This is a genomic window from Cellulomonas sp. S1-8 (assembly GCF_026184235.1).
GTDB lineage: Bacteria > Actinomycetota > Actinomycetes > Actinomycetales > Cellulomonadaceae > Cellulomonas.
Window position 1 is genome coordinate 453,301 of sequence record NZ_CP110806.1, and the last position, 113,477, is coordinate 566,777.

The 113,477-nt window shown below is 72.4% G+C and carries 108 protein-coding genes and 1 pseudogene (2 of these 109 only partly in view); 51 read left to right on the forward strand and 58 right to left on the reverse strand.

All coding sequences use genetic code 11. The annotated features are described in order from the left end of the window. Nucleotides 1-619 carry the 3' end of a serine hydrolase domain-containing protein gene (locus OKX07_RS02115; protein ID WP_265630221.1) on the forward strand. It extends 809 nt beyond the left edge of the window, so 619 of the gene's 1,428 nt are visible here — the last part of the coding sequence; the start codon falls outside the window, past its left edge; its stop codon occupies nt 617-619. A 24-nt stretch (nt 620-643) separates the two neighbouring features. Here the strand turns inward: OKX07_RS02115 and OKX07_RS02120 are convergent, their stop codons facing one another. The 3 genes from OKX07_RS02120 to OKX07_RS02130 all read right to left on the reverse strand — a co-directional run bounded on the left by OKX07_RS02120 (nt 644) and on the right by OKX07_RS02130 (nt 2,704). After that, entirely contained in the window at nt 644-1,054 is a 411-nt protein-coding gene (locus OKX07_RS02120) for a DUF6578 domain-containing protein (protein ID WP_265630222.1), read from the reverse strand. Nucleotides 1,055-1,207: 153 nt separating this feature from the next. Further along, nucleotides 1,208-1,486, reverse strand: coding sequence for a hypothetical protein (locus tag OKX07_RS02125; protein WP_265630223.1), 279 nt, complete (start codon nt 1,484-1,486; stop codon nt 1,208-1,210). Between the two features lie 153 nt (nt 1,487-1,639). Continuing rightward, complete coding sequence (locus OKX07_RS02130) at nt 1,640-2,704, reverse strand: DMT family transporter (RefSeq protein ID WP_322746818.1); 1,065 nt, start codon at nt 2,702-2,704, stop codon at nt 1,640-1,642. Between the two features lie 95 nt (nt 2,705-2,799). Between OKX07_RS02130 and OKX07_RS02135 the strand changes: the two genes are divergently transcribed. The 4 genes from OKX07_RS02135 (at nt 2,800) to OKX07_RS02150 (ending at nt 9,823) form a co-directional block, all read left to right on the forward strand. Then, nucleotides 2,800-3,834: a serine/threonine protein phosphatase gene (locus OKX07_RS02135; RefSeq protein ID WP_265630224.1), complete on the forward strand. Its 1,035-nt coding sequence runs from the start codon at nt 2,800-2,802 to the stop codon at nt 3,832-3,834. A gap of 188 nt (nt 3,835-4,022) precedes the next feature. After that, nucleotides 4,023-5,351 (forward strand): HupE/UreJ family protein, encoded by a 1,329-nt coding sequence (locus OKX07_RS02140; RefSeq protein ID WP_265630225.1) that lies wholly within the window; start codon nt 4,023-4,025, stop codon nt 5,349-5,351. Between the two features lie 31 nt (nt 5,352-5,382). After that, nucleotides 5,383-6,066 carry a GntR family transcriptional regulator gene (locus OKX07_RS02145; RefSeq protein WP_265630226.1) on the forward strand — a complete coding sequence of 228 codons (684 nt, stop codon included), beginning with the start codon at nt 5,383-5,385 and terminating at the stop codon, nt 6,064-6,066. Nucleotides 6,067-6,211: 145 nt separating this feature from the next. Beyond that, nucleotides 6,212-9,823, forward strand: a complete 3,612-nt coding sequence (locus tag OKX07_RS02150) for a cellulose binding domain-containing protein (protein ID WP_265630227.1) — start codon at nt 6,212-6,214, stop codon at nt 9,821-9,823. A 135-nt stretch (nt 9,824-9,958) separates the two neighbouring features. Here the strand turns inward: OKX07_RS02150 and OKX07_RS02155 are convergent, their stop codons facing one another. The 3 genes from OKX07_RS02155 to OKX07_RS02165 form a co-directional block, all read right to left on the reverse strand. Further along, on the reverse strand, nt 9,959-10,900 hold the full coding sequence (locus tag OKX07_RS02155) for a carbon-nitrogen hydrolase family protein (protein WP_265630228.1): 942 nt from the start codon (nt 10,898-10,900) through the stop codon (nt 9,959-9,961). 476 nt (nt 10,901-11,376) lie between these two features. Then, entirely contained in the window at nt 11,377-13,383 is a 2,007-nt protein-coding gene (locus OKX07_RS02160; RefSeq protein WP_265630229.1) for a DUF6541 family protein, read from the reverse strand. Nucleotides 13,384-13,519: 136 nt separating this feature from the next. Beyond that, the gene (locus tag OKX07_RS02165; RefSeq protein ID WP_265630230.1) at nt 13,520-14,326 is read right to left on the reverse strand and encodes a Nif3-like dinuclear metal center hexameric protein; all 807 of its coding nucleotides are present in this window, start codon (nt 14,324-14,326) and stop codon (nt 13,520-13,522) included. Nucleotides 14,327-14,498: 172 nt separating this feature from the next. Between OKX07_RS02165 and OKX07_RS02170 the strand changes: the two genes are divergently transcribed. From OKX07_RS02170 to OKX07_RS02190, 3 genes are all read left to right on the forward strand, one after another. Further along, nucleotides 14,499-15,587 carry a lytic polysaccharide monooxygenase auxiliary activity family 9 protein gene (locus OKX07_RS02170; protein WP_265630231.1) on the forward strand — a complete coding sequence of 363 codons (1,089 nt, stop codon included), beginning with the start codon at nt 14,499-14,501 and terminating at the stop codon, nt 15,585-15,587. Nucleotides 15,588-15,710: 123 nt separating this feature from the next. After that, nucleotides 15,711-16,661: a cold-shock protein gene (locus tag OKX07_RS20380; protein ID WP_322746819.1), complete on the forward strand. Its 951-nt coding sequence runs from the start codon at nt 15,711-15,713 to the stop codon at nt 16,659-16,661. A 94-nt stretch (nt 16,662-16,755) separates the two neighbouring features. Next, nucleotides 16,756-17,007, forward strand: a complete 252-nt coding sequence (locus OKX07_RS02190) for a hypothetical protein (protein ID WP_265630232.1) — start codon at nt 16,756-16,758, stop codon at nt 17,005-17,007. Nucleotides 17,008-17,061: 54 nt separating this feature from the next. On the opposite strand, the gene OKX07_RS02195 is transcribed toward OKX07_RS02190, so the two are convergent. Next, on the reverse strand, nt 17,062-17,487 hold the full coding sequence (locus OKX07_RS02195; RefSeq protein WP_265630233.1) for a hypothetical protein: 426 nt from the start codon (nt 17,485-17,487) through the stop codon (nt 17,062-17,064). Nucleotides 17,488-17,556: 69 nt separating this feature from the next. Next, a complete protein-coding gene (locus OKX07_RS02200) occupies nt 17,557-18,978 on the reverse strand; it encodes an ATP-binding protein (RefSeq protein WP_265630234.1) in 1,422 nt (473 codons plus the stop codon). A 212-nt stretch (nt 18,979-19,190) separates the two neighbouring features. On the opposite strand from OKX07_RS02200, the gene OKX07_RS02205 reads away from it, so the two are divergent. Continuing rightward, nucleotides 19,191-19,820 (forward strand): DUF6461 domain-containing protein, encoded by a 630-nt coding sequence (locus OKX07_RS02205; protein WP_265630235.1) that lies wholly within the window; start codon nt 19,191-19,193, stop codon nt 19,818-19,820. Here OKX07_RS02205 and OKX07_RS02210 read toward each other — a convergent pair. Genes OKX07_RS02210 through OKX07_RS02220 form a run of 3 tightly spaced genes read right to left on the reverse strand, consistent with a single transcriptional unit; the run spans nt 19,744 to nt 22,534 of the window. Continuing rightward, nucleotides 19,744-20,352 carry a hypothetical protein gene (locus OKX07_RS02210; RefSeq protein ID WP_265630236.1) on the reverse strand — a complete coding sequence of 203 codons (609 nt, stop codon included), beginning with the start codon at nt 20,350-20,352 and terminating at the stop codon, nt 19,744-19,746. The two genes, OKX07_RS02205 and OKX07_RS02210, sit on opposite strands and share 77 nt — an antisense overlap. After that, nucleotides 20,349-21,248, reverse strand: a complete 900-nt coding sequence (locus tag OKX07_RS02215) for a methyltransferase domain-containing protein (protein ID WP_265630237.1) — start codon at nt 21,246-21,248, stop codon at nt 20,349-20,351. Before OKX07_RS02215 ends, OKX07_RS02210 begins: the two co-directional genes overlap by 4 nt. A 56-nt stretch (nt 21,249-21,304) precedes the next feature. Next, nucleotides 21,305-22,534: a cytochrome P450 gene (locus OKX07_RS02220; protein WP_265630238.1), complete on the reverse strand. Its 1,230-nt coding sequence runs from the start codon at nt 22,532-22,534 to the stop codon at nt 21,305-21,307. 114 nt (nt 22,535-22,648) lie between these two features. Between OKX07_RS02220 and OKX07_RS02225 the strand changes: the two genes are divergently transcribed. Together OKX07_RS02225 and OKX07_RS02230 are read left to right on the forward strand one after the other, a co-directional pair. Beyond that, entirely contained in the window at nt 22,649-23,509 is an 861-nt protein-coding gene (locus OKX07_RS02225) for a hypothetical protein (protein ID WP_265630239.1), read from the forward strand. A gap of 33 nt (nt 23,510-23,542) precedes the next feature. Then, on the forward strand, nt 23,543-24,289 hold the full coding sequence (locus OKX07_RS02230) for a phosphotransferase family protein (protein ID WP_265630240.1): 747 nt from the start codon (nt 23,543-23,545) through the stop codon (nt 24,287-24,289). Between the two features lie 6 nt (nt 24,290-24,295). On the opposite strand, the gene OKX07_RS02235 is transcribed toward OKX07_RS02230, so the two are convergent. Then, on the reverse strand, nt 24,296-25,243 hold the full coding sequence (locus OKX07_RS02235) for a helix-turn-helix transcriptional regulator (RefSeq protein ID WP_265630241.1): 948 nt from the start codon (nt 25,241-25,243) through the stop codon (nt 24,296-24,298). 63 nt (nt 25,244-25,306) lie between these two features. On the opposite strand from OKX07_RS02235, the gene OKX07_RS02240 reads away from it, so the two are divergent. After that, on the forward strand, nt 25,307-26,296 hold the full coding sequence (locus tag OKX07_RS02240) for an alpha/beta fold hydrolase (protein WP_265630242.1): 990 nt from the start codon (nt 25,307-25,309) through the stop codon (nt 26,294-26,296). Between the two features lie 280 nt (nt 26,297-26,576). Here the strand turns inward: OKX07_RS02240 and OKX07_RS02245 are convergent, their stop codons facing one another. Together OKX07_RS02245 and OKX07_RS02250 are read right to left on the reverse strand one after the other, a co-directional pair. Then, complete coding sequence (locus tag OKX07_RS02245) at nt 26,577-26,936, reverse strand: iron chaperone (protein WP_265630243.1); 360 nt, start codon at nt 26,934-26,936, stop codon at nt 26,577-26,579. A 62-nt stretch (nt 26,937-26,998) separates the two neighbouring features. Further along, a complete protein-coding gene (locus OKX07_RS02250; RefSeq protein WP_265630244.1) occupies nt 26,999-27,751 on the reverse strand; it encodes a YqjF family protein in 753 nt (250 codons plus the stop codon). A gap of 71 nt (nt 27,752-27,822) precedes the next feature. On the opposite strand from OKX07_RS02250, the gene OKX07_RS02255 reads away from it, so the two are divergent. Beyond that, nucleotides 27,823-28,362, forward strand: a complete 540-nt coding sequence (locus OKX07_RS02255) for a chloramphenicol phosphotransferase CPT family protein (RefSeq protein ID WP_265630245.1) — start codon at nt 27,823-27,825, stop codon at nt 28,360-28,362. A 15-nt stretch (nt 28,363-28,377) separates the two neighbouring features. Here OKX07_RS02255 and OKX07_RS02260 read toward each other — a convergent pair whose 3' ends face one another. Next, nucleotides 28,378-28,917: an SRPBCC family protein gene (locus tag OKX07_RS02260; RefSeq protein ID WP_265630246.1), complete on the reverse strand. Its 540-nt coding sequence runs from the start codon at nt 28,915-28,917 to the stop codon at nt 28,378-28,380. A gap of 292 nt (nt 28,918-29,209) precedes the next feature. Further along, on the reverse strand, nt 29,210-30,034 hold the full coding sequence (locus OKX07_RS02265) for a hypothetical protein (protein WP_265630247.1): 825 nt from the start codon (nt 30,032-30,034) through the stop codon (nt 29,210-29,212). A 1-nt stretch (nt 30,035) separates the two neighbouring features. On the opposite strand from OKX07_RS02265, the gene OKX07_RS02270 reads away from it, so the two are divergent. The 3 genes from OKX07_RS02270 (at nt 30,036) to OKX07_RS02280 (ending at nt 32,026) form a co-directional block, all read left to right on the forward strand. After that, entirely contained in the window at nt 30,036-31,253 is a 1,218-nt protein-coding gene (locus OKX07_RS02270) for an FAD-dependent oxidoreductase (RefSeq protein WP_265630248.1), read from the forward strand. Nucleotides 31,254-31,331: 78 nt separating this feature from the next. Then, entirely contained in the window at nt 31,332-31,625 is a 294-nt protein-coding gene (locus OKX07_RS02275; RefSeq protein ID WP_265630249.1) for a hypothetical protein, read from the forward strand. Between the two features lie 35 nt (nt 31,626-31,660). Further along, on the forward strand, nt 31,661-32,026 hold the full coding sequence (locus OKX07_RS02280) for a hypothetical protein (RefSeq protein WP_265630250.1): 366 nt from the start codon (nt 31,661-31,663) through the stop codon (nt 32,024-32,026). A gap of 35 nt (nt 32,027-32,061) precedes the next feature. On the opposite strand, the gene OKX07_RS02285 is transcribed toward OKX07_RS02280, so the two are convergent. Then, nucleotides 32,062-32,628, reverse strand: coding sequence for a dihydrofolate reductase family protein (locus OKX07_RS02285; RefSeq protein ID WP_265630251.1), 567 nt, complete (start codon nt 32,626-32,628; stop codon nt 32,062-32,064). A 139-nt stretch (nt 32,629-32,767) separates the two neighbouring features. On the opposite strand from OKX07_RS02285, the gene OKX07_RS02290 reads away from it, so the two are divergent. Continuing rightward, nucleotides 32,768-33,607: a tetratricopeptide repeat protein gene (locus OKX07_RS02290; protein WP_265630252.1), complete on the forward strand. Its 840-nt coding sequence runs from the start codon at nt 32,768-32,770 to the stop codon at nt 33,605-33,607. A 15-nt stretch (nt 33,608-33,622) separates the two neighbouring features. Beyond that, the gene (locus OKX07_RS02295) at nt 33,623-33,817 is read left to right on the forward strand and encodes a hypothetical protein (RefSeq protein ID WP_265630253.1); all 195 of its coding nucleotides are present in this window, start codon (nt 33,623-33,625) and stop codon (nt 33,815-33,817) included. Nucleotides 33,818-33,922: 105 nt separating this feature from the next. Here the strand turns inward: OKX07_RS02295 and OKX07_RS02300 are convergent, their stop codons facing one another. Next, complete coding sequence (locus OKX07_RS02300) at nt 33,923-34,885, reverse strand: lytic polysaccharide monooxygenase (RefSeq protein WP_265630254.1); 963 nt, start codon at nt 34,883-34,885, stop codon at nt 33,923-33,925. Nucleotides 34,886-35,310: 425 nt separating this feature from the next. On the opposite strand from OKX07_RS02300, the gene OKX07_RS02305 reads away from it, so the two are divergent. Beyond that, the gene (locus tag OKX07_RS02305) at nt 35,311-36,729 is read left to right on the forward strand and encodes a leucyl aminopeptidase family protein (protein WP_265630255.1); all 1,419 of its coding nucleotides are present in this window, start codon (nt 35,311-35,313) and stop codon (nt 36,727-36,729) included. Here the strand turns inward: OKX07_RS02305 and OKX07_RS02310 are convergent. Beyond that, nucleotides 36,697-38,115 carry a sodium/glutamate symporter gene (locus OKX07_RS02310; RefSeq protein WP_265630256.1) on the reverse strand — a complete coding sequence of 473 codons (1,419 nt, stop codon included), beginning with the start codon at nt 38,113-38,115 and terminating at the stop codon, nt 36,697-36,699. The genes OKX07_RS02305 and OKX07_RS02310 overlap by 33 nt on opposite strands. A gap of 165 nt (nt 38,116-38,280) precedes the next feature. Here OKX07_RS02310 and OKX07_RS02315 point away from each other — a divergent pair, with 165 nt between their 5' ends. Then, nucleotides 38,281-39,498, forward strand: coding sequence for a hypothetical protein (locus tag OKX07_RS02315; RefSeq protein ID WP_265630257.1), 1,218 nt, complete (start codon nt 38,281-38,283; stop codon nt 39,496-39,498). A gap of 28 nt (nt 39,499-39,526) precedes the next feature. Continuing rightward, complete coding sequence (locus OKX07_RS02320) at nt 39,527-41,326, forward strand: SLC13 family permease (protein WP_265630258.1); 1,800 nt, start codon at nt 39,527-39,529, stop codon at nt 41,324-41,326. 64 nt (nt 41,327-41,390) lie between these two features. Here the strand turns inward: OKX07_RS02320 and OKX07_RS02325 are convergent, their stop codons facing one another. Continuing rightward, nucleotides 41,391-41,579 (reverse strand): hypothetical protein, encoded by a 189-nt coding sequence (locus tag OKX07_RS02325; protein ID WP_265630259.1) that lies wholly within the window; start codon nt 41,577-41,579, stop codon nt 41,391-41,393. Between the two features lie 123 nt (nt 41,580-41,702). After that, the gene (locus tag OKX07_RS02330; protein ID WP_265630260.1) at nt 41,703-42,302 is read right to left on the reverse strand and encodes an alpha/beta hydrolase; all 600 of its coding nucleotides are present in this window, start codon (nt 42,300-42,302) and stop codon (nt 41,703-41,705) included. A gap of 435 nt (nt 42,303-42,737) precedes the next feature. On the opposite strand from OKX07_RS02330, the gene OKX07_RS02335 reads away from it, so the two are divergent. Together OKX07_RS02335 and OKX07_RS02340 are read left to right on the forward strand one after the other, a co-directional pair. Next, nucleotides 42,738-43,421 (forward strand): MOSC domain-containing protein, encoded by a 684-nt coding sequence (locus OKX07_RS02335; protein ID WP_265630261.1) that lies wholly within the window; start codon nt 42,738-42,740, stop codon nt 43,419-43,421. A 90-nt stretch (nt 43,422-43,511) separates the two neighbouring features. Continuing rightward, nucleotides 43,512-44,168, forward strand: a complete 657-nt coding sequence (locus OKX07_RS02340) for a DUF72 domain-containing protein (protein ID WP_265630262.1) — start codon at nt 43,512-43,514, stop codon at nt 44,166-44,168. A 77-nt stretch (nt 44,169-44,245) separates the two neighbouring features. On the opposite strand, the gene OKX07_RS02345 is transcribed toward OKX07_RS02340, so the two are convergent. The 12 genes from OKX07_RS02345 to OKX07_RS02400 form a co-directional block, all read right to left on the reverse strand. Further along, nucleotides 44,246-44,713, reverse strand: a complete 468-nt coding sequence (locus OKX07_RS02345; protein WP_265630263.1) for a DUF4259 domain-containing protein — start codon at nt 44,711-44,713, stop codon at nt 44,246-44,248. A 36-nt stretch (nt 44,714-44,749) separates the two neighbouring features. Next, nucleotides 44,750-48,010 carry an FG-GAP-like repeat-containing protein gene (locus tag OKX07_RS02350; RefSeq protein ID WP_265630264.1) on the reverse strand — a complete coding sequence of 1,087 codons (3,261 nt, stop codon included), beginning with the start codon at nt 48,008-48,010 and terminating at the stop codon, nt 44,750-44,752. 1 nt (nt 48,011) lies between these two features. Continuing rightward, nucleotides 48,012-48,914 (reverse strand): helix-turn-helix domain-containing protein, encoded by a 903-nt coding sequence (locus OKX07_RS02355; protein WP_265630265.1) that lies wholly within the window; start codon nt 48,912-48,914, stop codon nt 48,012-48,014. A 151-nt stretch (nt 48,915-49,065) separates the two neighbouring features. Further along, nucleotides 49,066-50,157, reverse strand: coding sequence for a hypothetical protein (locus OKX07_RS02360; protein WP_265630266.1), 1,092 nt, complete (start codon nt 50,155-50,157; stop codon nt 49,066-49,068). Nucleotides 50,158-50,717: 560 nt separating this feature from the next. Continuing rightward, the gene (locus OKX07_RS02365; protein WP_265630267.1) at nt 50,718-51,623 is read right to left on the reverse strand and encodes a phosphotransferase; all 906 of its coding nucleotides are present in this window, start codon (nt 51,621-51,623) and stop codon (nt 50,718-50,720) included. Nucleotides 51,624-51,689: 66 nt separating this feature from the next. After that, on the reverse strand, nt 51,690-52,832 hold the full coding sequence (locus OKX07_RS02370) for a hypothetical protein (protein ID WP_265630268.1): 1,143 nt from the start codon (nt 52,830-52,832) through the stop codon (nt 51,690-51,692). A gap of 116 nt (nt 52,833-52,948) precedes the next feature. Further along, nucleotides 52,949-53,452 carry a hypothetical protein gene (locus OKX07_RS02375; protein ID WP_265630269.1) on the reverse strand — a complete coding sequence of 168 codons (504 nt, stop codon included), beginning with the start codon at nt 53,450-53,452 and terminating at the stop codon, nt 52,949-52,951. A gap of 4 nt (nt 53,453-53,456) precedes the next feature. Further along, nucleotides 53,457-53,963 (reverse strand): ubiquinol-cytochrome c reductase iron-sulfur subunit, encoded by a 507-nt coding sequence (locus tag OKX07_RS02380; RefSeq protein ID WP_265630270.1) that lies wholly within the window; start codon nt 53,961-53,963, stop codon nt 53,457-53,459. A gap of 85 nt (nt 53,964-54,048) precedes the next feature. Continuing rightward, nucleotides 54,049-55,293 (reverse strand): hypothetical protein, encoded by a 1,245-nt coding sequence (locus OKX07_RS02385; RefSeq protein ID WP_265630271.1) that lies wholly within the window; start codon nt 55,291-55,293, stop codon nt 54,049-54,051. A gap of 71 nt (nt 55,294-55,364) precedes the next feature. Further along, nucleotides 55,365-56,780: a sensor histidine kinase gene (locus OKX07_RS02390; RefSeq protein WP_265630272.1), complete on the reverse strand. Its 1,416-nt coding sequence runs from the start codon at nt 56,778-56,780 to the stop codon at nt 55,365-55,367. After that, nucleotides 56,777-57,460, reverse strand: coding sequence for a response regulator transcription factor (locus OKX07_RS02395; RefSeq protein ID WP_265631781.1), 684 nt, complete (start codon nt 57,458-57,460; stop codon nt 56,777-56,779). Before OKX07_RS02395 ends, OKX07_RS02390 begins: the two co-directional genes overlap by 4 nt. Nucleotides 57,461-57,563: 103 nt before the next feature. Beyond that, on the reverse strand, nt 57,564-58,736 hold the full coding sequence (locus OKX07_RS02400) for a GDSL-type esterase/lipase family protein (protein ID WP_265630273.1): 1,173 nt from the start codon (nt 58,734-58,736) through the stop codon (nt 57,564-57,566). 65 nt (nt 58,737-58,801) lie between these two features. Between OKX07_RS02400 and OKX07_RS02405 the strand changes: the two genes are divergently transcribed. Continuing rightward, the gene (locus OKX07_RS02405) at nt 58,802-59,800 is read left to right on the forward strand and encodes an NAD-dependent epimerase/dehydratase family protein (RefSeq protein WP_265630274.1); all 999 of its coding nucleotides are present in this window, start codon (nt 58,802-58,804) and stop codon (nt 59,798-59,800) included. A 227-nt stretch (nt 59,801-60,027) separates the two neighbouring features. On the opposite strand, the gene OKX07_RS02410 is transcribed toward OKX07_RS02405, so the two are convergent. After that, the gene (locus OKX07_RS02410; RefSeq protein WP_265630275.1) at nt 60,028-60,666 is read right to left on the reverse strand and encodes a HEAT repeat domain-containing protein; all 639 of its coding nucleotides are present in this window, start codon (nt 60,664-60,666) and stop codon (nt 60,028-60,030) included. A gap of 17 nt (nt 60,667-60,683) precedes the next feature. Beyond that, entirely contained in the window at nt 60,684-61,115 is a 432-nt protein-coding gene (locus OKX07_RS20450; RefSeq protein ID WP_416220814.1) for a HEAT repeat domain-containing protein, read from the reverse strand. A gap of 94 nt (nt 61,116-61,209) precedes the next feature. Here OKX07_RS20450 and OKX07_RS02415 point away from each other — a divergent pair, with 94 nt between their 5' ends. After that, nucleotides 61,210-61,530: a hypothetical protein gene (locus tag OKX07_RS02415; protein WP_265630276.1), complete on the forward strand. Its 321-nt coding sequence runs from the start codon at nt 61,210-61,212 to the stop codon at nt 61,528-61,530. A gap of 73 nt (nt 61,531-61,603) precedes the next feature. On the opposite strand, the gene OKX07_RS02420 is transcribed toward OKX07_RS02415, so the two are convergent. Together OKX07_RS02420 and OKX07_RS02425 are read right to left on the reverse strand one after the other, a co-directional pair. Further along, nucleotides 61,604-62,818: an RICIN domain-containing protein gene (locus OKX07_RS02420; protein ID WP_265630277.1), complete on the reverse strand. Its 1,215-nt coding sequence runs from the start codon at nt 62,816-62,818 to the stop codon at nt 61,604-61,606. A 310-nt stretch (nt 62,819-63,128) separates the two neighbouring features. Further along, nucleotides 63,129-63,764, reverse strand: coding sequence for a fasciclin domain-containing protein (locus OKX07_RS02425; protein ID WP_265630278.1), 636 nt, complete (start codon nt 63,762-63,764; stop codon nt 63,129-63,131). A 391-nt stretch (nt 63,765-64,155) separates the two neighbouring features. Here OKX07_RS02425 and OKX07_RS02430 point away from each other — a divergent pair, with 391 nt between their 5' ends. The 5 genes from OKX07_RS02430 (at nt 64,156) to OKX07_RS02450 (ending at nt 68,484) form a co-directional block, all read left to right on the forward strand. Beyond that, nucleotides 64,156-64,767 carry an HAD family hydrolase gene (locus tag OKX07_RS02430; RefSeq protein ID WP_265630279.1) on the forward strand — a complete coding sequence of 204 codons (612 nt, stop codon included), beginning with the start codon at nt 64,156-64,158 and terminating at the stop codon, nt 64,765-64,767. A 420-nt stretch (nt 64,768-65,187) separates the two neighbouring features. After that, complete coding sequence (locus OKX07_RS02435; RefSeq protein ID WP_265630280.1) at nt 65,188-65,532, forward strand: hypothetical protein; 345 nt, start codon at nt 65,188-65,190, stop codon at nt 65,530-65,532. Between the two features lie 264 nt (nt 65,533-65,796). Continuing rightward, nucleotides 65,797-66,939 carry a 3-oxoacyl-[acyl-carrier-protein] synthase III C-terminal domain-containing protein gene (locus OKX07_RS02440; protein WP_265630281.1) on the forward strand — a complete coding sequence of 381 codons (1,143 nt, stop codon included), beginning with the start codon at nt 65,797-65,799 and terminating at the stop codon, nt 66,937-66,939. Continuing rightward, nucleotides 66,936-67,631, forward strand: coding sequence for an iron-containing redox enzyme family protein (locus OKX07_RS02445; protein WP_265630282.1), 696 nt, complete (start codon nt 66,936-66,938; stop codon nt 67,629-67,631). The genes OKX07_RS02440 and OKX07_RS02445 overlap by 4 nt, the downstream gene beginning before the upstream one ends. Nucleotide 67,632: 1 nt before the next feature. Next, nucleotides 67,633-68,484 carry a DUF6999 family protein gene (locus tag OKX07_RS02450; protein ID WP_265630283.1) on the forward strand — a complete coding sequence of 284 codons (852 nt, stop codon included), beginning with the start codon at nt 67,633-67,635 and terminating at the stop codon, nt 68,482-68,484. On the opposite strand, the gene OKX07_RS02455 is transcribed toward OKX07_RS02450, so the two are convergent. The 7 genes and pseudogenes from OKX07_RS02455 to OKX07_RS20385 all read right to left on the reverse strand — a co-directional run. After that, nucleotides 68,481-68,786, reverse strand: coding sequence for a Rieske (2Fe-2S) protein (locus OKX07_RS02455; protein WP_416220815.1), 306 nt, complete (start codon nt 68,784-68,786; stop codon nt 68,481-68,483). The genes OKX07_RS02450 and OKX07_RS02455 overlap by 4 nt on opposite strands. A 32-nt stretch (nt 68,787-68,818) precedes the next feature. Beyond that, nucleotides 68,819-71,323, reverse strand: a complete 2,505-nt coding sequence (gene nirB / locus OKX07_RS02460) for a nitrite reductase large subunit NirB (RefSeq protein WP_265630285.1) — start codon at nt 71,321-71,323, stop codon at nt 68,819-68,821. A gap of 1 nt (nt 71,324) precedes the next feature. Continuing rightward, complete coding sequence (locus OKX07_RS02465; protein ID WP_265630286.1) at nt 71,325-73,913, reverse strand: molybdopterin oxidoreductase family protein; 2,589 nt, start codon at nt 73,911-73,913, stop codon at nt 71,325-71,327. 389 nt (nt 73,914-74,302) lie between these two features. Further along, nucleotides 74,303-75,649 (reverse strand): type II toxin-antitoxin system HipA family toxin, encoded by a 1,347-nt coding sequence (locus OKX07_RS02470; RefSeq protein ID WP_265630287.1) that lies wholly within the window; start codon nt 75,647-75,649, stop codon nt 74,303-74,305. Then, complete coding sequence (locus OKX07_RS02475; RefSeq protein WP_265630288.1) at nt 75,642-75,881, reverse strand: helix-turn-helix domain-containing protein; 240 nt, start codon at nt 75,879-75,881, stop codon at nt 75,642-75,644. Before OKX07_RS02475 ends, OKX07_RS02470 begins: the two co-directional genes overlap by 8 nt. Before the next feature lie 172 nt (nt 75,882-76,053). Further along, nucleotides 76,054-76,188: a hypothetical protein gene (locus tag OKX07_RS02480; RefSeq protein ID WP_265631983.1), complete on the reverse strand. Its 135-nt coding sequence runs from the start codon at nt 76,186-76,188 to the stop codon at nt 76,054-76,056. A gap of 133 nt (nt 76,189-76,321) precedes the next feature. Then, a pseudogene (locus tag OKX07_RS20385) lies at nt 76,322-76,534 on the reverse strand (GH25 family lysozyme); the annotation flags it as partial. Between the two features lie 131 nt (nt 76,535-76,665). Between OKX07_RS20385 and OKX07_RS02490 the strand changes: the two are divergent. From OKX07_RS02490 to OKX07_RS02500, 3 genes are all read left to right on the forward strand, one after another. Further along, nucleotides 76,666-76,941 carry a type II toxin-antitoxin system Phd/YefM family antitoxin gene (locus OKX07_RS02490; protein ID WP_265630289.1) on the forward strand — a complete coding sequence of 92 codons (276 nt, stop codon included), beginning with the start codon at nt 76,666-76,668 and terminating at the stop codon, nt 76,939-76,941. Nucleotides 76,942-76,979: 38 nt separating this feature from the next. Continuing rightward, nucleotides 76,980-77,204 (forward strand): type II toxin-antitoxin system RelE family toxin, encoded by a 225-nt coding sequence (locus tag OKX07_RS02495; protein ID WP_265630290.1) that lies wholly within the window; start codon nt 76,980-76,982, stop codon nt 77,202-77,204. Between the two features lie 445 nt (nt 77,205-77,649). Next, a complete protein-coding gene (locus tag OKX07_RS02500; RefSeq protein ID WP_265630291.1) occupies nt 77,650-79,332 on the forward strand; it encodes a cellulose binding domain-containing protein in 1,683 nt (560 codons plus the stop codon). 79 nt (nt 79,333-79,411) lie between these two features. Here OKX07_RS02500 and OKX07_RS02505 read toward each other — a convergent pair whose 3' ends face one another. From OKX07_RS02505 to OKX07_RS02515, 3 genes are all read right to left on the reverse strand, one after another. Next, entirely contained in the window at nt 79,412-80,149 is a 738-nt protein-coding gene (locus OKX07_RS02505) for a glycoside hydrolase family 25 protein (protein WP_265630292.1), read from the reverse strand. Nucleotides 80,150-80,827: 678 nt separating this feature from the next. Further along, on the reverse strand, nt 80,828-81,373 hold the full coding sequence (locus tag OKX07_RS02510; protein WP_265630293.1) for a hypothetical protein: 546 nt from the start codon (nt 81,371-81,373) through the stop codon (nt 80,828-80,830). Next, the gene (locus OKX07_RS02515) at nt 81,370-82,236 is read right to left on the reverse strand and encodes a hypothetical protein (protein ID WP_265630294.1); all 867 of its coding nucleotides are present in this window, start codon (nt 82,234-82,236) and stop codon (nt 81,370-81,372) included. Before OKX07_RS02515 ends, OKX07_RS02510 begins: the two co-directional genes overlap by 4 nt. A 669-nt stretch (nt 82,237-82,905) precedes the next feature. On the opposite strand from OKX07_RS02515, the gene OKX07_RS02520 reads away from it, so the two are divergent. Then, on the forward strand, nt 82,906-83,367 hold the full coding sequence (locus tag OKX07_RS02520) for a DUF664 domain-containing protein (RefSeq protein ID WP_265630295.1): 462 nt from the start codon (nt 82,906-82,908) through the stop codon (nt 83,365-83,367). A gap of 92 nt (nt 83,368-83,459) precedes the next feature. Then, nucleotides 83,460-84,146, forward strand: coding sequence for an HAD family hydrolase (locus OKX07_RS02525; RefSeq protein WP_265630296.1), 687 nt, complete (start codon nt 83,460-83,462; stop codon nt 84,144-84,146). A gap of 341 nt (nt 84,147-84,487) precedes the next feature. On the opposite strand, the gene OKX07_RS02530 is transcribed toward OKX07_RS02525, so the two are convergent. Continuing rightward, entirely contained in the window at nt 84,488-84,928 is a 441-nt protein-coding gene (locus OKX07_RS02530) for a hypothetical protein (protein WP_265630297.1), read from the reverse strand. 375 nt (nt 84,929-85,303) lie between these two features. On the opposite strand from OKX07_RS02530, the gene dnaK reads away from it, so the two are divergent. The 4 genes from dnaK (at nt 85,304) to OKX07_RS02550 (ending at nt 89,399) form a co-directional block, all read left to right on the forward strand. Next, entirely contained in the window at nt 85,304-87,163 is a 1,860-nt protein-coding gene (dnaK, locus tag OKX07_RS02535) for a molecular chaperone DnaK (RefSeq protein ID WP_265630298.1), read from the forward strand. After that, a complete protein-coding gene (locus OKX07_RS02540) occupies nt 87,160-87,810 on the forward strand; it encodes a nucleotide exchange factor GrpE (RefSeq protein ID WP_265630299.1) in 651 nt (216 codons plus the stop codon). Before dnaK ends, OKX07_RS02540 begins: the two co-directional genes overlap by 4 nt. Nucleotides 87,811-87,943: 133 nt before the next feature. Next, a complete protein-coding gene (locus OKX07_RS02545; RefSeq protein WP_265630300.1) occupies nt 87,944-88,942 on the forward strand; it encodes a DnaJ C-terminal domain-containing protein in 999 nt (332 codons plus the stop codon). A 31-nt stretch (nt 88,943-88,973) separates the two neighbouring features. Continuing rightward, nucleotides 88,974-89,399 carry a heat shock protein transcriptional repressor HspR gene (locus OKX07_RS02550; RefSeq protein WP_265630301.1) on the forward strand — a complete coding sequence of 142 codons (426 nt, stop codon included), beginning with the start codon at nt 88,974-88,976 and terminating at the stop codon, nt 89,397-89,399. Nucleotides 89,400-89,534: 135 nt separating this feature from the next. Here OKX07_RS02550 and OKX07_RS02555 read toward each other — a convergent pair whose 3' ends face one another. Continuing rightward, nucleotides 89,535-89,942: a hypothetical protein gene (locus OKX07_RS02555; protein WP_265630302.1), complete on the reverse strand. Its 408-nt coding sequence runs from the start codon at nt 89,940-89,942 to the stop codon at nt 89,535-89,537. A gap of 319 nt (nt 89,943-90,261) precedes the next feature. Between OKX07_RS02555 and OKX07_RS02560 the strand changes: the two genes are divergently transcribed. Together OKX07_RS02560 and OKX07_RS02565 are read left to right on the forward strand one after the other, a co-directional pair. Continuing rightward, complete coding sequence (locus OKX07_RS02560) at nt 90,262-92,115, forward strand: AAA family ATPase (protein ID WP_265630303.1); 1,854 nt, start codon at nt 90,262-90,264, stop codon at nt 92,113-92,115. 151 nt (nt 92,116-92,266) lie between these two features. Then, nucleotides 92,267-92,497, forward strand: coding sequence for a chemotaxis protein CheW (locus tag OKX07_RS02565; RefSeq protein ID WP_265630304.1), 231 nt, complete (start codon nt 92,267-92,269; stop codon nt 92,495-92,497). Nucleotides 92,498-92,563: 66 nt separating this feature from the next. Here OKX07_RS02565 and OKX07_RS02570 read toward each other — a convergent pair whose 3' ends face one another. Both OKX07_RS02570 and OKX07_RS02575 read right to left on the reverse strand, forming a co-directional pair. Continuing rightward, nucleotides 92,564-94,882 carry a trypsin-like serine peptidase gene (locus OKX07_RS02570; protein WP_265630305.1) on the reverse strand — a complete coding sequence of 773 codons (2,319 nt, stop codon included), beginning with the start codon at nt 94,880-94,882 and terminating at the stop codon, nt 92,564-92,566. A gap of 67 nt (nt 94,883-94,949) precedes the next feature. Beyond that, nucleotides 94,950-95,636 carry a helix-turn-helix transcriptional regulator gene (locus tag OKX07_RS02575; RefSeq protein ID WP_265630306.1) on the reverse strand — a complete coding sequence of 229 codons (687 nt, stop codon included), beginning with the start codon at nt 95,634-95,636 and terminating at the stop codon, nt 94,950-94,952. Nucleotides 95,637-96,183: 547 nt separating this feature from the next. On the opposite strand from OKX07_RS02575, the gene nrdH reads away from it, so the two are divergent. The 4 genes from nrdH (at nt 96,184) to nrdF (ending at nt 100,108) form a co-directional block, all read left to right on the forward strand. After that, nucleotides 96,184-96,429, forward strand: coding sequence for a glutaredoxin-like protein NrdH (nrdH, locus tag OKX07_RS02580; protein WP_265630307.1), 246 nt, complete (start codon nt 96,184-96,186; stop codon nt 96,427-96,429). Between the two features lie 112 nt (nt 96,430-96,541). Beyond that, entirely contained in the window at nt 96,542-96,958 is a 417-nt protein-coding gene (gene nrdI / locus OKX07_RS02585; protein WP_265630308.1) for a class Ib ribonucleoside-diphosphate reductase assembly flavoprotein NrdI, read from the forward strand. After that, nucleotides 96,928-99,075: a class 1b ribonucleoside-diphosphate reductase subunit alpha gene (nrdE, locus tag OKX07_RS02590; RefSeq protein WP_265630309.1), complete on the forward strand. Its 2,148-nt coding sequence runs from the start codon at nt 96,928-96,930 to the stop codon at nt 99,073-99,075. The genes nrdI and nrdE overlap by 31 nt, the downstream gene beginning before the upstream one ends. 52 nt (nt 99,076-99,127) lie before the next feature. Beyond that, nucleotides 99,128-100,108 (forward strand): class 1b ribonucleoside-diphosphate reductase subunit beta, encoded by a 981-nt coding sequence (gene nrdF, locus OKX07_RS02595; RefSeq protein ID WP_265631782.1) that lies wholly within the window; start codon nt 99,128-99,130, stop codon nt 100,106-100,108. Between the two features lie 89 nt (nt 100,109-100,197). Here nrdF and OKX07_RS02600 read toward each other — a convergent pair whose 3' ends face one another. From OKX07_RS02600 to OKX07_RS02615, 4 genes are all read right to left on the reverse strand, one after another. Beyond that, on the reverse strand, nt 100,198-100,524 hold the full coding sequence (locus OKX07_RS02600; RefSeq protein WP_265630310.1) for a carboxymuconolactone decarboxylase family protein: 327 nt from the start codon (nt 100,522-100,524) through the stop codon (nt 100,198-100,200). A gap of 121 nt (nt 100,525-100,645) precedes the next feature. Continuing rightward, on the reverse strand, nt 100,646-101,017 hold the full coding sequence (locus OKX07_RS02605; protein WP_265630311.1) for a cupin domain-containing protein: 372 nt from the start codon (nt 101,015-101,017) through the stop codon (nt 100,646-100,648). A 154-nt stretch (nt 101,018-101,171) separates the two neighbouring features. Continuing rightward, nucleotides 101,172-103,037, reverse strand: a complete 1,866-nt coding sequence (locus OKX07_RS02610; protein WP_265630312.1) for a family 43 glycosylhydrolase — start codon at nt 103,035-103,037, stop codon at nt 101,172-101,174. Further along, nucleotides 103,034-104,761, reverse strand: a complete 1,728-nt coding sequence (locus tag OKX07_RS02615) for a glycoside hydrolase family 27 protein (protein WP_265630313.1) — start codon at nt 104,759-104,761, stop codon at nt 103,034-103,036. The genes OKX07_RS02610 and OKX07_RS02615 overlap by 4 nt, the downstream gene beginning before the upstream one ends. A 337-nt stretch (nt 104,762-105,098) precedes the next feature. Here OKX07_RS02615 and OKX07_RS02620 point away from each other — a divergent pair, with 337 nt between their 5' ends. After that, nucleotides 105,099-105,809 carry a TetR/AcrR family transcriptional regulator gene (locus tag OKX07_RS02620; protein WP_265630314.1) on the forward strand — a complete coding sequence of 237 codons (711 nt, stop codon included), beginning with the start codon at nt 105,099-105,101 and terminating at the stop codon, nt 105,807-105,809. Further along, nucleotides 105,806-106,711 carry an alpha/beta fold hydrolase gene (locus OKX07_RS02625; protein WP_265630315.1) on the forward strand — a complete coding sequence of 302 codons (906 nt, stop codon included), beginning with the start codon at nt 105,806-105,808 and terminating at the stop codon, nt 106,709-106,711. The genes OKX07_RS02620 and OKX07_RS02625 overlap by 4 nt, the downstream gene beginning before the upstream one ends. Nucleotides 106,712-106,727: 16 nt before the next feature. On the opposite strand, the gene OKX07_RS02630 is transcribed toward OKX07_RS02625, so the two are convergent. Further along, on the reverse strand, nt 106,728-107,324 hold the full coding sequence (locus OKX07_RS02630; RefSeq protein WP_265630316.1) for a histidine phosphatase family protein: 597 nt from the start codon (nt 107,322-107,324) through the stop codon (nt 106,728-106,730). An 8-nt stretch (nt 107,325-107,332) separates the two neighbouring features. After that, a complete protein-coding gene (locus OKX07_RS02635) occupies nt 107,333-108,535 on the reverse strand; it encodes a PEP/pyruvate-binding domain-containing protein (protein WP_265630317.1) in 1,203 nt (400 codons plus the stop codon). A gap of 57 nt (nt 108,536-108,592) precedes the next feature. Here OKX07_RS02635 and OKX07_RS02640 point away from each other — a divergent pair, with 57 nt between their 5' ends. Both OKX07_RS02640 and OKX07_RS02645 read left to right on the forward strand, forming a co-directional pair. Further along, entirely contained in the window at nt 108,593-108,988 is a 396-nt protein-coding gene (locus OKX07_RS02640; RefSeq protein ID WP_265630318.1) for a DNA-binding protein, read from the forward strand. Then, a complete protein-coding gene (locus OKX07_RS02645) occupies nt 108,985-109,620 on the forward strand; it encodes a transcriptional regulator (RefSeq protein WP_265630319.1) in 636 nt (211 codons plus the stop codon). The genes OKX07_RS02640 and OKX07_RS02645 overlap by 4 nt, the downstream gene beginning before the upstream one ends. Before the next feature lie 9 nt (nt 109,621-109,629). Here the strand turns inward: OKX07_RS02645 and lgt are convergent, their stop codons facing one another. After that, nucleotides 109,630-110,520, reverse strand: coding sequence for a prolipoprotein diacylglyceryl transferase (lgt, locus tag OKX07_RS02650; RefSeq protein ID WP_265630320.1), 891 nt, complete (start codon nt 110,518-110,520; stop codon nt 109,630-109,632). A gap of 332 nt (nt 110,521-110,852) precedes the next feature. Here lgt and OKX07_RS02655 point away from each other — a divergent pair, with 332 nt between their 5' ends. After that, the gene (locus OKX07_RS02655) at nt 110,853-112,574 is read left to right on the forward strand and encodes a S8 family serine peptidase (protein ID WP_265630321.1); all 1,722 of its coding nucleotides are present in this window, start codon (nt 110,853-110,855) and stop codon (nt 112,572-112,574) included. A 178-nt stretch (nt 112,575-112,752) separates the two neighbouring features. After that, on the forward strand, nt 112,753-113,477 hold the 5' portion of the coding sequence (locus tag OKX07_RS02660) for an iron-containing redox enzyme family protein (RefSeq protein WP_265630322.1). Its footprint extends 340 nt past the window's final position; the window shows 725 of its 1,065 coding nt (coding positions 1-725); it begins with the start codon at nt 112,753-112,755; its stop codon lies beyond the right edge, outside the window.

The window sequence follows — 113,477 nt, forward strand, 5'->3', positions numbered from 1 at the left end:
CTACCAGATCTGGATGTCCCGCCACGGCTTCCACGGGTCGGGGGCCTTCGGCCAGCTGTGCGTCGTGGTCCCGGCGCACGGCCTCGTCGTCGCGGTGACGGCCGAAGGTGAGGGGCAGGAGGTGCTCGACGCCCTGTGGGAGTGCCTGCTGCCGGGTCTGGACGCCGCAGACAGCGCCCGGGACGACGAGGTGCTCGCGGAGCGGCTGCGGTCCCTGTCGCTCCCGCCGGTCGCGGGGTCGGCCGGCCCCGGGCGGTCCGTCGAGGCGACGATCGACGGGCCTGGTGCGGACGCGCCCGTCGCCGCCGGTACGACGGTGCTCGTCGAGCCCCAGGACGGCGGCTGGCTCCTGCGGCTCGGACCCCTCCACGTCGACGTCGGGCACGGCACGTGGCGGGAGAGCTCCCCGCCGGGCCGCCCGGTCGTCGCGTCCGGCGCCTGGCAGGACGACCTGTTCGTCGCCGACCTGCGCATCATCACCACCCCGCACACGGTCCGGGTGGTCGTCGACGCGGGTGCCGGGACGGCCCGTGCGACGTGGAGCACCGTGCCCCTGACCACGCCGAGTCTCGAGCTGCACCTGCGGTCGCCGCTGATGACGCGGCCCGACCACGCGTAGCGCCTCAGGTGGCCGTGCGGAGGGTCACGTCCGGCGCAGCGCGTCACGCCCCGGCAGCAGGTCGACCTCGACGACCCAGCCGTCGAAGTGGGTGTCCGACGGCGGGTCCTCGTCCCCGCCGCTGTGCGCCACCTGACGGAGAACGGTCGAACCCGGCACAGCGGAGCGGGTCACGGCATCCGCGCCGAGGGGTGCGTACCGGTTGAAGGCGGCGTGGATCTCGACCACCGTGCCGTGCGTCGTCGGATGGTCGTCCGGCAGCACGTCGTGGTGCTCCTCCGCAGCGGAGACGCGTCGGGCGAGCACGGCCCCCAACGTCGACTCGAGCCACTCGGTGTCCGGAGCCACGCAGCGCCAGGCGATCGCCTCACCGACGGCGAACCGCTCCCCGCAGCACTGCATCTGCCAGCCGTCGACCCAGATCAGGACGCTCACGTCCTCAGTGTCCCAGGACGACGCTCCCGCGAGCCGTCGTCGTGTCCGGGTCACCGGCGGAGGGCAGGACCGTGGGTGCGCGGTGTCGACGTGAGCCGGCCGGCCCCCGCGCTGCGGAGGCCGGCCGGCGGACGTGCTCCCTGACGTCCGGCGTCAGCGCGTCACGTAGTCGAAGCGGTACCAGACGTTGTCCGGGTTCCAGACGCCGCCGACGGTCTGGGGGATGAAGCTGTAGCAGGAGCGCGTGATCCGCACGAACGAGGTCGCGCCGTACGCGCGCTGCGCGTCCCGGCATGCGTCGATGGAGATGTACTTCTGGCTCGAGGCGGCCGCGGCCGGGGCCGCGAGCGCGCCTCCCAGCGCGGTGGCCGCCAACGTCGCGACCGCGAGGCCTCGCGCGATGCGCCGACGAACAGTGGGGGTCGCTGCCATGGGTGCTCTCCTTCTGCTCCGAGAACCGACGCGTGGTGCGATCGGGACGAGTCGCAGGCTAACCGGCAGAAGCGACACCGGCCTGCGGGGCGACACGCACGTGTGTCGCATACCGCCGTTCGGGTGGTCCTGCCTGCTGCAGACGCCCGGCCGTCAGTGGTCGTGGCGGTGGTGCGCGTCGGGGTAGTGCTCGTGCCGGTGGGTCACCGGGTCGTGGGTGTGCACGTGGCGGTGCGCGACGCCGGCCGCGGCCCGCTCACCGGCGGAGTGCGGGTGGTCGTGGTGCCCGTCGTCGTGCGTGTGCCCGTGGTCGTGCGTGACGACTCGGTGCGTGTGCTCGTGCCCGTGCCGTTCGCTCAGGTGCAGCCACGTCCCCGCGGCCATCAGCGCACCGGCCAGCAGCAGCTGCCACGTGACCGCGTCACCGAGCGCGACGGCGAGCACGGCGCCGAAGAACGGTGCGACCGAGAAGTACGCGCCGGCTCGTGCCGTACCCACGTGACGCAGCCCCACGATGAACAGGACGAGGCTCAACCCGTAGGCGACGAAGCCCAGCACCAGCGCGGCAGCCGTCGTCGTCACCGTCGGCAGCGCGGCGCCCAGCAGCAGCGCGACGACGAGGTTGGTCGGGCCGGCGACGGCGCCCTTCACCATCACCAGCCAGCTCGCGTCGGTCAGCGAGACCTTCCGGGTCAGGTTGTTGTCCACGGCCCAGCACGCGCACGCCCCCACGATCGCCAGCGCCGGCCACACGCTCGCCACCTGCGCCTGCCCGGTCGGCACCGCGATCACGACGGCGCCGGCGACGATCGCCAGCATCCCGAGCACCACCCGCCGGTCGGCCGGTTCCCGGAACACCACCCAGGCGATCACCGCCGTCAGGACGCCCTCGGCGTTGAGCAGCAGCGACGCCCCCGAGGCCGGCATCGACGCCAGCCCGAACAGGAGCAGGACCGGCCCCGCGACGCCACCGGCGGCCACTGCGCCGACGAGCCACGGCACCTCGTGTCGGGGGAGACGAACCCGCGGCGCGCGCCGCAGGCGCCGCCAGATCCCCATCCCTAGCCCGGCGCCGGCGTACAGCAGCCCGGCGAGCAGCCACGGGCCGACGTCGCCGACGAGCAGCTTCGCGAGCGGGGCGCTCGCACCGAACAGCACCGCGGCCAGCAACGCCGCCCGGACGCCGACGTTGCGGAGCCCCCGCGACGACTCGATCACCCCACCATCGTCGCGCACTACTCCGGGACCGGGACCGGGACCGAGACCGAGACCGGGACCGGGACCGAGACCGCGAAGGCGGGCAGGATGGCGCGATGCTCCCTGCCCGACGTGCCCGTCACGACCTGGTGTCGGCGGCGCTCGCGGCGCGCGCCGACGACGCGCTGGCGGCGCTCCTGCACGCGGCACCCACCAGCACCGTCGGCGTGGGCGGGGGTGCGTCGGTGCTCGACGTCGACGGCGTCGCGGTGTTCGCCAAGCGGATCCCGATCACCGACCGGGAGCTGGCGCACGCGCACAGCACGGCGAACCTGTTCGACCTGCCGCTGTCCTGCCAGTACGGGATGCACCCCCTCGCAGGCCCGGGCTTCGGTGCGTGGCGCGAGCTGGCTGCGAACCTCGTCGTCACCGAGGGTGTGCTCGCCGGGGAGGCGGAGTCCTTCGCGCTGCTGCACCACTGGCGGGTGCTGCCGGGTCGCCCACCCGTCGCGTCCGAGCACCGGGACGTCGATGCGGTCGTCGCCCAGTTCGGGGGCGACCCCGCGGTGCGGACCCGCTTCGAGGAGCTGGCCGGGGCGCGCTCCAGCCTCGTGCTCTTCCTCGAGCACCACCCCGTCCCGCTCCTCGACCGGCTGAACGAGGACCCGGTGGGGCGTGCGGAGTGGTTCGAGCGGCAGCTCGTCGAGACCGTCGCGTTCCTGCGGAGCCGCGGCGTGCTGCACCTGGACGGGCACGTCGGGAACATGCGGGCCGACGAGGACCGCATGTACCTCGTCGACTTCGGCCTGGCCACCTCGGCCCGGTTCGACCTGTCCGACGCCGAGCGCGCCTTCGTCGCCCGCAACGTCGAGCACGACGCCGACTACGCGGCCATGCGGCTGGTGAACTGGGTCGTCACGACCGTGTGCGGGGTGCCGATGCCGACCAGCGGCGGCCCCGCGGAACGCAACGCGTACGTGCGGCGGTGCGCAGCGGGCGACATCCCGCAGGACGTGCCGGCGGCCGTGGCCGGCCTCCTCGCCCGGCACGCTGCCGCCGCGGCCAGGATGAACGACTTCTGCTGGCGCCTGGTCGACGGTGACGTCGACGCGCAGTACGGAGGCGCCGGGCCGGGCTCCACCGACCACTGACGCGGACACGGGTCGGTCCGGCCAGGGGTGGTCCGGGTAGCAGCTCGCGACGTGGACGCCTCTGACGACTCCGCTGGCGGCGCTCACCGTCGCCGTCGGGCCGACGCCGTCGGACGTTCGGCTGCACCTCATCGGCTGTTCGCCGAGATGCCGGAAGGTACTGGCGTCCCTCTTCCGAAAGGAGCGTCGTGCGTCGACGCCTTCTCGCCGGGCTGCTCCCGCTGCTCGCGCTGCTGGGTTCCGCCGGTCCCGCGGCCGCCCACAGCTACGCCGCGACCGCCTACGCGGACCTCACCGAGCCCGACCCGGGCGTGGTGCGCACCGTGCTCGATCTCGAGTACGTGCTGCTCGCCACCGACGGCGCTCGCGAGATGGGCGACGAGACGTTCGAGTCCGCTGCGTACGCCGACGTGCAGGCGTCGGGCCGCGACCCGGCCCTGCTCACCCCCCGCATCCTCGAGCAGCACACCGACACGGTCGCCGGTTACGTGCTGCCCCGGTGGTCCGTCGCCCCGGCGGACGAGGGCGCCGACGCGTGCCCCAGCACGCTGGCGGCGCCGTACGAGATCGTCCTGATCGAGAGCGTGCCGCACGCGCGCATCGTGATCGAGTCGGACTGCCGCGGCCGGGTCAGCGAGCACGCCCCCGCGTACCGCATCACGACGGAGCTGTTCCCGGGCACCGAGCCCGGCGGGATGACGACCACGATCGTCAGCTACGACCTCGTGTCGGGCTCCGGTGTCGCGCAGCTCGACACGGACACCGACCCGGCCATGACGACGACCCAGGACTGGGGGTCGCGGATGTGGGACTTCTTCGTGCTGGGCGGCGAGCACCTGCTGTTCGGGCTCGACCACATCCTGTTCCTGCTCGCCCTGATCGTCGGGTCACGTCGGTTGCGCGACATCGTGCTCACCGCGACGGCGTTCACGGTGGCGCACTCGGTGACCTTCATCCTCGCCGCGCTCGGGGTGGTGAGCGTGCCGGGTGCGGTCGTCGAGCCGGTCATCGCGCTGTCGATCGCGATCGTGGCGCTCTGGCACCTGTGGGGCGTGCTCCGCCGACGCACGGGCGGCGCGCCGCCTCCCGCACTGCCGGTCGCACCGGGTGCCGCCACCGCCCGCGTCGCCGCCGGCGGGTCCGGTGATGTCGCCACGCTGGAGCGCGTCGACGTCGAGACGGAGGTCGCGCCGGCCCGGCGGCAGCTGGGCCTCACGCGCGCCGACACGGTGCGCATCGCCGTGGTCTTCCTGTTCGGCCTGATCCACGGCGTCGGCTTCGCCGGCGCGCTGGGCATCGCCGAGGCGTTCTCCTGGGGCCTGCTGGGCGCACTGCTGGTGTTCAACGTGGGCATCGAGGTGGTGCAGCTCGGCATCATCGTCGTGGTGTTCCCCGCCCTGGCGCTCCTGCGCCGGCGGATTCCCGCGGCCGGCCTCTGGCTCGGCGTCGTCGTCTCGGCCGTGGTCGCGGCCGTCGGCCTCTACTGGTTCGTCGAACGTGTGCTCGCCGGCGGCTGAGGCCCCCAGCCGGGCGGCCACGGCGCGCGACGTGGCCGACGACCTGCGCCGTCGGATCCTCGACGGCGAGTTCGTCACGGGGACCCGCCTGGCCAGCGAGCACGCGCTCGCGCACGAGTACGAGGTGTCGCGCGCCACCATCCGCACGGCGCTGGCCGCGGTCGCCCGGCGGGGCCTGATCGAGCCCCACCGCAACTCGGGCTGGTTCGTGCGGCTCGTGGACCAGGTGCAGGGCTTCGACCGGATGCGCTCCTTCACGCAGTGGGCCGAGGCGCGCGGCATGGCGGCCGGCGGCCGCATCGTGCAGCGCGAGCACGTCGCCGCGACCGTGCGTGAAGCGCGGCGGCTGCGCGTCCGGTTCGGCGAGCCGCTGCTCCGGTTCACACGGATCCGCACGCTCGACGGGCGCGTCGTGATGGTCGAGCGCTCGATCTGGGCACCGTGGGTCATGCCGCTGATGGAGGAGGTGCCGGTCGACGTGGTCTCGACCACGCGCGTGCTCGCCGAGGCCGGCGTCGACGTCGTGCACGGTACCCACCGGATCTCGGCCGTGCCGGCCTCCAGCGACGACGCGCGGCTGCTCGGCGTGCGGCGCTCGAGCCCGCTGCTCGCGGTGCACCGGTCGACGTTCGCCCGGGACGGCCGGGCCGTGGAGTTCGGCGAGGACCGCTACCTCTCGGGTGAGTTCGCCTTCGAGGTGGCGGCCGGGTCGTAGCCGAGGCGCCCAGTGTGCGCAGTGGGCGCGGGGATCCGGCGGGTTTCGGCACGGTGACGCCCCCCCGACGACGGGAGTACATCTGACGGTCGCCCGGGGACGGTGACCTGTGCGGGACCTTTCCTGTCGAACTTGGGAGTTCGTCGTGTCCACACAGACCCCATCCCCCCGGGCGAGCACCCGGGCCGGCCGCGCGCTGGCGGGCGTCGCGACCGTCGCGGTGATCGCATCGCTCACGGTGCTGCCCGCGCACGCTGCCTCGGCCCCCGTGACGCCCGCCCCCACGCCGTCCACCAGCGCGCCGGCGAGCGAGGACACCACCGCACCGGTGCTGTCCGCCGTCGACGTCCCCGCCACCGCCGAGCTGGACCAGCAGCTCGTCCTCCCCGCGGCCACCGCGACCGACGACTCGGGCGAGACTCCCACGGTCGTCGTGACCGCGACGGGCCCGGACGGGGTCGACGTGCGGCTCTACGAGAACGCCGAGGGCGCCTTCCCGCTCACCCCGGGGGTCCCCGGCACCTACGTCGTGACCTACGCCGCGATGGACTCGGCCGACAACCTCGCCCAGGAGACCTACGAGGTCACGGTCGACGCACCCGCCCCGGCGGCGCCGACGTCCACCGTGCCGACCGCCGCAGAGCCGACCGCCGCCGAGCCGACCGCCGCCGAGGCGGCGCGCGCGGCCACCGACGCGATCGAGTTCCCGGCGGACGAGCCCGGCACGCTGTCGTTCGCCGCGCTCGGCGACATCCACAACAGCTGGTCCGAGCTCGACATGGCGTTCGACTTCTGGCAGGAGCAGGACGTGGACGCCGCCCTGTTCGTGGGCGACCTCACCAACAACGCGACGGCCGCCGAGTACCAGGGGCTGCGCGACACGCTCGACCGCAGCCAGGGCGACCTGCCGGTGATCGCGTCGCTCGGCAACCACGACGTCGGGTCCAACCTCTCCGGCTACAACCTGTTCCAGTCGACCATGGGCCAGGCGCCCAACGCCGACTACGTGATGAACGGGTACCACTTCCTCACCGTGAGCCCCGGCTCGGGCCCGCTGAACGAGGAGACCATGTTCCCCTCGAACAGCAACGGCAGCGACTACGCGTACGCCGCCGACTGGCTCGAGACCCGTCTCGCCGCCGCGGTCGCCGAGGACCCGACGCTGCCGATCTTCGTGCTCGTCCACTCGCCCCTGCGGTGCACGCACTACGTGTCGACCGAGTGGTACGGATCGGGTCTCGCCACGGGCTGCGGCGACAGCTTCGAGTCGCTGTTCGAGCAGTACCCCCAGGCGGTCGTCTGGAGCGGCCACATCCACACCCCCAACCACATCTCGACGTCGATCTGGCAGGGCGTCGAGGGTGCCGGCGGCTTCACGACCGTCAACGCCCCGCCGCTGGCGTACTACGAGTTCGAGCGCGGTGTCGCCAACACGAACCCGTACAGCAAGGTCGTGAACGACAGCACCCCGGACGACGGCGGTGACAACCGCGAGACCTCGATCGTCGAGGTCGAGGGCTCCCGCGTGACGATCAAGACCTACGACCTGCTCCACGAGGCCTGGGTGGACCAGGTCTGGACGTGGGACGTCGCCGACAGCGTCGAGGAGTCGCTCGCCTTCGAGGAGCGCTTCCCGCTGGGCGATGCGCGCGCCGACCAGACGTCGGCACCGGTGTGGCCCGAGGGTGCCGCGGTCGAGGTGACCGACATCATCCCGACCGAGGCGATGGTCACGTTCCGGCAGGCCGAGGTCGCGCCGAACGAGGTGGGCGACATCGTCCACAAGTACCGCTACACGGTGACCGACACCGCGACCGGGCAGGTCGTGAACACGTTCACGCAGTGGTCCGGCTTCTACAAGATCCCGATGCCCGCGACGCGCAACCACATCATCTGGAACATGGAGGCGGGCCACGAGTACGAGGTCGCCGTCGCGCCGATCAACACGTGGGGCAAGGAGGGTGAGGCGATCTCGACCACCTTCACCACCAACGGCTACGACGTGCGCCTGTCCTCCGCCGGCGCGGGCGAGGTGACCTCCGACGTCGCCGACGCGATGCCTGGTGACACCGTGACCCTGACCGCGTCCCCCGCCAAGGGCGAGATCCTCCTCGGCTGGGACGTGCTCGAGGGCGACGTCGACCTCGTCGACGGCACCTTCACCATGCCGTCCTCGCACGTGTCGATCGAGGCGGTCTTCACCGGGTCGTCCGGGTCGACCGAGCTGCACACCGTCACCACCCAGGTGCGCGGTGGCGGCACCGTGACCGCGATCCCCGGTGAGGCGGCCGGCGGCCGGCTCGTGAAGCTCAAGCACAAGGCGGAGAAGCACGAGAAGCTGTGGGGCTGGGAGGTCGCCGTCGAGGGCCTCGACGTCCAGGTCGGGACCATCCCGGTCGGCCGCAACGACAAGTTCGAGATGCCCGAGCGCGACGTCGTCGTGACCGGCGTGTTCGGCCACCCGCGCGACTACGCCGTCGTCTACGACGGCAACGGCGCGACGGGCGGCGAGACCGCGATGAGCGAGCTGCCGGCGAAGGGCACCGGCACGCTCGCGGCGAACGGCTTCGAGCGCACCTACCACCGCTTCGCCGGCTGGAACACCGCGGCCGACGGATCGGGCGAGAGCTTCGCCGACGCCGCGAAGGTGACGGCCCTTGCGCCGGCTCAGACCACCATCACGCTGTACGCCCAGTGGGAGAGCCTGCTGGACGTGCTGGTGGACGAGTCGTTCGACGGCCTCGCCGGCAGCCTGAAGCCGGGCATCGGGCACAACCCCGGCGTGGTCGGCTGGACGCAGCAGGGCCCCGCCGGCTGGTCGGTGACCAACGCCGCGGGCATGGGCACCGGCGGCATGCAGGACCTGCGGGGCTGGACGTTCGTGACGCCCGAGTTCTGGCTGGCCGACATCCAGGGCCGCGACCAGTTCACCCAGGGCACGGGCGTCCTCGCGGTCGCCGACGGTGACGAGTGGAACGACGCCGCAGGCGCCGGCCGCATCGACACGACGCTGAACGCACCCGCGCTCACGCTGCCCGAGGGAGCGGGACAGGTGCGCGTGCAGTGGGACAACAGCTACCGCCAGGAGGCCGACCAGACGGCGGAGGCCTTCATCGAGTTCGACACGGGCGAGCGCGTCACGCTGGCCCAGTGGGGAGCCGGCTCACCGGAGATGACCGACATCAACAGCCACCGCGACCACGCCGTGGACGTGCCCGAGGGCGCGACCTCGGCGACGGTGAAGTTCCGCTACACGGCGGGCAACAACTGGTGGTGGGCGATCGACGACGTGCAGATCGACGCGATCCTGACGGGACCGACCCCGACGCCGACGCCCACGCCGACGGTCACGCCCACGCCGACGCCGACCCCGACGCCGACGGTCACGCCGACGCCGACCCCGACGCCGACGGTCAGCCCGACGCCGACGGTCACGCCGACGCCGACGCCGACCCCGACACCCACGGGCCCGGCCCGATGCACCGCGACCGTGTCGCTGAACCAGTGGCCCGGCGGTTTCGTCGCCACGGTGAAGGTCACCGCGGGCTCGTCGTCGCTCGACGGCTGGACGACCACGGTCGTCCTGCCCGGCGGCGCCCGGGTCGGCAGCTCCTGGAGCTCGGTGAACAGCGGCACGAGCGGCGCCGTCCGCTTCACCAACGCGCCGTGGAACGGCTCGGTGAAGGCGGGGAAGTCCACCGAGTTCGGCTTCCTGGGCACGGGCAGCGGCCAGGGCATGACCGCCACCTGCGCCTGACCCACCGGGACGCGATCACCCCTCCTCGCGAGAGGTCGATCCAGCCCCGACCGGGATGAAGTGTGAAGCGTTGTTGCCGGGATCCGGCAGCAACGCTTCACACTTCCCCGCGTGGTCCTGGGCTCGTGCCCTGCGCTACCCCTCGCCGATCGTGAACGCCGGTCGCGGGCGGGTGTCGACGGTCAGGCGGAAGACGTCCGGGCGGTTGTAGTGCCCGACCGGGTCGAACATCCGGCGAGCGGCGCGGACCTGGGTGAGGTCGACGTCCGCCGTGAGGATGGCCTCCCGGTGGCGGACCGGGCCCGCGAGCAGGTCGCCGTTCGGCCCGACGATCACGCTGTTGCCGGGCTCGACCCAGCCGCCGTCACCGTCCTTGACGGTCCAGAGCCGGTCGCGGTGGGGGAAGTCCGCCGGGATCTGGTCGATGTGGGTGCACGGGTTGACGCCGATGACGTAGCAGCGGCCCTCGCGTGCGATGTGGCGCAGGGTCGCGACCCAGCCGTCCCCGCCGGCGAGCGTGGGCGCCGTCCAGATGTCCACCCCTTGTGCGTAGAGGTAGAAGCGTGCGAGCGGCATGTAGTTCTCCCAGCACGTCAGCCCGCTGAGCCGACCGTACGGCGTCTCGACCACCGGCAGCGTCGAGCCGTCGCCCATCCCCCAGACCGTGCGCTCCGACCCGGTGGGCACGAGCTTGCGGTGCGTGCCGAGCAGGCTCCCGTCGGGGCCGAGGTAGAGCGTCGTGTTGTAGACCGTCGAGCCGTGCGGCTCTCGCTCCTCGACATTCATGACCACGTACGCGTCGGCCGCGAGGGCGGCGGCACCCAGTGCGTCGGTCACCGGGCCGGGGACCACGACCGCCTGGTCGAGGAGGAGGGCGAACCACTCCTCGTCGCCGTCCCAGATGGGTCTCGAGTCCATCCACAGGGGCGTGCCCGGGATGAAGACCTCCGGGAACACGATGATCCGGGCCCCCGCGGCGGCGGCCTCCTCGATCAGGCGCACCGCCTTGTCGAGGCACGCCTGCCGGTCCATGAGCACGTGCGCGGCCTGGACCGCGGCGACCCGGGTGAGAGCCATCGGCCGACCAGCTTCCTGGTGCTCGAGACCGGCCGCCGTGAGGACGTCGACGACGGGGACCCGTGGGGTCGTCTCGTGTCTACTCCCCGGCGACACCGCCCACAAGAGGGCAGATCGCGACCGCCTCCACCTCGACCAGCTGGTCGTACCGAGCGAACCCCTGGAACCCGGGCTGCAGGCCGACGGTCGACACGGGTGCGCTGGGGTCGCCGACGTCGCGCAACGCACGAGCGCCCAACGCCTGCGCGACGTGCGCGGCCAGCGCACCGAGCGTCGTGGCGGGGAGGTCGTCGACCCCCGGGTCGTCCGCCCGCTCGGCGTCGAGCCAGCCGAGGGCCCGGGCGGTGCCGATCAGGATGCCGTCGGGCTCGCGGTCGTGCCAGGCGTCGTGCTGGTGCAGGACGACCCGACGGCGTGCGGCATGCGACGGTGCGCGTGACCACCCGGTGCTGTCCGGTGCAGCCCTGGGCAGCGGGTCAGTCCACCGAGGACGGGTCCGGGTAGCAGTCCGCGAGCGAGTGGACGGAGGCGGAGCCGCCCTGGTCCACGAGGCGCGCCGCGGGGCCAGGGGGTGTGGTGAAGGTGGCCGGGTACTCGCGGAGCCAGTAGGTGGAGTGCAGCGGGTACGGGTCGATGTACAGGTGGGTGACGCCGAGGCGCCGCACCGCCGCGCACACGGCCGGGTCCCGACCGAGGTCCGCGACGCGCCTGTCCACGAGGAGCGCGTCGGCCGCGAGTGGTGTCGTGTGGTACCGCTGGACCGCCCGGGTGCCGGCCAGCACGGCCAGATGGCCGGTGCCCGTGAACGACGAGCCCAGCACGAGGTCCTCCGGCCCGAGCACGGCGCCCAGCCGCAGGATCATCTGCTCCTCGGCCACCGTCAGGTACGGCGTTCGCGACATGGGATGGGGATCGTCCGAGACGTCCTGGGAGAACGCGTCCTGCGCGTCACCGTGGATCGCGCGGACGCCGGTCGCCACCCCGGCCGTCATCAGCACGACCGCGCACGCCACGGCGAGCAGCTTCCCCGCCGGCGCCGGAATGCGTAGTCGCCGCGCTGCGTCGCGTGCCCACCCCACGACGACCACGAGCCCGTAGGCGGCGATCACGGTCGCCATCAGACCGAGGAGCGGCGCGATCCTGCGGGTCTCCGTGTACCAGAGCGCTGTGAGTGAGGACATCAGGGACCACGAGCTCGCGGCGCTGACGTACGCCAGGACCGCGAGGAGGGCCGCGGCCAGGAGGGCCGGCTGCTGACGACGACGAGCAAGGACGAGCGCACCGACGACCGCCAGTGCGACGACGACCAGCGGTCGTGCGGGCCACTCGCCGAGGTCCCCGGTGAGCAGCCGCCGTGCGACCTCCCCCGCCTCGACCGGCTCCTTCACGCGGGTTCCGGCGACCGCGGCGGCCGTCGGGCTCCGCCCGACGACGAGCACGGCCGCGAGCACCGCGCAGAGGGTTCCCAGGGCGAGCGCGAGGACCCGTCGCTGTCCCGCCGGCGAGCGGACCCCGGGCGCGCGGAGCCACCGCACAGCCCGCGCCACCACCCAGGGGGTCGTGAGGAGCAGCAGCCCGAGCAGCGCACCGGGGTGGCTCAGCCCGATCCCGGTGGCTGCGAGCACGGCTGGCAGCACCGCCGCTGTCGTGACCCGCCCCGGCCGGACGACCCAGGCCAGTGCCCCCGGCACGAGTGCCAACCCGTAGGCGTTGGGGATCAACCCGGGCTGGATCGCGATCGCCAGAGGCGCCCCGAGCGCGGCGGCCGAGAGCACGGCTGCGACCGGGGCGACGTGCGGAGTGCTCGGGAACAACGCCCGGCCGAGCGCCGCGATGCCGGCCACCCCGAAGACCACGACGGGCACGAGAGCTGCGACGTTCACCGCCGTGATCTGGTCTACGCCTCCGGGGGTGAGGGCAGCCACCGCGTGCCAGGCGAACGGGTAGGTGATATCACCGCCCGGCGCGGCGAGCTCGGAGACGGCGCGGAGGTCTCCCCCCGGACTGGTCCGCAGCAGGTCGACCGCCGCCAGGTGGAACAGGGCGTCCCACGCGTTCTGGACCCGGTCAGGGCGCCCCATCGCCGCAGCGAGCGGGACCACGGTGAGCAGCGAGCCGGCCAGCACGGCGGCAGCCGTCGTGAGCCGGCCTGACGTGCGCGTCGCCGGCACCGCCGTGCGGCTGGCCGTGGGCTCGACGACCGGCTCGGCACCTGCGAGCCGGCGTCGACGCAGCCGCCCGGCGAGCACCGCCGCCAGGGCCGCACAGACCACCGTGCCGACCGCCACCGTGAAGGCTCCCCAGGCGACCTCGAGAAAGGCCCCGGCAACAGCACTGACTGCGACCACACCCGTGCCGACCGCCGGCGCGGCACTCGCAGCGTCGCGCCAGCGCGCCCCGGCGGCGACGAGGACCGCGCCACCGGCGACCACCACGACCAGCACCAGGCACGCGGCGAGGACGGCAGCGGACAGCCAGGGCACGAGGTAGGCATCGGCAGGCCCCCACCGAGCCTTGAGCGCCCCGGCCTCACCCGGCGCGCGCGAGACTCGACCGCGAGGGAACGCCTCAGCCTGGCTCGTCGGTCGCCACGCGCCCGTCGGCGACCTGCGGGGGTCCCTAGACCGCGACCGTCCGGAAGGGGTCGGCGGCGGCGACGAGCTCGACGGGGACCTCGGGCACGAGGCCCGTCAGCCAGCGGCCGAGCTCCGTCATGCCTTCCTGCTCCGACGGCACGTGCCCGACGACGACGACACCCGCGCACACGCCCGCGGTGACCGCGTCGGCGGCGTACTCACCCGTCTCCCACTCGTGGCCCTCACCGAGGACGAGCACGTCGACGTCCGGCCGGGCGAGCAGGTGCCGGTTGAGCGCGAACCCCAGGAACCCGGGCTGCAGGCCGACGACGGAAACCGACGCGCCGGGGTCGCCGACGTAGCGCAACGCACGAGCGCCCAACGCCTGCGCGACGTGCGCGGCCAGCGCACCGAGCGTCGTGGCGGGGAGGTCGTAGACCCCCGGGTCGCCCGCCCGCGCGGCGTCGAGCCAGCCGAGGGCCCGTGCCACGCCGGTGAGGATGCCGTCCGGCTCGCGGTCGTGCCACGCGTCGTGCTGGTGCAGGACGACGAGCCCGTGCTCGGCGACGAACGCCGCCTTCGCCGCGTACACCGGGTCGCCCTCCGCGGCGAGCACCGCGTCCGACGCACCGTGGTGGTCGAAGTACAGCGGCTCGTGCGTGATGACGAGGTCGAGGCCACGCTCCGCCGCGCGGTGCAGCACGTCGAGCGTGGCCATCATCGTCACGGCGACCCCCCGGATCGGGGCGTCCGGGTCACCGGCGAGGAAGCCGTCCACCGTCGTCGACCGCGGTGGCACACCCACGTGCGCGCCGATCCGCTCCGCCACCTGCCGTGCTGTCACCGTCACGCCCGCCACCCTAACGACCCGCGCGCGGTGCTCCTGCGTCCCTCGTCATCGTGGTCGTCGACGACGCGGGGACGATGCCGGACGTGACCTCCCAAGCGTTTCGTCGGTTGCCGCGACCCGCCCCCCGCCGAAGGGTGCGTACGTCCCTGCACGTCTCGTCCCGGAGGTGGACATGTCACCCTTCTCACCCCTGCGCCGCGCTGTCGCCGCGGCCGGCACCCTCGTGCTCGGCGCGGCGTTGGTGGCCGGCTCGGTCGTCCTCGCTGCGCCCGCCTCGGCCCACGGCGCGGTGTCCGACCCGCCCGCCCGCATCTACGGCTGCTACGACCGCTGGTCGGGCGCGCACACCGACCCCGCCATGGCGACCCAGGACCCGCAGTGCTGGGACGCGTGGCGTGCCAACCCCAACGCCATGTGGAACTGGAACGGCATCTTCAAGGAGAACGTCGGCGGGCGGCACGAGCAGGTGATCCCCGACGGCAAGCTCTGCTCCGCCGACAACCCGATCTACGACGCCGCGAACGACCCCGGCCCGTGGCGCACGACCGCCAAGCCGTACGACTTCCGGCTCACCGTGCACGACCCGTCCAACCACGGCGCGGACTACCTGAAGATCTACGTCACCAAGCAGGGCTACGACGCGAGGACCAAGGCCCTCGCGTGGTCCGACCTCGAGCTCGTCAAGACGACGGGCCGCTACGCCGCGTCGAGCCCGTACGTCACCGACGTGAGCATCCCGCGTGACCGCACGGGGCACCACGTGGTGTTCACGATCTGGCAGGCGAGCCACCTCGACCAGCCGTACTACCAGTGCAGCGACGTGCAGTTCGGTGGCGGCGACCCGGCCCCCAACCCGACGACTCCCGCCCCCAACCCGACGACTCCCGCCCCCAACCCGACGACGCCGGGCCCGAACCCGACGACGCCGGCGCCCAACCCGACGACGCCGGCCCCGAACCCGACGACGCCGGCCCCGAACCCCGGCGCCGGCACCTGCACCGCCACGGTGTCGGTGCAGAGCTCCTGGCAGAGCGGCTACCAGGCCGCGGTGACGGTGACGGCGGGATCCACCGCGATCACCGGCTGGAAGGTGACGGTGGCCGGCGCGACCATCACGCAGGCGTGGAACGGCACCGCGTCCGGCAGCACGATCACCGCGGCAGGGTGGAACGGCTCGCTCGCGGCCGGGGCGACCGCGAGCGCCGGCTTCCTCGGCAGCGGCAGCTCGAGCAACCTCAGCGCGACCTGCAGCACCGCCTGACCCTCGCGCGTCGTCCGTCGTCCGAACCCACGAGGGCCGCACGTCCGTCCGGACGTGCGGCCCTCGTCGGTCTCGTCGGGGACACTGGTGACAGCAACGTTTGCTTTCGACGAGGAGTCCACCGTGCCCCAGGCCACTGTCCGTTGGTTCGACGCCGAGCGGGGGTTCGGCTTCCTGAACCTCGGGGACGACGCCGACGACCTGTTCGTCCACGCGTCCGAGATCGTCGGCGACGACAGCCGGAAGGTCCTCCGTGAGGGGCAGGAGGTCGAGTTCGAGATGGGTGAGGGGGACCGCGGTCCGCAGGCACGGAACGTCCGGGTCACGGGCGACTACGCCGCCGACGCCACCGTGGGCCTGCTCGGCACCGTCACCTGGTACGAGCCGGGCAAGGGGTACGGCTTCATCACCCCGGACGGCGGTGCCGCCGAGATCTTCGTGCACAGCTCGGCCATCGTCGGCGGTGGCGTGATCGCGGAGGGGCAGCGTGTGGCGTTCCTCGTCGGCGACGGGGAGAAGGGGCCGCAGGCCGAGCACCTGCTGCCGCTCGGGCCCCAGGCCGCGCTGGCCGTGACGGCCGACGGGGCGGACGGCACCGTGACCTTCTACGACGCGGACAAGGGCTTCGGCTTCGCCACGCCCGACTCCGGCGGCGAGGACGTCTTCGTCCACGCCAAGGAGCTGTCCGGGGTGACCGGGGTGTCCGAGGGGGACCGTGTGACCTTCGACGTCGCCGAGAGCGACCGGGGGCCGCAGGCCCGCAACGTGCGGCTGGTGGGCGGCGCCGCACGACGGGGCGCACCGCAGCGCAACGCGCCCGGGGCGCAGGCCCGCGGTCGGTCCGAGCGGCCGAGGTCGTCCGGTGCCCCCGCGCGCGGCGGCCAGGGCGTCGTCGCGCGCTACGACGCCGAGCGTGGCTTCGGCTTCATCACCCCCGACGCGGGCGGCGACGACCTGTTCGTCCACGTGTCGGTCGTGCGGGGCTCGGACCCGCTGTACGAGGGCGACCGGGTCCGGTTCGAGGTGCGTCAGAGCGACCGGGGACCGCAGGCGGACCGCGTCGAGATCGTGTGAGGACGCGCCGACGGTCCGTGGTCCCCGCTCCGGGACCGCGTGTCTGACGAGCGGGCATGAGCTCACGGTCGGTGCTCGCCTGCGTCCCGGTGTCGTGTGGATCGGTGTCCTTGCGGACGAGGTCCAGCAGGAGAACGGACGCGCGGCGGGCCAGGGCGCGACGGTGCTCGGCTGGCACGTCGTCGCCGCGACGGGCGTGCTGCCGGTGCTGGGCCTGGCGGCCGTGACGGTCGGGGCCGTCGCGCTGGTGCGACGCTCCCGGGTGCCCACGTGGCCGGTGCCGGCCGTGGCGCGTGTCACCGAGGCGGACGTCAGACGGTCGTCACCGGGAGCGCCAGAAGTGTGAAGGGTTGTTGCCCCGCTCCGGCAACAACCCTTCACGCTCTCGAGCCCGGCGAGCTCAGTCGTCCCAGCCCTCCAGGAGGGCGATGGTCCAGGGGGCGCCGGGGCCGGGGCGCGTGGCGATGCGCCCGGGGGGCATCCCGGCGAGCTCCGCGATCGTGGTGTTCCAGCGGTGCGCGTCGTACGCGTGGACCAGGTGCGTCACCGTCGACGCCCCCGGCACGTTGGGGTCGTTGACCCCGTCGCCGACGAGCCAGGAGCCGTCGGGAGCGTGCACGACCTCGCGCGCAGGCTGCTCACCGCTCAGCACCGTCCGCTGCACGACCGCGCCCAGGTCGCTGGGGAAGCGCCCACCCTCGAACGGGAACGGCAGGTGGCGGAAGATCTCGCGCGAGGAGTCCACGAAGGGCAGCGTAGGTCGTCGCCCCGGCTCCGCGAGGAGCTCGAGCTCGGCCGCCTCGACGTGGACCCACACGCGCGTCACGTGTCCTTGGCGGGCGCGGTGAGCGGGTCCGGGTCGCGCCGGGAACGGCCCTCGTCCGACACCGCGAGCTCACTGCCAGGCGTTCAGGAGGTCGTCGGCGGTCCAGGACGCGGCGACCGGTGCGCCGTCCTCGACCCCCGCCGGGCAGACCGCGACCAGGGGCGTCTGCGGGGTGACGCCCGGGACGGACCGGGCGTCCACGGCGAGCTTCGCGACCTCGCCCCTCGTCACGGGTGCGCCCGTGCGCCACTTGGTCGTCCCGACGAACGCGACCTCCTTCGCCGGGCGCCTGTCGGCCCCGAGCAGGTCGATCTCCGGGGTGTTCGACCGGGGCCACCACCCGCCGACCTCGGCGACGTGAGCCCACGCGGTGTCCAGCAGGAGCCGGGACACCCCCTCGCGGACGAGCGGTTCGACGGCGCGGCCGCGCCACGTCGAGAACGACCGGTCCACCCTCGCCATCGCCAGGTCCGGGCGCGCCCGGTCCACCTCGTTCGACGCCGGCTGCACGAACGGCAGCCAGAACCGCAGGGACGGGTCGGCGATCCGGTACCGGGTCTCCCGTGATGTCGCCGTCGACAGGGGGGTGTCCGCAGCGACGACCCGCTTGGTGATCAGTGCGGTCAGGACGCGGTGCAGGGACGTGGGCTGCAAACCCCCCGCGGCGTCCTGGATCTTGGAGAACGCTCGCTCGCCGTCGCCGACAGCGGTCAGGACCCGCCGGGTGAGGTCACCTTCGGGGAACTCGGCGTCGAGGACCCGTGTGCCCGAGACGACCAGCGCAGACAGTGACGACCCGAACGAGCGGGTGAGGAAGTCGGTGGGTGTCTCGCCGTGCCGCCACTCCTGGGCGATGAGCGGCTGCCCACCGGTGATCAGGTGCGCGTCGAACGCGTCGACCCCGGTCAGTCCGGTCATCCGTGCGACGTCGCGCGGCGACAGGGCGTGCAGGACCATCTCCGTCGCCCGGCCGTGGAACGGCTGGTCGGCCTTGGTGAGCTGTTCCATCATCGCGAGGTCGGACCCGAGCAGCAGCAGCAGCACCGGCTTGCGGGACAGTGCGCGGTCCCACACCCGCTGGAGCTCGCCGGCCCCGCCGGGGATGCCCTCGAGCAGCCACGGCACCTCGTCGATGACGACGACGGAGGGCCGGTCGTCAGGGAGGGTCGCTGCGAGGAGCGTCAGTGCAGCGGTGAGGGTCGTGGGGGTGTTGCCTGCGGCGAGGGCCGCGCTCGGGAGGTTCGAGGCGGCGACGGCGTCAGCGATCCCGGCGAGCTCCTGCGCGACGGGTGCGTGCCGGGCGGCCTGGAAGATGACGTGCGGCGCCCCGGTGCGCTCGGCGAACTCCTCGGCGAGCCTGCTCTTGCCGACACGGCGACGCCCGCGCATCAGGACGGCGACGCCGCGTGCGTCGCGTGTGCCGGCCTCCACGACGGCGAGCTGCTCGCGCAGGTCGTCCAGCTCTCGTGCCCGCCCGACGAACCCGCTCATGCTGCTCCTTCTTCGCCAGACGATGCTATCATCGATGATACTATCAACGACGATACTACCATCGACGATAGCGAATGACCTTCTGGAGGAGTGAGCGACAGGACCAGCTCACCGAGCGGTGTGGCGCCGACGACAGTCGGTCGGGGAGGCTCGTCGGTGAGGTCGACGTCGATCCGCGGCTAGGTCGGATCGCTGGGCCGGAGGGAGTGGCCATGGGCGGCGAGTGGGGCGACGACGACGAGAACGCCCGGGCGAGGAGGGCCAACCTGGAGGCCGTCCCCGCGGCGGCTACGGGCGGGGGCAGGTACGTCGAGGAGCGCCCGGACGAGCCGTGGTGGCTGGATGCCGACGAGATGACGATGACCATCGTCCTGGGCGCCGACGTCGACGAGGTCGCGGGGGTCCTCGGCCTCGATCACGCCGCGATGGCACCGATGCTGCTGCCCGAGGCGCCCTGGCAGGACGACGCCAGTCCGCTCGCACTCCTGGAGGTCCCGGGTGCTGTCGCCGTCGCGGAGCCGAACGGCTGGACGACCGTGCAGCCCGACACCGTCACCGCGCTGTCACGCCTCGGCCTGACGGTCGCGCTCTACTGGAACGTGAACCTCGTCGCCCGTTTCGTGGTCGCTGACGGCGGGCAGATCGTGCGCGACTTCGACCCGGTCGTCGACGCCGGTGAGGGGACCGGGACACCGCTGCCCCAGGAGGACGGCGTGGTCTGGGGGCTCGACGCGATCGATGAGGCTGCCGCCCTGCAGGCGCGCGTCACCGGTGTCCATCTGACGCGCGGCCAGGTCTTCGGGACGCCGCACCCGACCGCGTCGGTGCCGTGGCCGCGGTGAGCGGCTCGAGGAGCTCCAGCTCGGGCGCGCGACGGCGCCACCCACGATCGAGGATCGGCTCGACGACGAGGACCGCGACCACGGCGGCGACGGCCAACGTCGCGACGCGGGCGTCCGACGCGACCCGCACGGCCAGCAGCGCGCCGACGACCGCGACGGCCGGTCGCAGGAAGGTCCCGGGCCCGAGCACGACGGCGGTGGCGAGGAAGCGGTGGCGCCAGTCGAGGACGGCGTACGCGGCGACGGCCAGGAGCACCACCACCGCGTAGGGCACGTAGACGGCGAGCATCGCGGTCCCGGCACGCTCGTAGGCGGCGAGCGCGGCCGGGCGGGCGACGACGTCGAGCGACGCGCCGACGACGACCGGCGCGAGCACCGCCGCGGCGGTGAGCCCGCCCTGCACGTGCGACCGCAGCACCGCCCCGGGACGCAGGACGCGACCGTCGCGGCCGTGGGCGGAGCGGAACCCGCAGAACGCCCCGTCCAGCAGGGCGAGGACCAGCAGCGCGCTCGCCACGGTCGCCGCGTTCACAGGCCCCGCCGCACGCCGGTGACGGGACGCAGCGCCGCGTGGATGCGCGGGCGCAGGCGGCGGCCGTCGGTGACCGTGACGTCGTAGCCCGGCGCACCCTGCCGGGCCGCGTCGAGCAGCACCGGGCCCGGGTGCGCGCGCCGGAACGACATCACGCCGTCGTGCCGGGAGACCGGTTCCCGCATCCGGGCACGGTGGAACATCCACGCCGCGGCGGTCGACCACGGGTCGGGGTCCGGGTCGAGGTGCGTGAACACCGCGACGCCGAGGGTCGCCTGGGCGGCGAAGAACGCAGGCAGATCCTCGGGTGCGAGGTGGTGCAGCAGGCCGACCGACAGCACGACGGTCCGCTCCGGGTCGTCGACGACGCCCCCGGGGGCGAACGCGTCGCCCGCGACGAACCGGCAGGCCGCCCTGTCGGCACGGGCGAGCCTGCGTGCGGCCTCGACGAGCACCGGGTTCAGGTCCGCCCCGACGAGCTCGACGTCCGGCCCGAGGACGCCGCTGTGCGCGAGCCACCGCACGACGTAGCCGATCCCGCAGCCCACGTCGACGACCCGGACGGGTCGCCGCGGGTCCTGCGCGCGCCACCGCACGACCCACGGCAGCAGCAGCTCGGCGATGCGTCGTGGCTGCTGGAGCTCCTCCTCCAGACGCTGGAGCTCGCAGTGGATCCGCACGAGCAGCGCGTCGACGGCGCGCTCGTCCAGGACGTCGTCCGCACGCACCGGGAGCCGTGCCGCGAGCCGCGCCGCCCGTGCCTGCCCGCGGCTGCGGAGCTCGTCGACGACGTCCGTCCGCCGGACCGGCACCCGGCGGCCGTCCTCGACGCGCACGAGGAGGTCCGTCACCTCGAGCGGCCGGGGCGTCGCCGTCGTCGGGGTGGGGGCGGGCACGTCGCCCAGCATGACGCAGGCCGACGTGGCACGGCACCGCCGCGGGCGCCGCGTCGTCAGCGCAGGACGAGCGGGGCGGACGCGAGCCCGCCGGCCGGTGGCTGCTCGCGCTCGCGGGGCCGGTCCGGGTCGGGCTCGACCGCGGTCGTCGCGGCGAGGACCGCGCGGGTGAGCGCGCGCAGCTCGAGCGTCGCGAGCGGACGCCCGGGGCAGACGTGCTTGCCGATGCCCCACACGAGGTTGTAGGGGGCGTGGGTGTCGGGGTCGAACGTGTCCGGGTCGCCGACGATGCGCGGGTCCCGGTTGGCCGCCGTCCAGTTGACGATCACCTGGTCGCCGGCGGCGACCTGCCGTCCGGCGATCGTCACGGGCTCGGTCGCGATGCGGCGGTTGCTCACGAACGGGTCGTCCAGGCGCAGGATCTCGTCGATCGTGCGGTCCAGCTCGCGGTCCGGGAGCCCGGCGCGCACGTGAGCCTGCAGGTCCGGATGGTCGGCGAGGTAGGTGAGCACCACGCCCGCGCACAGCGCCATCGACGTGAGGTCGCCGCCCGTCCAGTTCCGCAGGATCGAGACGACCTCCTCGTCGGTGAGGGGCCGCCCGTCGACCCGGTCCCGGACGAGCTCCGTGGTGACGTCCGCGGGGGCGTCGTCGCCGCGTCGCGCGGCGGTCAGCGACGTGATGATCGTCGTGAAGTGCTGTGCGACGGCGGCCGTGCGTGAGCGGTCGCGCGACCGGGTGGCGCGCCGGTTCTCCTCGACCCAGCCCAGCAGCTCCTCCTCGAGGTCCGTGGGCCAGCCCAGCCAGGCGCTCTGCGCGCGCACCGCGAACCGTGCGCCGACGGCCACGGCGTCGACCTGGCCGGGGACGTCGAGCGTCGCGACGAGCTCGGTCGCCACGCGTCGGGCCACCGGCTCGAGGTCGCGCATCCGCTGGGGCGTGAAGTACCGGTCGACCACGGCGCGGTAGGCGCTGTGCACCGCGCCGTCCATGCCGTTCGGCACCTGCAGGTGACGCGACACGGCGTTCGAGAACGTCGTGTGGTCCAGCACCGTCGCCATGACGTCCGCGTGCGAGAAGACGGTCCACGCGCCGTCCGGGCCGCGCGCGACGGGGCAGTGCGACCGCAGCGCGTCGTACGCGGCCAGCGGGTCGCGGCGCACGCGCGGGCCGCGGGGGTTCCAGTCGGCGCGTGGTGCGTGGCCGTCGGCGGCCCTCGCCGGTGTCCGGCCCTTCCCGAGGTGGTCGTCGGCCGACAGCTCGTCGCTCGGGGTGTGCTCGGTCATCGGCCCATCGTGCCCCGAGACATCGGCGGCGCCGGGATGTTCATCCGGCCGTGCGTCGAGCCCGGTATCGGGCGCGCGGCTGCGGGGTCCTTCCTGGTGACCCCTGGAGGCCCCATGTCCGACGACCACGCACGTCTCGTCCTCGACCGCCCCGACGACGTCGCGCACGCGGCGAGGCTCCTCGCGGAGGGCCGCCCCGTCGCGCACGGGTTCGGCAACATCTACGCCCTGACCGGCCGCGCCGACGCGGTGATGCGGATCAACGGGCTCAAGGGTCGGCCCCGTGACCAGACGGGCAGCCTGACCGCGCCGTCGGGACGCGTCCTCGACGCGTTCGACCTGGCGGCGCTGCCGCGCGGTGTGACGCCGAGCCTGGTGGCGGACGTCGTCGCTGCCTTCTCCGCGCTCGGCCCGTTCGGCTTCCGCGGACCCGCGGCCGCGCACGTCCCGCCCGGCCTGACCGCGCCGGACGGGTGGACGACGACGACGCAGGTGATCGTGCCGGGAGTCGCGTGCGCGTCGCAGCGGTTCCTGGCGGCGGCCGCGGACGCCGTCGACGGCGGGCCGCTCGTCATCTCGTCGGCGAACCGGTCCCGGCACGTGACCGGCGACGTGGACGCGCCGGTCCACTGGCGTGCTGACGCCCTGCGGGCCGAGCTGGCCGACGCCGGTGACCTCGTGGTGCTGGAGCACGAGGACGAGGCGGCGGCCCGCGCGCGGTTCCCGCGTCACACGACCGTCTCGACGACCATCCTGGGGCTGCACCGGGCCGAGCTGGTCCACGGCCGCGTCCACCTGACGCTCGAGCGGCACGGCTCGCTGGCCGCCGGCGAGGTCGCGCGGGTCCTGGCCGTCCTGGGTCTGGGGCTCACGATCGGCCCGCGTGCCGCCGTCCGGCTCGCCCCGCGCTCGTACGACGACGACGGTGGACCGCATGGAGGGCTCGCGCTGGTGAGCGCGCGACAATCCCGGTGACGTCCGCGGTCGCCGACGTCAGGATGGTCGGCGATGGACGAGGTCGAGGTCGTGGCGGCCCACAAGCAGCGCGTGACGCTGCGTGTCGGCGACGTGTTCCTGAAGGTCGACGCCGACCCTGCGCACGCCGAGGTCGAGGTGCGGGCGATGGCGATGGCGCCGGTACCGACGCCGGTGGTGCTCTGGCAGGAGCCGCCCGTGCTTGCCATCGCCGCCGTTCCCGGCACGGCGCTCGGCGTGCTCGGCGAACCGTCCGCGGCGTCACCGGCGGTGTGGGCGGCGGTGGGCGCCTGCATCCGGAGGCTGCACGACGCCCCGTTGCCGCCGTGGCCGGGCCGCAGTCTCGACGACCTCAGGGCAGGGCTCGACCGCGAGTGCGCCTGGCTGCTCGCCGGTTCCGTCCTGCCCGCGGACGTCGTCCGGCGCAACCGCGACATCGCGGAGGCCGCGCTCCGGCCGTGGGAGCCGGCGTTCATCCACGGCGACCTGCAGATCACCCACGTGTTCGTCGACGGCGACGAGGTGACCGGCGTCATCGACTGGTCGGAGGCCGCCCCTGGCGACCCGATGCTCGATCTCGCCGTCCTGACGCTCGGGCACGAGGAGCGCCTGGAGGACCTGCTCGTCGGTTACGGCACCGGCGCGGATCGGGACGTCGTCCGCGCCTGGTGGTCGTGGCGGAGCCTGGTGGCGGTGCGCTGGTTGATCGAGCACGGCTTCGACCCCGACGCACCGGGGTGCGAGCTCGACGTGCTCCGCGCGCGGATGCGGGAGCCGTAGGCGGACTCAGCCGTACCGCTCGACGAGCGCGGCGCCGATCGCGGCCAGGTGGTCCCGCACGCCCGGGGGGCCGGTGACCTCGAGCCACTCGACCAGCCCGGCGAGCTCGCCCGCGAGCGCGTACTCGTTGTAGCCGCGGATCACGACCTGGACGCGACCGTCGGGCGTGGCACCGCCGACCTCGAGCCGGCCGCCGAGCATCATGCGCAGCAGGTACATCCCGTCGGGTGCGCACAGCGCCTGGAGCTCGACGGGGGTGCGTCGGCGGTCGACCTCGTCGGCGATCTCGCGCCAGCTCGCGGCGAGGTCGAAGTCCTCGGGTCGGTGCACGGGATCGTCGGTGAGGTCGGCGGACGACACACGGTCGATCCGGAACGTCCGCCGGCCCGCCTCGGTCCCGCAGACGAGGTACCACGCCGGCCCTTTGGCGACGACGCCGAGCGGGTGGACGGTCCTCTCGGTCGCGGCGCCCTGGCCGTCGACGTAGCCGAGCCGCACCTGGACGCCGCGGATCACCGCGTCCTGGAGGTCGTCGAGGTAGCGCGGAGGCGGGTGCTCGGCCGGGCTCGCCCCCCAGTGTCGCGGGTCCCTGACCAGCGACGACGCCGCGGCCTCGGCCTGCACCCGGAAGGGCTCCGGCAGCGCGCGGACGAGCTTGCGCAGTGCGGCCTTCACGGTGGGCGTCGCGACCGAGGCCGGGCCGGCGACGAGGAACAGGGCGCGGGTCTCGCCCGCCGTCAGCCCGGACAGGTCCGTGCGGGCCCCGCCGACGAGCCGCCAGCCACCGCCCCGGCCCTGCATCGAGTACACGGGCACCCCGGCCATCGCCAGGGCGTCGAGGTCGCGGCGGGCGGTGCGCTCGGAGACCTCCAGCTCACGGGCGACCTCCGCTGCGGTCACCTGCTCGCGCTGCTGGAGCAGCAGCAGGATGGCCACCAGGCGGTCGGCTCGCACGCGGACGACACTGCCAGGGAAACCGGTCACTGGGTGACCGGTTCCGGTCGCGACGATGGCGGCATGACCTCACCGACGAGTCCCACCACCCACGTCCGCGCGTTCGATACGACCGCCTTCCCCGAGCCCACCCTCGTCCCCGTGAACGGGGTGCAGCTGGAGGTGTTCGAGGCCGGCCGCGAGAACGTCGGGAAGCCGATCGTGCTCTGCCACGGCTGGCCCGAGCTCGCGTTCTCGTGGCGCCACCAGGTGCCGGCGCTCGTCGCGGCGGGCTACCACGTGATCGTCCCCCACCAGCGGGGGTACGGCGGCTCGTCCCGCCCGCCCGAGGTGACCGCCTACGACATCGAGCACCTGACGGGGGACCTCGTCGCCCTTCTCGACCACTACGGGTACGAGGACGCCACGTTCGTCGGTCACGACTGGGGGGCCATGGTCGTGTGGAGCCTGGCTCTGCTGCACCCGCAGCGCGTCGAGCGGCTGATCGCCCTGAGCCTGCCGTACCAGGAGCGCGGGGAGCGACCCTGGATCGAGGCCATGGAGGCCGTGCTCGGCGGCGACTTCTACTTCGTGCACGTCAACCGGCAGCCGGGCGTCGCCGACGCCGTCCTCGACGAGCACACCGCCCGGTTCCTGCGGAACCTGTACCGCAAGAACGAGCCCCCGCGAGCGCCCCAGCCGGGCATGGCGCTGATCGACCTCGCGATGGCGGAGGAGCCGCTCGGCGAGCCCCTCATGAGCGAGCGCGAGCTGGCCGTCTTCGTCTCCGCGTTCGAGTCGACGGGGTTCACGAGCAGCATCAACTGGTACCGCAACCTGGACCGCGACTGGCACCTGCTCGCAGACGTGGACCCCATCGTCCGGCAGCCCGCACTCATGATCTACGGCGAGCGTGACATGGTCGCGCGGTCGCAGAGGCTCACCGAGTTCGTGCCGGACGTGGACGTGGTCAGCCTCGACTGCGGCCACTGGATCCAGCAGGAGAAGCCGGAGGAGGTCAACCGGGTGATCGTCGACTGGCTGGACCGGCGCGATGCCACGAGTCAGTCGTAGGCCGTCCACGGGTCGGCGCGGACACGTTCGTCGACTGCCGCGGCGTCGTCGAACTGTGCGAAGTCGCCATGGTGGTCACTGTGTCGGCCGACGCCCGGGTCGGGCAAGACGCCCCGCGTGTCAGCAGTCCCTCACCGGTCGGAACGTCGTCAGCAACCCGTGATGGCGCCGATGATGCCCTGCTGGGTTCGTCGCGTCGAACGCCCTCCTGTCGATCGAGCCGTGCTCGCCGACGAGGACGGGGTAGCCGTCGACGACGGCAGCCGCGGACCCTGAGGCGTCAGACTCCCGCGGACTTCCGCGACGCCCGCGTCAGCCGTTCGACGAGGTCGTCCGGGATGTGCTGCCGCGGTGGCGAGAAGGTGATGCCGGTCTTGGTCGCCTTCAGTCCGGCGGCCGCGATGTCGTCGGCGTGCTCGGAGATGGCGTCCGGACGCACGTACAGACCGCACTGCTTGCTGAACGCCGCATAGCTCGCGACGACCGAGTCGCCGATCCGGAAGCCGGGCATGTTGTAGGCCACGATCTCTTCCGCTTCCGGCAGGGCGTGGGCCAGGAGCGCGCGCAACCGCTTCAGCGAGGGCTGGAAGGGCTCGGGGGCGGCGGCGATGTAGGCGTCGTGGTCGGCCACCGTCGTCATGACTGCGTCTCCCGTCTGGGTTGGTCTGGTTCCAGTCTGCCGAACACGTCCTTCTGTCGGCGTCAGGGCGGCACGGGCCTCCGCGCGTCGACGGGCGTGCCGAACTCCGTGCGGACGCCGCGGGAGAACAGCACCGAGTCCGGCGGTCGGTGCGTCGTCCCCGGGATCCCGCACGCGGCGACGAGGCGGTCGTCGAGCGTGAGCAGCTCGGCCGCGCGCAGCGGCCAGGTCTCGTGCCGGTTGGGCACGTAGAGCGTCCGGCCGAAGGCGCGCGTGTGCAGCCCCCAGCGCGCGGTGAGGAACTCGGCCTCCGGGTCGCCGGGGGCGAGCGCCTCGCCCGGCCGCACGACGACGCGCGTCGTGGCGTCCCGCGGTCCGGGCCAGCGGCGTCGCGACGTGTACGCCAGGACGCCGTCGGCCTCCGTGACGCGCATCCGCGCCCACGTGTAGGGGAGCGCGAACACCGCACGCGAGCCGAGGACGAACGCCAGCCGGGACGCCTCGAGCGTCAGGAAGACGACGCCCCGGCGGCCCTGCTCGTCGACCGAGTAGAGGCGGACGTTGGTCTCGGGGAACGTGCCGAGCCAGGGGAGGCCGGGGCCGTGCGCGGCACCCGCGCCGACCATGCGGAACGGTACGAGGCCGACCCAGCTGGAGCCGTCGTGGACGTCCGGTCGGGTGCCGGGCGGCATGAGGGGCGCGACGACGTCGGGTGCGACGCGCCAGTGGACGAAGGTGAGGTCGCGCCAGGACTGCCGCATGATCGGCCGGCCGCCCAGCTCGGGCGCCGTCGCGGTCACCGGCTGGGGCTGCATGGCGCCACTATGCACCCGCGCCCGGCGACCGGCAGGGCCTGCGCCCCCGTCGGCGCACCTACGCTCGTGACGTGACCACCGACGTCGTCGTCCTCAACGGCGGGTCCAGCTCGGGCACCACGACGCTCGCGCGGGCGCTGCAGGGCATGCTCGACGACGCGTGGCTCCTGCTCGGTGTGGACGACCTCGTCGACGCCCTGCCCCAGAGGGGCCCGGGAGCGACCGCGACGATCGCCTTCCCACCGGACGGGTCCGTGGTGGTCGGGCCCACGTTCATGCGGGTCCAGGAAGCGTGGACGGCGGGCCTCGCCGCCATCGCGCGGGCCGGTGTCGGCGTGCTGATCGACGACGTCCTCCTCGGCGGTGGCGCGTCGCAGGAGCGGCTCGCCGCGGCACTCGACGGTCTCGACGTGCTGTGGGTCGGCGTGCGGTGCGACGCCGACGTGGCTGCCGCGCGCGAGGCCGGCCGCGGGGACCGGGTGACCGGCATGGCGGTCGCGCAGGCCGACACCGTCCACCGTGGCGTCCGGTACGACGTCGAGGTCGACACGTCACGGGCCTCGCCGCAGGACTGCGCCCGGCAGATCCTCGCGGTGCTGGCCCGACGGTGAGCGGCGGGGTCGCCGTCAGCCGTCACGATCGGGTCGGTCCGGCGCCGCGAAGAGCGCCTGCATCTTGTCGATGCACTGCTCCTGCCCGGCCTGCGACTGCGCCCGTGTCTCCTCGTCCACGTACCCGGTCTCGGTCAGCGTCAGGCGCGTGCGCCCGTCCGGCAGGGGTTCGAGGACGACCACGTGCGGCACCTCGTCGGGCACGGTCGCCGGCACACCGGCATCGGCCGGGGCGAGGGGTGCCCCTGCGTCGTCCACGAACGTGCTGACGAACTCGAGGCGCTCGGGCGCCTGCACGGTCCGGAAGGACCACCGGTTGTGGATCCGGAAGCCGCCCCACTCGTCCGGTGCCTGCATGGTCACGAGGGTCGAGCCGCCGACGCGCACGTCCACGTCCGCGCGCGGGCACGTGAAGCCGACGGGTCCCCACCACCGGCGGAGCAGGTCCGGGTCGCTCCATGCCGTCCACGCGACGTCGGGCGGTACGTCGAGCTCGCGGGAGACGACGACGGCGTGCTCCGTCGGGTGCGCGTGCTGCTGGTCGTCGGCGGTCATCGGCTCTCCTCGGTGTCGCGGGTACGTGGTGGTGCAGACCGCCGACGCGCCCGGGACTCATCGCCCCCTCACCGTCGCCGCCTGGTCCCGTGGGGTGGCGGAACCCGCGCACGGACGACCGTCGTCGACGCCGGTGGTTCGAGCCCACGGGCACCTGCGCGAGCAGGCCGAGTACGACGGCGCGATGCGCCTCATCACCGCCAACCCCTGAGTCCGTCGCGACCAGCCGTGTCGGGGTGGCGGCGACGGGTGTCGCCGTGGCGCCGCTGCTGGCGCTCGAGCCGCCGGTACCTCAGTCGGCGAGGGTGAGCTCGGCGCCGCAGGACGGGCAGCGCGTCCGGCCGAAGAGCTGGAGCAGCTCGGTCTCGACCTCGGCGTGGTCGTGCGCGCGGCAGAGCCCCACGAGCCGGGTCTCGGCCGGTCCGAGCTGCGCCGGGTCTGCCGGGTGCACCGACCCGTCTGCGTCGACAAGGTCGGCGTCGGTCGTCATGACGAGCCGGCCGTCTGCCGGCTCGAGGTACAGGTGCTCACCGCAGGACCTGCAGTCCAGCTCGATCTCCTCGTCGGCGAGGCCCGTGAGCCCGCGCTGCCAGACCGAGCCGTCCAGGGCTGCGACCACCCCGAGCGCGTACAGGACGTCGACTCGCGCACGGACGAGACCCAGCTTGTGCTCGGCGACGGGCCGCAGCCCGTCGATGTGCGTGGCATGGAGCCGCCGGACCTCGGCCCGGTGCAGCGGGCCGTCGGTCGAGGCGATGATGGCCGAGGCGAGGAACAGGGCCGGATCCACTGCGACGTCGCCGCGCGTGCCGGCGATCCTCGCCAGCGTGGGCAGCGCCTCGTAGCTCGCCGGTGCCACCGTGCCCTGGTGGCACAACCTCGACCACAGCTCCTGCCAGACCGGTGCGTCCCAGTCCGACACCGAGGCGGCCTCGTCCAGCAGAGCCGGGACGCCGGCAGCACTCCCGTAGATGTCCCGCAGCCGCGACCAGTCCGTCATGCCGACAGCCAACCACTGCCGGCGCTCGTCGTCGCTCGCGTCCCCGGCCGTCCGCGTCGGCGTCCCACCGGGCCGGACGCGTCGCGCACCGGTGAGGTCGTGCTGGCACCCTGTCACCGTGCCCCCATCCCTCGCCCCGACGGTGACCGTCGTCGGCGCCGGCATCACCGGGCTCGCGCTCGCGGCGCTGCTCGCGCGGACCGGCCGCGACGTGACGGTGCTCGAGCGCGCCACCGACCTCGGGCCGGTCGGCGCCGGTCTGCTGCTGCAGCACCTCGGCCAGGAGGTCTGCCACGAGCTGGGGATCGGCGAGGCGCTGGGCGCGGCGTCCTCGCCGATCCGTCGGGTGGACGGCCGCACGGTCCGCGGACTGCGGACGATGCAGCTCGCGTACGAGGACGTCGCACCGGGCAGCACCGCGTGGGGGGTGCACCGCGGGACGCTCTTCAGCCTGCTGCGCGGCGCTGCGCTGGAGGCAGGTGCGCGGATCGAGCCCGGGTGGGACGTGCGGGGCGCGCACCGCGCGGACGTCGGCGGCGGCCGCGGGACCGGTTGGGTCGTCACGGACGCCGCGGGACGCCGTCGCGAGGCCGGCGACCTGCTCGTCGGGGCCGATGGCGCCGCGTCGACCGTGCGACGCAGCACGGTCCGCACCCGGCTGGACCGTCCGTACCCGTGGGGCGCGTTGTGGTCGATCGTCCCGGACCCGGACGGCCTGAGCGGGGACGCGCTCATCCAGCGGTGGCGCGACACCCGGACCACCCTGGGGATCCTGCCCACCGGTGTCGGGCAGGCGTCGGTGTTCTGGTCCGCGCGGGTCTCGAGGATGCCCGCCCTGCTCGCGGCCGGTCCGGAGGCCTTCGTCGACGAGGTCGCACCGCTGGCCGGGCCCCTGGCACCGCTGGTCGAGCGCGTCGCCGCCGCCGGTCTGCTCCCGGCGCGCTACCGCGACGTCGTGGTCGACTCGCCCGTCACGCAGGGCGCAGCGCTCGTCGGGGACGCCGCTCACGCGATGAGCCCGCAGCTCGGCGCCGGCGCCAGCCTCGGCCTCGCGGACGCGTGGACGCTCGCCCAGGCCCTCGACCGGCAGCCGACGCTGGCGCAGGCGCTCGAGGAGTACGCGACCGAGCGCCGCGCGCACCTGCGCTACTACCGCTGGTGGTCGCGGCTCCTCACCCCGACGTTCCAGTCGGGCCTCGTACCGCTCGGCCCGCCGCGCGACCTGGCGCTCGCCGTCGCGTTCCGCACCGCCCCGGTGCGTCGGCTGGCGACGGCGACGCTGCGGGGTGCGCAGACGTCCCCGTGGCGCACCTGGCACCTCCCACCGCCGGCCTGACGCCGACCTGCACCTCAAGGGGTACATATTTTTGCGCATCTCATGGACACAGCGGCGCCACGCACGCAGGCTTGCTCCGTGTCGATCATCCAGCCCGTCGAGCCCACCAGCGTCGCCCGCGCGGCGCTGTCCGAGACCCTCAAGCGCTTCCGCCGCGAGGGCCTCCACGCCGACCCGCTGGTCTTCGGCAGCCACCGCCGGGCTGAGGCCGTCGTGATGCCCTGGGCGCTGTATGTGGCCGTCCTGCCGGCGATCGAGGACGCTCAGATCGCACCGGTGCTGCGTGAGCGGATGCACGACGGTCGCGAGCGGGTGTCCCTCGAGGACGCCATCGACGAGCTCGGATTCGACCGCGCTGAGTTCGACCTCTGAGCACGCCGGTGAAGTTGGACCTGCACCCGGACGTCGTGAGTGACATCCGGGCGCTGCCGAGTGAGGCCGCGAAGCGCGCCGCGATCGAGACGATCAGCCAGACCCGCAAGGGCGTGCGTGAGGGCAAGCCGCTGGAGTACCGCGCCGGGACCGGTGATCTGCGCGACTGTCGTAAGTGCTGCTTCGACACCCCCGGGCGCGAGGACAAGCCGCGATTCCGGCTCGTGTACCACGTGACCAGCGAGGACGACGTGCAGGTGCTGGCCGCAGACGTCATCGCCGTCGGTGAGCGCGCCGCCCTGGCCGCGTACCACGAGGCTGCGCTCCGGCTGGGCGGACACCCTACGGACCGCGTACCCGCAGACTCGGACGACGAGCAGGACAACGACGAACGCGTCTGATCGGTTCGGTCGAGTCGCGACCCTCACCGCCGATGTCAGTCGGCGTATCGCACCGCGTGGCGCACGTAGATCACGCCGTTGTCGAACCGTCGGTGGTCCAGCAGCTCCAGGTCGAGCCGGACGCCCCGCGGCAGCGCGGGCTTGCCGCCGCCGACGAGCACCGGGTACAGCAGCAGCACGCACTCGTCGACGAGCCCGTGCCGGAACGCCTCGGCCCCGAGCGTCGCCCCGCCGATGCTGAGGTCCGCGGCGGACGTCTCCTTGATCCGTCGTACCGCCGCGGGGTCGAGCTGCCGCTCGATCCTCGTCCGCGCCGTCGTCACCGCGTCGAGCGTCGTGGAGTAGACGACCTTGTCGGCGTCACGCCAGATCCCCGCGTACTCGCGGACGACGGCCGGTTCGTCCGTCAGCCAGTCGTCGTCCTCCCAGACGCGCATCGTCTCGTACATGCGCCGGCCGTAGAGCGACGTGCCGATGCCGCGCTCGTGCTCGTTCCAGAACGCGTGCACCGCCTCGTCGGGTACCCCCCAGTCGAAGGAGCCGTGCTCGTCCTCCACGTAGCCGTCGAGCGAGGTGTTGGCTGCGTAGACGAGCTTGCCCATGGGTGCCTCCGGTCGGACGGGGGCTCCAGGTTGGCAGCGTCACGGACGCACCGGCAAGAGACGGGAGGTGACGCCACGGTCCCGGCCGTCGTCGAGGCGAGGGGGTGGCGGCCGTGCCACGGCCCTACCCTGTGCCGCCATGAGCCTGATCAGCGATCCGCCACGGACTGCCGCGTACCCGACGCCCCTCGACGAGCTGCTCCTCGGCGCCGAGACCGCCGCGCGGTCGGGCGACTGGCCGGCCGCGGCACGCGCCTGGCTCGAGGCTGCCCTCCGTCACCGCGCCGACGTCGGCGCCCGCCTGGACGACGCGACGGTGCACCTGCGCGCCCTCGCCGAGGCCGGTGCCGTCGACGCGGCGGGCGTCCTGGCGCTGCTGCTCGTCGAGCACGCGGGCGACCCGGCTGCCGCAGCGGTCGTCGCGCGCGCTGCGGCCGGGCGAGGGGACGCGGTCGGGCAGCGGGCGTACGGGTACCTGCTGGTCGGCGGGCGCGGCGTCGCGAAGGACGAGGCCGAAGGTACGGCGTGGCTCCGCCGGGCGGCGCAGCAGGGCGACGCGGTCGCCATGCTCAACCTGGTCGACGCGGCGTCCGAGGCCGAGGGCGACGAGCTGCTCGCCCGTGCCGCCGCCCTGGGCCTCGTGCCCGCCGGGGCGCTGCTCGCCGACCGGCTCTCCGCCCGCGACCGGGACGAGGAGGCGTTGCGCTGGTTGATCTGGGCCGCGGAGCGCGGGCACACGGGCGCGATGGCCGCCGCCGGCGACTGGTTCCGCGACGGGTTCGGCACCGAGCCCGACCCGGCGAGCGCGGTCCGCTGGTACCTCACGCTCCTGCAGCACGGCGACGGCGACCGGCTGCACGACGCGATCGAGCTCGTCCGCGAGACGCAGCTGCCCGCCGAGCAGGTGCGCCTCGCGGCGGCTCTTGCGGGCCGCCCGTCGGCGGGGGAGTCGCTGCTGTCGGTGGTCTACGGCCGCTGAGTCCGTCGCGCCGTCATGACGCCGGTCAGCACTGCCGAACGTGAGCTCGGGCTGACGCACCAGGGTTCGCGGAACCTCATCAAGACGGCCGAGGCGAAGGGCTGGCTGCACAGCCTCGGGACTCACGGCCGCGGCGGACGCGAGCACTGGTACGCGCCAGAGGTGCTCGCCATCATGGAGGCGCCGATGATGTACGACGCCGCGCCCTGACCGTGGCTCTACGACGCTGACACCCCCATCAGCCAGGCACCCCCGGAGCACGAACGGCCGGCCGGGGCGCCTTCGCCCCGGCCGGCCGTCGTCGCGCCGGTCAGATCAGCTGGCGGTGCAGGTGGCGCTCAGGCCGGTGCCGCTGCCGTTGGCGATGAAGCCCGCGGTGGTCGTCGCGCCGGCGGCGAGCGTCCCGTTCCAGGCCGCGTTGGCCAGCGTGTTGGTGCCGCTGAGCGCGGAGTTCCACGCCTGCGTGATCGTGGCACCGGCCACGGTGACCTTCCAGGAGGTGACCGCGGCGTTGCCCGCCTTCACGGTGACCGCACCCTGGAAGCCGCTGCCCCAGGAGTTGGCGGCACTCACCGTGGCGGTGCAGGAGCCGTTGCCCGGCTGCGGTGCCGGGGTGGTGGCGGTGGGCTGCGGTGCCGGGGTCGTGGCGGTGGGCTGGGGTGCCGGGGTGGTCGCGGTGGGCTGCGGTGCCGGCGTCGTCGCGGTGGGCTGCGGCGCCGGGTTCCCGCCGGGCGTGATGTACGCGTCGATGCACTGGTAGAACGCGTTCACCGTGTCGGCGATGTTCCACCGGACGAAGATCTTGTGGTTGCCCGTCGGCAGGTTGTTGATCTGGTGGGTGAATCTCTTGGGCGGCATCGCCCCGTTGTCGTTGATCGTGGTGTGCAGCACGCCGTCCACGAAGTACTCCCACGTCGACGTGGAGTGGTTGGCGACGATGTCCCAGGTGAACGTCTCGTTGGTGCTGACCGCCTGGCGCGGCCAGGTCCGGGACTCGTTGTCGAGCTCGGTGAAGCGGCCGCCGCCGGAGCACTGCATCGAGCCCTTCTTGGCCTCCACGCTCCACGGCTCGTACATGACCGGACCACAGTTGCTGATGGCGCCGGTGTAGCAGAGGTCCTGCCGGCTGGGCGGGTCGGAGATCCACCCGTGCGCCGCTGCGGGGGACGTGGGTGCGACGGCGAGCATCGCGAAAGTCAGTGCGAGCACCGCCATGACGGACAGGAGCAGCCGCGCGGGGGCGCGTTGCGGGGCACGGGAAAGAGCGGAAGTTCTCATGACGGGTCACCTCGACCGGGAGTGGGTCGGACATGGACGGGCCCGGCCGAACGTACGGGGCGACGAGCCGAGCAGACAGGGCGAGAAACGTTTCGGTCACCGGGTGCGAACGGGCTCGAACCACGCCTCTGCGGGTCACCTGCCAGGGATCTGGTGACGGCCCTTCCGTCTTTCCCTCGACCCTGCCGAGCAGGTCGACGGTGTCGCTGCCTCCGGAAGCGCCCTTGGCCGGTGGGGCTGCTGAGTACGCTGATCGACGTGACCGCCGAGGACGCGGTGGGGCGCCGGCCGGACCCCTGCCGGTGCTGCGCGGACAGCGCGCGGCGACACGTGCACGGTGCTCGGTCCTGCCCTCTGACCCGACGAACCTAGGGACGCTCATGGCCTTCTCGGATCACCTCGATGTCATCGGAGCCTCGCGTGAGATGGGTGCGGTCACGATCGACGTCGCGGTCGACACGCCCGACCAGCCCCGGGTGTGGATGGTCGCCCCTGACGCGGACCTCCCCGACGGGCTGTCCTGGTCGGCGCTGACCGGCGCCGGGTTCACCGGTGCTGCGGGCACCGTGCACGTGGTCGCCGCGGAGACGCCGCTGGTGCTGGCGGGGACCGGGGCCACGCCGACGCTCGACGACTGGCGCGACGCTGCGGGTCTCGGGTCCCGGGCCGCCTCACCGCACACCGATCTGGCCGTCCGGCTCCCGGACGACGTCACCGCCGACGTCGTGCGCGCGGTCGTCGAGGGGACGCTGCTCGCGCGCTACCGGTACGACGCGCTGCGGGCCCAGGCGCAGGGGCACCGGATCACGCGCCTGACCGTGGTGACGGGTGCCGCGCACGACGAGACGGCGGCGGCCGCGGGCCTCGGGGTCGCGTCCGCCGGTGCGACCGCGCTCGCTCGTGACCTGGCGAACTCCCCGCACAACCACCTCACGGCCGCCCGGTTCGCCAGGATCGCGGTCGATCTGGGCGCGGAGGTCGGCCTGGAGGTCGAGGTATGGGAGCAGCAGCGCTGCCGTGACGAGCGCCTGGGCGGGCTGCTCGCGATCAACGCCGGAAGCGACGAGGAGGCCCGGTTCGTGCGTCTGCGCTACGTGCCGTCCGGCGCCCCCACGGGTCGGCTCGCGCTCGTCGGCAAGGGGATCATGTACGACTCGGGCGGGATCGGCCTGAAGCCCAACAACGACTCGCACGCGCAGATGAAGAACGACATGTCGGGTGCGGCGGCCGTCCTCGCGGCGATGCTCGCACTGCCGGCGACCGGTGGGACGGCGGAGGTCGTCGGCTACCTCATGTGCACCGACAACATGCCCTCGGCGACGGCCGCCGCGCTCGGCGACGTCGCACGCGGCCGCTCGGGTCGCACCATCGAGATCGTGAACACCGACGCCGAGGGCCGCGTCGTGATGAGCGACGCGTTCACGCTGGCGGTCGAGGACGGGGTCGACGCGATCGTCGACATCGCCACCCTGACGGGGTCGGTGGCGCGCGCCTTCGGGTCCCTGCTCTCCGGCATCACGGGCTCGGACGACGAGCTCGTCGCCACCCTCACCGCTGCTGCGAACGCCAGCGGCGAGCGGGTGGCGCCGGTGCCCCTGGAGCACCGCTACCGCCCGCAGCTGAGCTCGCCCGTGGCCGACCTGCGCAACCTCGGCCCCGCCGGCCAGCCCGACGGGATCATCTCGGCGCTGTTCCTGCACGAGTTCACCGAGGGCCTGCCGTGGGCGCACCTCGACATCGCCGGCACCGCCTGGTCCACCGTCGACGCGGGGTGGCAGACGCCCGGCTGCACGGGCGTCGGCGCCCGGACGCTACTGGTTGCCGCCGGAGGCTTCACGGCCTGACGGCACCGGGAGTGACGAGCGTCGTCGCAGGGTGCCCCACAGCCACATCGTCACGGTGGCCGCGATGCTGGCGATGGTGAACGGGACCAGGCCCCAGTCGGTGATCAGGGGGACGGACAGCGCGGTGATGAGGCCACCGCCGAGGAACGGCTCGTAGGGCAGCTGCTTGTAGCCGTAGTCGTTGGCGGTGGACGTGCGCCGTTGCGGGTCGACCATGTCAGCGAGCACGAAGCCCGTGGCGACGTTGCCCTGGGACTGCCCGAAGTCGGCGATGGCGTGCTCGAACCAGTTGTGCCGGTGGAACCGCCGGCCCCACCACAGCAGCGTCACGACGCTCCACCCCACGCCGATGACGGTGAACGTGACGATCGCCGGCACGTTCGCGCCGATGGTCGCCATGGACATCGTCCCGATCGCGCAGACGAGCAGCGCGTCGAGGAACACCGAGGAGATCCCGTTGACGGCCCGCTTGTCGATCTTGGCGGCCTGCCCCGTCCTCGTCGCGACCCACTGCACGACGAACCCGCCGATCACCGCGACCGGGAACAGGGGGAACTTGTCGAGGATGTCGGAGCCGAGCGCGGAGACCACCCACCGCGCCGCCCACAGCAACGCGACGGAGACCAGCAGGGCGATGCCGATGAGGGCGAACGCGAAGGTCGTCGGGTGGATGCCGGAGTCCTCGACGTCGTGGTCGTCCGACGGTGCGAGGGGCACCCGGTCGACGTCGTAGTCCTCGGACGCGGACAGCGGGACGTTCCGCATCACCTGCACCTGGGGGCTGCGGACGGCCCAGCGCACCAGCGCGGACCCGATGACGATGCCGGTGACCATGCTGATGGTGGCCAGGCCCAGGCCGATGTCGACCACCTCGGGGGCGCCTGCCTCGACCAGCAGCGGCCCCATGCCGGCGATGGTGCCGTGCCCGCCGGCGAAGGACATCTCGAGCAGCGACCCGGCCTCGTGCGGCAGCCCGAAGACCGGCGTGAGGATGAACAGCACGGCGAGCCCACCGAGCGCGAACTGCCCGAAGGACAGGAACGAGCCGAAGATCGCGTGCGGTGCGGCGGCCGTCCACAGGTCCTTGCCCGACGGCAGGGTCTTGCCGATCATGATCGCCGCGAACACCACCGAGATGAACAGGCCGGGCAGCACCCGCCACACCTCGAGGACGTCGGCGGGGAACAGCCCCTGGCTGCTCGTGAGCTCACCGAGCACCTGCGGGCCCAGGAGCAGCACCAGGAAGCCGGTAACGATGGAGGACGGGATGAACAGCGCCCGCAGGAACCCGACCCGGCGGCGGACCCACCACCCTGCGGCGAGCATCGACGCCAGGATGACGAACGCCAGGCCGACCGTCTGCGCCTCGCTGAGCCGATCGAGCACCAGCCTCACCCCCGCGACGTCGCAACCGTCCCCGGATCATGACAGAGCACGCACGCGGCCGGTGCCCACTTGTCCACACACGCGACCGATCGACGCGAACTGGACCATTCAGACCGGACGGCGTGGTTCGATGGCGAGACGTGTCCGGCGAGCCAGGAGTGGTCGATGAACCCTGTCGTGGCGTTCGTGGTCGTCATGCTCATCTGGACCGTCAGCGACTACGTCGCGAAGAGGACGAGATCACTGCTCTCGTCACTCTTCGTCGCCTCGATCATCTTCCTGATCGGGTTCCTGACGAACGTCTTCCCCGAGGACCTGCTCGCCAGCTCGTCGCTGCTGGCGCTCGCCGGCGTCGTGGTCGGCTTCATCATCGTGCACCTCGGCACGATGATCAGCCTCGACGACTTCAAGCAGCAGTGGCGCACGCTCCTCGTCGGCATCGCCGCCGTCGTCGGCATCGGGGTGTTCCTCCTGATCGCCGGGCTCCTCTTCGGTGGCGGCGTCCAGCCGGGCGAGTACGACGAGCTCGCGGCCCAACCGCTCGACTTCGTCATCGCCGGCGTCGGAGCGCTCAGCGGCGGGACGATCTCCGTCCTCATCGTGCAGGAGGCGGCGCTCGGGGTGGGGCTCACCTCGGTGGCGATCTTCCCGGTCCTGATCGTGGCGCTGCAGGGTCTCGTCGGCTTCCCGCTGACGTCGCTCATCCTGCGCCGCGAGGCGGCGAGCGTGAAGGCCCAGGTCCGTGCCGGCGAGCTCCCCGTCGAGGCGGTGCAGGACACGCCGGACGGGACGGTCGCGGACACGGGCCGGCTCCCCGCCGCGTTCCGGACGACCGCCGGGACCCTCTTCGTCGTGGGTGTGGTCGTGCTGGCCGCCATGGGGATCAACAACCTCACCGACGGGATCCTCAACACGTTCGTCGTGGCGCTGATCTTCGGCATCGCGCTGCGCACCACGGGGGTCTTCAAGCCGTCGGTGCTGGGCGGCATCGACGCCCTGGGCCTCATGATGATCGCGATCCTGATCCTGGTGTTCGGGCCTCTGGCGACGGTCGAGCTGTCCGATCTCGCCAGCCTCGCGGTGCCCCTGCTCATCACGTTCGTGTTCGGCCTCGCCGGGATCGCGGTCTTCGCGGCGGTGACCGGCAAGCTCCTCGGGTACAGCATCCCGATGTCGATCGCGATCGGTCTGACGGCGCTGTTCGGCTTCCCGGGCACGATGATCCTGGCCCAGGAGGCGGCCCGCGGAGCGGGGGAGTCGCCCGAGGAGGTCGCCGCGATCGAAGGTCAGATCCTGCCCAAGATGATCGTCGCCGGGTTCGCCACCGTCACCATCACGTCCGTGGTCGTGACCAGCATCATCGCGGGCGGCATCGGCCGTTGAGCAGGCACCGCCGTCGGAGGGACTGAGCATGTCGGACGCCACGGTCAGTCTGCTGATCCTGGCCGCGTGCGTCGGCCTCTTCGTCTGGAACCGCCTCTCCGTGGGCGTCGTCGCGATCCTCACCGCGCTGGCGCTCTACGCGACGGGGCTCGTCGACGCGGCGCAGGCGGTGGCCGGTTTCGGCGACCCGGTCGTGATCTTCATCGCGACGCTCTTCGTCCTGTCCGAAGGGCTCGAGTCGTCGGGCGTCACGGCGTGGGTCGGGCAGCAGCTGGTCCAGCGGGCCGGGACCGCACGCAGCAGGTTGCTGATCGCCCTCATGGTGCTCGCCGCCCTCATGGCGGCCCTCGTCACGCCCAACGGTGCCGCGGCGGCGCTCCTTCCCGTCGTCGTGCTCGCCGCGCGGCGGTCGGGGCAGGCGACGTCCCAGGTGCTGATGCCGCTCGCGTTCGCGGCCAGCGCCGGGGCGCTGCTCGTGCTCAGCGGCAGCCCGGTGAACGTCATCGTCGCGGACGCGCTCGCCGACCGGACCGGGGAGCCGTTCGGGTTCTTCGAGTTCGCCCTGATGGGGCTGCCGCTCGTCCTCGTCACCGTCGCGGTCTCCGTGCTCGGCGGCCGTCGGCTGCTCCCGAACCGGACCCCGTCGAGCCTGCCCGCCGACTACTCGCAGCACGTCGACACGCTCGTCGAGCACTACGACCTCGCCGTCGGGTTCTTCCGGCTGACGGTCCGAGCGGCCTCGGACATGGTCGGCAGGCGATGCGCGGAGGTCGCGGTCCCCGACGACGTCCGACTCATCGGCGTCCAGCGGGCCTCGGGCTCGCCCGCGGGCGAGGACGACCCGTTGGAGGTCGGCAGCGTCGTCGTGGTGACCGGGAGCAACGCGGGGATCGCCTCGGTCATCGAGCAGCACGGGCTCGCCGTCGCGTCCACACCGCTGACGCGCGGGACGCGCGAGGCGCTGCTCGGTCGCGAGGTGGGCGTGGCCGAGGTCGTGGTGCGGCCGCGGTCGCGACTGATCGGCGAGGTCGCCTTCGCCGGCGTCGCCCACTGGGGCGTGACCGTCCTCGGGATCCGCCGGCGCGGCAAGGACAAAGGTGCCCAGAAGGTGACGCTCGCGGAAGGGGACTCCCTGCTCGTCCACGGACCGTGGCCCGCTGTGGAGGCGTTCTCCGACAACCAGGACGTGCTCGTCGTCGACAGCCCGGAGCTCGTCCGCCGTCAGACGGTCGCGCTGGGCCCGACTGCTCGGCGCGCCCTGGCGGTGGTCGCGCTCACGGTCGTGCTGCTGGCCACCGGTGTCGTGCCGCCCGCGATCGCGGGCCTCATCGGCGCCGGCGCCATGGTCATCTGCGGGGTCGTGACGGGGCCGCAGGCCTACCGCGCGATCTCCTGGCAGACGGTGGTGCTGATCGGCGGGCTCATCCCGCTCTCGGTGGCGATCGCCACCAGCGGCGCGGCGGACCTCATCGCCGGGTGGCTCGGAGGCATGGTCGGCGGCGGGGGCGAGCGCGTGCTGCTGGCGACGATCTTCCTGCTCACGCTGCTGCTCGGCCAGGTCGTCAGCAACACCGCGACCGTCCTCATCGTGCTGCCGATCGCGGTGGCGATGGCCGACGACGCGGGGGTCCCGCTCGCGCCCGTCCTCATGCTGGTCGCCGTCGCCGGCGCCGCGTCGTTCCTCACGCCGATCGCCACCCCGGCGAACCTCATCGTCACGGGGCCGGGGGACTACAAGTTCTCCGACTTCTGGAAGCTGGGGCTCGCGACGACGGTGGCGTGGTTCGTCGTGTCGATCGCGCTGATCCCGGTGATCTGGTCCGGCTGACCTGTCGAGCAGGCCCGAACCGCCAGGACTCGGTGGAGTCGGTTGCCGAGCTCGTGCCACATGATCAGGGCGCGAGCTCGGCCCCGTGCTCGCGCAGGATCTCGATCGCTCGGGGGCCGATCGCGTGGAGCGCGAGGAGCTGTTGCTCGCTGACTCCGTGGAGGTCGGTGACCGTGCGGTAGCCGGCGGCGTCGAGGGCACGGGTGGCAGGCTTCCCCAGCGCCGCCGGGAGGCCTGCAGATGGCTCGTTCATGCCACCAGGATCGCGCCGGAAGACGCGGCGGGCAACGGTGGCACCACTCGTCGTTCGTCGTCCTGAACGCGGTGGCCTGCCGGTCTCCGTTCCCTCGTCCCGGACGGTGCGCTGGGAGTTGCGTCAGGGGTGATCGGTCCGTCGACCGAGGTGGCGGACGAAGAAGCGGGCAGCGTCCTCACCGGCGTGGGGCGGGACCCCGGTGTGCCCACCCATGTTCGCCTGAAGCGTCTTCTCGGCGGAGCCAAAGGCGTCGAAGAGGTCGAGAGCCATCTGGCGGTCGTTGCCGTGGTCGTCCCACTGGAGGAGGACGTGCAGCGGGATCGTGACCCGTCGTGCCTCGTCGATGATGCTGCGAGGGACGACGCTGCCGGCGAACAGGCCGGCGGCCACGACGCGCGGCTCGGTGGCCGCCAGCCGGACGCCGAGGGCGATCACACCCCCCGAGATCGCCACCGGGCCGCCGACCTCGGGCAGGGCGAGGACGGCATCGATGAGTGCCCGCCACTCCGGGACGGCCCGCTCGACCAGCGGGAGGACGAGTCGGTCGACGACGTCGTCCCCGGGCCTGTCGCCCGCGCTGATCGCGCTGAGCAGCTCCGCCCGTGCACCGTCGAGCTGCGGGATGGGCGGTCGGACACCGGCTCCGGGCAGCTCCAGGGTCGCGGTCGCGTACCCGAGCCCCGCGAAGTGGCGCGCCCGCGCTTCGAGTCGGGGCCGCATCGCCTGCAGCCCACCAGGATGGCCCAACAGGATGAGGGGGACAGGCGAGGACGCAGATGCGGGCGTCCACAGGACGCCGGGGATCTCGTCGAGGGTGAACCCTCGTTCGCGGGTGCCGTCGTCGACGAGTCGGTTCGAGGAGAAGTGCATGGTCGTGCCTCTCGGGGTGCTGGCGGATCGGCGCCCCCGGGCGGCCTACCGCCCGACCGCGACCCCTGAGGGGAGCGCCCATGTCGACTCGATCACGGGTACCACCTCCTCGTCTCCTGGCCCGGCACCCGGACCGTAGCAGCGCACCGCGCGGCCCGACACGGAAAGACGACTGCCCGGCCATGCCGCTGCACGGGGAGCGCGCGGGGTCCGAGCGGCTGCGCAGGCACTGACGCCGCGCGGGAACCGGCACTGTCGCGAGCGACCTCGGTAGGGTCCGAGATCGTGGTCGTCACCTCCCTGCGCCGGTACCCGGTCAAGTCGATGGGCGGTGAGGCGCTGACCTCAGCCGAGCTCGACCACCGCGGGATCCGGGGGGACCGCTGGTACGCCGTCGTCGACGGTGACGGGCGGTTCGCGTCGGTCAAGGACTCGCGCCGGTTCCGTCGCCGTGACGCCGTCGTGAACTACACCGCGTCGACCACGGCGGACGGCGAGGTCGAGGTCCGCTCGGGGGACGCGAGCTGGCTCGTCGGCGACCCGCTGCTCGACGGGCACCTCACCTCCGCCATGGGGAGTGCGCAGCGCCTCCTGCCCGAGGCTGCGGTCCCGCACCAGGACGCCGGTGCCGTCTCCCTCGTCGGCACGGCGACGATCGCCTGGTGCGCCGCCCGGTGGGGCGGCAGCGACGACCCACGCCGGCTGCGCGTCAACGTCGTGGTCGAGACGCAGACGCCTTTCGTCGAGGAGACGTGGGTCGGACGCCGGCTCGCCCTCGGGTCGGCCGTGCTGACGGTCGTGGAGCGCATCCCACGGTGCCGGATGATCGACGTCGAGCAGGACGGGACGAGCCCGGGTGCCCCGTGGCTCCGCCCGCTGGGCGCCGAGCGCGACCTGTGCCTCGCGGTCTACGCCGACGTCGTCCGACCGGGTGTGGTCGCCGTCGGCGACGAGGTGTCGGTGGTCTGAGCCGGGTAGGGGCAGCGACCCGGGAAGGAGGGGGTGTCGATGGGTGTTCGCGTCGGACTGTGTGGGTGGACCGTCTCCCAGGCCTCGTACGTGCGTCGCTTCCCTGTCGTCGAGGTGCAGCACACGTTCTACGAACCGCCGTCCGACGCCGTGCTGATGCGTTGGCGGGCCCAGGTGCCGGCCGGTTTCGAGTTCACGATCAAGGCGTGGCAGATCGTCACCCACGAGTCGAGCAGCCCCACCTACCGGCGCCTGAAGCAGCCTCTGCCGGACAGCGCACGTGGCCAGGTCGGAGCGTTCCGGACCACGCCGCCGGTCCTCGCCGGATGGCGTCGGACCCTCGAGTGCGCACGCATCCTGCAGGCCACCGCGGTGCTGCTGCAGTGCCCGAAGAGCTTTCGCCCGACGCCGGACAACGTCGAGCGGCTGCGTCACTTCATGTCGCAGGTGGAGCGGCCGGCGGGGCGGCTGCTGTGGGAGCCTCGCGGTGAGTGGCCCACCCAGCTGCTCACGGAGCTCTGCGCCGAGCTGGACCTTGTTCACGTCGTCGACCCGATGCAGACCGAGACCGTGACGCCGGAGCAGACCTACTACCGCCTGCACGGCACGGCCGGCTCGCGTCACGTCCACACCGATGACGAGCTGTGTCGGCTCCGGGACAGGATCGACGGCCGCCCGTCGCCCTACGTCATGTTCAACAACCTGCCCCGCGTGGGCGATGCCGAGCGGTTCCTCGCCCTGGTCTGATCACGCTCGGCAGAGGCTGGATCCACGCGAGGCGCCCGTCCGGCAGGAGCGTGAGCCGGTCGACGTCACGGGGCCCGTCACCCACGACCGGTGCGGTCCCGCCAGCGGGCCTGCTTCGCGGACGTCTCGTCCCCACCCTCGCGCAGCGCGGCAGCGATCGGTGCGAGCGCCTGCACGACGTTGTCGTACTCGTCGGCTTCCTCCCACAGCTCTCGCCACTCGGACCCCTCGGCGCAGGTCCGCTCGAGTGCCCGGGCCGCCAGCGCCCGAAGGTCGGCGTCGGGGCGCAGGTTGGTGACCGTCGCGACGTCCGGCCCGTAGTTGTGGTCGATCTCCGGTCCCCCAGGCAGACGACTGGCGACCACGGCCGCCGCGGCGATGGCGACCATGCCGTCGTCCCCGTCGAGATCGTCCTCCGCCTCGATCGCCGAGGTCAGCGCCTCACGGACGACGCTCTCTCGCTGCTGCGGAGCCGCTTCGTCGAGCCCGGCAGCCCAGTCGGCGGCAGTGTCGTTGTCGAACGGCCCGAGGCCCCACGTTCCCACGCCGTGACCGTAGCCGGGATCCGCCTGCGGTCGAGGTCAGGGCACGTTGATCCACGCCCGGGTCGATCCGGTCTGCGGGTCGACGTCGAGGTAGTCGTCGCGCCCGTCGCCGTCGAGGTCGGCGAACTGGACCCGGCTGCCCGGCACGCCGACCCCGAAGGCGACCTGCCCCTGGGGCAACCAGAGCCACTCGCCGCCCTCGGGTCTCGGCCCGCCGTTGATCCACATGTCGACGGAGCTGTTCTCGTGCAGCACCAGGTAGTCGGGGCGGTCGTCCCCGGTCAGGTCGGCGATCCGGATCTGGCTGCCGGGCGCGGCGACGCCGCCGGCGACGGTGCCCTGGAAGCGCCAGATCCACTGCTCACCGCCCGCCGGGTTGCGATCGCCGTTCAGCCACGCCTGGACCGAGCTGTTGTCGTTCACCCGCACGTAGTCGGCCCGGCCGTCGGTGTCGATGTCGGCGAACCGGATCTCGTCCCCGCGCGCGCTCACACCGTTGGCGACGGTGCCCAGCCCGTGCCAGAGCCACTGCTCGGCGCCCGACGGGTCGCGACCGCCGTTCAGCCACGCCCGGACCGAGCTGTCCTGGTTGACCACGAGGTAGTCGGCGAGGCCGTTGCCGTCGAGGTCGGTGAAGCGCACCCGGCTGCCGGACGTGCCCCCACCGCTGGCGACGGTGCCCACCCCGTGCCAGATCCACTCCTCGCCGCCCGCCGGGTTGCGACCGCCGTTCAGCCACGCCTGCACGGAGCTGTCCGCCTGGATCTGCAGGTAGTCGGCCGAGCCGTTCCCGTCCAGGTCGGCGTACACGGCCCGGGTGGAGCTGCCCGTGGTGATCGAGCCGCGCGGCTCCCACTGCCAGACGCCGGTGCTGCGCCACATCCGGGTGTTGCCGGTGGTCGGGTCGACGTCCAGGTAGTCGGCCCGACGGTCGCCGTCGATGTCGGCGAACCGGATCCGGTCACCCGACACGCCGACGCCGGTCGCGACGGTGCCCTGCGGGAACCACGTCAGCTCGTCGCCCGTGCCGGGCCCGCCGTTGAGCCAGGCCTGCACCGAGCTGTCCGCGTTGAGCACGAGGTAGTCGGCTGAACCGCTGGCGTCCATGTCCGCGAACCGGATCCGGTCGCCGGGTACGCCGACGCCCCCCGCGACCAGCTTCGCGGGGCCGACGGAGCCGTTCAGGTTCATCCGGGCGATGACGGAGCTGTTGTCGGCGACCGTCAGCCAGTCGGCCCGGCCGTTGGCGTCGATGTCGGCGAAGTGCTGCCGGGCCTGCGGGAGGCCGCTGTTCAGGTGCGGCACCAACGTGCCGTCGGCCCGGTAGGTCTGGAGGAAGTTGGACCCGGAGTCGTACTTGATCATCTCGGCCCGGCCGTCGGCGTCGATGTCGGCGAAGCGCCACACGGGTTGGATGGCCGCCTCGAGCGTGCTCACGGTGCGGGGCCCGAGCCAGGTCACGGTGCCGTCGGGGTTGATGCCGCCGTTGGTCCACTGGGTCACCGACTGGTTCGGGTGGGTGACCAGGTAGTCCGCTCGGCCGTCACCGTCCAGGTCGGCGAAGTGCACCTGGTCACCGCTGCCCAGCGACAGGGCGCCGGGGTACGCGCCGGGCCTCATGGTGCCGCTCGCCACGACGCCCTGCGGTGCCCAGCCGCGCACGGGGCCGACGGGGTCGGACGGCGTCCCGGGTTCGCCCACCCAGCCCATGATGAGGGCGGTCCGGACGCCGGCCCGGAACGCGTCGGCCATCTTGCGGTAGCCCTGGTCGTTCGGGTGCAGCCCGTCGGCCAGATCAGCCAGCGTGACCGCGCCGAGGTCGACCCGGACGAGGTGGTCGCCCCCCTCGATCCGGTTGTCGAGCATCGTGCTGATCGCCTGGTTGTACGCGGTGATCCGGTTCTGGATGCCCGGGTCGGCGGACGGCGTGAGGGTGCCGACGACGATGGCGACCCCGGGCGAGCCGACGAGGATCTGGTCGATCAGCGCGCTCAGCCGGCCGGGGGCGTTCGCCACGTCCACGTCGTGCACCATGTCGTTCGTGCCGGCGAGCAAGGTCACCACGTTGGGGCGCATCGACGCGACGGCGTCGCTCGTCTCGTTGTGGATCTGCGCGATCGTGTAGCCGGGCCAGCCCTGGTGGTCGGCGTCGGGGACGTCCCGGCCGTGCCTGCGCTCACCGACGAGGTCGCGCTTGAAGCCGGGCTCGTAGATCCGGTCGCTCTCGTGCCAGCCGAGGAGCTCACCGAGGGTGAACTTGCCGAGGTCGTCGTGCAGCTTGCCGCGGTAGCCGGACTCGTTGCTGCTGCCGTGGCCCTCCGTGATCGAGTCGCCGACGGGCATCAGTCGAACGGCGGACGGTGGCTCGGCAGCGGCGCGCATCCGCCCGGCGCCCACGGGACGGTGGTCGGACGGAGGTCCTCCGAGCACGTAGGCGTCGCCGAGGTCGGTGTTGCGCTCGTTGGTGACGAAGTAGTCGTACCGGTTCCCGCTGTTGTGGGTCGGAGTGTTCACGTTGGTGGTGATCGCGCCGGCCAGGGGTGGGAAGTAGTTCCGGCCGACGAGGACCTGCGGCTCGACGTTGAAGTCCCCGCCCACCGTCCACCGGTAGTCGACCCCTCGCTCCTCGCCCCAGCGGAGCACCTCGTCGTCGACCGCGTCGAGCAGCTGGCCGGCGTCACCACCGCCACCGGAGAGGGCATGGACGGTGAAGTACCAGTGCGCGCCGTACCGGACGCCGAGGGCGATGCGGCCCGCGTCGATCGGGTTCTCCACCACGTTCACCTCGTCGGGCTCACCGTCGACGACCATGGCGATGTTGACCCGGCCACCCCGACCGTCCTGGGTCAGCACGAAGTACACGTGACGCACGGCGGACCGGCTCGCTGTCACCACGTCCCAGATGTAGTGCTGAACGGTGTGGTTCGTTCTCGGCGCTCCGGTGCCGGGGCCCCCGGTCGTGAGGGTCCGGTCGCCGATGTGCACGGCGGACCTCGCCGGAAGGGCGCCGGCCTCCTGCAGCATCATGATCGGGTACTGCAGCGCCCACGTGCGGACGTGGTTCTGCCACTTGTTGGTGGCGCCGGTCCCGCTCTCGTTGGCGCCCTGCATGTTCCACGTGAACACGGACGTGCTGGCCAGCGGCCGGTCCTCTGCCGCGGCGGGTGCGGCGGGCAGCGCGACCAGGAGGGCTGCGAGCAGGCACAGCACCATCGCTGCGGCCACCGTCGGCGTCGACGTCGGTGTGAGCCCGACGACCCGTCGGCTGCCCTCCGGGCGAACGAGGTGCGATCTCATGTCACTCCTGACCTGGGGCCGGCTGCGAGGACGCACCGCCGGTGCGCTCGGTGTCCATGACGGATGCGGGGGCGTCCGCGCCCCAGGCGGCGAGCAGCGGCAGGGTGCGCGCCGTCCGGGAGTACGGCTCGACGGTGTAGAGCACGAGGTGCTGCTCGGTCTCCTGCGGGGCGACGAGGAGCTCGACGTCGAACGCGAGGTCACCCGCGACGGGGTGCCGGATGCGGCGGGGGGCCGAGGAGTACTCGCTGACGCGGTGGTCGTCCCACCAGCGGGCGACGTCCACGTCGGCTCGGCGCAGCTCGTCGATGTGCTGGGCCAGGTGGCGGTCCTGCGGGTACCGTGCGGCCTCTCGGCGCAGCCCCGCGACGGCTGCGTGGGCACAGGTGTCCCAGTCGAGGATGCGTTCGCGTGCGTCCGGGTCGAGCAGCAGGTAGCGCGTGTACGACGTGCCCGGCTCCATCGGGTGCCCGTAGACGGCGCAGAACAAGGCGTTGCGGGCCAGCACGGTCCCGCGTCGTCCGATCACGACGGCCGGCAGGTGGTCGAGCATGCTGATCACGCGCAGCAGGCCAGGGTTCGGCCGCTGCGGTCGGTCGGTGGCCGCCCGCACGGTGGGCGACGCGGGTGCGGCAAGGTCGTCGAGGTGGGCGCGTTCGACCTCGTCCAGGCGCAGCGCCCGCGCCAGCGCGTCGAGGACCTCGCGGGAGACGTTGGCCTGGCGGCCCTGCTCCAGGCGGCTGTAGTAGTCGACGCTGACCCCTGCCAGCATGGCCAGCTCCTCCCGGCGCAGACCCGGCACCCGGCGCTCACCCGGCAGCGGGCTGATGCCTGCCTGTTGAGGCGTGAGCCGGTCCCGGCGCGAACGCAGGAACTCTGCCAGCTGAGCTCGGTCACGCCCCATGTGCTCGACCGTAGATGGCGAATCGCCCGATCTGGGTAGTCCCGTCATGCCCAGGCAGGGCGGTGGGCGCGCGTGCGCACCCGGGCCGTGACGAAAGTGACGAGGTCGACGAGAGCCGTGGACTACGTCAGTGGGCCGTCGGGCTGGGACTTCAGCTGGCGATGCGCAGGTAGAACGCGGGGCCCTCGTAGGCGTACTCCGGCATGGCCTTCACCAGTGCGATCTCGTCCGGGTTCGCCGAGTAGAAGTGCGTGCCGGACGCGGGCCGGAAGAACCGGTGCATGGCGGTCAGGCCGGGGCCGGATGCGGAGAAGACGCGGCCTGCGATCCCGTCGAGCTGGTACTGCGGGAACTTCACGACCTGCGCGTACTCGAGGGTGTTCGCTGTGTAGAAGTGCGAGGCGGTGCCCTTGAGCTGGAAGCGGTTCAGGTCGGCCAGGGGTGTGGTCAGCGAGGTCGCCCTGGGCGCCTTGATGTACGCCACCCGGCCCTCGTACAGGTACTCGGGGTAGCTGATGACGGTGTTCCGCTCGCCGTCGGACGTCGAGTAGAAGTGGGTCCCGGTGCTCGGCACGTAGAAGCGGTAGAGGGGCATCTCATCCGCAGCGGCGGTGCTGTGGGGGTACTGGACGAGGATGATGTAGGCAACCCAGCCGTAGTCGGAGTGTGCGATCGCGACACCCGCATCGGTCATGGTCGAGGCCCAGTGCGACTCGCGCTCCCACTCATGGAGCCAGTAGTCCACGAGCCCGAGGAAGTCGGACTCGGTCACGGGCGACCCGTCCTCCCAGGTCCCCCACGAGTAGATCAGGCCCTGGGTGCCGTTCAGCGAACCGGCCGGCACCTTCCACTCGAGGTCTGGGTCGTCCTGGGGTGACCCCTCGGCATTTTGGGTCCAGCCCAGTTCCACCTGCCGGCTCGCCCAGTCTCCGGCGATGGAGTCGAGCTCTGCGCGGCGGCTGACCGGCTCGCTTCCGCCGGAGAGGCGTGCGAGGTTGACGCTCCGGAAGGCGGGCCAGTCGAGGCCCTTGACGGTGCGGTCGGCCGTGGCCGACGTCGCGGCGGCCCGGGGCGCGTCTGCGGACGCGTGGGGTGCCGCTGCGGCGGCGTCCCAGGACGACGACGGGTCGAGCGCGCCGCGCGAGGAGTCCGGGCCGGCCGAGGCAGCCGCTGCGCCGGTGCCCGTGAGGGCGACTGTCAGGGAAAGACCCAGCGCGAGCCGGGTCAGCATGCGGTAGCGCACGGGGTTCTCCTCGGGTGTGCCGATTCCGCCGCCCGAGGTGCGCGGGTCGTGTTCGGCTCATCGGCATCGGATGGCCGACCGGAGAAAGGGTCGGCCGGCCCGGAGCACCATAGGCCGGCGAGTTCACCGCTGTGGCCCTGCGTTGCCCGGCGCACATCGAATGCGCGGCGAATGGAGGAGATCGTCGGATTTGTCAGACGCCCGACGCAATACCTGTCCGAATCCTCTGCGTGCTGCGTGCTGCGGCTTGACCTCGACGACGTACGTGCCGCCGTGAGCAGAGCGGGACGGCAGCGTCGATGTCCGCCAACCTCCTCAGTCCTCGTCGGCGACCCACAGCACCCCGGCCCGCAGGGGTCGATTGGTCGCGAACCGGCACTCCTCCAGGCTGAACGACCCCACGAAATTCTCCGCAAGCTCGTGTGCCCGCGGTGCCGGGACGACGACGCCGCCGTCATACGGAGGACATGAATGCGGACGAGTCCGACCACGCGGCGACGAGAGCGTGGTTGTCACGGTCGGCCCGCGACCCAGGGATGCCTGCCGAGGCGGGGCGTCTGTCAGGGCAGACGTTCGCTCAGCACCCGGTCGAGCGCCGCGCGTCCCGCCGGCCCCCACGCCGGCTTCCCGCCAGGCAGACCGCGGTCCCCGTTCTGGCCCATGAGCATCAGGAAGAGGCTCTTCAGAGCTGCCAGTCCGCGCGCACGTCGGATGGTCGCCTCGTCCGCCTGCGCGTAGGCGGCGAAGAAGCGTGCGGTCGCGCCCGCCGGCAGCAGCAGCCAGGCCGCCGCGAGGTCCCAGGCCGGGTCGCCGGCGAACAGGTCGCCGAAGTCCACGATGCCGGCCAGCGTCCCGTCCGCGACGACGACGTTCGCCGGGTGCAGGTCACCGTGCACCCACACCGGCCGGTCCTCCCATGCGGGGGCCGCGACGGCGTCGTCCCAGACGGCCCGGACGTCGGCGGGGTCACACCCGATCGCCTCCGCGTCCACCGAGCCGAGGAAGTGGTCGAAACCGCCGGTGCAGTCCTTCGGGTGCGCGCCGCGGTCGGTGCTCACCGGTGCGTCGGCGGGCGCCTCCACGTGCAGCGCCCGGAGGAACGCCGCCAGGGCGTCGGCCGCGTGCTCGCCGCGGGTGATCGACCCGCGATTCAGCGGCTGCCCCGGGACCCACGTCATGACCGTCCAGAGCTTGGGGAATCGCGCGGAAGGCGCACCGCTGCGCACCGGGACGGGAACGGGCAGCGGCAGGCGTGGGGCGAGCAGCGGCAGCCACCTGCGCTCCTTGAGCTGGTGATCGGGCTCGGTGTCCATCCGCTGGATCCGCACGGCCAGCTCGTCGCCGAGGCGCCACATCTGGTTGCCCCAGCCGCCGTCCACCTCGCGCAGCGGCAGCTCGGCCAGGTCGGGGTGCTGGTCCCGCAACAGGTCGCGGACGAGATCTGCGTTGATCTCGGTGGTGGTCATGCGGAGTCTCCTCCAGGCGGCGACGGCGCGGGCGATCTCCCTGGCGTACTCGCCCGGCGGCCGCCCTCAGGGCACCGGGAGGTGCTCATCGCGCATCCGCGCCAGCCGCTCCACCAGGGCGTCCGCGCCGTCCTCGCCCGTCTCCACGACGACGTCGGCCACGTCCGCCGCGTCCATCCGGTCCTGGGCCGCGAGTGCGGCGTCGACCACGACGTCGACGGCAGCCGCGTCGATGCCGCGCAGCGCGTCGCCGGCCAGCTCCGGGCCACCCTCACCCCGGCTGCGGGCGGTCACGCGTCGCCGGAGCTGCTCACGTCCTGCCCGCAGCCGGACGACGAGCAGCGGCGTCGCCCCCAGAGCCTGTCGGTAGCGCTCCACGGACTCGGCGGACTCGACGTCCCCGTTGAGCACGAGGTCGACGGCGCCCGCACGCTGGTACGTCTGCCACAGGTCCGCGACAGCGGCGGCGGTCGCGCAGGACCCGCCATCCGCTCCCGGTTCCACGCCGTCGACGAAGGCGATCTGCTGCAGGTCCAGGAAGGCGCAGCTGCGTCCCGTGCCCCAGCCCTGCATCGTCAGCCCGAAGGCGAGCGTGGACTTGCCCACGCCCGTGGCGCCGCAGACCAGCACCGCGCGTGTCGGCGCGCCTGCAGGGCTCGGCGGCTCTGCCGCAGGCGTCGGCGTCGCCGTGGGGGGCACGCGCGTCGCGTCCTGGAAGGTGGCGTAGGCCTGGTCCGCCACGTCGCCCACCGTCCGTGCGGAGTCGACGACGGCGTGCCCGGTGTCCAGCTCGTCCCACACACCGGCCTCGGCCAGGGCCCGGGCGACGTCGTCGGGCCCGTACCTGCGCTGCAGTCGCGGCCGCAGCACCTCCGGGTCGGCGCGCAGGCGGCAGAAGGTCAGCGCGACCGGACCCAGCGCCTCCACGACCTCGTCGTGCGAGCCCGGCTCGAGCACTCCCGAGACGACGACGGTGCGTGCACCCGCGCGCGCGAGGTGGCGCACCAGCACACCCGCCGCCCGGGCCTTCATGGCACGCCGCTCGGCGTCGTCGTGGGGCTGGGGGTAGCAGATGCCCAGCTGGTCGATGTCGAGGTAGCCGCGGGGTTCCCCATCGAGCTGGCTGGCGTACAGCTCCCACGCGGTGGCCGACTTGCCCACGCACGGAGCTCCGTACAACCACCACACGCGCGTCGGACTGTCTGTCACGCCCCGCACGATAGGAGCACGACGCGCACGAGTCCAGCGAGTTCGGACCAGAAGAGGCCCGGGTAGCTCAAACCGTCCACGTACGCGGGGGGACGCGTACCGGAGCGCCCTGCACCTCACGACAGGTGGGGGAACGCGCCGTCCATCCCCACCGACGTGCTGGAACAGGAGGCGCACGACGCCGCGTCCCTCGGATCCGCGGACGTGTGCGCTAGGTCCGCGGACTCGGCAGGCGGGCGTCGTCCGACGACGATCGTGACGATGCCGAGCGCGATCACCCCGATCTCCGAGATCGCGGCCAGCCACTCCGGGGTGCCCGACCACCGCGAGTGGACCTCGAACAACCCGCCGGGCGTCGTCGCGAGGATGAACGCACCCAGCGTCGCGACGCCGAACCCGATCGCCCCGAGCAGCGGCAGCCAGTGCCGCCACACCAGCACGAGCACGCCGAGCACGATCCCGCCGACGCCGTTGAGCAGGAACGCGGGACCGACGATGTCGACCGACCTCATGCCGGTCGCCCACAGGTCGAGGTGGACGACCGCGGACAGCATGAGGCACGCGCACACGAGGGCGCGCAGCACGTCGGACGTCGCCTGCCGCCCGCGATGGAGGTCCACGGGTTCAGGCCTTGCCTGCGAGGACTTCACCGTCGACGACGTGCACGTCGACCTCGGGCAGCGGCGTCGGAGCGGGCCCCGAGACGTTCGCGCCGGACAGGTCGAAGACCGAGCCGTGGCACGGGCAGACGAGCTCGCCGCCGTCGGCCAGGACCGTGCAGCCCTGGTGCGTGCAGATCGCCGAGAGCGCGACGATCGTCCCTGCGGACGCCTGCGTCAGGAGGAGCTCCTTCCCGTCGGCGTCCTTGACCAGGAGCGCGCCGCCCTCGGGCACGTCGGCGACCTTGGCGAGAGCACCGGACCCGCCGCCGGTGCTTGCTCTCGGGGTGGCGGCGTCGGTCGAACCACCGCCACTGCTGCACGCGGAGAGCACGCCGGCTGCGGCGACGCCGGCGGTGACCGCTCCGGCCCGCTTCAGCACCTGCCGGCGATCGAGACAGCCGTCGCAGCGCGACGCGTGCGTGTGGTCGTTCGGGTCCAGGGTGTTCGAGGTCTCCAGCAGCGAGGACATCTGTACCTCCGTGCGCGGGTCGGGACGAGCGGTCATCGGTTGTCACGAGGTGGAGGCCGCGAAAGTTCACCGCGACCTCCACCCGTCAGGGCTGGCGGGGGGAGACCGTCATGATGCCGATGCACATCTCGTCGCCGGTGCCGTCACCCCACACCACGTAGCGCGGCGGCAGCGTGCGCAGCTGCGGCAGCTGCTTGCGCAGCCCCACGTCGTGCGTGCACGTCACCCGCAGGATGTCACCCGGGTCGACGTCCACGGGCGACGGCAGCTTCGTCATCCGCTGGTTGTCGAAGTCGAACTGCGGCACGTCCAGCAGGACCTGGGCCGCCGGCGTGCCCGGGTTGAGCTCGACCTTCAGGGACCGCCCGAGCATGTGCATGTGACCGAAACCGGCGAACACCGTCACCGGCTCCTCCACCACGTGGTCGCAGGACTGGGTGTCACCGGGCTTCGGCACGCCACCCTCGTTGCACTCCTCCACCTGCTCGTCCGCGAACCCGCCGACCTCCGGCCCGAACCGCTTCGTCACGTCCGCGACCGAGGCCGCCCGGTCGCAGAGCGGACCCGACTCGTCGGCGGCGCAGGGCAGGTCGGTCGGCGCGCCGAGCGACCACGTCTCGAGCTCCCGGGTCTGCGGGGTGCCGTCCGTCAGCCGCAGCCGCACCGCCGAGCGGTCCGACCCGCCGGGCTCGCCGTCGGTCGCGAGCAGGTTGTAGTGCATCTGGAAGACGATCAGGCTGCCCGGCTCCAGCTGGAAGCCGACGTCCTGGTCGAGCAGCGTCTCCGTGGCGCCCGGCGCCCAGGTGTCCACCCACGCGGCGCCCGCGTCGGTGCTCTCCTCGTCGTCGTCCTCCACGTCGGCGCCCTCCACGCCGGTCCCGCCGAAGCACTGCCAGCCAGGGCCGGGAGTCCTCGCGTCGTGCTCGTGGACCGCGGCAGCGTCGTCCGGCGACACCGCGTACACGATGCCGTGGTGCGCGATGGCGACGTTCTCCGGCATGACCTGGGTCCCGGTCAGGAACGCCGCCTCGGTCAGGCCCGGATCGAGCACCTGGCACCGGTACTCGTCCACGGCGCCCTCCGGCGGCGCGGGCGTGTAGGCCTCGGCCATCGTCAGGTCGACGAACCGCTCGCCCGCGCGCAGCGGCTGCGGTGGAGCCGACGACCCGCCACCGTGCGCGCTGTGCGCGTCGGCTGCGGCGGGCGCGGCGGGGGCCGCAGGGGTGTTCGCGCCCGAGCTGCAGGCGGCGACGACGAGCACCGTCGCCAGCGCCATGACGGCCGCCCCGCCCTTCCATCGTGAACCGGACGGCGCTGCGTCGACTGCCATGGTGGCCTCCTCATGCGGGTGACATCGCTGATCTGAGGCCTGATTCCTACCGAGCGAGACGGAGACGACCGTTAGAGCGACGCGGGCGGGGCCGCGGCCGGGAGGTCGACCCGCAGGAGCGCGCCACCGCGTGCGGAGCGGGCGACGGTGGCCCGGCCGCCGTGGGCGTCGACGACCCGCTGCACGATCGACAGCCCCAGCCCGGATCCCGGCAACGCCCGGGCGCTGTCGGCACGGTAGAACCGGTCGAACACCCGCGGGACGTCGGCGGCGTCGATGCCCGGCCCGGCGTCGTCGACCTCGAGCACCGCCGACGTGCCCTCGGCGCGGAGCCGGACCTGGACCGGTTGGTCCGCGGGGGACCACGTGCCGGCGTTGTCGACGAGGTTGAGCACAGCCCGCTCGAGCGCAGCGGGACGCCCGCTCACCCACACGGAGGTCACGTCGAGCGCGACCTCGACGTCGGGCGCGCGGGACCGCGCCCGGGTCGCGGCGGCCACCACCACGTCGGCGAGGTCGAGCAGCTCGGTGCTCTCGTCGCTGACGTCACCGCGCGCCAGGTCGGTCAGCTCGGCGGCAAGGGTGCTCAGCTCGGCCACCTGGGAGCCGAGATCGTGGAGCAGCCGGGTCCGGCTCTGCGCCGGCAGTGCGCTGTCCAGGGTGCCGCGCCGGTCGAGCCGGATCAGCAGCTCGACGTTGAGGCGCAGGCTGGTGAGCGGGGTCTTGAGCTCGTGGGCGGCGTCCTCGGCGAGCAGCCGCTGGGCCTGCCGGGAGTCCCGGAGCGCGGCGAGCATGTCGTTGATCGACCGGATCAGCCGCCGGATCTCCCCGCCGCCCTCGTCGGGGATGTCGGCGTCGAGATCGCGGGTGTGCGCGACGCGTACCGCGGCGGCGGTCAGCCGGTCGATCGGTGCCAACCCGATCCGTGCCACGGTCCGCCCGAGGAGCGCGCCCCCGACCACGCACAGCAGGCCGATCAGCAGCATGCCCACCCCGAACCGGGTGAGCGGGCTCTCGTCGGCGACGCGGGCCACCTGGACCGCGCCGTCGCCCGCCTGCAGCGTGTAGATGAAGTAGTCGACGTCGCCGGTGCCGTCGTCCTCCATCAGGTCGTCGGATGCGCCACGCGCCACTCGCCCGGCGTGCTCGCTGACCGGGGGCAGCGCGGGTTGGCCGGCCGGCGTCCGGGTGGAGCCGTCAGGCAGGACGACCCGCGTCAGCCGACCGGTTCCGGGATACGGCGGTAGCGGGACCTGCGCCAGACCGGCGCGCTCCGCGTTCGTCGCCAGGACGCGGGCCTCGGCGCGCAGCTCGTCCTTGGCGGTGTCCTCCAGCTCGCCGTACAGCAGCCCGGCGCCCCCCAGGAACGCCCCGAACACGCTGACCGCGATGGCCGCCGCCGCGATCACCGTCAGCCTGGTCCGCAGGGACCACCTGCGCCACCACCGGGTCAGCCGTCGCGGTCCCCGGCCGACGGGCCCGCTCACGGAGGAGTCTCCCGCAACGTGTATCCCATGCCGCGCAGCGTGTAGATCAGTCGCGGCTCACCCTCGGCCTCCAACTTGCGGCGCAGGTAGCTCACGTACACCTGGAGGTTGTTGGCGGTGGCGCTCATGTCGAAGCCCCAGATCGCCTCGAACAGCATGTCGCGGGTCAGGACCCGGGTCGCGTTGCCCAGGAGGACCTGCAGGAGGGAGAACTCGGTCCGGGTCAGGTGCAGCGGCCGCCCGCCCCGCCATGCCTCGAACCTGTCGGGATCGAGCCGGACGTCCGCGAACGACAGGATCGGCGACTCCTCGTCGGTCGGCGTGCGCCGGCGCAGCAGGGCCCGCACCCGCGCCAGCAGCTCCTCGGTGGCGAACGGCTTGGGCAGGTAGTCGTCGGCGCCCGCGTCCAACCCCGCGACCCGGTCGGAGACCTGGTCACGAGCGGTCAGCATCAGCACCGGCAGCTCCCGACCCGCGGCCCGCAACCGCCGGCAGGTCTCCAACCCGCCGAGGCGGGGCATCATCACGTCGAGGATCAGCAGATCCGGCGTGTCACCGCCGGACGCACCGACCCCGTCGAGCACCGCGAGACCGTTGGCGACGGTGCAGATGTCGTAACCCTCGACCTGGAGCACCCGCTCCAGCGAGTCACGGATGGCCGCGTCGTCGTCCGCGATCATGATCCGCACGCCGCTCATCGTCCCCGATCAACCTGAGGCGAGGATGAGAGCGTCCTCGGACCTGACCACCACGCTCAACTCCGCGACGCACCGCCACGCCTGGTCACCTACCGGACAAGGCACCCCCCGGGCCGAACGCCAAGCGTTCGAACCGCTCCCCGATGATGCGGTGCGTCGCGGCGTCGGGGTGCAGAGCGTCGGGCAGCGGGTGCGTGGTCTCGTCGTCCGCGCCGTACAGCTCGCGCCCGTCGAGGTACGCCACGCGCGGGTCGTCCTGCCGGCGCTGGGCGACGATGCGGCGCAGCTCGTCGCGGACCACGGTGAGGGTCAGGCGGCCGGCGGGAACCTCGGCCGGGTCACCCGTGGCCATGAACCGGATGGTGCCCGAGCCGAAGCTGCTCGGGTCGAACGCCCCGGGGCCTGGCGTGTCCTCGTGGATGGGGCACAGGATCGGGGACACGACCAGCAGCGGGGTGTCGGGGTGCCCGTCGCGGACGGTGTCGAGGAACCCGTGGACGGCCGCGGTGAACGTGCGCAGCCGCATGGTGTCGCCGTTGACGATGTTGATGCCGATCTTGACGGAGATCAGGTCGGCGGGCGTGTCGCGCATGGTGCGGGCGATCTGCGGGTCCAGCAGGGCGCTGCCGCCGAAGCCGAGGTTGAGCAGGTCCACACCGGCCCCCCTCGCGGCCAGCGCCGGCCAGGTGCCGGTGGGCGTCAGCGCGTTGGACCCGTGGCTGATCGACGAGCCGTGGTGCATCCAGACGGGTCGGCCGTCGGCCGGGACGGGCTCGAGCGGGGCGTCGGCGCGGAGCTCGACCAGCGTCGCGAGCTCGTTGTGCGGCAGCCACAGCTCGACGGTCTTCTCCCCGTCCGGCAGCTCGGCGAACGTCACCGTGCCGGGCTCACCCGGGTGGACCACACGCGCACCGGTGGCAGGGTCGATCGCCAGCACGTCGCCGCCGACGACGGTCGCCCGGCCCGCGAGGTCGCCGTCCACGAGCAGCTCGTACACGCCGTCCGGTCGTCCGGGCAGGCCGACGTAGGTCACGCGCGTCGGCCGGGTGTCCAGCTCGATCCGCGTCGCCCGGGTGCGGGCGACCAGACGGACGCCCGCCGGCTGCGCCTCGGCCATGAGCAGCTGCGGGTCCGGCAGCTGGCGACGCGCCCAGGCCGGCAGCCGGTGCGGCTGCACACCCCGCTCCGTCCGCTCCAGCTCGACGGCACCGCGGACGAGGTCGTCGGTCAGGGGGATGGTCAGCATCGAGGAGGTCATCGTGGTCGAGCGTATCGACCGCCCGGTCGCGGGGCGCAGGTCTGCCGTTCCGTATCCTGCGAGACATGGCACTGCGCGCACTGTTCATCGGCGGGACCGGCATCATCAGCACGGAGGCGGCCCGGCGGGCGGTCGCCGACGGCGTCGAGCTCACCCTGCTCAACCGCGGACGGTCGTCGACGCGGCCGGTGCCCGAGGGGGCCCGCGTCCTGCACGCCGACGTCCGCGACCCGCAGTCCGTCCGGTCCGCACTGGGTGACCTCGAGTTCGACGCCGTCGTCGAGTTCACGGCGTTCACCCCCGAGCACGTCCAGGCCGACCTCGACCTGTTCACCGGCCGCACCGGTCAGTACGTGTTCATCAGCTCCGCGTCGGCCTACCAGACGCCACCCACCCACCTGCCCGTCGTCGAGTCCACGCCGCTGCGCAACCCCTTCTGGGAGTACTCCCGGAACAAGATCGCGTGCGAGGACCTCCTCGTCGCCGCGTACCGCGACACCGGTCTGCCGATGACGATCGTGCGCCCGTCGCACACCTACGACGCGACGCTCGTCCCGATGGACGGCGGCTGGACGGTCGTCGACCGGATGCGCCGCGGCCTGGAGGTCGTCGTCCCCGGGGACGGGACGTCCCGGTGGACCATCACGCACAGCGCCGACGTCGCGGTCGGGCTGGTCGGGCTGCTGGGACGCGAGGAGGCGATCGGCGAGGCGTTCCACATCACCGGCGACGAGGCGCCGTCGTGGGACCAGATCTACCGCGCGATGGCCCGGGCCGCCGGCGTCGACGAGCCGCGTCTGGTGCACGTCGCGTCCGACGCGATCGCCGCCGCCGATCCCGAGCTGGGTGCCGGGATCCTCGGCGACAAGGCGCACACGATGATCTTCGACAACTCGAAGATCCGACGGCTGGTCCCGCAGTTCTCGCCCCGCATCCCCTTCGCGCAGGGTGCCCGCGAGATCGTCGCCTGGTACGACGACGACCCCGCGCGCCGGGTCGTCGACCCGCAGTTCGAGGCGCTCACGGAACGTCTCCTGGAGACCTACCGCCCCCGCGCTCTGTGACGGCTCGGCTGCCGACCTGGCACCCGAGCAGGCAGACAGGGCCCGTGACGAGCACGGCCGCCGCGACTGGTCGCGAGCCGACGCGCAGCTCGAGGGCGGGCCGAGTGACCCGTCCCCGGCCGAGCGGGACGAGGGGGCGCGTCGACGGGCGGTCGCGGACCGAAGAGTAGGGCGACCCGCGCGGGACGTAGGTGACCGGGGCAGGTGCGCTCGGCGAGGCGGTGGTGTCAGTCCCGACGGGCGGCGGCCTCGTGGATCTCGGCGACGTAGCGGTCCACGCTCGCGTCGACCTCGAACCCGCCGGGGACCCGCCCGTCCCACGGGGTGTCCGGCACGACCGACTCGTCGACGGCGCCGTCGGGGCGACGCTGCCGCACCAGTGTCCGCGGGTAGGTGCCTTCCAGCGCGAGCGACCAGCCCGTACCGGAGACACGCTCGTCGACCGCGGCGACGATCTGCTGCTCGATCCGCCGCGCCTCCCCGTGCGCGTCCGGGTGGCACCGGGCGATCGCGAACGCGACGGCCTCGCCGTGCACGTCGTCGTCGCCGTCCCACGCCTGCGCCAGCGCCTCCAGGGCCGGCAGCAGCGCGGGGTCGGCGAGCTCGGCCGCCGCCTCAAGCGCCAGGAGGTCGACGGACCGGTCCGGATCCGTGATCAGTGCCCGGACCCGTGCCAGCGCCTCGCCGGCGCCCCGGCGTGCCAGACCCAGGAGTGCCTCGGCTGCTGTCTCGGGGTCCTCGTCGTCCAGCCGCGCGAGCAGGGCGGTGCGGATCGCGGGGGAGTCCTGCGGCGTCTGGTTGCCCAGGCCGAAGGTCGCCCAGTCACGCACCCCCGGGTCGGGGTCCGAGGACAGGGTGATCAGCACGCCGATTGCGTCCTCGTTCAGCGGTTCGCCGTACGGCATGCCCGGCACGGACAGTGCGACGGCCAGACGCACCTCGGGCGCGGGGTCGTCCGCGAACGACAGCAGCGCGTCGAGCCACGCCGCGTCCTCCGACTTGCCCAGAGCGGCACCACGTCGGAGCGGACCTCGTCGTCCCGCTCCGCACGGGCCGCGCGGAGCAGCTCGGGCGCCACGCGCGACCCGAAGGGTCGCCCCCTCGGGTACCCGAACTGCCCGACGACCCACGCCGCCGCCTGCCGGTGCCACGGCTCGTCAGCCGACAACGCGGCGAGGGCCAGCGCGAGGACCGACTCCTCCGCCTCGGCCTGGAGCTGCGCGACCAGCACCGCCGCCTCATCGTCCACGTCGGGGTCGTCGACCGCCGGGTCCAGCGTCAGGAGCCGCGTCCACCGTGCGTCGACCTCAGCCACGACGGCGACGGTACCGCTCGTGCCGAGGTGGTCGGGGTGAGTCGCCGGATCGAATTCCGTGGGCCGTCACGCACCGGACTGCGAGGATCCCGCCATGGCGGAGCGCATCATGTTCGTGCAGCTGAAGACCGGGCACGGCACCGACCAGGGGCCGGCGTGGATCAGCGTCGTGCGGTTCAACCGGTCCTGGAAGACCGCCTCGTGGCGCGGCCGGACGCTACGTCGCTCGCTGGAGTTGTTCGATGCGAACTACCTCGACGTCGAGACCCAGGAGGAGTACTGGCTCTCGGGCCCCCACCGGGACGGCGGCGACACCCGCTACAGCCGTATCAGGCCCACGGTCGACGACGACGCGCGGGACGCCTACGAGGCCTTCCTCGCGGGTGCACCCCTGCCCGGCCGCGAGCGCGGCTGACCACCAGGTGCGGCTCCGACGTCCGGGTGCGCAAGGTCGCACCCGGACGCCGGACCCCCGGTGACGGTCGGGCTCAGCCCACCTTCACCAGCTGCCACTGCTGGTTGGTGCCGTTCCAGTCGGTGTACTGGACGATGTTCCCGCCGTCGGCGGTGGAGGCGCCCTGCACCTCGACGGCCTTGCCGCTGTTGCGGTTGATCAGCTGGACGTACCCGTCGACCGTCTGGATGCTGAACTGCTGGTTGGTGCCGCCGTGGTTGCTCCACTGGTGGATCGCCGCACCGTCGGCGGTGGACCGCCCGGACACGTCGAGGAGCTTGCCGGACAGCCGCGACTTCACCTGGTAGTAGCCGTTGCCGGCGCTGACGAACTGCCACTGCTGCTGGTTGCCGTTGTTGCGGGACCACTGGGTGATGCGCGCGCCGTCCGCGGTGGACAGGTTGTACACGTCGATGGCCTTGCCGCTGTTGCGGTTGACGAGCGTGTACCAGGCCGAGGTGTCTACCGCGCCGGTGCCCGGGTTGGGGGTCGGGGTGACGGTCGGGGTCGGGGTCGGGGTGGGGGTGCCGCCGCCCGACGGGTTGCCGATGCTCCCCGGCACGTTGCGCAGCGCGTTGAACCAGGCGGCCGCCATCTTGTCGTAGCCCGCCGCGTTGGGGTGCACGCCGTCGGGCATGTCGGAGAGGGGGACGGCCCGGTTCATGTCGACCAGGTGCACCTTCTTGCCGGCGTTGGCCCTGCTCGAGACGATGCCGGGGATGGCGGCGTTGAAGGTCTGCACCTGCGAGTTCGCGTACGAGACCGGGATGAGGGTCGCGACGAACACGTCGGTCTGCGGGGACGTGCTGGTGATCTTGTCGATGACCCCCGCGAGTCGGTTCGGTGCGTTCGCCAGGTCGCGGTTCTGGCTGATGTCGTTGGTGCCGATGTGCAGCAGCACGGTGCGCGGCTGGTAGGTGCGCACCCAGTTGACGATGTTGGCGTCGATCTGGTCGATCCTCCAGCCGGAGTGGCCCTCGTGGTCGTGGTCCCACAGGCTGGCCGGCCCGTTGAAGCCCGATCCCACGAAGTCCGTGGTGTAGCCGCCTTGGGCGAGGCGCTGCCAGAGGCCGACGCGGTAGCCGCCGCCCCCCATGCCGACGCCGTCCGTGATCGAGTCGCCCAGAGGCATCACGCGGGTGCCCCCGTTGCTCTCGGCGGAGGCGGGCGCGGACGCAGCCACGACCCCTCCGGCCAGTGCGAGGCTGAGCGTGACGGCGAGCAGCAGCCGTCGGACGGTTCGGTGCATGTCGTCTGCCTCCTGGAGTGGGCTGCGCGGGCGCGACGGTGCGCCGTTGTGAACGTTCACGCTGCGGGGTCAATATGGCACGGGTCTCCTGGGCGGTGCGATCGGCACAAACGATTAGGTGCGCTTCGTGACGGACATTCCCCGGCACGAGGGCCTGCGTCCGGGAGTCGCTGGAGACGTCAGGAGGCGCTTGTCAGAGACCTTGTTGCGTCCATGACCGCCCGGTCCCGCGCGACCCGGCCTGACGCCGCGCCCCGAGCCCGTGCAGTGACGGCGCCCGCCCGGTCCGCACCGGGCGGGCGCCGGGGCGTCACAGGTCGAGCGGACGCAGGACGAACGAGATCCCGTGCGCGATCTGCGCGTTGCCGACGTTGATGTCGAGCTGGCTGCGCACCAGCAGCGGGTTCACGTCGTTCCGGTCGGCGTCGCGCAGCACGACGAGCGGGATCCGCTTCGACAGGACGTCGACCGTGAAGGTGCCGCCCTGGGCGGTGGTCAGCGCGGCCCCGTCGGACGCCAGCGCGGTGGCGGAGTCGATCGTGGCGCCGGGGACGACGTGGTACAGCAGCACCTGCTCGATCGCGTCGATCCCCACCGCCTCCGCGAGGGCCCCGAACACCTTCTCCTCCGAGCCGTACCAGCGGTGCGTCAGGTCGTGCGTGAGCACCTGGAACGCGCGGTCGTTCGGCAGGAACGCGGTGAGCGGGACCGTGCCGTCCGCGAGCACGGCGACCGGGCTGCCGGGCTTGGCGGCGAGCACGGCAGTCACTGCGTTGTCGACGATGTCGTAGTCGTACCAGTTGCGGTCGAACCCCGCGCCGTCGGCGGCGAGCACCGAGGCGAGGCTGGTGGTGCCGGCGGCGGACGCGGCGGGTGCGAGCCCGACGACCGCACCGCCGGCGAGGGCGGTGGCGGCCAGGGATGCTGCGAGACGGCGGATCCTCATGGGACGACTCCTTGCGGGAGGTCGGGCGGCACGCGGGGCGCACCGCAGGGCCTCGTCGTCGACGCCCTGCTCCTTCTTCCCCTCGAGGCGCGTTCTTGGATGCACCCGGCGTCGTCCGATCCTCGACGGCGCGACGTGCCGCCACCGTGCGTCAGAAGGTGGAACCGGTCCGTTCGAGCGGGCGGCGTGAACCGCGCCGCGGGTGACGAGGTCTCCGAGGACGTCGCCTCGCCCGGGAGGTGGAGGACATCATCGAGCTCGTCCAGAGCCGGGACGCCCTGACCTGCGGTGGGACAACCAGGCGCGACGGCGCGCGTCCTCCCTGGTTGTCCTGATCCCAGTCGACACCCCGTGATGCCCGAGCCGCGGGGTGGCTGACACACTTCCGCCCATGGTGAGCGCGCTGATCGTGGATCTGGACGGCGTGTTGCGGCTCTGGGGGGCGGAGCTGGCCACGCAGACGGAGCAGCGGCACGGACTCGCCATCGGCTCCATCCACGCGGCGGCGTTCGACCCGGTCCTGCTCCACCCCGCCCTCACCGGGCAGGTCAGCGATGAGGAGTGGCGCGCACAGGTCGCCCAGCGGTTGAGCGTCGAGCACGGCGTCGACGCATCCGGTGCCGTCGCGGAGTGGTCCCGGCCATGCGGACGAGTCGACCCCGCGGTGCTCGACCTGCTGCGCCAGCAACGGCAGCAGCGGCTGGTCGCAGTGCTGACGAACGCCACCACCCGACTGCACGCTGACCTGGCTTCACTGGGACTTGCCTCAGAGGTCGACGCGATCTTCTCCAGCGCCGAGCTGGGCGTCGCCAAGCCCCATCCCGACGTCTTCAGGCGCACCTGCGCCAGCCTGGGCGTGGCGCTGGCGAGCTGTGCCTTCGTCGATGACAGCCCTGAGAACGTGCACGCCGCGATCGCGCTGGGCATGAGCGGACACCTGTACCGCACTCCGCAGGACCTCAGCGCATTCCTCGACGGCCTCCCCTCGGCATCTGCTTGCTGACCCCCATGGCCGCGACCCTCGGACCGGACTCGTCGCGCTGAGCTGCGGAGGCGTGCGAGCGGTCGTCGGTGTCGGAACTCACGGGACTTGTCCGCTGTCCCGACGTTCCGACCTCGGCGCGGACACCTCGCTGATCACACCCGTGTCCCACGTTCCGTGCCCGAATCCTCGGAAGCGCTGCTGAGCAGGCAGCGGCGGGGTGGAGAGAACCGAGGGCCAACCCGGCGTCTCGCCGCTGCTGGAGGCGGCGATCAACGACCACCTGGCGGCTCGGCTCGGCACGGCGCTGCCTCGTCGGGCGCCATCGGTGCGGCGCCGACGGTGACGCGCGAGCTGTCTTCGGTCGACGCAGCCCCTGCGTGGTCCGACATCAGTGGGGCGCGTCCCGGCAGTGCGGCGCGCGAGCAGGCCGTCGTCACCGTGAACGCCAAGAACCACCCGAACGCCTCGGTCTGGGTCCGCGGCGACACCTTCATCGTCAACGGCCAGCGGGTGCCGTACGTCCGCAACAGCCGCCACGAGGCCGGCCGCGCGTCGCGGCTGCTGACCGAGCACGCCGGCTTCCCCGTCGACGTGGTGGGCGTCATCGCGGTGGTGGGTGCGCACCGCGGCTTCACCGTGAAGCAGCAACCGCGGGACGGGGCAGTGGTCGTCGTCGCCCGGCGGCGACTCAGCGCCCACCTGCAGGGACTGCCCGCCCGCCTCGACGTCCGTCAGGTCGAGGCGATCCGCGACATCGCCCGACGGTCCACGACGTGGCGTTGAGGTCAGCTGGTCGATGACCTGCGAGACCAGGACCGCGCTGGCCGCTTCAAGGTGGAGCCCACACCAGCGGCTCGCGAGGCGGAGGTTCGCGCGCTACTTGTCGGATCGGGAGTTCTAGGCCCTTTGAGTCCGCAGACGCTTGTCGCAGCGCCGCCCGCACGGAGGTGGCGAGATCTTCGAGGCGTACCGGGGTGCTGCTGACGCCCTGACTCTTCACCTCGGCGGCAGACCGCCGGAGCGGCGTGCCGGACCTAGGCTCCGCCCATGGCTACGACCGCGCGCGCTTACCTCACGGGCTTCGGTCGCTACCTGCCCGGCCCTCCGGTGGACAACGACGGCATGGCGGCGCGGCTCGGTGGAGACGACGCCGTCACCGCTCGCATCCGCGGCAGCATCCTCGCGTCCAACGGCATCCGGCAGCGGCACTACGCGCTCGACGAGCAGGGCGAACCCACGGAGCTCAACGAGGAGCTCGCGGTCAAGGCGCTCACCGCGGCGCTCGACGACCGCGGTATCCGACCGTCGGACCTGAGGATGCTGGCGACCGCGACGACCATGGGCGACGTGCTCGTGCCCGGCTTCGCCAACATGGTGCACGGCCGGCTCGGCGGCGGGCCGATGCAGCTGCTGTCCGCGTCGGGGGTCTGTGCCTCGAGCATGGCGGCGCTCGACGCGGTGGTCAGCAAGGTCCGGCTCGGCGACCACCCGCGCGGGGCGGTCGTGGCCTCCGAGCTGCCGAGCCGGAGCCTGCGGCAGCGTCGGTACGAGGGGTTCCGCGCCGGCATGGACGCGCACTTCCTGCGGTGGATGCTCTCCGACGGGGCGGGGGCCGTCGTCGTCGAGTTCCAGCCGCACCCGACGAGGCTCTCGTTGCGGGTCGACTGGATCCGGCAGGTGTCGCTCGCCCACGACCACGCCGTGTGCATGCGCGCGGGCATGAGCGGCGACGAGACCCACGTCGGCGGCACCTGGCAGGACGTCGGCATCGCGGACGCGCAGGCCGCGGGCATGTTCGTCCTGCGGCAGGACGTCGGCGTGCTCGACGACCTCGCCGAGGCCGGGATCGCGCAGTTCGAGGAGCTCGTGGACATCGGGCTCGTCGACGTCCACCACCTCGACCACGTCATCTGCCACTACAGCACCAACGTCTTCCGGGACGTCGCCTTCGACGCGCTGCGCCGTCGCATCCCGTCCCTCGACACCGAGCGGTGGTTCTCCAACCTCGAGACCCGCGGCAACACCGGGTCGGCCAGCATCTTCATCGCGCTGGAGGAGGCGTGGCGCACGGGCCGGTTCGCGCCCGGCGAGACCGTCCTGCTCGCCGTGCCGGAGTCCGGCCGCTTCTCGTTCGCCTTCGCCCAGCTCACCGTCGTCGCCCCGTCCCAGCCGCAAGGAGCATCGTCATGACCAGTGCCACCTCGACCGACCCGTCGACGGCCGCCGCCGGCGCCTCGCTCCTCGAGCGGCTCGGTGACGTCTGGCTCGAGCTCGAGGACCACCTGTCCCGGGTGCCCGTGCTGCAGCGTCTCGACGACGGCACGGTCACGCTCGAGGACTACCTGCGGCTGCTGTTCAACCTGCGGCAGCAGGTGATCGACGGGTCGCTGTGGATCGCGCGGGCGGCCTCCAACTTCGACATCGACCACTTCGAGCTGCGGGCGGCGGCGATCAAGCACGCCGAGGAGGAGCACCGGGACCACTTCCTGCTCGAGGCCGACTACGTCGCGCTCGGCGGGTCGCGGGCGGAGCTGCGGGCGGGGCGCAAGAACGTCGGCTCGGAGGCGCTCTCGGGCTACCTCTTCACCTACGCCAGCAGGCCGAACCCGGCGGGTCTGCTCGGCGCGATGTTCGTCATCGAGGGCCTGGGCGCCCGCCGCGCGGCGCAGTGGGCGGCCCGGTTCCAGGAGGTGCTCGGCCTCGCCGACAACCAGGTCCACTTCATGACGTACCACCAGGAGGCGGACGGCGCGCACACCGGCGACATGGAGGCGATCCTGACGTCCGGCCTGATCGACGACGCGACCGCCGACGAGATCGTGCGCTGCGCGCAGGTCGTCGCCCGGCTCTACGCGCTGCAGCTGGAAGAGCTGGACCGCTGACGTGGCGGAGTTCGTCCGTTCCGACCCGAGCATGTGGGAGGCGATCTTCGCCGACCCCTCGGTCCCGCTCGACCGGGCGGTGGTCCGGCAGATCATCGACGACCAGCGACGTCAGTCCCGGCGCTGGCTCTACCCGTTCGCGATGGTGCTCTCGCGGGTGCTCGTCACGATCATCCGCGTGCTGAAGCGCTTGCTGCCCTTCCGGTGGATGCCGCTCGGGACGATGGACTTCCTGTGCGTCTGGTTCCTGCGACGGTGCGTGTCACCCGACGCCGTGGACCTGCTGCTGCGCCACTTCGTCATCGAGACGAACCTGGTGAACTTCATCATCCGCAACACCCCGGTGGGCATCGAGCCCGTCTCGCTGCGTCCCGAGTCGTTGTCCGAGCTGGGCGACCAGGCGGTCGTCGAGCACGACGTCAACGTGTACGACGTGCTCATCGCGCTCGACGTCGTGCCCCTCGCCGCCCGTGACCCGCTCGACTTCCGTCAGCTGGACATCCCGCCGCTGGACGCCGAGCGGCACCGCCGCCGACTCGTCCGCCTCGACATCCAGACGGCGCTGTGCTTCATGAACATCCCGTTCTCGGTGGCGCTCTCCTCGGAGGAGTACCGCCGCGCGGTGCACTCGATGAGGTTCGACGACTCGTTCCTCGAGATCCTCGCCGTCATCACCGGCGACGACACATTCCGGCACTGGAAGCTCGCCGGCATGAGCCTGTGGATGGACTCGAACGTCGACGTGCCGCGCATGGTGTACCGCCATGCGCTCGTCTGCGAGTACGCGCACGCGCAGCTGGTGAAGCTCGCCGGCGGCCAGTACCCGCGGCACACGTCGGTCGAGTTCGACTAGACGGGCAGGGCCACGACCACCTGGCCGTCCTCGAGGTGGACCGCGTAGGACGCCACGTCGCCCTGCCCGGAGCGGCATGCACCGCTGCCCAGGTCGAACACGTGCGCATGCAGCGGGCAGACGACGACGTCGGCGTCGATCTGCCCGTCGGCCAGCGGACCTCCCCGGTGCGGGCACGCCGCGTCGAGCGCGCGCAGGGCGCCGCTGCGCAGTCGGAAGACCGCCACCTGCCGGCCGCCGACCGCGTACGCGCGTCCCTCGCCGAGCGGGATCTCGGACAGCGGTCCCACCACGTGTCGCACGCCGCCGACGGTCCGTGCGTCCGTCCCCGCACTCATCGGACCGGGACCTGCGGCAGGACGGTCAGCGGCAGCGCTGTGCGGAACTGGCCGGGTTCGGCGGGGTCGTCGCGCTCCTTCCACGGATCGCTGTAGGCCTCCACGGAGGCCTGCACGGCGGCGTCGAGCTCCGCTGCGATCCCCTCGCTGTCGTCCACCACGACGGCACGGACGTGCTCGATCCCGAGCCGGGGCACCCACGCGTAGGTCCGCTCGAGCCAGTTCGCCGTCTCGCGGTAGTACTGGATGAGGCGGCCGGTGAGCGTCATGACCTCCTGCGGGGTGTCGACCGTCGTGAGCAGGTCGCCCTTGCGGATGTGCGCACCGGCGGCACCGCCCACCCAGATCTCCCAGCGGCCACCGTCGACGGCCACGACCCCGACGTCCTTGACGTAGGACTCGGCGCAGTTGCGTGGACAGCCCGACACGGCGAGCTTGAGCTTGGCCGGGCTCTCCAGGCCCTGGTACCGGGTCTCGATCGCGATGCCGAGCGCGGTGGAGTCGCCGAGCCCGAACCGGCAGAAGTCGCTGCCGACGCACGTCTTGACCGTTCGGAAGGACTTGCCGTACGCGTACCCGGACGGCATGTCGAGGTCCGCCCAGACCTTCGGCAGATCCTCCTTGGGCACGCCGAGCAGGTCGATCCGCTGGCCACCGGTGAGCTTGATCATCGGGATCTTGTGCTTGTCCGCGACGTCGGCGATGCGGCGTAGCTGGTCGGCAGACGTGACCCCGCCCTTCATCTGCGGGACCACCGAGAACGTGCCGTCACGCTGGATGTTGGCGTGCACCCGGTCGTTGATGAAGCGCCCGTCGCGCTCGTCGACGGCCTCCGCGCCCCAGAGGGTGCGCAGCAACGAGGTCAGTCCCATCTTCGACCTCGCGTCCTCGACGCCACCGGGCGCGAGCGCCGCGAACACGGCCGACACCGAGCGCAGGTCCTGCTCGCGGATGAGCGCCACCAGCTCGGCCTTGGCGTAGGGGACGCCGGGGACGTACCAGGAGGCGGACTCGTCGACCTCGAGCGTGCCGCCCGCCGCCCACTCCACGACCTGCCCGACGAGCGTCTTGCACGACCCGCAGCCCTTGCCCGCGCGGGTCGCGTCCATCACGCCTGTGACGGAGGTGACGCCGCCTCGGACGCAACTTCCGATCGTGCCCTTGCTCACGCCGTTGCAGTTGCACACGGTGGTCTCGTCGGGAAGCTCGGCCACGCCCACCGCGGCGGGCGCCGTCCCCAGGTCGAACAGCAGCGCGATCCGGTCCTCGGGCAGCGGCGAACCGCGGTCGAACGCCTGGATGAGGGGAGCGACCTTCTCGAGATCGCCGACGAGCGTCGCACCGACGAGTCGGTCGTCGCGCACCACCACGCTCTTGTACAGCCCGCGTCGCGGCTCGGAGATGACGATGTGGTCGTCGTCGGGACGCTCGGGTGACGTGGTGCCCATCGACGCGACGTCGATGCCCGCGACCTTCAGCTTCGTGGCGGTGCGTGAGCCGTGGTACTGCGCCGACGGGTCGGTGCCCGTGAGCACGTCCGCGAGCACCCGCGCCTGCTCCCACAGCGGTGCGACGAGACCGTAGACCTGGTCCCGGTGCTGCACGCACTCACCGACGGCGAACGCGGTCGGGTCGGGCGTGCCCTGGTCGTCGAGCGCGTGCATCTGGTCGTCGACGACGATGCCGCGCTCCACCAGGAACCCGCTGGCGGCCGCGATCGACGAGTTGGCCCGGATGCCCGCCGCCACCACGACGATGTCGCACGGCAGGACGCGCCCGTCGCCCAGCTGGACGCCCGTGATCTCCGTGTCCCCGAGCACCCGGACCGTCCGGGCCGACGTCACCACCGAGATCCCGAGAGCCTCGACGCCGCGCCGCAGGACGTACCCGCCTGCGGCGTCGAGCTGCTGGTTCATCAGGTGACCGGGACCGTGCACGACCGTGACGTCGACACCGTGGGTCTGCAACCCGCGGGCCGCCTCGAGACCGAGCAGGCCGCCGCCGATGACGACCGCCTGCTTGTGGGTGCGCGCGTACCGGATCATCGCGCGGGTGTCGTCCAGGGTGCGGAACCGGAACACGCCCTGGTGGAAGCCGCGCCCGGCCGTGCGCATGCCGGGGATGTCGGGGACGAACGCGCTGCTGCCGGTCGCCATGACGAGCACGTCGTACGGCGTGCGGCTGCCGTCGGCGGCGCGGACGGCGCGGGCGTGCCGGTCGATGCGCGCCACCCGCACGCCGGCGTGCAGCGTGATCTCGTTCTCGTCGTACCAGGCCATCGAGTTGAGGAAGATGGCCTCCTCGCTCTCGAGGCCGGCCAGGACGTTCGAGAGCATGATGCGGTTGTAGTTGCCGTACGGCTCTTCGCCGAACATCGTGATCCGGAACTGCGCTGCGCCGCCGCGCTCGAGGACCTCCTCCACGGTGCGCGCACCCGCCATGCCGTTGCCCACGACGACGAGGTCGCGCCGACCGTCGTCCCCGCGCCGGCGCCGGGCCACCTCACACCTCCACGAGGCCGAGGTCGATGACGACGACGCCGGAGACCCCCGCCGCGCCGGCCGCATGCACCTCGAGGGTCGTGCCGGGCTCGAGGTCCTCGACCACGCGCAGCGGCACGTGCACGTCGCTCTTGGCGCCGATGGGGAAGTACCGCATCGGCGCCCCGTCGCGCATCAGCACGACGACGACGAGCTCGTCAGTGCTGTTACCGCCACGGAAGTACACCGTCTGGGCCACCGCGCCGTCCGGCACGGTGTACGAGAGGCCCGGGTCGAGCAGGGTCGGTGCGGCGAGCCCTTTCCCGGTCAGCGCGTAGACGCCCTGCAGGAAGGTCGGGTGACTGTCCAAGGCGAGCCCCTTCGGTCGGGCCGGCGGCCACGGAGCACGGACGTGCTCCGCAGGCGAACCGGTCGGTGGTGTGGCGGGTACGGCGAGGGGGGTGACGGCCACGGCGCACGCCTTGAACGCGGGCATGCGGGAGACCGGGTCGAGGGCGTCGTCGGTCAGCGTGTTGGCGCGGGACTCACCGCCCCAGTGGAACGGCACGAACACCGTGTCGGTACGGATGCCCGTGGTGAGCCTCGCCCGGAACACCGCGGTGCCCCGGCGGGTCCGCAGCTGGACCGTGTCGCCGTCGACGACGCCGCACAGGCGCGCCAGGTCGGGGTGCAGCTCGGCGTGCGGGACCACGGACCCGTCGGCCCCCACCTCGTCGCCGGCGAGCGCCGCGACCCGGCGGGTCTGCGTGCCGCTCTGGTACTGCCGCATCAGCCGCCCGGTGGTCAGCACGTAGGGGAACTCGGCGTCGGTGCGCTCGACCGAGTCGCGGTACTCGCCGCGGTAGAACCGGGCCAGCCCGTCGGGATGTGCGAACCGCGTCCCGAACAGCCGGGGTGTGCCCGGGTGCTCGGCATCGGTGCACGGCCAGAACACGCCCTGCTCGTCCTCGATGCGGTCGTAGGTGATGCCGCCGTAGTCCGCCACGCCGCCGGAGCTGGCGCGGCCCAGCTCGTCGAAAGCGGCCGCCACGTCGGTCGTCATGAGGTCCCCGTGCCCGAGCCGCTCCGCGACGCCCATGAGGACGTCCAGGTCGGTCCGCACGCCGGGCGGGGGGTCGAGCGCCCGGCGACGTCGCAGCACCCGTCCCTCCAGGTTGGTCACCGTGCCGTCCTCCTCGGCCCACATCGCGACGGGCAGCACCACGTCCGCCCGGGCCGCCGACTCGGAGAGGAACAGGTCCGCGACGACCAGGAAGTCGAGGGCGTCGAGCCGGTCGGTGACCCGGCCCGCGTCGGGCGCGGAGACGCTGACGTTCGACGCGAGCAGCAGCAGCGTCCGCACCCCGCCGGCGGTGCCGAGGGCACGCAGCATCTCCGTGGCGGACACCCCCGGACCCGGCAGGCGCGTCGGGTCGACGCCCCACACGCTCGCGACATGGGCGCGGTCGGCGAGGTCGGTGATCTTGCGGTACCCGGGCAGCTGGTCCGCCTTCTGCCCGTGCTCGCGTCCGCCCTGCCCGTTGCCCTGACCCGTGAGGGTCCCGTAGCCCGAACCCGGCCGGCCGGGCAGTCCGAGCGCGAGGGCGAGGTTGATGAACGCCTGTGCCGTGGCGGTCCCCGACGCGTGCTGCTCGGCGCCGCGTGCCGTGAGCACCATCGCCGTCGCCGCCGTGCCCAGCAGCTCCGCGACGGTCTCCAGGTCTCGGGCGGGCACGCCGGTGATCCGCTCGACGCGGTCCGGCCAGTAGCCGGTCACCGCCTCGCGGACCGTCTCGAACCCCGTCGTCCGCGTCGTGACGTACTCCTCGTCCACCCAGCCCCGGCGCGCCACCACGTGCAGCAGACCGTTGGCCAAGGCCGCATCCGTCCCTGGGCGCGGCTGCAGGTGCAGGTGCGCCGTGCGCGCTGTCGCCGTGGTGCGCGGGTCGACGACCACGTGCCGGGCACCGCGCTCGCGGCCTGCCTCGAGGTGCTGCATGAGCGGCGGCATGGTCTCCGCCGGGTTGGCGCCCACGAGGAGCAGCACGTCGGCCAGGGCCAGGTCCGAGACGGGGAACGGCAGCCCACGGTCGATCCCGAACGTGCGGGTGGCGGCAGCCGCGGCCGACGACATGCACCAGCGGCCGTTGTAGTCGATCGAGCGCGTCCGCAGCACCGTCCGGGCGAACTTACCCAGCAGGTAGGCCTTCTCGTTGGTCAGACCGCCCCCGCCGAAGCACCCGACCGCGTCCCGGCCGTACCGTCGCTGCGTCGCCCGGACGGCCGCGGCCACGGCGTCGAGCGCCTCGTCCCACGTCGCCGGCCGCAGCGCCGAGGAGCGATCGCCGGCGCGCGTGCGTACCAGCGGGGTCGTGAGCCGCTCGGGATGCGCGAGCAGGTCGGCCGCCGACCAGCCCTTGGCGCACAGGCCGCCCCGGTTCGTCGGGAAGTCCGACGGGGTGAGCCGCACGTCGGGCCGCTCGTGCCCCGAGCGGTGCGTGACGTGCAGCTGCATGCCGCACTGCAGTGCGCAGTACGGGCAGTGCGTCGCGACGGTCCGGGCCGTGTCGGAGCCCGACACGGCCGTCGGCGACGCGAGCTCCGGCCCCATCGCTCGATGGTGTGGTGCTCCGGTTACGCACGGTCTGCCGCTGGGTAACCGCCGCGTTTCGGGGGGCGCACGGGTCCGACGCGCGCAGGTCGCCCAGCGGTTGAGCGTCGAGCACGGCGTCGACGCCACCGGCGCCGTCGCGAAGTGGTCCCGGCCGAGCGGACGCGTCGACCCCGTGGTGCTCGATCTGGTGCAGGCAAGGGCTCGTCGCAGTGCTGACGAACGCCAGCACCCGCCTGCGCTGGCCTGGCTCGGCGCGTTCCTCGATGGCCCCCCTCGGCACTGCGGGGTGACCCCATGTGCGCCTGTCTCCTGCTCGCCTCGTCGCCTCGTCGACAAGCAAGATGACTACGTATGCGTAGTCACGGCGTTTGACTCCAAAAAGGTAGTCACTCCTCTGACTCCCCCAGCACCACGACCACCTCGTCGTCCACGAGGTGGACCGCGGAGGTCGCGACGTCGTCCTGGCCGGAACTGCCCGACGTCCATGTGTCAGTCTGCTCCGCGCCGGCGGGCCGCGCTGCGAGCAGGTTGCGGGTGAAGCGTGTGATGTCGTGGGCGAGCTGCGGGTACGCGCGGGGGTGGGGAGTCTCGCGCTTCGTCACGTCGAGGACCTCGTGGAGCGTCCGATCCACGAGATCGTCCGCGTCAGGCATGCCCCAGGAGCCGATCTCGGCGGCCAGGTGCGAGCGGGTCACCGCCGCGTGGCGGTAGGTACCGTCGACGGCGAGAGCCAGCTCGCCGTCGTTGGGGAGATGTGTCTGGGGGACGACGTCGTACGCGGGTGCGAGGTCGACGGTCCCATCGGGGTGGTGCAGCAGGGACACGTTCTTGGCGTGCATGTCGAGGTTGCCGATGGCGACCGAGAGGACGGTCATGCGGGCGAGTCGCAGCAGGGCGTCACGGTCGCCGAGCGTCGTGAGCGTCCGCGCGGCTCGTGCGAGCGACGCGTGACCGCCGTACCGCTGGTACTTCTCGTCTCCTCGAAGTCCCAGGACCTGGTTGAAGTCCTCCTGGTGCACGCGCTCGGGGATCCCGTGGCGTGCGTGTCGCCGGTCGTACCGGTCGATGACGAGTGCCGGCACGTCATCGAACTCCTGGATGCTCGTGCGGTACTCCGCCAGCCCGAGGGCGCGCACGAGCCGGGACCCGTACTCCTCGTCGTAGATCATCGTCGGTTGCTCGCCCGATGCCGGCTTGAGGATGTGGGTCGACGGGTAGCCGTCGACGGCCCGAGCCCACTCGCCGTCTGTGTGCACGAGCACGATCTTGTCCTGGACCCCGGCGAGTGACGTCTTGCCTCGACCTGGCTTGTTCGCGAGGGGTGAGGACGCCACGTCGGCCAGCAGTGCCCCGACGTCGACGCGCGAGAGCGGCTCTGTCGCAGGGGTCCGCGGCTCGCCGGGTGCATCCGGGTCCCAGACCTCGAGCGCGCCGGCGACGTCGCGGCCGTAGGCCCGGAGCATCCCGAGGACGTCGTGCGGCGGCACCCGCGCCTGGTGGGCGAGCCGTTCCAGCATCCGCCCCTCGGGGAGCAGCTCACGGAAGAAGTTCTGCCGCCGTGCGCGTCGTGCGCGGGCCGGCACGGCGGCGAGCGGCACGGCCACCGAGAGCACGAGGCTGTCGAGGCCGAACCTGTCGAGAGCCTCGGGCGTGGAGACGAAGTCGAACGCGTGTCCGTGGCCCGTCAGTCGTCCCACGGTCGTGCCGTACAGCTCGACGACCAGGTCACCCATCGTCGGACCGCGGTTCGATCGTCGCGGTGAGCTGAGTCCCGGTCTCGCGCAGCACGGCGAAGAGCCGCTCGGTGTAGATCGACGGCTTCCCGGACTCGATCTCCCAGATGTAGCGCTGCGACGTGCCGATGCGTGCCGCCAGCTCCCGCTGGCTCCACCCGTTCAGCAGGCGCGCCTGCTGCAGGATGCGCCCGAGTGACTCGGGGCCTGTGACCGTGCCTCGGACCGCCATGCTCGCTCCTGTCGACGACGTCGCCCCATTCATGCGACTACGTATGAGTAGTCAAGCGCGTCGACTACTCATACGTAGTCAAGCATGTTGACGGAGAAGGAGTCCTCCATCTCTTGCGGCGGCGCGGACGACCCGCCGCCGGAGACCCACGTCACCGAACCGTGAACCAGGCCTACCGCAGGGCGCGCAGGTCGTCGAGGTCGCCGTCGAAGACGTTCATGTCGATGAACGACTCCTCACCGTCGTACCCGTCGAGGCGGTCCCGGTTCGAGTACTGCCAGAAGGTCCACGCCCGGTCGTCCGACATGGTGGGCGGCACGATCACCGACCGGATCCAGATGGGCGTGCCCGGGAAGTGGCCGGCGCAGGTCCTCGTCGTCCGGGACCGTCGCGAGCACGTGCTCCGCCTGCGCCGTGCCGCTGCTCTCGAAGCTGAAGAAGTGGTACGCACCGACGAGCAGCCCGGCCTCACGCGCCCCGCGCAGGTTCGCCTCGAACTCCCGGTCGACGAACGACGAGCCCTCGGTGGCCTTCACGTACGCGAAGTCGACGTCCTGCCGGGCGATCGTCGGCCAGTCGACGGTTCCTGCCGCGCCGAGACGTCGACCCCCCCGCACGTCGTAGCGCGCCGCGAACAGACGGTTCGGCCACACCAGGCCGCGTTCGATGGGGCTTCGGCACGGCCACGTCCGCTCGTTCCTGCGTCGAGTGGATCTCGGTCATCGAGCGCACGCCCCGAGCACGTCCTTGCCGCACCCCCAGGATCAGACTAGATTCTTGGTCTATGGATCAGGTCTCGCTCTCGGATGCAAAGGTCCACCTGAGCGCGTACGCGCTCGACGTCGTGAACACCCACAACAGGCTCTCGATCACGCGTCGCGGACGCCGCGAGCTCGTCCTGATCAGCGCAGACGACCTGGACGCGCTCGAGGACACCCTCGAGATCCTGTCGTCCGAGCGGCTGATGGCTGACGTGGACAGCGCGCGTCAGGAGCTCGCGCGCGGCGAGGTCGACTTCGAGCGCCCGGACTGGTCCGACGACGCCGCTGACGCCAGGTGAGCTACCGCGTCGGGTGGACACCGACGGGGAAGAAGGGCATGAGGGGGTTGCCGCCGAAGATCAGGGACGCGGTGGACTCCTTCATCTACGGGCCGCTCGCAGACAACCCTCAACGTGTCGGCAAGCGCCTGCGATCGCCGCTGGACGACCAGCACAGCGCCCGGCGCGGTGAGTACCGCGTGCGGTACGTCATCCACGAGGACGAGAACACGGTCACCATCATGGGAGTCGACCACCGGCGCGACGCGTACCGCCCGCACTGACCCGGATTCGCCTCGGGTCGCCGACGTGTGAGTCCCAACGCCACGTCCCCGGCAACTGCGTGAGCGTGGGCCGCTCAGATGTGATCCGCCATGCGTTGTCGAGCAGTCGGCCGATTTCCGTGCATGTCGCTGCTCCTGGGAGACGGCTGCGCCGGGCGGCCGCGCAGCACCTAATCGTTTGGCCGATCGCGATACCCGCGAGGCCCGTGCCACAGTGCGGCGGTGCCGCCCTGTGATCGTTCACAACCGGCCCTGGTCAGGACGGATCCCGCCTCCGCATCGTCGCGCAGACCGGCGGATCCGGGTGCCTGTCTGCCGACTGCCGGCGGGGGTGGTCGGGCGCACGACGGACGACCAACGACGATTGGACGGGATCATGCGGAGAGCTCAACCATCGCGCCGGACATGGGCGGTCACCCTGGCGGCGGCGACGCTGATCACGGGGGTGACGGTCGCCGAGGCGCCCGTGGCGTCCGCCGCGAGCGGCTGCCGGGTGGACTACGTCGTCGCCTCACAGTGGAACAGCGGGTTCACGGCCGGCGTCAAGGTCACCAACCTCGGCGACGCGGTCAGCAGCTGGCTGCTCACCTGGACCTTCCCCGCAGGTCAGACCGTGAGCCAGGCCTGGAACGTCGAGGCCACCCAGAGCGGCGCCGCCGTCTCCGCGAGGAACGCGTCGTACAACGGCTCGCTCGGTACCGGGGCGTCGGCGGAGTTCGGCTTCAACGGGACGTACGGCGGCACCAACCCGGCGCCCACCTCCTTCGCGCTCAACGGCACCACCTGCACGGGGTCGGCCAGCGACACCCCCACGCCGACGCGCACGCCCACACCGACGCCGACGGTGGCACCGACCCCCACGCCCTCCGCGACCCGGACGCCGACGCCGGCCCCGGGCGGACCCGCGGACCTCACGGTGAACACGGGCACGAAGTACCAGACGATCGACGGCTTCGGTGCCGCCGTGTCGATCTGGGGCGGTGCGTGGTCGACCGCGGACACGCAGACGCTCGTCGGGATGGGCGACAACCAGCTCGGCCTGTCGATCGTCCGCACCGGGATCTCCCCGGTGTCGAGCGAGTGGAACGCGCAGGTCAGCGCGCTGCGGACGGCGAAGGCGTACGGCTCGGAGGTCAAGATCCTCGCCTCGCCGTGGACGGCGCCGGCCGCGTGGAAGTCGAACAACAGCCGGATCAACGGTGGCACCCTGCTGACCTCGCGCTACGGCGACTACGCCAACCACCTCAACGGCTACGTGCAGTACATGAAGGGCCAGGGCGTGACGATCGACGTGACGTCCGTCCAGAACGAGCCCGACTGGCACCCCGACTACGACTCCATGGCGTGGACGGGCGACACCCTCCGCAACTTCGTGCGCGACCACGGCACGAAGATCAAGGACACGAAGCTGATGGTCGCCGAGTCGCTGGGCACGAACCGGGCCTACACCGACCCCACGCTCAACGACGGGACCGCCCGCAACAACATCGGGTACATCGGCGGCCACATCTACGGCCAGGAGAACGGGCCGAACCTCTCCCGGTACCCGCTCGCCGCCCAGTACGGCAAGAACCAGTGGATGACCGAGTGGAACTACCACCAGGCCGACGGCAACGGGTCGAACATCTGGGGAGACCCGTCGAACGCCGCCGTGTGGAACGAGACCCTCGACGTGATCATGCCGTCGGTCAACCGCACGATGGAGGCGAACTGGAGCGCGTACGTCTGGTGGTACGGGCGGCGCTACTACTCCTTCATCGGTGACGGGGAGTCCGCGTTCGGGACGACGGGCGGCGCGGTCCTCAAGCGCGGCTGGGCCTTCTCGCAGTACTCCAAGTACGTCCGCCCTGGCGACCAGCGCATCGGCGTGACCGAGAGCTCGAAGGCGTCGCCGCTCGACGTCACGGCCTACCAGGGCGACGGCAAGATCACCCTGGTCATCCTCAACCGCACGACCAGTGCGGTGAACGGCGCCGTCGTCCAGGCGCCGCAGGCAATCAGGTCGGCGCTCCACACCATGACGTCGCAGTACTCCAGCCGGGCGCCTCGGACCACGGCCGTCAACGGCAGCCAGGTGACGGTCGACGTCCCCGCGCGGAGCATCTCCACGGTCGTCATCACCCTGTGAGCGCCTGAGCGGGTCCGGCGCGACTGCCGGCAGGCGGTGCTCCACGTCGAGCAGACGTGGAGCACCGTCGCCGTCCGGCCTACCGCAGGGCGCGCAGGTCGTCGAGGTCGCCGTCGAAGACGTTCATGTCGATGAACGACTCCTCGCCGTCGTACCCGTCGAGGCGGTCCCGGTTCGAGTACTGCCAGAAGGTCCACGCCCGGTCGTCCGACATGGTGGGCGGCACGGCCACCGACCGGATCCAGACGGGCGTGTCCGGGTAGTGGCCGGCGACGTACCGGTCGTACGCGCTGCGGGTCGCGTAGACGACCGGCTCGATGCCGTGGTCACGCAGGGTCTCGATGAGCGCGGTCAGCTCCGGGCGGACCTGCGACGCGTCCGGGGGGTCGGCGAAAAATGTCCCGTAGTACTCGACGTCGATCGCGACGGGCAGCAGGTCCTCGTCGTGCGGGACCGTCGCGAGCACGTGCTCCGCCTGCGCCGTGCCGCTGCTCTCGAAGCTGAAGAAGTGGTACGCACCGACCAGCAGTCCGGCCTCACGCGCCCCGTCCAGGTTCGCCTCGAACTCCCGGTCGACGAACGACGAGCCCTCAGTGGCCTTCACGTACGCGAAGTCGACGTCCTGCCGGGCGATCGTCGGCCAGTCGACGGTTCCCTGCCACGCTGAGACGTCGACCCCCCGCACGTCGTAGCGCGCCGCGAACAGACGGTTCGGCCACACCAGGCCGCGCTCGACGAGCACGGCTCCGAGCGCGAGGACGACGATCGTCCCCGTCAGGACGATCAGAAGGACGCGGACGCGACGGCGGCTCGGCACCGCGCCAGTCTGGCGTCGTCGCGCGTCCTGCGCGCGCAACGTCCAGCTGACCTGTCGCCGTCGCCGTGGCGTCCCAGGTCGGGCGCGCCTCGGCGCGCGTCGCCCAGAGCGACAGGCCGAGGGTCCAGCCACTGGTCTTGAGGTCGGTGCGCGAGAGGGTGACCTACCCGGCGGGTCACCTCGGCCGACACGAGCTTGGCGTCGCTCGCGTCGGGGACGACGACATCCCGAACACGCAGCTCCCTTCCAGGACGTCGACCATCGGCGCGACCTGGCACGGGGCCAACAGCGTGCCGCCGGCGTCGCGCCAGTGCGCCACGAGGGCGTCCCGAGCCGCCGGTACGAACGCGCGCGATGTGTCCGCTGCGCGGCGCGCGGCTGAGTGGGGTCTCGATCATGGTGTGCCGACCTGGGTCGGACGGGCGGCCGTCGCGTCTGCGAGCTCTACCGAGCCACACGCCAGAGCGGAAACGCCCACTCACCTGGGGCCCGATTGCGGTTTCGTTCTATGCAGTGCGATGTTCGTCCGGACAGCTCCTGACAGTCAGCCGTTCGGGCCAGTGCGCTTGCTTGGGGCAGTGGCTAGACTGATCCAGCCCAGGGAGTTGATCCCTGTGGAAGTCGAAGGCTCGTGACCCGTCTGGGACGTGGCGCACGGGCCTTTCGCATGTCCGGAGGCTAGACCCTGACGACACGCTCCACGATGGGATCGATCCGACGGCGCCAGTCCCCACCGCGTGCCCACGCCCATGCGATGGCGTCGGGGATGGCGAGCAGCGGTTCGACCGTGGCCGTCATGTGCTCGTAGGTGAGCGTGTCGCCGCACCCGGCTGCGCGCGTGAAGTCGATGAGGTCCCGGCGGTCACGCGGGTCCTGGGTCACGTCGGACTCGAGGACGAGTTGTCCGCAGGTCGCTGCGATGTCGAGGACGAGCTGCTCCAGGCATGCGCGACGTCGCGCGATGTCGGTGGAGTACAGACGTGAGTCCGCCTCGTAGATGACCGCGCGTAGGTCCAGGCGGGCGAGTGTCGAGAGGATGAGCTTCTGGCGTGGTGTCTTCTCCGCCTTCATGTGGATGCGGGACTGACCCGGGGCGATCAGCCCACGCACCTCCTTGCGCAGCCGCGTCGTGTCCTCGGGCAGCATCACGCCCGCCACGAGGACGTACCCCTTGGCCTTGGTCTCATCGACATAGACCCTGCCGCTGGGAGTGGCGCCGCTCATCGGGATTTCCCTGTGCTGCTGCTCTTGGAACGAGGCGCGCCCGCCGCGCTCCCGGTAGCGCGCGCCCGAACCTCGTCGCCGGCGCGCTTCTGCAGTGCCTTGCGCGCGGAGCTTCCGAAGGCGCCGGTCAGCGAGTACCAGTGGCGCGTGGTGCTGCCGGTCGCGGACAGTGGGGCTGCGACGACCTCCTTGCGGACGTGCAGCAGGCCGAGCTCCTCGAGCTGGCGTAGGCCGTTGCCGGCTGTGCGCTTGTTGATCCCGAACCAGTCCTCGAGCTGCTGGTGCGTGACGCGGAACTCCTTCGCGTCCTGGGTCTCCTTCGCGATGACCAGGAACACGGCCAGCGCGGGAAGTGAGAGCTTCGCGAACCACTCGTCCGTCCAGAACTCGTCCGGCAGCGCGAAGTACGTGTGTTCGAACTCTTTCCGTCCGCCAGGCGGCTCGTAGTCAGCGAGACCGTCCTCGCGGCGCGGCCGGATGCGGACGAGGCGGTCCTCTCGCTTCCGCGCCACGAGCCCCATGCCGCTGAGGTCGGCCCACGTCCGCGAGAGGGTCGACGGTGACCAGGTCAGAGCGCCCGGGCGGTCGCTGCGCAACGCGCGAACCCAGACCGCAGCGGCAGGCGGCCGCTCGAGCTTCTGCACGCCGGCCCACGATCCGAGGAGGAGCAGGTACAGGACGAGCGCGCGGTGCTTTCGCTCGTGCACGAACCGCGCGAGCATGGAGGCGCGGGAGCGGGGTGTGCCGTCGCCCTCGTAGTGCTGCACGAAGATGCGCCGTACCTGGGTGTAGCCGCGCGCCTGCCCGCGGAGGAGCGCTTCGCGGGTCGAGGCCGCAGTCGCAGTGGGGTCCTTCTCGGTCATGGGCGCAACCGTACGCCAGATCGGGCTACGCTCCATCCCTGGACCGGATCAAGTCGATTGCGATCCTGTTCCACCCACTGCAACTCCGCAGTGCGATATCAGATGCGACATGATGCGATGCCCTGCGATGCCCCACCTCACACCGACGCGCAGGGTCCACGGCCGCCGAGCGCCGCGGTGGGGCCCGCCGGTTGCTGTCTCAGTACAGCGACCGAGTCATGCAGATCCGCGGCATCGCTCCGTGGTCGGAGTCCTCGCGTCGGTGCCGAGCGTTCAGGACGCGGGCCACACGCGCGGGCGCGACACCGCCGCCTCGTGCAGACGCGACCGCACGGCGCGCAGCGACGGCTTCGTGTCGAGGTGGCGGTAGTCGACGAACGTGTGCCCGGTGGGTACTGCGCCGCCACCGGCTGAATCGTCGACCACTCGCGTCCCGGCCGCGGTGAACGGGGGTGTAGGAACTCACGGAACTTGTCCGCCGCCGGTGTAGGAACTCGTCGGAGTTGTCCGACGGGCCAGCCGCTGACCTGCGCATGGACAGGTTGGTGAGACGCGCTGCGTCTCACTCACCGGTCCGAATCCTCAAGCGGAACGGAAGTGGACGCCTGTTTGGAGCCTCGGTAGCCTCCCAGCGTGGCGTATCCCCCTCTGCGAGCCCCTGAGCGGGTCATGGTCGAGGCCTTCTACGAGGGGTACCGAGGCCGGGTGCTGGCGTCCCTCGACGGTCTGGATGACGAGGCCGCCGGGAGACGGGCGTTGCGGGCGACGGACCTGACGGTCGCGGGCGTCGTCGTTCATCTCGCCCGCGTGGAGGATCTGTGGTTCTCCGAGAAGTTTCTCGGGCAGCCACCTTGCGAGCCGTGGGCGTCTGCGCCCTACCACGACGACCGCGACTGGGACTTCCATGCAGGCGCGACCTTCGGCCTGGAGCGTGCGCGCCAGCTCTACACCGACGCGTGCGCCCGTAGCCGGCTCGCCGCAGCCACCGCCGCCGACCTCGATACGTCTGCTCAGGTGTCGTCGTTCGGTGTGGGCCCCGTGACCCTCCGCTGGATCTACCTCCACATGCTCGAGGAGACGGCCTGCCATGCGGGCCACCTGGACCTGCTGCGTGATGAGCTGACCCGCTGACGGCGCACGCCTGCCGGCACGCACGGGAAAGCCCGCCGTCAGGTGCCGCGCTCCGGCGGCCCGAGGGAGGTGCCTCGTCTACTGTGCGGCCCATGTACCGCGGCCTGCTCCTCGACGTTTACGGCACCCTCGTGTGCGAGGACGACGAGGTCCTTGCGCCGATCTGCGCCCACGTCGCGGGGCTCGCGGGTGTCGAGCGCGGCGTCGTGGCGCACGAGTGGTGGCGGCGCTTCGGGGAGGCCAACCGCGCGGCCCACGGTGACGCTTTCCGTCTGCAGCGGGACCTCAGCCACGAGACGCTCGCCGAGACGATGCGGCACTTCGACGTGCGTGACGACGCGGAGGCCCTCTGCCGGCCCCAGTTCGCCTTCTGGCGTCGTCCTCCGGTGTTCGCCGACAGCCTGCCGTTCCTGCAGCAGGTCGGGGTGCCCGTGTGCGTGGTCTCCAACATCGACCGAGCCGACGTGCGCGCGGCGCTGGACCTGCACCATCTGCCGGTGGACGCCGTCGTCACGAGCGAGGACGCCCGCGCCTACAAGCCTCGCCCAGAACCGTTCGAGCTCGCACTGAGCGCTCTGGGGCTGCAGGTCGACGAGGTCCTGCACGTCGGGGACTCGCCTTCCGCCGACGTCGGTGGTGCCCAGGTGCTCGGGATGGCTACGGCATGGATCAACCGCAAGGGCCGGCGTGCCCCGGCGGGCTGCGAACCGACCTTCACGGCAGGCTCCCTCCACGAGCTGTCCGAACAGCTGCGCCTCGGCATGCGGCGGCGCAGCTGATCGACACGATGAGGCGAGCGCGCAGAGGGAGCCGCGCGACCCGCCAGATTCTCAGGGCGCGCACACGCTAACGCGACGGCGGACACGCGCCGAACACGCTAACGCGAATCGGACAGGCCCAACGCGAAGCCACAGCTCCGCGGGCGGGGCCGGGTGTGGGAACTCATCGGACCTGTCAGATGCCCGACGCGACGACCTGCGAGAGGACAGGTAGATGAGACGGTCGCCGTCTCACGTACCTGTCCGAATCCTCTGAGCGGTGCGCGCTGCGGCTCGACCTCGATGTAGTCCGTTGCGCCGTGGGCAGGGCGGTACGCCGCGCCGACGTTCGACACGCCTCCTCAGTCTTCGTCGGCGACCCAGAGCACCCCGGCTCGCTCCTGGCCGACGACGACCACGCCGGCGTCGAACGTGTAGGACGTCGCGCGGTCATACGAGGGCGCGAAGCGCCCGCCTCGGAGGGGTCGATTGGTCGCGAAGCGGCACTCCTCCGGGCCGAACAACCCGACGAACCCTTCCGCGAACTCGCGTGCCCGCGGCGCCGGGACGACAACCCCGCCGTACGCGAGGTCCCGGTGGAGCAGGAGCGCCAGCAGGTCGACGGCGGCCGCGCGCTTCACCGCCTCCCACCGGTCCCCGAGCGGCTCAAGGCCCGCGCGGCGGGCGACGTCGTCGAACGTCGTCTCGGGCGGCGCCGACCACGCGTCGACCCAGACCCGCTCTGCTTCGCGGGCGCGCACGATCGCGAGGAGCAGAGGGTCCGGCTTCGGGTGCTTCGGCACGGTGGGAGGGTCCCACGTCGCCCCTCTGCAGGCCCCCGAAGACCACGACGGACTGATCGAGCCGCTCGCTGCCCGGCTCGTAGACCCGCCGCCGCGTCGAGCACCCCGTTGGCCAACTCGGTGAGATTCGGCCACGCCGTGGCCAACTCCGTGAGACTTGGCCAACTCGGATGAGATCCCACAACCGGGTCTGCTGCGCGGTTCGGTGACACCCGGGAACAAACCCCCGGCGACCAAGGTTGAGCCCATCAGACTCAACTTCCGCCCTCTCAACTTGTCGACAGGCCCCCACCCGTCGCAGACTTGAGCCCGGCGGACTCAAGACGTCCCGGATGACAGCAGGCGGAGCCCAGGCTCCAGGAAGAAGGCACACACATGGCACGAGCAGTCGGCATCGACCTCGGCACCACCAACTCGGTGGTCGCCACCCTCGAGGGCGGCGAGCCCACGGTCATCGCGAACGCGGAGGGGTCGCGCACGACTCCGTCCGTGGTGGCGTTCTCCAAGACGGGCGAGGTGCTCGTCGGTGAGGTCGCCAAGCGGCAGGCCGTCACCAACGTCGACCGGACCATCTCCTCGGTCAAGCGCCACATGGGCACGGACTGGTCGACGATGGTCGACGACAAGAAGTACACGCCGCAGGAGATCAGCGCGCGCATCCTCGGCAAGCTCAAGCGTGACGCCGAGGCGTACCTGGGCGAGCCGGTGACGGACGCCGTCATCACGGTCCCCGCGTACTTCAACGACGCGGAGCGCCAGGCCACGAAGGACGCCGGCGCGGTCGCGGGCCTCAACGTCCTGCGCATCATCAACGAGCCCACCGCCGCGGCGCTGGCCTACGGGCTGGAGCGCGGCAAGGAGGACGAGAACATCCTCGTCTTCGACCTGGGTGGCGGCACGTTCGACGTGTCCCTGCTGGAGGTCGGCAAGGACGACGACGGCTTCTCGACGATCGAGGTCCGCGCGACGGCCGGTGACAACCGGCTCGGCGGCGACGACTGGGACGCGGCGATCGTCGCGCACCTGGTGACCGAGGTGAAGAACACCACGGGCGTCGACCTGTCGAAGGACAAGATCGCGCTGCAGCGTCTGCGTGAGGCGTCCGAGCAGGCCAAGAAGGAGCTGTCGTCCGCGACGGCCACCAACATCTCGCTGCAGTACCTGTCGATGAGCGAGAACGGCCCGATCCACCTCGACACCAAGCTGACGCGCGCGCAGTTCCAGCAGATGACGCAGTCGCTGCTCGACCGCGTGAAGGCGCCGTTCCACCAGGTCATCCGCGATGCGGGCGTGTCCATCAAGGACATCGACCACGTCGTCCTCGTCGGCGGCTCGACCCGCATGCCCGCGGTCTTCGAGGTCGTCACCGAGCTGACCGGCGGCAAGGAGCCCAACAAGGGCGTCAACCCGGACGAGGTCGTCGCCGTCGGCGCGGCGCTGCAGGCCGGCGTCATGAAGGGCGACCGCAAGGACGTCCTGCTCATCGACGTGACTCCGCTGTCCCTCGGAATCGAGACCAAGGGCGGGGTGATGACCAAGCTCATCGAGCGCAACACGGCCATCCCGACCAAGCGCTCGGAGATCTTCTCCACGGCCGAGGACAACCAGCCGTCCGTCCTCATCCAGGTGTTCCAGGGCGAGCGCGAGTTCGCCCGGGACAACAAGCCGCTGGGCACGTTCGAGCTGACCGGCATCGCGCCGGCGCCGCGCGGCCTGCCGCAGGTCGAGGTGACCTTCGACATCGACGCGAACGGCATCGTGCACGTGTCCGCCAAGGACCGCGGCACGGGCAAGGAGCAGTCGATGACGATCACCGGCGGCTCCGCCCTCCCCAAGGAGGACATCGAGCGCATGGTCCGCGACGCCGAGGAGCACGCGGCCGAGGACAAGAAGCGCCGCGAGGAGGCCGAGACCCGCAACACCGCGGAGCAGCTCGTCTACCAGACGGAGAAGCTGCTGGCCGACAACGCGGACAAGCTCACGGACGACGTCAAGGGCGAGGTCGGCGGCGCCGTCACCGAGCTCAAGACGGCGCTCGAGGGCACGGACCTCGACGAGGTCAAGGCCAAGCACTCGGCCCTGCTGACGGCGAGCCAGAAGATCGGCGAGGCGCTGTACGCCAACCAGCAGCAGACCCCGGCCGACGACGCCCCCGCGGCCGACGCCGGCTCGACGACGTCCGACGAGGACGTGGTCGACGCCGAGATCGTCGACGACGAGGACGACAAGAAGTGACCGACGACCGCAACCCCTCGGGGTCGGGTGCGCCCGACCCCGAGGAGGGCCCTCGCGTCACCGACAAGCGCCGACTCGACCCGGAGACGGGCCGGCTGCGCGAGCCGGCGGAGCCCGTGCTGACGCCGGAGGAGGCCGTGCTGGCCGAGGCTGCCGAGGCCGTCGCGGGCGTGGAGGACGACCTGTCGTCCGACGCGCTCGCCGCCGCCGAGAAGCTCGCGGCCGACCGCCTCGACGAGCTGCAGCGCGCCCAGGCGGCGCACTACAACCTCGAGCAGCAGTACAACGCGTACGTGAAGCGGTCCAAGGCGGAGGCCGCGGCCGCGCACGACCGTGGTGTCGCGTCGGTCGGCGAGGCGCTCATCCCGGTGCTCGACGACATCGAGCTGGCCCGCCGCCACGGTGACCTCACGGGCCCGTTCGCGTCGATCGCCGAGAAGCTCGAGGCCACGCTGCAGCGGCTGGGCGTCGAGCGGTACGGCGAGGTCGGCGAGGTGTTCGACCCGGCCGTGCACGAGGCGCTCATGCACTCCCACGCGGCCGACGTCACGGAGCCGACCGTGCAGCAGGTGCTGCAGCCCGGCTACCGCACGGCCGACCGGATCCTGCGGGCCGCGCGCGTCGCGGTCGTGGACCCGGAGGCCTGACGACCAGCATCATCAGCACCACGCACGCGCGGGGCGGCGGCCGGACGACCGGTCGCCGCCCCCGCGGCACCGGGACCGCTGGGAGCACCACGACGACCATGCAGCACATCGACCACCTCCGGAGGGAGGCGCCGTGACCGGACAGGACTGGCTCGAGAAGGACTTCTACGCCGTGCTCGGCGTCACCAAGGACGCCGACGCCCCGACCATCAAGAAGGCGTACCGCAAGCTTGCGCGGCAGCTGCACCCGGACCAGAACCCGGGTGACGCCAGCGCCGAGGCGCGGTTCAAGGACATCGGCGAGGCGTACGCGGTCCTGTCGGACGCCGAGCAGCGCCAGCAGTACGACCAGCTGCGGGCGATGGCGGGCGGCGCGCGCTTCACCGCCGGTGGCCGCGGCGGCAGCGGCTCGGCGGGCTTCGAGGACGTGTTCGGCGGCATGTTCGGCGCCGGCGCCGGTGCCAACGGCCCCGGCGGGCGCGTCCGTTACTCCACGGGCGGCGCCGGCGGCGCGGGCTTCGAGGACATCCTCGGCGGGCTGTTCGGCGGTGGCGGTGCCGGGTTCGGTGGCGCGCGCGGCCCGCAGCCCGGCGCCGACCTGTCGGCGACGACGACGCTGCCGTTCCGCACCGCGGTCGAGGGCTCGACGATCTCGCTGTCCGTCGAGGGGCGCACCGTCAACGCCCGCATCCCCGCGGGGGTGCGCGACGGGCAGAAGATCCGGCTGCGCGGCAAGGGCCGCCCCGGTGAGCCCGGCGCCCCCGACGGCGACCTCGTCATCACCGTCCAGGTCGAGCCGCACCCGGTGTTCACGCTCGACGGCCCGAACCTGCGCGTGAGCGTCCCCATCGCGTTCGACGAGGCAGCGCTCGGTGCGACGATCGACGTCCCGACGCTCGACGGCTCCACCGTGCGCGTCAAGGTGCCCGCGGGCACACCGTCGGGCCGCACCCTGCGCGTCAAGGGCCGGGGTGTCGCGACGACCACGGGCGCCGGCGACCTGCTGGTGACGGTGCAGGTCGTCGTGCCGCAGAAGCTGTCGCCCGCCGCGCGGGAGGCCGTGCAGGCGTTCGGCATCGCGACGTCCGGCGAGGACGTGCGGGCCGAGCTCATGGCGCAGGCACGACGCTGACCTGCGCGAGCCGCCGACGACGGGAGGGCCGATGGACGAGGACACGAAGGTCTACGTGATCTCGGTCGCCGCCCAGCTCGCGGGCATGCACCCGCAGACGCTGCGGCAGTACGACCGCCTCGGCCTGGTCCGCCCCGCCCGCACGCGCGGCCGCGGCCGGCGCTACTCGATGCGCGACATCCACGTGCTGCGCGAGGTGCAGCGGCTCTCGCACGACGACGGAGTGAACCTCGCCGGCATCAAGCGGATCCTCGAGCTCGAGGAGGAGGTCCGGGCGATGCGTCGGCAGGTCGAGTTCCTGCGCACGCTCGTCGACCCGGGCCGTCGCGTGTTCCGCGCGGACCCCACGGGCAACGTCGTCGCCGACCGCCTCCACCCCCTGGCGGAACCGACCCCGCAGCCCCCGCTGCGCTGGGCCCCCCGCCAGCTCACCCGCGGCCCGACCCCCCGCGACTGACCACCCCGCGGCCCGCCGCGCCACCCCACGCGCCGCACGACGTCGCCGAGCGCTGCACTCAACCTTCGAGCGCGGTACTCGTATGTCCCGCGCTCGATGGTCGTGTGCCGCACTCGCAGTGACGCGCGTGCGCCCTCAGGACCAGTGCCAGCGGAGCTGGGCGTGGCGGGTGCCGTTCAGGGTGCGGACGCGACGGGCCGCGTTCGGGAGCCAGCGGTAGCGCTCGTACGTGCCGCGGCCCGTGTCGACGACCCAGGGCAGGACCCCGGCGAAGCGCGCGAGGACCAGCAGCAGCGCGACCACCCCGACGAGCCACAGCTCCAGCACCACGACGACGACCCCGACGAGCACCACGAGCAGCAGGAGCACCGACAGGATCCCGACGACGAGGGCGACGACCCCGCCGATCAGGTCGTCCGCCATGTCCGACAGCGGCGACAGGTCGATGCCGTGGTTCATCACGCGTCCGCGCGGGCGCCACGGCAGCACCCGCACCTCGATCACGGCGGGCCGCCCGCCGACCGGCTCGTCCTCCACACCCACGCAGCACCCCTCCCGTCGCTCGCGGGCAACCTACCCCGCCGCCCCTTCGCGCCCGGCTCCCGCCCTCGCGCCTGCCCGCCGCCGAGCGCGGCACCCAACGGTCGAGCGCGGTACTCGTTCGTACCGCCCTCGACGATCGTCTGCCGCGCTCGGCGGAGGGGCGGCCGGGTGGGTGCACAGGGGCGGCAGGCATGGGCCGGACGGGTGACTTGGGGCGCCTGGAGTTCCTGAATCGGACAATCCGGACGACGATGGCCAGACCACCGCGGAAGCGGCGGCCGCGCCCCCGCGCGGACGACGCCAGACGAAGGGTCAGCCCGTGACCGACGCCCCCGCCCGCTCACCGCTCGCCCCCCACGACGTCGCCGTCGACCGGGAGCGCGTCCGGCGCCGTCGCGTGGTCCGCCTGTGCCTCGTCGTGCTCGCGATCGAGGCGTACGTGATCTGGGCGGCGGTGACCGGCAACCCGCTGGTCGTGCTGCCGGAGGTGGACCCGCTGGTCGTCGCTCCGGTCGTGTTCTTCATCGCGCTGATCGGGCTGCTCCTGGGCACGCAGGTGGGCGCCGGCCGGTCGCCGCACGTCACGTTCCGCCCCGAGCAGGTCGACGTGACGCTCGACGACGTCGTCGGCATCGACCCGATCGTCGACGACGTGCGCCGCTCCATCGACCTGTTCCAGACGCACCGCCGGTTCGCGGCCCAGATGGGTGGCACGCCGCGGCGCGGCATCCTGTTCGAGGGCCCCCCGGGGACCGGCAAGACGCTGACCGCCAAGGCGATGGCTGCGGAGGCGGGTGTGCCGTTCCTGTTCGTCTCGGCGACGAGCTTCCAGTCGATGTACTACGGCGCGACGGCCCGCAAGATCCGCACGTACTTCAAGGCGCTGCGCACGGCGGCCCGCAAGGAGGGCGGTGCGATCGGCTTCATCGAGGAGATCGACGCGATCGCGCTGCGCCGCGGCGGGGTGCTCGGGTTCGGCCAGCGGGCCGCGTTCGTCGGGCTGCCGTCGCCGGCCTCCATGCTCGCCGGCCAGGGCACGGGCGTCGTGCGCGACGCGATGGTCTCCGAAGGCACGGGCGGCGTCGTCAACGAGCTGCTGGTGCAGATGCAGTCGTTCGACGAGCCCGTCGGCGCGGACAGGATCTACAACCGCCTGGTCGCGGCCGTGAACCTCTTCCTGCCCGCGCACCGGCAGATCATGCAGCGGCGCCCCACGCGCGCCCCGATCCTGCTGATCGCCGCGACCAACCGGGCGGACCACCTCGACCCCGCGCTGCTGCGCCCGGGGCGCTTCGACCGCCGCCTGACGTTCAACCCGCCGGACGCGCACGGGCGTCGTGCCCTCGTCGACCACTTCCTGGCCAAGCGCTCCCACCACGCCGAGCTCGACGAGCCGGCCATCCGGGACCGGGTCGCCGCCGCGACGAGCGGGTGGACGCCCGTGATGGTCGAGCACCTGCTGGACGAGGCGCTGGTCAACGCGCTGCGACGCGGTGACGACGCGATGTCGTTCATCGACGTGGAGCAGGCGCGCATCACCGAGCTCGTCGGCCTGGGGCACCCGGTGACGTACACGACGGGGGAGCGCACGCTCATCGCGACGCACGAGGCCGGGCACGCGGTGACGGCCTGGCTGGTCGCGCCCAACCGGACCCTCGAGGTCCTGACGATCGTGAAGCGCGGGTCCGCGCTCGGGCTGCTCGCGCACGGCGACTGCGAGGAGGTCTACACGCACACGCAGTACGACCTGCGGGCGCTGGTGCAGATCTCGATGGGCGGCTGGGTCGCGGAGGAGCTGTTCTTCGGTCAGACGACCACCGGTCCCGCGTCGGACCTGGCGGCGGCGACGCGGACGGCCGCGCAGATGGTCGGCGCGGCGGGCATGACGGGGTCGCTGGTGTCGTTCGCGGCGACGGACCGCGACCTGGTGTCCGCGGTCATCGCGGACACGCGGGCGCGCGCGCAGCTCGAGGACGTCCTGGACAGCGCCCGGGCGACTGTCCGACGCCTCCTCGCGGGCAACCGGGACCTGGTCGAGGCGCTGCGGGACGCGCTGCTCGAGAGGCACGAGCTGGTGGGCGAGGAGATCACGTCGGTGCTGGAGAAGGCGGTCGCGTCGCGGCCCGACGGCGTGCGGCCCGTGTCGCCGGCGGAGCACCTGCGGGTGGCCTGACCGCAGGTCGCGCTATCGGGTGACCGGTCTCACGGCCAGGGGCCCTAGGTCCCGTCGGCGAGGCGTCCGTATCGTGAGACGATGGCGGAGCCGGTGACCCCGGCTCCGCCTGTCCGTCGCACCTACAAGGAGCGTGTTCATCGTGTCCGCCGTGACCTGGCACCGTCCCCCGACGTCTGCCGTCCTTCCCGTCCGTCTCCCCGTCCGCACCCGGCTGCGTCACCTCGCCGAGACCGTGCGCTGGGCCCCCGCCCCGTACTTCGAGGGCTCGGCCCGCCAGCGCCTGCGCTTCGTCGGCTACGTCCTGGGCTCGATGCTCGCCTGGACCGTCGGCGGTCTCGTCGTCCTCGCGGCCGTCGGCCGCGCGCTCGCGTCGATCTGACGCCCACGACACCGTGCCGGGCGCGCGACGAGGCGCACCCGGCACGGAGCCGCCTGACGGTGGAGATCAGCCGAACACGTGGTGGTAGAACTCACCGACCCACGCGGCGAACTCCGGGCTGACGTTGGTGCGGTAGTCCGGCTCGTTCCAGCTGTTCAGGCCGTTCGCGATGGGCGTGCCCGTGATGAACCACGGCCCCCCGCTGGCGCCGCCCGACAGGTCGCCCCACTTCGCGACGGTCGACGGCTCCGCCACCTGCAGGCGTGCGCCCTGCGACTGCCACTCGTGCTCCCCGTCGAACGGGAAGTGCTGGGTCTTGACCGCGGGGTAGCCGAGGCCGTTCCACGCGGAGGCGAGCTGGCCCGACCCCACCGACGCCCAGCCGACGGCATCACCGATCGTGCGGCCCTTCGCGTCAGGGCCCACCGCGCAGAAGCCGACGTCCCAGGCCGGCGAGTGGTGCTGCTCCCACGCGTGCGTCCACACGCTCCCGACGACCTCCCACGTGCCGAACGGCGCGTGCCCGTCGTCGTACGCGGGGACGAACGTGATCTTCGACGACTGCTGGCCGTTCATCACCAGGCAGTGCGCCGCCGTCATGAGCCCGCTCGTGTGCACGACGAACGCGGAGGCGACCAGGTTCCGGCCGCCCTGGACGAAGAACAGCTTGCCGACCGTCCGCTGCGGGTACTCCTGCGGGTGCGGCACCCTTCCAGTCGTCGGACCGTCGGTGACCCCCTCGGAGGCCGGCGTCGTGCTGAAGGTGCCGGTCGAGATGCCGGTGACCGACCGCTCGACGTCGGGCAGGACGGGTCCGGTCGTCTCGAACGGCGCCGCGACGGGCTGCGCGGCACGCATGCGCTCGGGGGTCCAGTACGCCGCGTCGGGCTCCACCTCGGCGCCCGGGAACGCCGTCGGCGCCCCGTCGTCCGTGGCCAGGCCGTGCACCGCGGCCTTCGTCCACGGGCCGACGGGGTACAGGCTCGCGTCGACCGAGTACCAGGTGATCGTCCAGCTGTACCCGCGGTCGTAGTCGCTCTTGACGTACACGTCACCGCCGTTACGGCCGATGATCGTGTCGCTGACCTTGTGCCAGTCGCCGCCGTTGCTCGACCGGTTGCAGACCACGTCCCACCCGACGAGGACGCGCGAGGAGTTGCGGTACGAGAACACGTGCTCGCGCCACCCGATCTTCCAGTCGGCCTCGACCGAGTCGGTGTCCGCGGTCACGGAGACGCCCGGTCGGTCCCCCCGCTGGAACCCGTACCCCCAGCGCACCTGCCCGTTGTCGGCGTCGAAGTTGTGGTCCTTGGCCGGCTCGATCCCGGCCGCGGCGACCGCCTGCATGTAGAACGACTGGCGGTTCTGGACCTCGGACACCCCGGCGAGCAGGCGTTGGGTGTCGGCCGTGAGCTGCTCGATCTTCGCCACGTCCGTCGGGAGCGACGCCTGGTTGGCCTCGACGGTCTTCTGGAGCTTCGCGAACTCGTCCTCGACGGGCCGCCGACCGAAGTCGGGGCACGTCTTGACGTACGCGCGCGCGACCCAGAACCGGTTGTACAGGTAGCCGAGCTGCGCGAAGACGTCCGGTGACACCGGGACCTCCCCCGACAGCGAGGGGTCGATCAGGCGGTACGCCTGCAGGTAGCTCTCCAGCGGCTCCATCGCCATCGAGGAGTTGAACCAGGGCACGAGCACCGAGACGATGGAGTCGGCGGTCCACCCGCTCACGGGCGGGTCGGGGATCGCAGAGCTCACGCCCTGCGCACGGATGCGGATGTTGATGTTCGCGCTGTGCTCCTTGGCGATCTTCTCGAAGCTCGTGCTGCCGTCGACGCTGAACACCTGCGGCATCTCCGCGCCGAGGGACGCCGCGAACTTGGTGCGCTGCTCGCTGCTGGTGAACCGGCACTGGTAGACGACGTACATCGACGACCCGCCGCGGTACCCGGCGACGAAGTAGTCGCCGTACTTCTCCCGGAAGTCCGGCCCGGGAGTCACGGCCAGCTCGTAGGACGGCGCGAGCGAGTACTGGCTCTGCTGGACGGAGACCTCTGCGACGAGCGTGACCGACAGGTCGGAGACGGACAGCTCCTCGAGGAACGACGTGCTGGCCGACAGCGTGACGCCCTCGAGGTTGTACGACGCCTTGAGGGACGCGCTGACCAGGCTCTGCACGTCGCTCTCGGACTGTACGAACGAGTACTGGTACTCGGGCTGCACGACGGTCTTCGACGACACCGTGAACGGCTTGACCGCGCTCGCGCGCAGCTGACCGGTGACGGCGTCGACACCGGCGCCCAGGGTCAGGTTCGACTGCCACGGCTGCCCGACGACCGTGGTGTCGAGCAACGTGGTGAGCGTCTCGCTGGATGTCTGCCTCATGGTGTCCCCCCGGTGGTGCGTCCGGGAGGTCCGCCCCGGTGCGGCGACCGTCGACGTGCGGTCGCCTTCACCGTCCTCCGTGCGGCGGCGCGGGGGCCTCACCAGAATTGGTGAATGTGACCCGCGGCTCGACGAGCCACCGGGCGCTCCCGGAGCGGCGCGCCACCGCGACCGCCTCGAGCTGGGAGCGCACCCCGAGCTTGGTGAGGATCGAGCGGATGTGGGTCCGCACGGTGTTGAGGGACAGGTGCCGGCGGGCTCCGATCTGGGCAGCGCCGACGCCTGCCGCGAGCAGCGCCAGGACGGCCTCCTCGGTGGCGGTCAGCCGGGTCAGCGCGACGTGCTCGTCGTGGCGTCGGCCCAGCTCGCCGACCACGGCGTCGTCCGGGGGGCCGGGGCCGCGGGTCTCGCGCAGGTGGTGCTCGAGGATCCGCAGGAGCGCCAGCAGGGGAGCGGACTGGTCGAGCACGACGGCGCCCCGACGGTGCATGCCCTGCAGCTCGCGTGCCGACCTGGCCGACCCGAGGCACACGCACGTGAGCAGCCCCGCCCCCGGCTCGACGTCGACGACGGGTACGCCCTCGTCGTCCTCCAGCAGCAGGACGGCGCGAGGGTGCAGGAGCGCGCGCTCGGGTCGCAGGGACCGGACATCGAGCACGCGCCACTCGCGTGCGCCGAGCGCGCTCCCCAGCGCGGCCCCCAGCGCGCTGCCTGGGGGCGCGACGACGGTGACGTCCCCGCCGCCGTCCCTCATGGACGATGTCTGGCACAGCCCCGCGCGTGGTGCAACGGACTGCCCGGTGGTGGCGGGGGTCGGCGCGGGTGAAGTCCGGGGACTGGCACGCGCGCCCGGGGTGTCGTCGGGCGACGCGCCGGTCGCTCCTGCGTGACATAGCGGACATCACGCGCGAAGCACCTGTGGACGGCCATGGGGACGACACGCGGTCCCCTGTGCACACGGGTGTGCGTGGCTGCGGCGTGTCGGGTGGCGGCCGGGCGTCGTCGCACGTCAGAGGCGTCCCCGGTGTCCACAGGCGGTGTGTCCGGCAGCGCACAGGGTGAAGAACGACACGGCTGTAACACAACACCTAGTAGTGACTTGCGATGTCAGACCCCAGGTGTAGTGTCTCTCCAGACGGCTCGCCCCGAACTACACGGGTGTCACGCGGGCCTTCGTCAGCAGGTCGGAAGCGCCTCTCAGGGGTCGTCCGGCGGGTCGACGAGGGCGGTGCGGGACCCCGGCCCCCGGGTGACGGCGCCGCGATCGAGAACACACAGACCATGAGCTCGGGGGAGCAGACATGACCATCACGGTGTACAGCAAGCCGGCCTGCGTCCAGTGCACGGCCACGTACCGCGCGCTCGACAAGCTCGGCCACGACTACACGGTCGTCGACATCTCGCAGGACGCCGACGCGCGTGACTACGTGATGTCGCTCGGCCACCTCCAGGCGCCCGTCGTCGTCGCCGGCGGCGAGAACTGGTCGGGGTACCGTCCCGACCGCATCAAGACGCTCGCGGACAAGCTGGCGACCCAGGTCGCCTGACACCCGACGGACCCCAGCGGTCCGTCGCCCCGCACGCCCCGGGCCGACGCAGGCGCACGCCGCGTCGGCCCGGTGGGCAATCGAGAACAGGAGACAAGGACGGGAGGCGACGATGGGCAACCTCGTCTACTTCTCGTCCGCGTCGGGCAACACCCACCGCTTCGTGCAGAAGCTCGGCCTGCGGGCGCAGCGCATCCCGCTGCTCCCGACGGACGAGTTCCTCCACGTCAGCGAGCCGTACGTGCTCGTGCTGCCCACCTACGGCGGCGGCAACGAGCGGGGTGCGGTACCACGGCAGGTCGTGAAGTTCCTCAACGACGAGGACAACCGTGCGCTGATCCGCGGCGTCATCGCGGCCGGCAACACGAACTTCGGTGAGGCGTACTGCATCGCCGGCGACATCGTGGCCGCCAAGTGCCACGTGCCGCACCTGTACGCCTTCGAGCTCATGGGAACCACAGAGGACGTGTCCAGCGTCCGCGAGGGATTGGGAAGATTTTGGCAGCGACAGTCGCAGATACCCGCGTAGACCTGACGGGGCTGGACTACCACAGCCTCAACGCGATGCTCAACCTGTACGACGCGGACGGGAAGATCCAGTTCGACGCCGACCGGCAGGCAGCGCGCGAGTACTTCCTGCAGCACGTCAACCAGAACACGGTCTTCTTCCACGACCTGGACGAGAAGCTCGACTACCTGGTCGAGAACAAGTACTACGACCCTGCCGTGCTCGCGCAGTACGACCGCGGGTTCATCAAGTCGCTCTTCCAGTACGCGTACTCGAAGAAGTTCCGCTTCCAGACGTTCCTCGGCGCGTTCAAGTACTACACGTCGTACACGCTGAAGACCTTCGACGGCAAGCGGTACCTCGAGCGCTTCGAGGACCGCGTGTGCATGGTGGCGCTGTCCCTGGCCGAGGGCGACCAGGACTTCGCGATGAGCCTCGTCGACGAGATCGTGTCCGGGCGGTTCCAGCCCGCGACGCCGACGTTCCTCAACCTGGGCAAGGCGCAGCGCGGTGAGCCGGTCTCCTGCTTCCTGCTGCGCATCGAGGACAACATGGAGTCCATCGCGCGCGGCATCAACTCCGCGCTGCAGCTCTCCAAGCGCGGCGGCGGCGTGGCCCTGCTGCTGTCGAACATCCGCGAGCACGGTGCGCCCATCAAGCACATCGAGAACCAGTCGTCGGGCGTCATCCCCGTGATGAAGCTGCTCGAGGACTCGTTCAGCTACGCCAACCAGCTCGGTGCCCGCCAGGGCGCCGGCGCGGTGTACCTGCACGCGCACCACCCGGACATCTTCCGCTTCCTCGACACCAAGCGCGAGAACGCGGACGAGAAGGTCCGCATCAAGACCCTGTCGCTGGGTGTCGTCATCCCGGACATCACGTTCGACCTGGCGAAGAAGAACGAGCCGATGTACCTCTTCTCGCCGTACGACGTCGAGCGCGTGTACGGCGTGCCGTTCGCCGACGTGGACGTCACCGAGAAGTACTACGAGATGGTCGACGACGGACGGATCCGCAAGACGAAGATCAACGCGCGCGACTTCTTCCAGACGCTCGCGGAGATCCAGTTCGAGTCGGGCTACCCGTACGTCATGTTCGAGGACACGGTGAACCGGGCCAACCCCATCGAGGGCAAGATCACGCACTCGAACCTGTGCTCGGAGATCCTGCAGGTCTCCACGCCCTCGACGTACAACGAGGACCTGTCGTACGCCGAGGTCGGCCGCGACATCTCCTGCAACCTGGGCTCGATGAACATCGCGCTGTCGATGGACTCCCCGGACCTGGGCCGGACCGTCGAGACCGCGATCCGCGCCCTGACGGCCGTCTCGGACCAGACGAACATCGAGTCGGTGCCGTCGATCAAGAAGGCCAACGCCGGCGGGCACGCCATCGGCCTCGGGCAGATGAACCTGCACGGCTACCTGGCGCGCGAGCGGATCCACTACGGCTCCGACGAGGGCCTGGACTTCACGAACATCTACTTCTACACGGTCGCCTACCACGCGATCCGTGCGTCGAACCTGCTCGCGCGGGAGCGCGGGACGGCGTTCGAGGGGTTCGCCCGCTCGACCTACGCGACCGGCGCGTACTTCACCAAGTACGTCGAGAAGGAGTGGACGCCGCGTACGGCGCGCGTCCAGGCGCTCTTCGACGAGGCCGGCGTGCGCATCCCCACGCAGGACGACTGGCGTGAGCTGGCCGCGTCGGTGGCCGAGCACGGCATCTACAACCAGAACCTGCAGGCCGTGCCGCCGACAGGCTCGATCTCCTACATCAACCACTCGACGAGCTCGATCCACCCGATCGCGTCGAAGATCGAGATCCGCAAGGAGGGCAAGATCGGGCGCGTCTACTACCCGGCGCCCTTCATGACCAACGACAACCTCGAGTACTACGCCGACGCGTACGAGATCGGGTTCGAGAAGGTCATCGACACGTACGCCGAGGCGACGCAGCACGTCGACCAGGGCCTGTCGCTCACGCTCTTCTTCAAGGACACCGCCACCACGCGCGACCTCAACCGGGCGCAGATCTACGCGTGGAAGAAGGGCATCAAGACCATTTACTACATCCGCCTCCGGCAGATGGCGCTGGAAGGGACGGAAGTGGAGGGTTGCGTTTCCTGCATGCTGTAGTGCAAGTCGCACCCACTGCTCTCGCAAAGAATCCTGAGGAATTACCACGATGATGAGCCCCACAGGCAAGATCAAGCTGGTCGACCGCGTGTCGGCGATCAACTGGAACCGGGTGCAGGACGAGAAGGACGTCGAGGTCTGGGACCGGCTCGTCGGCAACTTCTGGCTGCCGGAGAAGGTGCCGGTCTCCAACGACATCCAGTCCTGGGCGACGCTCACCGAGGCCGAGAAGACGATGACGACGCGCGTCTTCACGGGCCTGACGCTGCTGGACACGATCCAGGGCACCGTCGGCGCGGTCAGCCTCATCCCCGACGCACTGACGCCGCACGAGGAGGCCGTCTACACGAACATCGCGTTCATGGAGTCGGTGCACGCCAAGTCGTACTCCTCGATCTTCTCGACGCTCATCTCCACCAAGGAGATCGACGAGGCGTTCCGCTGGTCGGAGGAGAACCCCAAGCTGCAGCGCAAGGCCGAGATCGTCCTGAACTACTACCGGGGCGACGACCCGCTGAAGCGCAAGGTCGCCTCGACGATGCTCGAGTCGTTCCTGTTCTACTCGGGCTTCTACGCGCCCATGTACTGGGCGTCGCGCGCCAAGCTCACCAACACGGCCGACCTGATCCGCCTCATCATCCGCGACGAGGCCGTGCACGGGTACTACATCGGCTACAAGTTCCAGAAGGGTCTGGAGCGGGTCTCGCCGGCCGAGCGTGCCGAGCTCAAGGAGTACACGTTCAACCTGCTCTTCGAGCTGTACGACAACGAGGTCGAGTACACGCAGGACCTCTACGACGAGCTCGGCCTCACCGAGGACGTCAAGAAGTTCCTGCGCTACAACGCCAACAAGGCCCTGATGAACCTCGGCTACGAGGCGCTGTTCCCGCGCGACGAGACGGACGTCAACCCGGCGATCCTCGCCGCGCTGAGCCCCAACGCCGACGAGAACCACGACTTCTTCTCCGGGTCGGGCTCGTCGTACGTCATCGGCAAGGCCGTCAACACCGAGGACGACGACTGGGACTTCTGAGTCCTCGCGACAGCAAAGTGTGAAGCGTTGTTGCCGGAATCCGGCAGCAACGCTTCACACTTTCTGCCGGGGGAGAGGGCGAGGCCTCGCTACGGTCCGGCCGGGGGAGCCGGGTCCGCGCAGGCGGCCACCACGTACGGCAGCGCCGACGTCACGCGGTTGCCTGCCGCGGGCAGCCCGACGAGCACCGCCGACAGCACCTCGTCGCGGGCCGCCCCCAGCTCGAGCGCCCGGCGAGCGTGGAAGTCCAGGCCGCTGTGCAGGCCGGTCGCCGCGAGCACCGCCAGGTAGGCGATCTCCTGGGTGCGCTCGTCGAGCGCGCTGGCGTCGCCGAGGTCGCCGACCGCCCGCAACCACGTCGCGAACTGGGTCGGCGTCTCGTGGGCGAACGCCTCGAACGCCTCGGACACGCTCATCGTGTGCTCCCTCCGTGCAGTCGAGCCGACCCGAACCTAGGACGTACCGGCAGGGACGGGCCTGGACGAAGGTCCCGCGGAGGGGGAGGTCCGCTGACGCAGAGCGCTGGTCAGGTCAGCGTCACCCCGCGTCGCAGGCGTCCTCCTGGATCATCACCGGCGACGCGTGGATGCAGATCATCCGCAGGTCGCCGGTGCCCGTGTTGGTGAAGGCGTGCCAGGTGTCGGGCGGCACGACGGTGGTGTCCCCGACCCGGGCGACGACCTCGTCCTCGCCCATCCGGATCGTCGCCTCGCCGTCCAGGACGGACCACGTCTCGGTGTACGGGTGACGGTGCAGACCTGGCCCCTGCCCGGGGTCGTTGGTGACGAGGAAGAAGCTGACGCCGGACCCGTGATGCCGGCCCTCGAACCGCAGGGTCCGGCCGCCGGGCATGCGGAGCGACTCGGCGGGGATCACGCCGGGGACGACGGGGTCGCTCTCGACGGTCACGCGGACCACCTCTCTGCGTCGGGTCGGTCGACGCCCACCGTACGACTCGCCCCCGACACCGCCGCCGGGCCCCGACGGCGACGAACCACGGATTCGGCGGTCTCTGACAGGTCATGAGCCGCCGAATCCGTGGTTCGTCGAGGGAGAAGGGCCGTCAGGAGGTCCGGCTCCACTGGAACGTGGCCGCTGATGTGCACGTCCGCTGCTCCAAGGCTGCGCCGTCCGCCGTGGACCCGCCGACGACGCCCACGCACCGGCCACTGTGCCGGCTCACCAGCTGCTCGTAGCCGTCACCCGTCGACCGCCACGAGAACTGCTGGTTGGTGTTGGTGTGGCACGTGTACTGGATGAGCCGGGCGCCGTCCGCGGTCGACGCACCGTTCACGTCGAGGCACTTGCCGCTGTTCACGCTGCGCAGCCGGACGTACCCGCCGCCCGCGTCGACGACCTGCCAGCGCTGCCACGCCTGGCCGTTGCTCGCCCACTGGCCCACCACGGCGAGGTCGTCGCGGTTGGGGCTCTGCACGTCCATCACCTTGCCGCTCGCGCGGTTGACGACCCGCACGTCCGTACCGGGAGGAACGGTGGGCGTCGGCGTCGGCGTCGGCGTCGGGGTGGGTGTCGGCGTCGGCGTGGGAGTCGGACCCCCGCCGCGCCCGAACTGCCAGCTCGTCACGTTGAACAGCTCGCCGCTGCCGCCCGTGAACCGCAGGACCACGTCCCGGGTACCGGTTGCGCCGCCGACCGGGCAGGTCGTCGAGACCCACGTCTGCCAGCCGCCCGTCGCCGGCACGATGCAGGAGCCCGCGAGCGGGCCGGTGGCGCTGTCGAGGCGCACCTCGATGCGTCCGCCGCTGGTCGCCGACGCCACGCGTGCGGTGAACGTCGTCGCGCCGTCGCCGAACGCGACGCCCTTGACCCGCACCCAGTCGCCGTTGCTGATGAACGCGAGGTTGAGCCCGCCGTCGGTCGCGCGCTCGGTCTCGACGCCGTTGGCCCAGGCGATGGTCTCGGCCTGCTGCGTGACGTACGGGTCGAGCGTCGCGATCTGTGGTGGCCCGGCCGTGGTCATGGTCAGCGTCGGGATCGACCCGTCCGACCGGTAGGCGAACTCCTCGACCGCCACCGACCGTGTGAACCCGCCCCCGCCCGGCAACGCGCCGTTGTGGTAGAAGAAGTAGGACTTCCCCCGGTAGTCGATGACACCGGCGTGGTTGGTGAAGCTGCCGCCCTGCCGGGGCATGACGGTGCCGCGGTACGTCCACGGGCCCGTCGGGCCGGGCGACGTGGAGTAGCCGATGAACTCGCTGCAGCACTCCGCGGGGAACACGTTGTAGTACGTCCCGTTGCGCTTGTAGACCCACGGGCCCTCCTCGTAGAGGGTGGGCCGTTGCGCGTTGCCGCTGCGGGCGCCGAACCCGGCCGCCGTCAGCGGGATCCGGGTGGGGCTGCCGGTGTACGAGATCATGTCCCGGTTGAGCTTGACGTACCAGAGGTTCGGGTTGCCCCAGTAGAGGTACGCCTGCCCGTCGTCGTCGATCATGACGTGCGGGTCGATCTCGCTGTTGCCGACCAGCGGCCGTCCGATCGCGTCGCGGAACGGCCCGGTCGGGCTCTCCGAGACGCCGACACCGATGACCATGCCGCCGCCGCGCTGCTTGACGGGCACGTACCAGAAGAACTTCCCGTCCCGCTCGACGACGTGCCCGGCCCACGCGTCGGCCTCGGCCCAGGCGAACGTCCCCAGGCCCATCGGGGAGCCGTGGTCGGTCCAGTTGGCCATGTCGGTGGTGGAGAACACCCGCCAGTCGCGCATGGTGAAGTACGTCGAGGCGTCCTCGTCGTGGCCCGTGTAGACGTACAGGCGCCCGTCGTGGACGAGCGGCGCGGGGTCGGCCGTGTAGATCGTCTGGACGATCGGGTTGTCCGCCTGGGCGGGTGCCGCGACCGCGGCGGGGACGAGCAGCGCCCCCGCCGCGAGCACGGTGACCAGCCCGCGTCGTGCGGTGCCGCGTCTCATCGCCGGGTCCACCGCTGGTTGGCCGACCCGGAGCAGTGCCAGAGCAGCACGGCGGTGTTGTTCGCCGTGAGGTTGCGGTCCACGTCGAGGCACAGCCCCGACGCGACGCCCCGGATCGTGCCGTTCGACTCGAACGACCACTGCTGGTTGGTGCCGCCGTGGCAGTCCCACAGCTGCACGGCGGAGCCGGCCGCGGCCCCGGGGGCCGCGTCGAGGCAGCGCCCGAGCACGCGGAGCTGCCGCGCGGTCGTGGCCTCCCAGCGCTGGTTGGTCCCGCCGTGGCAGTCCCAGATCACGGGCTTGGTGCCGTTGGACGTCGCTCCGTTGGGCGCGTCGAGGCACCGGCCGGAGGACGCGCTGACGAGCGTCGTGGTCGTGCCGGGCTGGGCGGTCGGCGTGGGGGTCGGCGTCGGGGTGGGGGTGGGCGTCGCCGTCGGCTCCGGTCCCGTCCCGCTGGTGACGCGGTACAGCGCGACGCCGTGCGCGGGCACGTTCGCGGAGATCCGGTCGCCCGTCTGGCCCGACGCGCCGGTCCACAGGTCGCGGTACGTCGACGTCCGCGTCGGCAGGCCGGCCTCGGCGAGGGACGTGGAGATGGTGCGTGCACCGTTGCCGCGGTTGAGCAGCGCGACGGCGGCGGACCCGTCGGCCAGGGGCTTGACCCACACCTCGGCGTCGCCGTCGTCCCGCACGCGGTCGGCCTGGCGGACGAGCGGGTCCTGGTCGATGGCCAGGACGTCGCGGTTGGTGAGGATCGCGCGCACGTCGGCGCTCATGTTCCGCATGTCGTTGCCCGCGATGAGGGGCGCCGAGAGCATCGCCCACATGCTCATGTGGGCGCGGTTCTCGGTGGTGGTCAGGGTGTTGCGCACGCCGACCATCAGCATGTCCGGGTCGTTGTACTGCCCCGGCTTGGTCCACTCGCGCATGGGCTCGATGATGTCGAGCGCCTCGGTGATGCCGACGAAGCACCACTGGTCGGACTGCGGGCAGCCCGTGGACCAGGCGTCCTTCAGGTCCTCCGACGTCCGCCACATGTCCGCGAACCCGCCCCAGCCGGAGTAGGTGGGTGCGGTGTTGTCGTGCGCGCTGTTCGGGTTGATCGAGTAGACGATCGGTCGGCCGGTGGCCTTGAGCGCGTCCCCGAACTTCTTGAAGAGCGCCGCCTGCTCCTGCACGTTGCCGCGCGGGTCGCACCAGTCGTGCTTGACGTAGTCGACGCCCCACGACGCGAACAGCTGGGCGTCGCGCGTCTCGTAGCCGTTGGACGACGTGCCGGGCCGGTTGCCGAAGTACTGGTCGCAGGTCTTCTCCCGCGGCGCGTGGTAGATCCCGAACTTCAGGCCCTTGGAGTGGATGTAGTCGCCCAGGGCCTTCATGCCCGACGGGAAGCGCGACGTGTTCGCCCGCAGGTTGCCGGAGCCGTCCCGGGTGTCCTGCATCCAGCAGTCGTCGACGACGACGTACTGGTAGCCCGCCGCGGCCATGCCGGAGCTCACCATCGCGTCGGCCGACTGGCGGATCATCTGCTCGTTGATGTTGCAGTAGAAGGTGTTCCAGCTGTTCCAGCCGAGCGGTGGCAGGGGCGCCGGCTCGTCGACGGTCGGGGCGGGTGCGGCCGCGGCGGGCGCCGACGGGGCCGCGAGGCCGACCGCCGGCGTGACGAGCAGGGCGAGCACGAGCGCGAGCGTGCGGAACCTGGAGCGGGGACGGGTGCGGGACACGGATGTCTCCTCGGCGGACGTGGCCCGCAGGCGGGCCGGACCGACCCGGCGGACGGCGGTGTCCGTCGGGGCGTCACGGACGGGTGCACCGGCTCCCGGGCGTCGTCGACCGGGGTCGGTGCGGGGGTGCGTGGGGCCACCGTGCCGTGAACGTTCACAACTGCCCTCCGAGGCTCACGCACAGCGGTCCGCAGGTCGAGGGGTGAAACGCTTCGACGCCCACGGATGGGCCCGACCGGGACCGTGGCGCGCGGACGGGGGCGCCGCGGTCGGGACGGAGGCGCCGAGGTCAGGACGGGGGCGCGCGCGTCCCGCAGACGGTGTTACGGTACGGAACGTGTCGTATCCCAATTCGCCTGCCGCGCCGCACCCCCCGCGCGGCCGCCCCCGCGACGACCGCCGCGAGCGCGAGATCCTCGCGACGGTCACCGACCTGCTCGCCGAGGTCGGCTACGACGGCGTGACCTTCGAGGAGGTCGCCCGCCGCGCCGGCGCCTCGAAGGCGACGCTCTACCGACGGTGGCGCACCCGGCGCGACATGGTGATGGCCGCCCTCAAGGCCGGCCCCGCCGCCCGCTCCGGGCCCGACGCGATCGACACCGGCAGCCTGCGGGGCGACCTGCTGGCGCTCTGCCGCCGCCTGGACCTGACCATGCGCTCGGCCGACGGCCGCACCGCGATGCTCCTGCTCCAGGCGGGACTCGAGGACCCCGACCTGTGCGACGAGATCGAGCGGTCCACGGGCCCCACCGGTGCCCGGCTGCCGGCGAGCGTCGTGGCCGCGGCCGTGCGCCGCGGCGAGCTCCCCGCCGACGTCGACCCCTTCCCGTACGAGGAGGTCGCCGGCTCGGTGCTGCTGCTGCGTCGGCTGAACGGCCTGCCGGCCGACGACCACTACCTCGCCTCCCTCGTCGACGCCGTCCTGCTGCCCGCCCTGCGCAGCACCGGGGGCACCGACCGAGGGCTCCCCCCGGGGATCTTCTCCGGCCACCCCGCGCCGCCGCCCGGCGCCGCCCCCACGACCGCCCCCACCGAGGAGACCCCATGACCACCGCGCTCACCACCGCGCTCACCATCGACGGCTTCGAGTACCACCGGCTGCCCGGGGACGGCGACGTCGAGATCCACGTCGCGGTCGCGGGCGACGGCCCGGCGGTGGTGCTGCTGCACGGGTTCCCGCAGACGCACTACATGTGGCGCCACGTCGCCCGCGCGCTGACCGACGGGCACACCGTGATCGTCCCCGACCTGCGCGGCTACGGGCGCAGCGCCAAGCCCGCCGAGACGACGCCCGAGACCTACGCCAAGCGCACGATGGCCCGCGACGTCGTGGAGGTGGCCCGCCGGCTCGGTCACGACCGGTTCGGCCTCGTGGGCCACGACCGCGGCGCGCTGGTCGGCGTCCGCGCCGGCCTGGACCACCCCGACGTCGTGCGGTACCTGGGCGTCCTCGACGTCCTGCCGACGCTCGACACGTGGGGCGTGCTTCAGGGCGTCCACGCCAAGGTCGCGTGGCACCTGTACCTCATGGCGCAGCCCCCGGGCCTGCCGGAGCGGATGATCGCGGCCGTCGCCCCGGAGTTCTTCGCGTCGTTCCTCGACGCGTGGGACCCCGACGGCTCGACGTTCGACCCGCAGGTGCGCCGGCACTACGTCGACAGCTCGGTGGCGTCGGTCGACTCGATCGTCGCGGACTACCGCGCGACCGCGGGCGTCGACCTCGAGCTGGACCAGGCGGACCGCGACGCGGGCCGGGGTCTGGCCATGCCGGTGGGCGTCGTCTCCCAGGACTGGGGCGCCGTGCTGGGCTTCGACGCGCGCGCCCTGTGGAGCGCGTGGGCGAACGACCTGACGTACGAGCCGATCGCGGCGGGCCACTTCATGGCCGAGGAGAAGCCGGAGGAGATCGTCCGGTTCGTGCGCGACCTCGCCGCGCGCGCCGACGCCTGAGCGGCCCGGTCCCCGCCTACGGGCGCGTCGTCGCCGGGAACCCCGTCCACCGCAGCTCCGCCGGCAGGTGGCCCATGTCGTTGAAGACCACGAGCGTCGGCGGCAGGCCGGGGCGCAGCTCGATCGCAGTCAGCGCGGCGTTCCCGCTCTCGAGGCCGAGCCAGCGCACCGGCGGTGCGCCGAGGGCGTGCCGCACGAGCCACGCGATCGGGTAGGCGTGCGTCACGAGGACCTCGTGGGTGTCCCGCGTGACGTCGGGCGTCGCGAACCGGTCGACGAGCGCGTCGGCGAGGGCGCGGCCCGCGGCGGCCTCGCCGTGGTCGTAGCCGTCGAAGAAGCCGCGCCAGGGCGCCGGCATCTCGGTGGCCGTGGGGACGTACGGCACGTGGTCGACCAGCTCCTGCGCCGGTGCGACGGGCACCCGGGGCAGGTGCCGGGCGATCTTGCCGGCGCTGGCGACGGCGCGGGGCAGGGGGGAGTGCCACACGGCGTCGACGGGGAGCTGCGCGAGGCGCCCGCCGAGCAGGTCGACCTGCAGGCGGCCGGTCGCGGTGAGCTCGCCGAACGCGTCGGCCGCGCCGTGGCGGACCAGGTACAGGTGGCGGGTGGGCATGGGCGTCCTCAGGTGTGCGTCGTGACGGTCCCGGCGGTGCCGTCGACCGTCAGGGTGCGGGCGTCGTGCAGCCTCGTCGTCGCGCCGGGGATGCCCAGGACGGCGGGGATGCCCCGCTCGCGGGCGACGATCGCCGCGTGCGACAGCACCCCGCCGGTCTCGGTGACGACGCCGGCGGCGAGGCGCAGCAGCGGCGTCCACGCCGGGTCGGTCCACGGGCAGACGAGGACGTCGCCGGGCCGGACGCGCGCGAAGTCGCCGGGCCCGCGGACGATGCGGGCGGCCCCGGTCGCGGTGCCGCGGCTGCCGGGCGTCCCGACGAGCGTGGCGGGGGAGGGGCCCTGGGCCGGGCGCGCCGACGCGGGCAGGTCCGCCGTGACGGGCCGCGCCTGGAGCACGTGGAGCTCGTCGTCGACCATCGCCCACTCGACGTCCTGCGGGCCACCCAGGACGGCGGCGACGCGCCTCCCCAGCCGTGCGAGCCGGGCGACGGCGGCGTCGTCGAGGGTGCGGCGGGCGCGGTCCGACGCGGCGACGTCGCCCGTCACGAGGTGCGTCGCGCGCCGGTCGACGCGGGTGCGCTTGTCGGCGATCGCCGCCGTCACGGAGCCGTCCGCGGCGACCCGGTAGGCGTCCGGCGTCACCGTGCCCCCGACGACGCTCGGACCCAGCCCCCAGGACGCCTCGACGACCGTGACCCCGGCAGGCCCGTCGGCCGTGAACATCACGCCCGCGACGTCGGCGTCCACAAGGCGCTGCACCAGCACCGCCATCACCGGCTCCGCGCCCGGCCCGGAGCCGTCCCGGTAGGCGACGGCCTGCGGCGACCGGAGCGACGTCCAGCACGCGCGCACCGCGTCGGCGACCTGCTCGACCCCCCGCACGCCGAGGACGCTCCGGTACTGACCCGCGGCGGACGCGTGCGCGCCGTCCTCGTCGCCGGCGGAGGACCGCACGGCCACCGGCCCGTCCCCCAGGGCGTGGAGGCGGTGCGCGATCGCGTCGAGGAGCGCCGGGGGCAGGTTGCCCGGGGTGGGTGCCGGCCGCGCGTCGCCGTGCGTCGTCGACACGTCGCGGGCGGCGGCCAGGTGCGCGGCGAACGGCACGACGAACCCGTCCGGTACCGGTAGTCCCGCGCGGACCAGGGCGCCCAGGGCGCCGGCCTTCCCGCCGCACGTCGCGCGCACGGCGTCGGCCAGGGGTGTCAGCACAGGTCCGCCCTTCAACGAAAAGTTGACAACGTCCCGTTGACTATCCACCCTCGGCGTATGGAGAGCAAGGACGAGGGCGCCCGGGCGGTCGACGACGACCGGGCGCAGGCCCACCGGGAGGGCAGGGCGCGCGAGCACCTCCTGCGCCACGGCGCCGACGCCCTGGGCGACCGACCCTGGCGCCCGGCCCCCGTCCCGCCGTCGGCCGTCGACCTCGTGCAGTACGCGCTGCACCGCTCGTCGGACCTGGCACGGCAGGACGTCCTGAGCGCGCTCGCGCTGCTGCCGGCCGCGCGCGCCGAGGTCGACGGCCTCGAGGACGGCCTGCTGTTCGTCGCGCGCAGCGCGGGCCTGACGTGGGCGCAGATGGCGCAGGCGATGGGCTTCAACTCCCCGCAGGCGCTGCAGCAGCACGCCACCCGGCTGACGGTCCGCCGCGAGGCAGCCCGGTGACCCGGCCGTCCGCCCCCGACCTGCTGGTGCTGCACGCCGTGCGGCTCCTCGGGTTCGCCGACACCCCCGCCGTCGCGCGCCGCTTCGCCCTCGACGCCGCGTCGACGCAGGAGCTGCTGCTCGATGCCGAGGCGTACGGCGGGGTGTCGCGCGCGACCTTCGCGGACCTGAGCGGCTGGTCGCTCACCGAGCGCGGCCGCGCCCACGGCCAGGCGCTGCTGGCCGACGAGCTCGCCCGCACCGGCAGCGCGGACGACGTGCACGACGTCCACCGCGCGTTCCTGCCCCTCAACGCGCGCCTGCAGCGCGCCTGCACCGACTGGCAGCTGCGCCCCACGCCCGACGACCGCCTCACCACCAACGACCACACGGACCACGCGTGGGACGCGCGCGTCCTCGACGAGCTCGCCGCGATCGAGCGGGGCCTGCTCCCGCTCGCCGGGCGGCTCGCGGGACTCCTGACCCGGTTCGAGGGCTACGACGGGCGGTTCGCGGCGGCGCGCCGCCGCGCCCGCGCCGGGGAGGGCGCGTGGGTCGTCGGGACCGACGTCGACTCGTGCCACCGGGTGTGGTTCGAGCTCCACGAGGACCTCGTCGCGACGCTGGGCGTCGACCGTCACGCCCAGCCCTGAGCGGGTCCGTCAGACGCGCTCGTCCTTCGCCTCGTCGGTTGCCGCGTCGGTCGCCGGGGCCGGCTCGTCGACCAGGACCGACGTCTCCGGCTCGGGGTGGCGGCGTCGCTGCACCACGATGATCGCCACCCCCGTCGCGACCGCCGCCAGCGCGCCCCACACGTTGGCGGGCAGGCCCAGCGGGGTGACGCTCGTGGGGTCGATCCGCAGCAGCTCCAGCCACACGCGGGCCGCGCCGTACCAGATGAGGTACACGCCGAACGCGGCGCCCCAGCGCAGCGCGACGCGCCGCTCCAGCAGCAGGATCACCGCGATCCCCAGCAGGTTCCACAGCATCTCGTAGAGGAACAGCGGGTGGAACAGGGTGTCGGCGGGCAGGCCCGGCGGGAACGCGCCGTTGGTCGCAGGGATCTGCAGGCCCCACGGCAGGGTCGTCGGGCTCCCGAACAGCTCGTGGTTGAACCAGTTGCCGAGCCGCCCGATCGCCTGCGCCAGGAGCATCGCCGGCGCGAGCGCGTCGGCGAACGACCACAGCCTGACCCCGACCCGGCGGCAGCCGATGGCCGCGCCCACCGCCCCGCCGATCAGCGACCCGAGGATCGCGATGCCGCCCTGCCAGACGTACAGGACGCTGAGAGGGTCCTGCCCCGCGCCGAAGTAGTCGCCCCAGTGCGTGAGCACGTGGTAGATCCGGGCGCCGACGATGCCGAACGGCACCGCCCAGATCGCGATGTCGAGGACCGCACCCGGCGGACCGCCGCGCTCGGTCAGGCGGCGCGACGCCAGCCACACCGCGGCCGCGATGCCCGCGAGCAGGCACAACGCGTACGTGTGGAGGGTGAAGGGGCCGAGGGAGATCCCGGCCCAGGCCAGGTCGGGGCTGGGGATACCGAGGTGCACGCCTCAGCATCCCCCGCGCAGGGGCCGTCGCGGTACCCGTCTCAAGGACGACACGGGTGCACCGCCGGTGAACACGAGGCGGCGCCCGCACGACGAGATCCGTCGTCAACGGGGCTGCGCACGGAAGTTTCCGGCACAGATCCAGCGTCCCAAATGTCCGATCCTGCTACGTTCCGGGGACCGCCCACCCGTTCGGGTGACGGCGGTCATGCACGGGGGCCTGGGCCACGTGCCGGGCACCCTCTCCAGCACCTCGGGGCCCCGGCGGCGTGGCGTCGAGCATGCCCCCGGACGACACGGGGAGACAGACTTCAATGACGACACGACGTGCCATGACGGCACGCCTGGCAGTGACGGGAGCGCTCGCGATCGGGGCCGCGCTCGTCGGGGGACCCGCGGCGCACGCCACGGACGACGCACCGCTGGTCGACGCCGGGACCGCCGCGGTCACCGGTCGCTACATCGTGGTGCTCGACGCCGCCGCGGCCGGTGCCGCGAGCGGCGCACGCGCCGAGCGCGCCGCCGACCCGGTGCTGGCCCGCGCGGCCGAGCTCGGTGTCGACGTCGACCACCAGTACCTGCACGCGCTCAACGGCTTCGCCGCCGAGCTCGACGCGACCCAGCTCGCGGGGCTGCGCGCCACGCCGGGCGTCGCGTACGTCGCCGAGGACGCTGCGGTGCGCGTGTCGGACACGCAGACCACCGCCGCGCAGACCGCCGCCGCGGCGACCGCCGCCACGCAGACGCCCGTCCCGTCCTGGGGTCTCGACCGCATCGACCAGCGCACCCTGCCGGGCGACGACCGCTACGCCTACGGCACGACGGGCGCCGGTGTGACGGTGTACGTCATCGACACCGGCATCCGCACGACGCACGAGCAGTTCGGCGGGCGCGCCGGCATCGGGTTCGACGCCTACACCGACGGGGGACCGGCGGCCTGCACGGGGCACGGCACGCACGTCGCCGGGACGGTCGGCGGCTCGACCGTCGGCGTCGCCAAGGACGTCGCGCTGGTCTCGGTCCGCGTCGCGGACTGCCAGGGGTACGCCCTGACGTCGGCCGTCGTCGCCGGGATCGACTGGGTGACCTCGGCGCACGACGGGCCCTCGGTCGCGAACCTCAGCATGGAGTCGACCGAGGTCCCCGTGATCGACCAGGCGATCACGCGGTCCATCGCGTCGGGCATCACGTACGTCGTGGCCGCGGGCAACCGCGGGGAGCCGGCCTGCGACCGCAGCATCGCCAAGGTGCCCGCGGCGATCACGGTCGGTGCGACGCGCCCCGACGACGTGCGTCGCGCGTCGTCCAACTACGGCGCGTGCCTCGACCTGTTCGCCCCCGGTCAGGACATCGGCTCGGCGTGGAGCGGCAGCGACACCGAGCTGCGGTTCGTCAGCGGCACCTCGATGGCGGCGCCGCACGTCACCGGCGCGGTCGCCCGCTACCTCGAGGAGCACCCCGCGGCCACCCCCGCGCAGGTGTCCGCGGCGATCGTCGACGCGGCGACGCCGGGTGTCGTCGGGGAGGCCCTCACGCAGTCGCCGAACCTGCTCCTGCACCTCGCACCGCCGGCCACGGAGCCCACGCCGACGCCGACGCCCTCGGCGTCGCTCACCGCCCAGCACAAAAACTTCGACAACGCGGTCGGCGACGGTGCGCTCGCCGCGGGCGTCCGGCTCGCGAACGCCGGCGCGACGCCCGTCGACCTGTCGCAGGTCACCGTGCGGTACTGGTTCACGCGCGACGGCGCCGCGTCGTTCCAGTCGGCCTGCAGCTACGCGGTCCTCGGCTGCTCGACCGTCACCCACCGCGTCGTGCCGCTGACGACGCCCCGCCCGGGCGCCGACGCGTACCTCGAGGTCGGGTTCACCGCGGGCACGCTCGCACCGGGCGCGACCACCGGCGAGGTGCAGGTGCGGATCAACACCGCGGGCTGGACCCCGATGACCGAGGCCGACGACCACAGCTACGCGGCGCCGACCTCGCAGTACGCGGCCACCACCACGGTGACCGTGCACGTCGGCGGGCACCTGGTAGGCGGCATCGAGCCGTAACACACGGCCGACACGCGGCCGACGCGCGCCCGACGCCGAGAGTGTGAAGGGTTGTTGCCGGGATCCGGCAGCAACCCTTCACACTTCGGGCGGGATCGACTCCGGTGGCGGGCGGTGGGGGCCCGGGTGACGATGAGTGCCGTCGTCCGCGGGTGCATGATCTGCTGAAGGAGTCCCCATGACCGTCCAGCTGTCGTCCCCTCCGCACGTCGGCGGTCCGCAGTCCCCGATGCCGCTGCCCACCCCCCGCGGTCCCGTCAGCGAGGCGCTGCTGCGGCTGCTCACCGAGCCGTCGACCGACCCCGCGACCCTGCGCGCGGCGGTCGACGCGACGCTCGCCGCGCCGTCCGGCTCGTGGTTCGAGCACGACGACGTCCAGCTCACGCTCACCTGCATGTACGAGCTGCACTACCGCGGTCTGGACGGCGTCGACGACGACTGGGAGTGGCATCCCGACGTCCTCGCGGCGCGCGCCGCCCTCGAGCGGGTCGTCGAGGCCGAGCTGCGCGAGCGCGTGACGGTCCCTGCCCCCCAGGAGACGTCCGCCGCCGCCGTCGCCGCCGCGCTGTTCGCCCTCACGTCGTCGGACGACGGCCCGAGCATGTCGCGCTGGATCGCCCGCCGCGCGCAGCACCAGCACCTCCAGGAGCTGCTCGTGCACCGCTCGATCTACCAGCTCAAGGAGGCGGACCCCCACACGTGGGCGGTGCCGCGCCTGGGCGGTGCGCCCAAGGTCGCGCTCATGGAGATCCAGTCCGACGAGTACGGCGCCGGCGACCCCGAGCGGCAGCACGCCGCCCTGTTCGCGACCGCCATGCGGGGCCTCGGGCTCGACGACACCTACGGCCGCTACGTCGACCACGTCCCCGCGATCACGCTCGCGCACCCCAACGTCATGTCGAT

Coding starts and splice junctions, on each gene's coding strand:
- OKX07_RS02125 (WP_265630223.1), bottom strand. CDS start 1,486: ATGGCAGCGACCCCCACTGTTCGTCGGCGCATCGCGCGAGGCCTCGCG.
- OKX07_RS02135 (WP_265630224.1), top strand. CDS start 2,800: ATGCTCCCTGCCCGACGTGCCCGTCACGACCTGGTGTCGGCGGCGCTC.
- OKX07_RS02155 (WP_265630228.1), bottom strand. CDS start 10,900: ATGGCTCTCACCCGGGTCGCCGCGGTCCAGGCCGCGCACGTGCTCATG.
- OKX07_RS02170 (WP_265630231.1), top strand. CDS start 14,499: ATGTCACCCTTCTCACCCCTGCGCCGCGCTGTCGCCGCGGCCGGCACC.
- OKX07_RS02200 (WP_265630234.1), bottom strand. CDS start 18,978: ATGAGCGGGTTCGTCGGGCGGGCACGAGAGCTGGACGACCTGCGCGAG.
- OKX07_RS02205 (WP_265630235.1), top strand. CDS start 19,191: ATGGGCGGCGAGTGGGGCGACGACGACGAGAACGCCCGGGCGAGGAGG.
- OKX07_RS02220 (WP_265630238.1), bottom strand. CDS start 22,534: ATGACCGAGCACACCCCGAGCGACGAGCTGTCGGCCGACGACCACCTC.
- OKX07_RS02225 (WP_265630239.1), top strand. CDS start 22,649: ATGTCCGACGACCACGCACGTCTCGTCCTCGACCGCCCCGACGACGTC.
- OKX07_RS02230 (WP_265630240.1), top strand. CDS start 23,543: ATGGACGAGGTCGAGGTCGTGGCGGCCCACAAGCAGCGCGTGACGCTG.
- OKX07_RS02240 (WP_265630242.1), top strand. CDS start 25,307: ATGACCTCACCGACGAGTCCCACCACCCACGTCCGCGCGTTCGATACG.
- OKX07_RS02245 (WP_265630243.1), bottom strand. CDS start 26,936: ATGACGACGGTGGCCGACCACGACGCCTACATCGCCGCCGCCCCCGAG.
- OKX07_RS02250 (WP_265630244.1), bottom strand. CDS start 27,751: ATGCAGCCCCAGCCGGTGACCGCGACGGCGCCCGAGCTGGGCGGCCGG.
- OKX07_RS02260 (WP_265630246.1), bottom strand. CDS start 28,917: ATGACCGCCGACGACCAGCAGCACGCGCACCCGACGGAGCACGCCGTC.
- OKX07_RS02285 (WP_265630251.1), bottom strand. CDS start 32,628: ATGGGCAAGCTCGTCTACGCAGCCAACACCTCGCTCGACGGCTACGTG.
- OKX07_RS02290 (WP_265630252.1), top strand. CDS start 32,768: ATGAGCCTGATCAGCGATCCGCCACGGACTGCCGCGTACCCGACGCCC.
- OKX07_RS02295 (WP_265630253.1), top strand. CDS start 33,623: ATGACGCCGGTCAGCACTGCCGAACGTGAGCTCGGGCTGACGCACCAG.
- OKX07_RS02300 (WP_265630254.1), bottom strand. CDS start 34,885: ATGAGAACTTCCGCTCTTTCCCGTGCCCCGCAACGCGCCCCCGCGCGG.
- OKX07_RS02305 (WP_265630255.1), top strand. CDS start 35,311: ATGGGTGCGGTCACGATCGACGTCGCGGTCGACACGCCCGACCAGCCC.
- OKX07_RS02315 (WP_265630257.1), top strand. CDS start 38,281: ATGAACCCTGTCGTGGCGTTCGTGGTCGTCATGCTCATCTGGACCGTC.
- OKX07_RS02320 (WP_265630258.1), top strand. CDS start 39,527: ATGTCGGACGCCACGGTCAGTCTGCTGATCCTGGCCGCGTGCGTCGGC.
- OKX07_RS02325 (WP_265630259.1), bottom strand. CDS start 41,579: ATGAACGAGCCATCTGCAGGCCTCCCGGCGGCGCTGGGGAAGCCTGCC.
- OKX07_RS02330 (WP_265630260.1), bottom strand. CDS start 42,302: ATGCGGCCCCGACTCGAAGCGCGGGCGCGCCACTTCGCGGGGCTCGGG.
- OKX07_RS02350 (WP_265630264.1), bottom strand. CDS start 48,010: ATGAGATCGCACCTCGTTCGCCCGGAGGGCAGCCGACGGGTCGTCGGG.
- OKX07_RS02355 (WP_265630265.1), bottom strand. CDS start 48,914: ATGGGGCGTGACCGAGCTCAGCTGGCAGAGTTCCTGCGTTCGCGCCGG.
- OKX07_RS02365 (WP_265630267.1), bottom strand. CDS start 51,623: ATGACCACCACCGAGATCAACGCAGATCTCGTCCGCGACCTGTTGCGG.
- OKX07_RS02380 (WP_265630270.1), bottom strand. CDS start 53,963: ATGTCCTCGCTGCTGGAGACCTCGAACACCCTGGACCCGAACGACCAC.
- OKX07_RS02385 (WP_265630271.1), bottom strand. CDS start 55,293: ATGGCAGTCGACGCAGCGCCGTCCGGTTCACGATGGAAGGGCGGGGCG.
- OKX07_RS02395 (WP_265631781.1), bottom strand. CDS start 57,460: ATGATCGCGGACGACGACGCGGCCATCCGTGACTCGCTGGAGCGGGTG.
- OKX07_RS02400 (WP_265630273.1), bottom strand. CDS start 58,736: ATGACCTCCTCGATGCTGACCATCCCCCTGACCGACGACCTCGTCCGC.
- OKX07_RS02405 (WP_265630274.1), top strand. CDS start 58,802: ATGGCACTGCGCGCACTGTTCATCGGCGGGACCGGCATCATCAGCACG.
- OKX07_RS02415 (WP_265630276.1), top strand. CDS start 61,210: ATGGCGGAGCGCATCATGTTCGTGCAGCTGAAGACCGGGCACGGCACC.
- OKX07_RS02420 (WP_265630277.1), bottom strand. CDS start 62,818: ATGCACCGAACCGTCCGACGGCTGCTGCTCGCCGTCACGCTCAGCCTC.
- OKX07_RS02425 (WP_265630278.1), bottom strand. CDS start 63,764: ATGAGGATCCGCCGTCTCGCAGCATCCCTGGCCGCCACCGCCCTCGCC.
- OKX07_RS02430 (WP_265630279.1), top strand. CDS start 64,156: ATGGTGAGCGCGCTGATCGTGGATCTGGACGGCGTGTTGCGGCTCTGG.
- OKX07_RS02440 (WP_265630281.1), top strand. CDS start 65,797: ATGGCTACGACCGCGCGCGCTTACCTCACGGGCTTCGGTCGCTACCTG.
- OKX07_RS02445 (WP_265630282.1), top strand. CDS start 66,936: ATGACCAGTGCCACCTCGACCGACCCGTCGACGGCCGCCGCCGGCGCC.
- OKX07_RS02465 (WP_265630286.1), bottom strand. CDS start 73,913: ATGGGGCCGGAGCTCGCGTCGCCGACGGCCGTGTCGGGCTCCGACACG.
- OKX07_RS02470 (WP_265630287.1), bottom strand. CDS start 75,649: ATGGGTGACCTGGTCGTCGAGCTGTACGGCACGACCGTGGGACGACTG.
- OKX07_RS02475 (WP_265630288.1), bottom strand. CDS start 75,881: ATGGCGGTCCGAGGCACGGTCACAGGCCCCGAGTCACTCGGGCGCATC.
- OKX07_RS02480 (WP_265631983.1), bottom strand. CDS start 76,188: ATGTCGGACGACCGGGCGTGGACCTTCTGGCAGTACTCGAACCGGGAC.
- OKX07_RS02490 (WP_265630289.1), top strand. CDS start 76,666: ATGGATCAGGTCTCGCTCTCGGATGCAAAGGTCCACCTGAGCGCGTAC.
- OKX07_RS02495 (WP_265630290.1), top strand. CDS start 76,980: ATGAGGGGGTTGCCGCCGAAGATCAGGGACGCGGTGGACTCCTTCATC.
- OKX07_RS02510 (WP_265630293.1), bottom strand. CDS start 81,373: ATGAGCGGCGCCACTCCCAGCGGCAGGGTCTATGTCGATGAGACCAAG.
- OKX07_RS02515 (WP_265630294.1), bottom strand. CDS start 82,236: ATGACCGAGAAGGACCCCACTGCGACTGCGGCCTCGACCCGCGAAGCG.
- OKX07_RS02520 (WP_265630295.1), top strand. CDS start 82,906: ATGGTCGAGGCCTTCTACGAGGGGTACCGAGGCCGGGTGCTGGCGTCC.
- OKX07_RS02525 (WP_265630296.1), top strand. CDS start 83,460: ATGTACCGCGGCCTGCTCCTCGACGTTTACGGCACCCTCGTGTGCGAG.
- dnaK (WP_265630298.1), top strand. CDS start 85,304: ATGGCACGAGCAGTCGGCATCGACCTCGGCACCACCAACTCGGTGGTC.
- OKX07_RS02550 (WP_265630301.1), top strand. CDS start 88,974: ATGGACGAGGACACGAAGGTCTACGTGATCTCGGTCGCCGCCCAGCTC.
- OKX07_RS02570 (WP_265630305.1), bottom strand. CDS start 94,882: ATGAGGCAGACATCCAGCGAGACGCTCACCACGTTGCTCGACACCACG.
- OKX07_RS02575 (WP_265630306.1), bottom strand. CDS start 95,636: ATGAGGGACGGCGGCGGGGACGTCACCGTCGTCGCGCCCCCAGGCAGC.
- nrdH (WP_265630307.1), top strand. CDS start 96,184: ATGACCATCACGGTGTACAGCAAGCCGGCCTGCGTCCAGTGCACGGCC.
- nrdI (WP_265630308.1), top strand. CDS start 96,542: ATGGGCAACCTCGTCTACTTCTCGTCCGCGTCGGGCAACACCCACCGC.
- nrdF (WP_265631782.1), top strand. CDS start 99,128: ATGAGCCCCACAGGCAAGATCAAGCTGGTCGACCGCGTGTCGGCGATC.
- OKX07_RS02600 (WP_265630310.1), bottom strand. CDS start 100,524: ATGAGCGTGTCCGAGGCGTTCGAGGCGTTCGCCCACGAGACGCCGACC.
- OKX07_RS02610 (WP_265630312.1), bottom strand. CDS start 103,037: ATGAGACGCGGCACCGCACGACGCGGGCTGGTCACCGTGCTCGCGGCG.
- OKX07_RS02625 (WP_265630315.1), top strand. CDS start 105,806: ATGACCACCGCGCTCACCACCGCGCTCACCATCGACGGCTTCGAGTAC.
- OKX07_RS02630 (WP_265630316.1), bottom strand. CDS start 107,324: ATGCCCACCCGCCACCTGTACCTGGTCCGCCACGGCGCGGCCGACGCG.
- OKX07_RS02640 (WP_265630318.1), top strand. CDS start 108,593: ATGGAGAGCAAGGACGAGGGCGCCCGGGCGGTCGACGACGACCGGGCG.
- OKX07_RS02655 (WP_265630321.1), top strand. CDS start 110,853: ATGACGGCACGCCTGGCAGTGACGGGAGCGCTCGCGATCGGGGCCGCG.